126 protein-coding genes, 3 pseudogenes and 1 other annotated feature (1 of these 130 only partly in view) are annotated in these 110142 nt (G+C 61.4%); of the genes and pseudogenes, 74 read left to right on the forward strand and 55 right to left on the reverse strand.

The window, feature by feature from the left end; translation table 11 throughout:
* The first annotated feature begins 137 nt into the window (after window positions 1-137).
* Entirely contained in the window at window positions 138-419 is a 282-nt protein-coding gene (locus TZ53_RS23500) for a methylase (RefSeq protein ID WP_443216159.1), read from the forward strand.
* A gap of 137 nt (window positions 420-556) precedes the next feature.
* Here TZ53_RS23500 and TZ53_RS23505 read toward each other — a convergent pair whose 3' ends face one another.
* Genes TZ53_RS23505 through TZ53_RS23515 form a run of 3 tightly spaced genes read right to left on the reverse strand, consistent with a single transcriptional unit; the run spans window position 557 to window position 4013 of the window.
* Window positions 557-1561 carry a tyrosine-type recombinase/integrase gene (locus TZ53_RS23505; RefSeq protein WP_044663244.1) on the reverse strand — a complete coding sequence of 335 codons (1005 nt, stop codon included), beginning with the start codon at window positions 1559-1561 and terminating at the stop codon, window positions 557-559.
* Window positions 1558-2472: a tyrosine-type recombinase/integrase gene (locus TZ53_RS23510; RefSeq protein ID WP_044663245.1), complete on the reverse strand. Its 915-nt coding sequence runs from the start codon at window positions 2470-2472 to the stop codon at window positions 1558-1560. The genes TZ53_RS23505 and TZ53_RS23510 overlap by 4 nt, the downstream gene beginning before the upstream one ends.
* On the reverse strand, window positions 2466-4013 hold the full coding sequence (locus tag TZ53_RS23515; RefSeq protein ID WP_044663246.1) for a tyrosine-type recombinase/integrase: 1548 nt from the start codon (window positions 4011-4013) through the stop codon (window positions 2466-2468). The genes TZ53_RS23510 and TZ53_RS23515 overlap by 7 nt, the downstream gene beginning before the upstream one ends.
* Before the next feature lie 203 nt (window positions 4014-4216).
* Here TZ53_RS23515 and TZ53_RS23520 point away from each other — a divergent pair, with 203 nt between their 5' ends.
* From TZ53_RS23520 to TZ53_RS23545, 6 genes and pseudogenes are all read left to right on the forward strand, one after another.
* Window positions 4217-5905 carry a strawberry notch C-terminal domain-containing protein gene (locus TZ53_RS23520; RefSeq protein WP_443216157.1) on the forward strand — a complete coding sequence of 563 codons (1689 nt, stop codon included), beginning with the start codon at window positions 4217-4219 and terminating at the stop codon, window positions 5903-5905.
* A 388-nt stretch (window positions 5906-6293) separates the two neighbouring features.
* Entirely contained in the window at window positions 6294-8432 is a 2139-nt protein-coding gene (locus TZ53_RS23525) for a ParB/RepB/Spo0J family partition protein (RefSeq protein WP_044663338.1), read from the forward strand.
* A 163-nt stretch (window positions 8433-8595) separates the two neighbouring features.
* Window positions 8596-8872 (forward strand): annotated as a pseudogene (locus TZ53_RS23530) (AbrB/MazE/SpoVT family DNA-binding domain-containing protein).
* Between the two features lie 533 nt (window positions 8873-9405).
* Entirely contained in the window at window positions 9406-10347 is a 942-nt protein-coding gene (locus TZ53_RS23535; RefSeq protein ID WP_044663339.1) for an ArdC family protein, read from the forward strand.
* Window positions 10348-10405: 58 nt separating this feature from the next.
* On the forward strand, window positions 10406-11017 hold the full coding sequence (locus TZ53_RS23540; RefSeq protein WP_044663340.1) for a DUF6927 domain-containing protein: 612 nt from the start codon (window positions 10406-10408) through the stop codon (window positions 11015-11017).
* A 32-nt stretch (window positions 11018-11049) separates the two neighbouring features.
* Window positions 11050-11256, forward strand: a complete 207-nt coding sequence (locus TZ53_RS23545; RefSeq protein ID WP_044663563.1) for a hypothetical protein — start codon at window positions 11050-11052, stop codon at window positions 11254-11256.
* A 198-nt stretch (window positions 11257-11454) separates the two neighbouring features.
* Here TZ53_RS23545 and TZ53_RS27810 read toward each other — a convergent pair whose 3' ends face one another.
* The 3 genes from TZ53_RS27810 to TZ53_RS23555 all read right to left on the reverse strand — a co-directional run bounded on the left by TZ53_RS27810 (window position 11455) and on the right by TZ53_RS23555 (window position 13454).
* A complete protein-coding gene (locus TZ53_RS27810) occupies window positions 11455-11580 on the reverse strand; it encodes a hypothetical protein (protein WP_272947357.1) in 126 nt (41 codons plus the stop codon).
* A gap of 596 nt (window positions 11581-12176) precedes the next feature.
* Window positions 12177-12671: a hypothetical protein gene (locus TZ53_RS23550; RefSeq protein WP_044663341.1), complete on the reverse strand. Its 495-nt coding sequence runs from the start codon at window positions 12669-12671 to the stop codon at window positions 12177-12179.
* Between the two features lie 69 nt (window positions 12672-12740).
* On the reverse strand, window positions 12741-13454 hold the full coding sequence (locus TZ53_RS23555; protein WP_172668342.1) for a Crp/Fnr family transcriptional regulator: 714 nt from the start codon (window positions 13452-13454) through the stop codon (window positions 12741-12743).
* Between the two features lie 90 nt (window positions 13455-13544).
* Between TZ53_RS23555 and TZ53_RS23560 the strand changes: the two genes are divergently transcribed.
* From TZ53_RS23560 to TZ53_RS23575, 4 genes are all read left to right on the forward strand, one after another.
* Window positions 13545-13787 carry a DUF6894 family protein gene (locus TZ53_RS23560; protein WP_044663343.1) on the forward strand — a complete coding sequence of 81 codons (243 nt, stop codon included), beginning with the start codon at window positions 13545-13547 and terminating at the stop codon, window positions 13785-13787.
* 312 nt (window positions 13788-14099) lie between these two features.
* Window positions 14100-14744 carry a hypothetical protein gene (locus TZ53_RS23565; protein WP_044663344.1) on the forward strand — a complete coding sequence of 215 codons (645 nt, stop codon included), beginning with the start codon at window positions 14100-14102 and terminating at the stop codon, window positions 14742-14744.
* Between the two features lie 141 nt (window positions 14745-14885).
* Complete coding sequence (locus TZ53_RS23570) at window positions 14886-15842, forward strand: hypothetical protein (protein WP_044663345.1); 957 nt, start codon at window positions 14886-14888, stop codon at window positions 15840-15842.
* 147 nt (window positions 15843-15989) lie between these two features.
* Window positions 15990-16673: a hypothetical protein gene (locus tag TZ53_RS23575; RefSeq protein WP_044663346.1), complete on the forward strand. Its 684-nt coding sequence runs from the start codon at window positions 15990-15992 to the stop codon at window positions 16671-16673.
* A 15-nt stretch (window positions 16674-16688) separates the two neighbouring features.
* On the opposite strand, the gene TZ53_RS26960 is transcribed toward TZ53_RS23575, so the two are convergent.
* Window positions 16689-17135, reverse strand: coding sequence for a hypothetical protein (locus TZ53_RS26960; protein WP_157009857.1), 447 nt, complete (start codon window positions 17133-17135; stop codon window positions 16689-16691).
* 27 nt (window positions 17136-17162) lie between these two features.
* Between TZ53_RS26960 and TZ53_RS27285 the strand changes: the two genes are divergently transcribed.
* The 8 genes from TZ53_RS27285 (at window position 17163) to TZ53_RS23610 (ending at window position 21217) form a co-directional block, all read left to right on the forward strand.
* Window positions 17163-17462 carry a hypothetical protein gene (locus TZ53_RS27285; RefSeq protein ID WP_172668343.1) on the forward strand — a complete coding sequence of 100 codons (300 nt, stop codon included), beginning with the start codon at window positions 17163-17165 and terminating at the stop codon, window positions 17460-17462.
* Window positions 17463-17557: 95 nt separating this feature from the next.
* The gene (locus tag TZ53_RS23585) at window positions 17558-17977 is read left to right on the forward strand and encodes an antirestriction protein (RefSeq protein WP_044663348.1); all 420 of its coding nucleotides are present in this window, start codon (window positions 17558-17560) and stop codon (window positions 17975-17977) included.
* Window positions 17978-18296: 319 nt separating this feature from the next.
* Window positions 18297-18827, forward strand: a complete 531-nt coding sequence (gene sodC / locus TZ53_RS23590; protein WP_044663349.1) for a superoxide dismutase[Cu-Zn] — start codon at window positions 18297-18299, stop codon at window positions 18825-18827.
* Between the two features lie 436 nt (window positions 18828-19263).
* The gene (locus TZ53_RS23595) at window positions 19264-19533 is read left to right on the forward strand and encodes a type II toxin-antitoxin system Phd/YefM family antitoxin (RefSeq protein WP_044663350.1); all 270 of its coding nucleotides are present in this window, start codon (window positions 19264-19266) and stop codon (window positions 19531-19533) included.
* 35 nt (window positions 19534-19568) lie between these two features.
* Window positions 19569-19985: a type II toxin-antitoxin system VapC family toxin gene (locus TZ53_RS23600; protein ID WP_044663351.1), complete on the forward strand. Its 417-nt coding sequence runs from the start codon at window positions 19569-19571 to the stop codon at window positions 19983-19985.
* Window positions 19979-20212 carry a hypothetical protein gene (locus TZ53_RS26965; RefSeq protein ID WP_157009858.1) on the forward strand — a complete coding sequence of 78 codons (234 nt, stop codon included), beginning with the start codon at window positions 19979-19981 and terminating at the stop codon, window positions 20210-20212. The genes TZ53_RS23600 and TZ53_RS26965 overlap by 7 nt, the downstream gene beginning before the upstream one ends.
* 367 nt (window positions 20213-20579) lie before the next feature.
* A complete protein-coding gene (locus TZ53_RS23605) occupies window positions 20580-20837 on the forward strand; it encodes a type II toxin-antitoxin system Phd/YefM family antitoxin (protein ID WP_044663564.1) in 258 nt (85 codons plus the stop codon).
* A complete protein-coding gene (locus tag TZ53_RS23610) occupies window positions 20834-21217 on the forward strand; it encodes a type II toxin-antitoxin system VapC family toxin (protein ID WP_044663352.1) in 384 nt (127 codons plus the stop codon). Before TZ53_RS23605 ends, TZ53_RS23610 begins: the two co-directional genes overlap by 4 nt.
* 559 nt (window positions 21218-21776) lie before the next feature.
* Here the strand turns inward: TZ53_RS23610 and mscL are convergent.
* Window positions 21777-22205: a large conductance mechanosensitive channel protein MscL gene (mscL, locus tag TZ53_RS23615; RefSeq protein ID WP_044663353.1), complete on the reverse strand. Its 429-nt coding sequence runs from the start codon at window positions 22203-22205 to the stop codon at window positions 21777-21779.
* 553 nt (window positions 22206-22758) lie between these two features.
* Between mscL and TZ53_RS23620 the strand changes: the two genes are divergently transcribed.
* The 9 genes and pseudogenes from TZ53_RS23620 to vapC all read left to right on the forward strand — a co-directional run bounded on the left by TZ53_RS23620 (window position 22759) and on the right by vapC (window position 27153).
* Window positions 22759-23253 (forward strand): DUF736 domain-containing protein, encoded by a 495-nt coding sequence (locus tag TZ53_RS23620; protein ID WP_044663354.1) that lies wholly within the window; start codon window positions 22759-22761, stop codon window positions 23251-23253.
* Window positions 23254-23391: 138 nt separating this feature from the next.
* Entirely contained in the window at window positions 23392-23910 is a 519-nt protein-coding gene (locus TZ53_RS23625) for a hypothetical protein (protein ID WP_044663565.1), read from the forward strand.
* Window positions 23907-24380 (forward strand): DUF6878 family protein, encoded by a 474-nt coding sequence (locus TZ53_RS23630; protein ID WP_044663355.1) that lies wholly within the window; start codon window positions 23907-23909, stop codon window positions 24378-24380. The genes TZ53_RS23625 and TZ53_RS23630 overlap by 4 nt, the downstream gene beginning before the upstream one ends.
* A gap of 2 nt (window positions 24381-24382) precedes the next feature.
* On the forward strand, window positions 24383-24805 hold the full coding sequence (locus TZ53_RS23635; protein ID WP_044663356.1) for a DUF6915 family protein: 423 nt from the start codon (window positions 24383-24385) through the stop codon (window positions 24803-24805).
* Between the two features lie 87 nt (window positions 24806-24892).
* Window positions 24893-25650, forward strand: a protein-coding gene (locus TZ53_RS26400) for an IS5 family transposase (RefSeq protein WP_443216155.1) whose coding sequence is annotated in 2 segments (ribosomal slippage) — window positions 24893-25229 and window positions 25229-25650 — 759 coding nt in all. Because the reading frame shifts where the segments join, the coding sequence is not laid out codon by codon here.
* 27 nt (window positions 25651-25677) lie between these two features.
* A pseudogene (locus tag TZ53_RS27680) lies at window positions 25678-25812 on the forward strand (type II toxin-antitoxin system Phd/YefM family antitoxin); the annotation flags it as partial.
* Window positions 25813-25815: 3 nt separating this feature from the next.
* Window positions 25816-26115: a DUF7673 family protein gene (locus TZ53_RS23650; RefSeq protein ID WP_044663566.1), complete on the forward strand. Its 300-nt coding sequence runs from the start codon at window positions 25816-25818 to the stop codon at window positions 26113-26115.
* 457 nt (window positions 26116-26572) lie between these two features.
* Entirely contained in the window at window positions 26573-26767 is a 195-nt protein-coding gene (locus tag TZ53_RS23655) for a type II toxin-antitoxin system VapB family antitoxin (protein WP_044663359.1), read from the forward strand.
* A complete protein-coding gene (gene vapC, locus TZ53_RS23660; RefSeq protein WP_044663360.1) occupies window positions 26764-27153 on the forward strand; it encodes a type II toxin-antitoxin system VapC family toxin in 390 nt (129 codons plus the stop codon). The genes TZ53_RS23655 and vapC overlap by 4 nt, the downstream gene beginning before the upstream one ends.
* Before the next feature lie 13 nt (window positions 27154-27166).
* On the opposite strand, the gene TZ53_RS26970 is transcribed toward vapC, so the two are convergent.
* Complete coding sequence (locus TZ53_RS26970) at window positions 27167-27514, reverse strand: hypothetical protein (protein ID WP_157009859.1); 348 nt, start codon at window positions 27512-27514, stop codon at window positions 27167-27169.
* A gap of 259 nt (window positions 27515-27773) precedes the next feature.
* On the opposite strand from TZ53_RS26970, the gene TZ53_RS23670 reads away from it, so the two are divergent.
* The 8 genes from TZ53_RS23670 to TZ53_RS23705 all read left to right on the forward strand — a co-directional run bounded on the left by TZ53_RS23670 (window position 27774) and on the right by TZ53_RS23705 (window position 32136).
* Window positions 27774-28313 carry a DUF736 domain-containing protein gene (locus TZ53_RS23670; protein ID WP_044663361.1) on the forward strand — a complete coding sequence of 180 codons (540 nt, stop codon included), beginning with the start codon at window positions 27774-27776 and terminating at the stop codon, window positions 28311-28313.
* 190 nt (window positions 28314-28503) lie between these two features.
* A complete protein-coding gene (locus TZ53_RS27685) occupies window positions 28504-28830 on the forward strand; it encodes a type II toxin-antitoxin system prevent-host-death family antitoxin (RefSeq protein WP_044663362.1) in 327 nt (108 codons plus the stop codon).
* A 255-nt stretch (window positions 28831-29085) separates the two neighbouring features.
* A complete protein-coding gene (locus TZ53_RS23680; protein ID WP_044663568.1) occupies window positions 29086-29430 on the forward strand; it encodes an ArsR/SmtB family transcription factor in 345 nt (114 codons plus the stop codon).
* A complete protein-coding gene (locus TZ53_RS23685; RefSeq protein WP_044663363.1) occupies window positions 29427-29918 on the forward strand; it encodes an SRPBCC family protein in 492 nt (163 codons plus the stop codon). Before TZ53_RS23680 ends, TZ53_RS23685 begins: the two co-directional genes overlap by 4 nt.
* A gap of 29 nt (window positions 29919-29947) precedes the next feature.
* On the forward strand, window positions 29948-30460 hold the full coding sequence (locus TZ53_RS23690) for a hypothetical protein (protein ID WP_044663364.1): 513 nt from the start codon (window positions 29948-29950) through the stop codon (window positions 30458-30460).
* 543 nt (window positions 30461-31003) lie between these two features.
* Window positions 31004-31333, forward strand: coding sequence for a single-stranded DNA-binding protein (locus TZ53_RS23695; RefSeq protein ID WP_044663365.1), 330 nt, complete (start codon window positions 31004-31006; stop codon window positions 31331-31333).
* Window positions 31334-31387: 54 nt separating this feature from the next.
* Window positions 31388-31717, forward strand: coding sequence for a hypothetical protein (locus tag TZ53_RS23700; protein ID WP_044663366.1), 330 nt, complete (start codon window positions 31388-31390; stop codon window positions 31715-31717).
* A 161-nt stretch (window positions 31718-31878) separates the two neighbouring features.
* A complete protein-coding gene (locus tag TZ53_RS23705; protein ID WP_238320207.1) occupies window positions 31879-32136 on the forward strand; it encodes a hypothetical protein in 258 nt (85 codons plus the stop codon).
* Here TZ53_RS23705 and TZ53_RS23710 read toward each other — a convergent pair.
* Complete coding sequence (locus TZ53_RS23710; RefSeq protein WP_044663367.1) at window positions 32123-32641, reverse strand: hypothetical protein; 519 nt, start codon at window positions 32639-32641, stop codon at window positions 32123-32125. The two genes, TZ53_RS23705 and TZ53_RS23710, sit on opposite strands and share 14 nt — an antisense overlap.
* A 489-nt stretch (window positions 32642-33130) precedes the next feature.
* On the opposite strand from TZ53_RS23710, the gene TZ53_RS23715 reads away from it, so the two are divergent.
* The 3 genes from TZ53_RS23715 (at window position 33131) to TZ53_RS23725 (ending at window position 35493) form a co-directional block, all read left to right on the forward strand.
* A complete protein-coding gene (locus TZ53_RS23715) occupies window positions 33131-34120 on the forward strand; it encodes a DUF2493 domain-containing protein (protein ID WP_044663368.1) in 990 nt (329 codons plus the stop codon).
* A gap of 191 nt (window positions 34121-34311) precedes the next feature.
* Window positions 34312-34878, forward strand: a complete 567-nt coding sequence (locus TZ53_RS23720; protein ID WP_044663369.1) for a hypothetical protein — start codon at window positions 34312-34314, stop codon at window positions 34876-34878.
* A 393-nt stretch (window positions 34879-35271) separates the two neighbouring features.
* A complete protein-coding gene (locus TZ53_RS23725) occupies window positions 35272-35493 on the forward strand; it encodes a hypothetical protein (protein WP_044663370.1) in 222 nt (73 codons plus the stop codon).
* Window positions 35494-35614: 121 nt separating this feature from the next.
* On the opposite strand, the gene TZ53_RS26410 is transcribed toward TZ53_RS23725, so the two are convergent.
* A complete protein-coding gene (locus TZ53_RS26410; protein WP_082165929.1) occupies window positions 35615-35833 on the reverse strand; it encodes a hypothetical protein in 219 nt (72 codons plus the stop codon).
* A gap of 679 nt (window positions 35834-36512) precedes the next feature.
* Here TZ53_RS26410 and TZ53_RS23735 point away from each other — a divergent pair.
* The 8 genes from TZ53_RS23735 (at window position 36513) to TZ53_RS23765 (ending at window position 46965) form a co-directional block, all read left to right on the forward strand.
* A complete protein-coding gene (locus tag TZ53_RS23735) occupies window positions 36513-36803 on the forward strand; it encodes a hypothetical protein (protein WP_044663372.1) in 291 nt (96 codons plus the stop codon).
* Window positions 36793-39093 carry a type IV secretion system DNA-binding domain-containing protein gene (locus tag TZ53_RS23740; protein WP_044663373.1) on the forward strand — a complete coding sequence of 767 codons (2301 nt, stop codon included), beginning with the start codon at window positions 36793-36795 and terminating at the stop codon, window positions 39091-39093. The genes TZ53_RS23735 and TZ53_RS23740 overlap by 11 nt, the downstream gene beginning before the upstream one ends.
* Window positions 39093-42134: a MobF family relaxase gene (mobF, locus tag TZ53_RS23745; protein ID WP_044663374.1), complete on the forward strand. Its 3042-nt coding sequence runs from the start codon at window positions 39093-39095 to the stop codon at window positions 42132-42134. Before TZ53_RS23740 ends, mobF begins: the two co-directional genes overlap by 1 nt.
* 413 nt (window positions 42135-42547) lie before the next feature.
* Window positions 42548-42913, forward strand: a complete 366-nt coding sequence (locus tag TZ53_RS23750) for a DUF2726 domain-containing protein (protein ID WP_238320208.1) — start codon at window positions 42548-42550, stop codon at window positions 42911-42913.
* 152 nt (window positions 42914-43065) lie between these two features.
* A complete protein-coding gene (locus TZ53_RS23755; RefSeq protein WP_044663569.1) occupies window positions 43066-43515 on the forward strand; it encodes a universal stress protein in 450 nt (149 codons plus the stop codon).
* A 203-nt stretch (window positions 43516-43718) separates the two neighbouring features.
* Entirely contained in the window at window positions 43719-44801 is a 1083-nt protein-coding gene (locus TZ53_RS26415; protein WP_337589262.1) for a rod shape-determining protein, read from the forward strand.
* A 545-nt stretch (window positions 44802-45346) separates the two neighbouring features.
* Window positions 45347-45601: a TFIIB-type zinc ribbon-containing protein gene (locus tag TZ53_RS26425; protein ID WP_084694428.1), complete on the forward strand. Its 255-nt coding sequence runs from the start codon at window positions 45347-45349 to the stop codon at window positions 45599-45601.
* A 443-nt stretch (window positions 45602-46044) separates the two neighbouring features.
* On the forward strand, window positions 46045-46965 hold the full coding sequence (locus tag TZ53_RS23765; RefSeq protein WP_238320210.1) for a Tim44 domain-containing protein: 921 nt from the start codon (window positions 46045-46047) through the stop codon (window positions 46963-46965).
* 81 nt (window positions 46966-47046) lie between these two features.
* On the opposite strand, the gene TZ53_RS26975 is transcribed toward TZ53_RS23765, so the two are convergent.
* From TZ53_RS26975 to TZ53_RS23780, 5 genes are all read right to left on the reverse strand, one after another.
* Window positions 47047-47253: a hypothetical protein gene (locus TZ53_RS26975; RefSeq protein ID WP_157009862.1), complete on the reverse strand. Its 207-nt coding sequence runs from the start codon at window positions 47251-47253 to the stop codon at window positions 47047-47049.
* Between the two features lie 16 nt (window positions 47254-47269).
* Window positions 47270-47704 (reverse strand): CBS domain-containing protein, encoded by a 435-nt coding sequence (locus TZ53_RS23770; protein WP_044663378.1) that lies wholly within the window; start codon window positions 47702-47704, stop codon window positions 47270-47272.
* A 48-nt stretch (window positions 47705-47752) separates the two neighbouring features.
* A complete protein-coding gene (locus tag TZ53_RS26980; protein ID WP_157009863.1) occupies window positions 47753-47971 on the reverse strand; it encodes a hypothetical protein in 219 nt (72 codons plus the stop codon).
* Window positions 47972-48504: 533 nt separating this feature from the next.
* On the reverse strand, window positions 48505-49701 hold the full coding sequence (locus TZ53_RS23775) for a tyrosine-type recombinase/integrase (RefSeq protein ID WP_052628280.1): 1197 nt from the start codon (window positions 49699-49701) through the stop codon (window positions 48505-48507).
* Window positions 49702-50019: 318 nt separating this feature from the next.
* Entirely contained in the window at window positions 50020-50607 is a 588-nt protein-coding gene (locus tag TZ53_RS23780) for a hypothetical protein (RefSeq protein ID WP_044663379.1), read from the reverse strand.
* 201 nt (window positions 50608-50808) lie between these two features.
* On the opposite strand from TZ53_RS23780, the gene TZ53_RS23785 reads away from it, so the two are divergent.
* The gene (locus TZ53_RS23785; protein WP_044663380.1) at window positions 50809-51084 is read left to right on the forward strand and encodes an HU family DNA-binding protein; all 276 of its coding nucleotides are present in this window, start codon (window positions 50809-50811) and stop codon (window positions 51082-51084) included.
* A gap of 68 nt (window positions 51085-51152) precedes the next feature.
* On the forward strand, window positions 51153-51995 hold the full coding sequence (locus tag TZ53_RS23790) for a hypothetical protein (RefSeq protein WP_044663381.1): 843 nt from the start codon (window positions 51153-51155) through the stop codon (window positions 51993-51995).
* Between the two features lie 23 nt (window positions 51996-52018).
* Here TZ53_RS23790 and TZ53_RS23795 read toward each other — a convergent pair whose 3' ends face one another.
* Window positions 52019-52429, reverse strand: coding sequence for a MarR family winged helix-turn-helix transcriptional regulator (locus TZ53_RS23795; RefSeq protein ID WP_044663382.1), 411 nt, complete (start codon window positions 52427-52429; stop codon window positions 52019-52021).
* 79 nt (window positions 52430-52508) lie between these two features.
* Here TZ53_RS23795 and TZ53_RS23800 point away from each other — a divergent pair, with 79 nt between their 5' ends.
* Both TZ53_RS23800 and TZ53_RS23805 read left to right on the forward strand, forming a co-directional pair.
* On the forward strand, window positions 52509-54287 hold the full coding sequence (locus TZ53_RS23800) for a chloride channel protein (protein ID WP_044663383.1): 1779 nt from the start codon (window positions 52509-52511) through the stop codon (window positions 54285-54287).
* A 34-nt stretch (window positions 54288-54321) separates the two neighbouring features.
* Window positions 54322-54705, forward strand: coding sequence for a hypothetical protein (locus TZ53_RS23805; RefSeq protein ID WP_044663384.1), 384 nt, complete (start codon window positions 54322-54324; stop codon window positions 54703-54705).
* A gap of 135 nt (window positions 54706-54840) precedes the next feature.
* Here TZ53_RS23805 and gdhA read toward each other — a convergent pair whose 3' ends face one another.
* The 3 genes from gdhA to TZ53_RS23820 form a co-directional block, all read right to left on the reverse strand.
* The gene (gdhA, locus tag TZ53_RS23810; protein WP_044663385.1) at window positions 54841-56205 is read right to left on the reverse strand and encodes an NADP-specific glutamate dehydrogenase; all 1365 of its coding nucleotides are present in this window, start codon (window positions 56203-56205) and stop codon (window positions 54841-54843) included.
* 30 nt (window positions 56206-56235) lie between these two features.
* Window positions 56236-56646: a nucleoside diphosphate kinase regulator gene (gene rnk / locus TZ53_RS23815; protein WP_044663386.1), complete on the reverse strand. Its 411-nt coding sequence runs from the start codon at window positions 56644-56646 to the stop codon at window positions 56236-56238.
* A 371-nt stretch (window positions 56647-57017) separates the two neighbouring features.
* Window positions 57018-57242, reverse strand: a complete 225-nt coding sequence (locus TZ53_RS23820; RefSeq protein WP_238320196.1) for a DUF6980 family protein — start codon at window positions 57240-57242, stop codon at window positions 57018-57020.
* A 97-nt stretch (window positions 57243-57339) separates the two neighbouring features.
* On the opposite strand from TZ53_RS23820, the pseudogene TZ53_RS26430 reads away from it, so the two are divergent.
* Window positions 57340-58106, forward strand: a pseudogene (locus tag TZ53_RS26430) (IS5 family transposase).
* On the opposite strand, the gene cfa reads toward TZ53_RS26430, so the two are convergent.
* Window positions 58103-59185, reverse strand: a complete 1083-nt coding sequence (gene cfa, locus TZ53_RS23835) for a cyclopropane fatty acyl phospholipid synthase (RefSeq protein ID WP_084694429.1) — start codon at window positions 59183-59185, stop codon at window positions 58103-58105. The pseudogene TZ53_RS26430 and the gene cfa sit on opposite strands and share 4 nt — an antisense overlap.
* Window positions 59186-59555: 370 nt before the next feature.
* On the opposite strand from cfa, the gene TZ53_RS26435 reads away from it, so the two are divergent.
* Window positions 59556-60616, forward strand: a protein-coding gene (locus TZ53_RS26435; protein ID WP_172668344.1) for an IS630 family transposase whose coding sequence is annotated in 2 segments (ribosomal slippage) — window positions 59556-60063 and window positions 60063-60616 — 1062 coding nt in all. Because the reading frame shifts where the segments join, the coding sequence is not laid out codon by codon here.
* Between the two features lie 298 nt (window positions 60617-60914).
* A complete protein-coding gene (locus TZ53_RS26985; RefSeq protein ID WP_157009865.1) occupies window positions 60915-61187 on the forward strand; it encodes a hypothetical protein in 273 nt (90 codons plus the stop codon).
* 206 nt (window positions 61188-61393) lie between these two features.
* Here the strand turns inward: TZ53_RS26985 and TZ53_RS23850 are convergent, their stop codons facing one another.
* From TZ53_RS23850 to TZ53_RS23880, 7 genes are all read right to left on the reverse strand, one after another.
* Window positions 61394-61780: a DUF488 domain-containing protein gene (locus TZ53_RS23850; protein WP_044663393.1), complete on the reverse strand. Its 387-nt coding sequence runs from the start codon at window positions 61778-61780 to the stop codon at window positions 61394-61396.
* A 358-nt stretch (window positions 61781-62138) separates the two neighbouring features.
* Complete coding sequence (locus TZ53_RS23855) at window positions 62139-62384, reverse strand: hypothetical protein (protein ID WP_044663571.1); 246 nt, start codon at window positions 62382-62384, stop codon at window positions 62139-62141.
* Between the two features lie 37 nt (window positions 62385-62421).
* A complete protein-coding gene (gene metB, locus TZ53_RS23860; RefSeq protein ID WP_044663394.1) occupies window positions 62422-63594 on the reverse strand; it encodes a cystathionine gamma-synthase in 1173 nt (390 codons plus the stop codon).
* On the reverse strand, window positions 63587-64507 hold the full coding sequence (locus TZ53_RS27690) for a flavodoxin domain-containing protein (protein ID WP_238320212.1): 921 nt from the start codon (window positions 64505-64507) through the stop codon (window positions 63587-63589). Before TZ53_RS27690 ends, metB begins: the two co-directional genes overlap by 8 nt.
* A gap of 269 nt (window positions 64508-64776) precedes the next feature.
* The gene (locus TZ53_RS23870) at window positions 64777-65925 is read right to left on the reverse strand and encodes an aspartyl protease family protein (protein ID WP_238320213.1); all 1149 of its coding nucleotides are present in this window, start codon (window positions 65923-65925) and stop codon (window positions 64777-64779) included.
* A 181-nt stretch (window positions 65926-66106) separates the two neighbouring features.
* Window positions 66107-66589, reverse strand: a complete 483-nt coding sequence (locus TZ53_RS23875) for a DUF6306 domain-containing protein (RefSeq protein WP_044663395.1) — start codon at window positions 66587-66589, stop codon at window positions 66107-66109.
* Window positions 66586-67434, reverse strand: a complete 849-nt coding sequence (locus tag TZ53_RS23880; protein WP_044663396.1) for a LysR family transcriptional regulator — start codon at window positions 67432-67434, stop codon at window positions 66586-66588. Before TZ53_RS23880 ends, TZ53_RS23875 begins: the two co-directional genes overlap by 4 nt.
* A gap of 190 nt (window positions 67435-67624) precedes the next feature.
* Here TZ53_RS23880 and TZ53_RS27000 point away from each other — a divergent pair, with 190 nt between their 5' ends.
* The 5 genes from TZ53_RS27000 (at window position 67625) to TZ53_RS23905 (ending at window position 70453) form a co-directional block, all read left to right on the forward strand.
* Window positions 67625-67927, forward strand: coding sequence for a hypothetical protein (locus tag TZ53_RS27000; RefSeq protein ID WP_157009866.1), 303 nt, complete (start codon window positions 67625-67627; stop codon window positions 67925-67927).
* Window positions 67928-68145: 218 nt separating this feature from the next.
* Window positions 68146-68778, forward strand: coding sequence for a peroxiredoxin (locus TZ53_RS23890; RefSeq protein ID WP_044663398.1), 633 nt, complete (start codon window positions 68146-68148; stop codon window positions 68776-68778).
* 10 nt (window positions 68779-68788) lie between these two features.
* A complete protein-coding gene (locus TZ53_RS23895) occupies window positions 68789-69436 on the forward strand; it encodes a carbonic anhydrase (protein ID WP_052628281.1) in 648 nt (215 codons plus the stop codon).
* A 34-nt stretch (window positions 69437-69470) separates the two neighbouring features.
* Window positions 69471-69845: a hypothetical protein gene (locus TZ53_RS27295; protein WP_084694458.1), complete on the forward strand. Its 375-nt coding sequence runs from the start codon at window positions 69471-69473 to the stop codon at window positions 69843-69845.
* A 59-nt stretch (window positions 69846-69904) separates the two neighbouring features.
* Entirely contained in the window at window positions 69905-70453 is a 549-nt protein-coding gene (locus TZ53_RS23905; protein ID WP_052628282.1) for a hypothetical protein, read from the forward strand.
* 27 nt (window positions 70454-70480) lie between these two features.
* On the opposite strand, the gene TZ53_RS23910 is transcribed toward TZ53_RS23905, so the two are convergent.
* The 8 genes from TZ53_RS23910 to TZ53_RS23940 all read right to left on the reverse strand — a co-directional run bounded on the left by TZ53_RS23910 (window position 70481) and on the right by TZ53_RS23940 (window position 77667).
* The gene (locus TZ53_RS23910; RefSeq protein ID WP_044663400.1) at window positions 70481-71905 is read right to left on the reverse strand and encodes an efflux transporter outer membrane subunit; all 1425 of its coding nucleotides are present in this window, start codon (window positions 71903-71905) and stop codon (window positions 70481-70483) included.
* A complete protein-coding gene (locus TZ53_RS23915; RefSeq protein ID WP_044663401.1) occupies window positions 71899-72798 on the reverse strand; it encodes an efflux RND transporter periplasmic adaptor subunit in 900 nt (299 codons plus the stop codon). The genes TZ53_RS23910 and TZ53_RS23915 overlap by 7 nt, the downstream gene beginning before the upstream one ends.
* A gap of 1 nt (window position 72799) precedes the next feature.
* Complete coding sequence (locus tag TZ53_RS23920) at window positions 72800-73024, reverse strand: DUF1656 domain-containing protein (RefSeq protein ID WP_044663402.1); 225 nt, start codon at window positions 73022-73024, stop codon at window positions 72800-72802.
* Window positions 73021-75084, reverse strand: coding sequence for an FUSC family protein (locus tag TZ53_RS23925; RefSeq protein ID WP_044663403.1), 2064 nt, complete (start codon window positions 75082-75084; stop codon window positions 73021-73023). The genes TZ53_RS23920 and TZ53_RS23925 overlap by 4 nt, the downstream gene beginning before the upstream one ends.
* A 217-nt stretch (window positions 75085-75301) precedes the next feature.
* Window positions 75302-75442: a hypothetical protein gene (locus tag TZ53_RS27005; RefSeq protein WP_157009867.1), complete on the reverse strand. Its 141-nt coding sequence runs from the start codon at window positions 75440-75442 to the stop codon at window positions 75302-75304.
* A gap of 295 nt (window positions 75443-75737) precedes the next feature.
* A complete protein-coding gene (hmpA, locus tag TZ53_RS23935; RefSeq protein ID WP_044663404.1) occupies window positions 75738-76949 on the reverse strand; it encodes an NO-inducible flavohemoprotein in 1212 nt (403 codons plus the stop codon).
* A 9-nt stretch (window positions 76950-76958) separates the two neighbouring features.
* Window positions 76959-77264 (reverse strand): DUF1971 domain-containing protein, encoded by a 306-nt coding sequence (locus tag TZ53_RS26450; RefSeq protein ID WP_084694432.1) that lies wholly within the window; start codon window positions 77262-77264, stop codon window positions 76959-76961.
* Window positions 77257-77667 carry a group III truncated hemoglobin gene (locus tag TZ53_RS23940; protein ID WP_044663405.1) on the reverse strand — a complete coding sequence of 137 codons (411 nt, stop codon included), beginning with the start codon at window positions 77665-77667 and terminating at the stop codon, window positions 77257-77259. Before TZ53_RS23940 ends, TZ53_RS26450 begins: the two co-directional genes overlap by 8 nt.
* A 104-nt stretch (window positions 77668-77771) precedes the next feature.
* On the opposite strand from TZ53_RS23940, the gene TZ53_RS23945 reads away from it, so the two are divergent.
* Window positions 77772-78248, forward strand: coding sequence for an Rrf2 family transcriptional regulator (locus tag TZ53_RS23945; RefSeq protein ID WP_084694433.1), 477 nt, complete (start codon window positions 77772-77774; stop codon window positions 78246-78248).
* Between the two features lie 408 nt (window positions 78249-78656).
* On the opposite strand, the gene TZ53_RS23950 is transcribed toward TZ53_RS23945, so the two are convergent.
* Genes TZ53_RS23950 through TZ53_RS23965 form a run of 4 tightly spaced genes read right to left on the reverse strand, consistent with a single transcriptional unit; the run spans window position 78657 to window position 82674 of the window.
* The gene (locus tag TZ53_RS23950) at window positions 78657-80285 is read right to left on the reverse strand and encodes a Na+/H+ antiporter (RefSeq protein WP_044663406.1); all 1629 of its coding nucleotides are present in this window, start codon (window positions 80283-80285) and stop codon (window positions 78657-78659) included.
* A 36-nt stretch (window positions 80286-80321) separates the two neighbouring features.
* On the reverse strand, window positions 80322-80630 hold the full coding sequence (locus tag TZ53_RS23955) for an alkylphosphonate utilization protein (protein WP_044663407.1): 309 nt from the start codon (window positions 80628-80630) through the stop codon (window positions 80322-80324).
* Between the two features lie 24 nt (window positions 80631-80654).
* Window positions 80655-82355 carry a SulP family inorganic anion transporter gene (locus TZ53_RS23960; RefSeq protein ID WP_044663408.1) on the reverse strand — a complete coding sequence of 567 codons (1701 nt, stop codon included), beginning with the start codon at window positions 82353-82355 and terminating at the stop codon, window positions 80655-80657.
* Entirely contained in the window at window positions 82345-82674 is a 330-nt protein-coding gene (locus TZ53_RS23965; RefSeq protein ID WP_044663578.1) for a helix-turn-helix domain-containing protein, read from the reverse strand. The genes TZ53_RS23960 and TZ53_RS23965 overlap by 11 nt, the downstream gene beginning before the upstream one ends.
* Window positions 82675-82794: 120 nt before the next feature.
* Between TZ53_RS23965 and TZ53_RS23970 the strand changes: the two genes are divergently transcribed.
* The 3 genes from TZ53_RS23970 (at window position 82795) to TZ53_RS23980 (ending at window position 85129) form a co-directional block, all read left to right on the forward strand.
* Window positions 82795-84402, forward strand: coding sequence for a phosphoenolpyruvate carboxykinase (locus tag TZ53_RS23970; protein ID WP_044663409.1), 1608 nt, complete (start codon window positions 82795-82797; stop codon window positions 84400-84402).
* Window positions 84395-84856 carry a DUF983 domain-containing protein gene (locus TZ53_RS23975; RefSeq protein WP_084694434.1) on the forward strand — a complete coding sequence of 154 codons (462 nt, stop codon included), beginning with the start codon at window positions 84395-84397 and terminating at the stop codon, window positions 84854-84856. The genes TZ53_RS23970 and TZ53_RS23975 overlap by 8 nt, the downstream gene beginning before the upstream one ends.
* 93 nt (window positions 84857-84949) lie before the next feature.
* The gene (locus TZ53_RS23980; protein ID WP_172668341.1) at window positions 84950-85129 is read left to right on the forward strand and encodes a hypothetical protein; all 180 of its coding nucleotides are present in this window, start codon (window positions 84950-84952) and stop codon (window positions 85127-85129) included.
* A 423-nt stretch (window positions 85130-85552) separates the two neighbouring features.
* Here the strand turns inward: TZ53_RS23980 and TZ53_RS23985 are convergent, their stop codons facing one another.
* Window positions 85553-85843: a hypothetical protein gene (locus TZ53_RS23985; protein ID WP_044663411.1), complete on the reverse strand. Its 291-nt coding sequence runs from the start codon at window positions 85841-85843 to the stop codon at window positions 85553-85555.
* A gap of 818 nt (window positions 85844-86661) precedes the next feature.
* Window positions 86662-88194: a DUF389 domain-containing protein gene (locus TZ53_RS23990; protein ID WP_044663412.1), complete on the reverse strand. Its 1533-nt coding sequence runs from the start codon at window positions 88192-88194 to the stop codon at window positions 86662-86664.
* Window positions 88195-88513: 319 nt separating this feature from the next.
* Window positions 88514-88569 (forward strand) — a sequence feature (sul1 is cis-regulatory element that is thought to sense ions involved in sulfur or methionine metabolism; They are found in Alphaproteobacteria).
* A gap of 70 nt (window positions 88570-88639) precedes the next feature.
* Between TZ53_RS23990 and TZ53_RS23995 the strand changes: the two genes are divergently transcribed.
* Complete coding sequence (locus TZ53_RS23995; RefSeq protein ID WP_044663413.1) at window positions 88640-90121, forward strand: SulP family inorganic anion transporter; 1482 nt, start codon at window positions 88640-88642, stop codon at window positions 90119-90121.
* Between the two features lie 96 nt (window positions 90122-90217).
* Here TZ53_RS23995 and TZ53_RS24000 read toward each other — a convergent pair whose 3' ends face one another.
* Window positions 90218-91018, reverse strand: coding sequence for an AraC family transcriptional regulator (locus TZ53_RS24000; RefSeq protein WP_044663414.1), 801 nt, complete (start codon window positions 91016-91018; stop codon window positions 90218-90220).
* A 95-nt stretch (window positions 91019-91113) separates the two neighbouring features.
* Between TZ53_RS24000 and TZ53_RS24005 the strand changes: the two genes are divergently transcribed.
* The 4 genes from TZ53_RS24005 to TZ53_RS24020 all read left to right on the forward strand — a co-directional run bounded on the left by TZ53_RS24005 (window position 91114) and on the right by TZ53_RS24020 (window position 94580).
* Window positions 91114-92319 carry an MFS transporter gene (locus TZ53_RS24005; RefSeq protein ID WP_044663415.1) on the forward strand — a complete coding sequence of 402 codons (1206 nt, stop codon included), beginning with the start codon at window positions 91114-91116 and terminating at the stop codon, window positions 92317-92319.
* A 457-nt stretch (window positions 92320-92776) separates the two neighbouring features.
* Window positions 92777-93127, forward strand: a complete 351-nt coding sequence (locus TZ53_RS24010; RefSeq protein WP_044663416.1) for a DUF2200 domain-containing protein — start codon at window positions 92777-92779, stop codon at window positions 93125-93127.
* Between the two features lie 146 nt (window positions 93128-93273).
* On the forward strand, window positions 93274-93729 hold the full coding sequence (locus TZ53_RS24015; protein WP_044663417.1) for a carboxymuconolactone decarboxylase family protein: 456 nt from the start codon (window positions 93274-93276) through the stop codon (window positions 93727-93729).
* Window positions 93729-94580 (forward strand): sigma-70 family RNA polymerase sigma factor, encoded by an 852-nt coding sequence (locus tag TZ53_RS24020; RefSeq protein ID WP_084694459.1) that lies wholly within the window; start codon window positions 93729-93731, stop codon window positions 94578-94580. The genes TZ53_RS24015 and TZ53_RS24020 overlap by 1 nt, the downstream gene beginning before the upstream one ends.
* Window positions 94581-94876: 296 nt before the next feature.
* Here TZ53_RS24020 and TZ53_RS24025 read toward each other — a convergent pair whose 3' ends face one another.
* Window positions 94877-95488, reverse strand: coding sequence for a DUF4142 domain-containing protein (locus TZ53_RS24025; protein ID WP_044663419.1), 612 nt, complete (start codon window positions 95486-95488; stop codon window positions 94877-94879).
* A gap of 80 nt (window positions 95489-95568) precedes the next feature.
* Window positions 95569-96405 (reverse strand): TIGR00266 family protein, encoded by an 837-nt coding sequence (locus TZ53_RS24030; RefSeq protein WP_044663420.1) that lies wholly within the window; start codon window positions 96403-96405, stop codon window positions 95569-95571.
* A 430-nt stretch (window positions 96406-96835) separates the two neighbouring features.
* On the opposite strand from TZ53_RS24030, the gene TZ53_RS27695 reads away from it, so the two are divergent.
* The 4 genes from TZ53_RS27695 to TZ53_RS25775 all read left to right on the forward strand — a co-directional run bounded on the left by TZ53_RS27695 (window position 96836) and on the right by TZ53_RS25775 (window position 99702).
* Window positions 96836-97138, forward strand: coding sequence for a PaaI family thioesterase (locus TZ53_RS27695; protein WP_329604525.1), 303 nt, complete (start codon window positions 96836-96838; stop codon window positions 97136-97138).
* A gap of 374 nt (window positions 97139-97512) precedes the next feature.
* Window positions 97513-97884 carry a hypothetical protein gene (locus tag TZ53_RS27010; protein WP_157009869.1) on the forward strand — a complete coding sequence of 124 codons (372 nt, stop codon included), beginning with the start codon at window positions 97513-97515 and terminating at the stop codon, window positions 97882-97884.
* Window positions 97881-98771 carry a hypothetical protein gene (locus TZ53_RS24040; protein ID WP_044663421.1) on the forward strand — a complete coding sequence of 297 codons (891 nt, stop codon included), beginning with the start codon at window positions 97881-97883 and terminating at the stop codon, window positions 98769-98771. The genes TZ53_RS27010 and TZ53_RS24040 overlap by 4 nt, the downstream gene beginning before the upstream one ends.
* On the forward strand, window positions 98761-99702 hold the full coding sequence (locus TZ53_RS25775) for an OmpA family protein (protein ID WP_084694435.1): 942 nt from the start codon (window positions 98761-98763) through the stop codon (window positions 99700-99702). Before TZ53_RS24040 ends, TZ53_RS25775 begins: the two co-directional genes overlap by 11 nt.
* A gap of 182 nt (window positions 99703-99884) precedes the next feature.
* On the opposite strand, the gene TZ53_RS24050 is transcribed toward TZ53_RS25775, so the two are convergent.
* Window positions 99885-100802 (reverse strand): LysR family transcriptional regulator, encoded by a 918-nt coding sequence (locus TZ53_RS24050; protein WP_044663422.1) that lies wholly within the window; start codon window positions 100800-100802, stop codon window positions 99885-99887.
* A 98-nt stretch (window positions 100803-100900) separates the two neighbouring features.
* Between TZ53_RS24050 and TZ53_RS24055 the strand changes: the two genes are divergently transcribed.
* Window positions 100901-101896 carry an alpha/beta hydrolase gene (locus TZ53_RS24055; protein WP_052628284.1) on the forward strand — a complete coding sequence of 332 codons (996 nt, stop codon included), beginning with the start codon at window positions 100901-100903 and terminating at the stop codon, window positions 101894-101896.
* A gap of 233 nt (window positions 101897-102129) precedes the next feature.
* Here the strand turns inward: TZ53_RS24055 and TZ53_RS24060 are convergent, their stop codons facing one another.
* From TZ53_RS24060 to TZ53_RS24090, 7 genes are all read right to left on the reverse strand, one after another.
* Window positions 102130-102957: a sigma-70 family RNA polymerase sigma factor gene (locus TZ53_RS24060; protein WP_230463532.1), complete on the reverse strand. Its 828-nt coding sequence runs from the start codon at window positions 102955-102957 to the stop codon at window positions 102130-102132.
* 58 nt (window positions 102958-103015) lie between these two features.
* Complete coding sequence (locus TZ53_RS24065; protein WP_044663424.1) at window positions 103016-103456, reverse strand: hypothetical protein; 441 nt, start codon at window positions 103454-103456, stop codon at window positions 103016-103018.
* Window positions 103457-103726: 270 nt separating this feature from the next.
* Window positions 103727-104284 (reverse strand): DUF305 domain-containing protein, encoded by a 558-nt coding sequence (locus tag TZ53_RS24070; RefSeq protein WP_044663582.1) that lies wholly within the window; start codon window positions 104282-104284, stop codon window positions 103727-103729.
* 249 nt (window positions 104285-104533) lie between these two features.
* Window positions 104534-105835, reverse strand: coding sequence for a hypothetical protein (locus tag TZ53_RS24075; RefSeq protein WP_052628285.1), 1302 nt, complete (start codon window positions 105833-105835; stop codon window positions 104534-104536).
* A 116-nt stretch (window positions 105836-105951) separates the two neighbouring features.
* Window positions 105952-106176 carry a hypothetical protein gene (locus tag TZ53_RS24080; protein WP_044663425.1) on the reverse strand — a complete coding sequence of 75 codons (225 nt, stop codon included), beginning with the start codon at window positions 106174-106176 and terminating at the stop codon, window positions 105952-105954.
* A gap of 42 nt (window positions 106177-106218) precedes the next feature.
* Window positions 106219-106563, reverse strand: coding sequence for a hypothetical protein (locus tag TZ53_RS24085; RefSeq protein ID WP_044663426.1), 345 nt, complete (start codon window positions 106561-106563; stop codon window positions 106219-106221).
* Between the two features lie 44 nt (window positions 106564-106607).
* Complete coding sequence (locus TZ53_RS24090; protein WP_044663427.1) at window positions 106608-107396, reverse strand: glutaredoxin family protein; 789 nt, start codon at window positions 107394-107396, stop codon at window positions 106608-106610.
* A gap of 35 nt (window positions 107397-107431) precedes the next feature.
* Here TZ53_RS24090 and TZ53_RS24095 point away from each other — a divergent pair, with 35 nt between their 5' ends.
* On the forward strand, window positions 107432-107824 hold the full coding sequence (locus TZ53_RS24095) for a MerR family transcriptional regulator (protein WP_172668347.1): 393 nt from the start codon (window positions 107432-107434) through the stop codon (window positions 107822-107824).
* A 431-nt stretch (window positions 107825-108255) separates the two neighbouring features.
* Here TZ53_RS24095 and TZ53_RS24100 read toward each other — a convergent pair whose 3' ends face one another.
* Together TZ53_RS24100 and TZ53_RS24105 are read right to left on the reverse strand one after the other, a co-directional pair.
* Entirely contained in the window at window positions 108256-109368 is a 1113-nt protein-coding gene (locus tag TZ53_RS24100; protein WP_172668348.1) for an AlbA family DNA-binding domain-containing protein, read from the reverse strand.
* A 53-nt stretch (window positions 109369-109421) separates the two neighbouring features.
* Window positions 109422-110142, reverse strand: the 3' portion of a protein-coding gene (locus TZ53_RS24105; RefSeq protein ID WP_044663429.1) for a hypothetical protein. 122 nt of this gene lie beyond the right edge of the window; 721 of the gene's 843 nt are visible here — the last part of the coding sequence; the start codon falls outside the window, past its right edge; its stop codon occupies window positions 109422-109424.

Here is a 110142-nt window from a genome sequence, read left to right on the forward strand (position 1 = left end):
GCAGCCAAAATAATGCGCAGCAACATCGCCACGCCTTACGGAAATTGCGCGCCTACGCCGCGTTCCTTCGCATTATCGCCACCTCGCGATAAAGCCTGATCCACCGGAACATGGAGGATGCCCTCGAACTCACCGCCGTGGTCGACGGGCTTGAACACACAACCCTCAACAGCGGGGCCAAGGCCGCGGCCCGCTCGCGCTTTGAATCAACCAAGCAGCGCTTTTTTGGACAATTGCTTCTCAGCATGAAGCTGCCGACCGTGATCGGCGCTGTCGACTCCCATCTCAAGGCTGGCCAGTCGGTTGTCCTGCAACTGGTGACGACAGCGGAATCGATCCTCGATCGTCGGCTGGGCGACCTGTCCCCCCATGAGCGGGCAAATCTGGAAATCGATCTTTCTCCCCGCGAGTACGTGTAATGTTGAGATCCAGATTACAGGAATTCTTTGCAGTCCGCGATTATGTCGAGTCCGGCAGCCGGAGGCTCGGATTTGCGTCGGTTCGTCATGATTTCACTCCAGATAATATGAGCGTTGGGGGAATGTCCGGGGACGGGCTAGGCCCGCCTCCGAACGTCGGTAAGCATGGTGATCAGGGCATCGGATGGGGGCTTGAAGTGCCCGGGTTTGATGGCGGGGGCGCCGTGAGCCGCGAGGATTTGCAACTTCTCGTCGGGATCGGCGCGTAAATAGGCCTCGGTGCTCTGGATGCTGGCGTGGCCGAGCCATAACGCGACCTTGCGGATGTCCCCGGTCGCTGCGAGCGTGTGCATCGCACAGGAATGGCGCAACACGTGCGGCGTGACGCGCTTGCCAAGGATCGACGGCTGCTTCTCTGCCGCGGTCTTGACGTGCTCGGCCAAACGGAACGCAAACCCGTCGCGGGTCATCGGCTGCCCGTTGGCATTGAGGAATATCTCGGCGACCTCGGCGTCGGGGCGGATCGCAAGCCATGCGCGCAACGCGAACTGGGTCTCCTTCCAGAGCGGTAGGACCCGTTCACGCCGACTCTTGCCCATGATGTGCACGGTGGACAGGGAGCGGTTGGGAAAATCGCGCAGCTGCAGCGTTACGAGTTCCGACACTCGGAGCCCGCCAGCATAGGCCAGATGCAGCATTGCGCGATCACGGGTGCCAAGGCGTGTCCTGGGATCGGGGGCATCCAGCAATGCCTTGATCTCTGCCCGGTCGAGATAGTCGATGAGCGCCTTGTCAGTCTTCTTGCTTGGGATCGATCGAACCCGAAGCGCCTGGTCAAGACAAACCGGAACTCGATACTCGATGTACCGGAAGAAGGACCTGATCGCCGCCAACCTGCCATTGCGGGTGCGCACGGAGCTGCCGCGCTGGGCTTCGATATGGTCGAGAAATGCTAGGATTAGATCGATGCCGAGATCCTCGACCTCCAGATCGGTCGGTCGGCGCTTCAGCCGATCGGCAGCAAACCGGACTAGCAATACGAAGCAGTTGGCATAGGTCTTCACCGTGTGCGGGCTGACGGCGCGTTCCCGCGGCAGATGTTCGCGGAGGTATGCCGTGAGATGGGGAGCGAGCGCCGTCATGCCACTTCTCCCAGAAAGAGGTGTTCGCTCGCGGCAGCGATGTCGCGCAGCAGCACCGGGGTGGCTTCGAGATACCAATAGGTGTTGGCGATCGAGGCGTGCCCCAGATAGGCGCTGAGTCCGGCCATGTGATGCGCAACGGCCTCCCTGTCCGGCGAACACGACTCCAGCGAGCGCACGGCGAAAGTGTGCCGCAAATCGTGTAGCCGCATTCCGGTCGTACCGGTTGGTCCACGATAGCCGAGCTGTCGCGCCAGTCTGACGAACACGATATGAGCACGCACCTTGTGGGGTGCTCTTCCCCGGATCGTCACGAACAGGTCGCTGCCAGTAGCGCCGAGCCTTGCCCGGGTAGCGAGATAGGCTTCGAGCGCCTGACGGGTCGATGGCTGCAACGCTATCAGGCGCTGCTTGCCGAACTTGCCGTTGCGAATGATCAGGCCGTCTCCGCCCAGATCGTCGCATTGTAGCGCCAAGGCTTCGGAAATCCTGAGGCCCGTCGCAGCCAGCAGTCCAAACAGGCAATGGTAGGTATGAGGGCTGATCATGCCCATGGGCGGCAGGTCCAGTGCTGCTGCCATGATCGCCCGAACCTGTTCCGGTTCGATGATGGTCGGCGTGGGGCGCGGACGCTTGCCCCGACCGAAAACGCCCGCAGGTGGGACCTGGTGTCCTGAATCTTCGGCGTGGGCGAATAGGCTGAAGTTGCGAACCGTGTCGAACCGCCTTTGGGCCACGTTCTGCGAGCTCGATGTGTGGCACCAGTCGTATATCCGTCGGACCTTGGTCCGTCGGTCACCGAATCCTTCGGCGTATGCTGCGTAGAGTCTGAGCATCCGGTCCTGTTCGCGGAATTTCCGGCCCAGGCTGCGATGCAGCGCGACGTATCTGGAAATATGCGTGTTCAGCATGACAGATCTCCTGGCCAGGGCTGTGCGATCTTCATGAGCATCGGCAAATCGACCTTGGCGTAGATGGCAGTGGTCTCGGGCGAGCTGTGACGCAGGATGGTCCCGACGGACTCCAGGCCTGCGCCCGCGCGCAGCATGTTGGTGGCAAGCGAATGCCGGAATATGTGTGATCCGGTCGGCAGACCTTCGATCCCGCTTCGCTCCAATGTGCGTGCAACGATGCCGGCAATCTCAGCCGACGAGCTCAACGACCGAAACGGGGCATGCGCGCGCAGGAACAGGTGTCTGTCGATCGCCTTTGGACGAGCCGTCGACAGGTAGGCCAAGATCGCGTCGCCGACATCCTGGGGCAGTGGCAACCGCTCCGACCGTCGTGACTTGCCCTTGACTATCAAATGGCCGGAACGCCAATCGATGTCGTCGAGGCGCATATCCCGAATATCACTTGCCCGCAGGCCGAGCCTGGCAAGCAAGAGAATGATGGCCTTATCCCGGATCTGCACTGGCCGGTCAGTCGGACAGGCCGAAATGATCCTCTCGATCGTTGCCGGGTCAACATAGCGCGGCAATGTTGAAAGGCGGTATCGCTGCACAGAGGGTATCGCGTGCAGCAGTGCGGGACGGCATTGGCCTTGACCAATGAGAAAGCGAAGAAAGCTCCGCATGATCGTAACGAGCAGCGATACCGATCCCGGCGTCTCCTTGCTTCTTCGCGCGAATGCGCTTCGTAGACCGGCGGCATCCCACAGCACGGGTGCGCCAAGCATGGCTATCAACCGGTCGACCTCCGGCCGATACCGACGGATAGTCGCGTCGGTTGCGCCGCGATGCTGCTTGAGCCAACCGAGATAGGCCGCGACATCCGGATGTACTTCCAGCTTCGCTCCGACTGGCGCGATAGCACCGCGATCACGAAGAAACGCGACGAAGTGCCGAATGAAACGACGACGCCTCTTCATACCTGAAGAGGCCAACTTGCCGCGTTTGCGAAACGCCGGGCAGCGACAGTCGTGACCCGCGTATTGCTCGATCACCCCCTCATCGACTTCGGTCCAAGGTCGTCGCGACACGCGAAGCCAGATGGCGAAGTGCTCGGCCTCTGATCGATATGCTCCCGATAGCGCCTCAACGAGCTGGAGAGCATCGATCTGGTGCGAGTAGGCTGCCAGATGCCCACCGAGATCATCGATCCCATCGGCGACCACGATGTAGCCCTGATCTTCGAGAAACCGGATAAAGCGCCTGACACGCGCCGCAAGATCGGCCTTGTAGGCCGGCTCTTGCGCTGAATATCCCGGGCACCGGCATCGATGCTTCTCAAACCGGTGCGCGACGTGGTCGTCGAGCGTCTCGAGCGCAATCCCACGTAGTCCCAGCCAACTGAGAAAGTGGCGGACCGCTGCGCTGTACAGGACCGCACAAGCCGCCCCTTCGTCAACCGACAGAGAGGAGAGGAATGCGGTGAATAGGGCGTCGGGACTGGGCGGATCTTCAATCCTGCGCGGCGCGGGCCGAAACGACGCAAATGATCTTGTTGGCATGGTGGTTCCTTCGACGTGTTGAGGTCGAAGAACCCGTAATTATCTGGAGTGAAATCATGACGAACCGACGCAAATCCGAGCCTCCGGCTGCCGGACTCGACATAATCGCGGACTGCAAAGAATATATCATCGACTATCTGGAGCGTGCCTTTCCCATCCGTCAGATGCGCGTGTTTACAGACGATACCGGAACACCGCGCTCGATGCCGATGGTGGATGACAATGGCCATCCCGTCTACAATCCCGAGGCGCAGGCCGCGCGTGACGCGCTGATCGAGAAGCTCTGCGCGATGCCGCCGATCATGTCCGCGCTCGACGCGTTGCTCGAGCATTTTGGACATGACAATGTTGCCGAGGTTACGGGCCGCACCAAGCGACTGATCAGTGCGAGCGATGGGCGCCAGAAGCTCGAAAGCCGGTCTGCCCGCACCAGTCGGGCCGACGCGGCCGCCTTCATGGCCGGGAACAAGCGCATTCTCGTCTTCTCGGACGCCGGCGGCACGGGCCGCAGCTATCATGCCTCTCTGGACGCTGCCAATCAGGAGCAGCGCGTGCATCTGCTGCTCGAGCCGGGCTGGCGCGCGGATCGCGCTATCCAGGGTCTTGGCCGTACGCACAGGACGCACCAGGCCACGACCCCGCTGTTCCGGCCGGTGACAACAGACTGCAAGGGGGAGTTGCGTTTCACGAGCACCATCGCCCGGCGGCTCGACAGTCTTGGCGCGCTGACACGCGGCCAGAGGCAGACAGGCGGGCAGGGGCTCTTCGATCCCGCGGACAATCTCGAAAGCGAATATGCGCGCGCTGCGCTGCTTTCCTGGTTCGACCTTCTTGCAATGGGCAAGCTCACCAGTGTCACGCTCGACGACTTCCAGCATCGGACCGGCCTGGAGCTGGTGGACAAGGACGGCGTTCTCAAGGATGAGATGCCGCCTATCCAGCGTTGGCTCAATCGCGTTCTCGCGCTGCCGATTGCGCTTCAGAACACTATTTTCGACGAGTTCCTCGCCCTGATCGAGACACGTGTTTCGGCTGCACGCGAGGCTGGCCGTCTCGATGTCGGCGTCGAGACGATCATGGTCGACAAGGCGACGCTCATTGAGGATATCGTGCTGCGCACCGATCCGCTCACGGGCGCAACCTCGCATCTCCTCACCATCGAGATCGCCCGGCGCCGCAATCCGGTGTCGCTCGATCGGATCCTGCGGATCGCCGACGGTGATGGAAGCGCCGCCTTCATGATCAATCACAAGTCCGGGAAGGTGGCGCTGCGCACGCGGGCACGGGCGCTCATGGAGGAGAAGGAAGGAACCCCCATTCCCCGTGTCGAAATGATGCGGCCAACGCGAAGCGACTACATGCGTGAGCATGACCTGTTCGAATCTTCCTGGGAAGAGGTGGACCGGCAAGCTTTCAGCGCCATCTGGTCGACCGAGGTTGAGGCCGCGCGCCAGATTGTCGACAGCGAAACCGTCCGTCTGGCAACGGGGCTGTTGCTGCCGATCTGGTCGGCGCTACCCAGCGATCACCTCGCCGTCAACCGTATCGTCGATGCCGAAGGACGGTCCTGGCTCGGTCGCCTTGTGTTCGACGACCATGTGCCCCAACTCTATACCAAGCTGGGAATCGACTGTGCCGGTGCCTTGCCAGTGGAGGCTGTCGCCAAGGCGGTGAAGGCAGGCCGAACCATCGACATATCGCGGCCTTTTGCGCTCACAATCAGGCGTTCACTCGTCAACGGTTCGCCTCGGATTGAGCTTGCCGGCGCCCCCCATGACGGGCTGACCTGGCTCAAATCGATCGGCTGCTTCACCGAAGTGATCCAGTATCGAACAAGGGTGTTTGTCCCCATGGGATCGGCCGAGGCGGTCCTCGGCCTGCTGCTCGCCTAGGTCGTCGCGCCAACGCTGCTCAGAGCAGCATAAGAAAGTCCTGCCCGGTCGAGCCGGGCAGGCTCTCAAGTTTAACGGCCGGGACAAGGCTTTCGACTCGCTAGACCGTCGGGTCGCTCCCCTTTCTAACAGATCAGATCCCAGAAGCCTTGTATGAATGAGACGTGTATCACCAACCCCGTTCCCGTCGTGCGGTCAGGGCAGCAGCTTGCCATGTGGGCGCAGCACGAGCGTCTCTTCGGGATTGTCCAGTCGTTTGTTCGCTGGAGGCGCTGACGCCTCTATCGTCATACGCCTGACTGACGGCCCCCAACGGTCCAGGGCGGGAAAGGGAAGGGGGAGCGGAGCTGGTGTCCGGGCTGATCCGGACGTTTGATGGAGCTTTCCCATGACCACATCCGTAAAGCTTTCCAAGCTCACGCTTTCGTCGATCAACGTCCGCAAGCGGCCTGACGATTTGCTTGAGATTCCGCAGATGGCCGCCGATCTCGAGGCGCGGGGCGTCCTGCAGAACCTGCTCGTCACACCGGTCAAGAAGCCTCGTGGCACGTTCGAGGTGTTTGATGGCGGCCGCCGGCTGCGGGGCCTGCTGATGCTGGCGGACCGCGGCGTCATCGATCCCGAAACCTATGACGTTCCCGTCAAGGTGCTGGTCGGCGACGAGGCGACCTTGTCCGAAACCTCGACCGCGGCCAATTTCCACCAGCTCAAGATGACGCCGGCGGAAGAATGCCGCGCATTCCAATATTTCATCGGCCTCAACAACGACATTGACGGCGTCGCCAAGCGGTTCGGTCTCACGCGCCGTTTCGTTGAGGGCCGCCTGCGCCTCGCCACCTTGGCCGAGCCGATCTTCGAGGCGCTGAGCGAAGGCGCGATCACGCTCGATGTCGCCAAAGCCTATGCCTCGACCGAGAATCAGGAGAAGCAGCTTCTGGTCTGGACCAGTTATGGCACCACCTATTCCAATGCCGACACGATCAGGCGGGTCATTGCCAACGAGACCATGAAGTCGACGGACCCGGTCGCAATCCTGATCGGTGAGGACCGCTATGTCGAGGCCGGGGGCAAGGTCGACCGTGACCTGTTCAGTGAGAGCGGGGACAAATGGGTCAATCCCGACATCGCCCAGCGACTCGCCGCCGACGTCATGGAAGCCGAGGCCGGGCGTCTCGGTGAAGAACTCGGCCTTGCCTGGATTCGCCCGATCGCGTCCAACTACACGCACAGCGCCGCGGCCGGCCTCCATCGCGTCATGCTGCCCGCACCTGACCTCACCGACGAACAGCAGGTGCGGCTCGAGGAAATCTCAGCGCGGCAACAGGCGATCTCGGAAGAGATGGACGACGAGTCCCTGAGCGAAGATGCCTATAAGGCGCTCGATCAGGAATATGACGCACTCTCCGACGAGGAGCATGCGATCTACCATGTCGCCCCGGTGCTGCCTGACGAGCTCAAGCCTCAGGTCGGTGTCTTCCTCAAGCTTACGCCACAGGGCGAGATGGTGCTCGACACCGAATATTACAGCGAGGAACCTCTTCGCTTCAATGTCGCGGAGGACGCCGCGGAAGGGGATGAGGGGGACGCGGTCGGCAACCGTCCGGGCGGCATGGGCCGCGATCACACGCCTCCGCCGCCGGCTCCCGAAACCATCGCGCCGGGCGGCAAGCCGCTCAGCGCTCGCCTCTATGACGAACTCGCCATGCAGCGCCGCGACGTTCTGGCGGCCGCGTTGCTCAGCCATCCCGCGCTCGCGCTCGACTATGCGCTCTTCGTGATGATAGATGATCGCATGAGTTCGTTCAGCGCTTATGGGTCGACCATTCGCGCGCGTTCCGCGACCGACCCGGTGTCGGGCGAACAGCCGGCGACCCGGGCGCGCAGCTATCTCGCCGAAGCCCATGACGGGCTCGATGCGAACTGGACCGAGCACAAGTCGGAGGTCGAACGGTTCGAGGCGTTTCGTGCGCTCGATGACGATGGCAAGGCGGCCTGGCTCGCCTATATCGTTGCGATGTCGCTCGAGGCCAAGCCCAGCTACCGTGCCGAACAGTGCCCGCTCCACAACCGTCTCGCGACGATCATGGAGGTCGATGTCGCAAGCTGGTGGCGCCCCACCTCTGCGAACTTCTTCGATCGTGTCAGCAAGGGTTCGATCCTGACCCTGCTTGCCGACGTTGGCGGCGCTGCGCTTACCGCCCGGCACGCGACGATGAAGAAGTCGGAGATCTCCGAATCCTGCGCCAGGCTGTTTGCAGGCGAAGCGATAGTCGAACCCGAGGTGCGCGATGCCGCGCTCGCCTGGGTGCCCAATGCGATGAAGTTTCTCGACAAGGCCGACGCGCAGGATCTGGTCGTGGCCGATGGTGAGGGCGACGAGGACATCGGCGCGACCGCCGACGCAGCCGCCGACGAGCCGGACGTGGTGGACACCGACGGTACGGTTGCCGGCGACGGCGTAGCGGTTCAGCCCGGCGCCGACTTGGTCGCGCAGGGCGATGAGGAGAAGCCGGCGCTCGCGGCCTGACGCCTGACCTCTCCTGGATGACCGGCCGCTGGCGCTCCCCCGCGTCGGCGGCCAATTTCATGCATCCCTTCGCGCTCTATCGCGGGGCCTGACTCGCCGGTTGCCGGCACAGTTGAAAGTAATGCAGCTTCGCATTTTTCTATAGAAAGCCCGGAGAATGCTCATGACCACATTGACCCGTCACAGCGAGGGGACAAGTCACGTTCCGGAAGGATGTCCTGAAGCACCTCGGTATTCAGCCGGGTGGCAAGATCCAGCTCGATCTCCTTCCCGACGGCAGGGCCGTGCTCAAGGCAGACCAGCCTCGGGGGACCTGGAAAGATATCGCCGGCATGCTCAAGGGGAAGGGCAATGGCGCCCGCCTTTCGATCGACGCGTTGAACGACGCAATAGCCGATGTCGGCTCCGATGGTGGTGCTACCGGGATCGAGCGCAAATGAAGGCGACGCTCGACACGAATGTCCGGAGGCCGCGAGCACCGTTTAATCCCTGGCGGATGTCGCCGGCAAAGGGTGGCATTGGGTGGATGACATTGCATGATCACTCTAACGAATGGGGTGACGAGTGAGCTTCCCTTATCGGCCGACGTCCTCCGACATCTTGGTGCCGCATACGGCGGTAAGCTTCGTCTCAGGCTGATGTCCGATGGCCGGGCGGACCTCACGGTCGATCGGTCTGGAGGATCCTGAGACGAGATCAGCGGCATATGGAAGACCAGGGGGAACGGAAAACGCCATTCGATCGACGATATGAGCGCTTCTGCTGGCGATGGCGGCGCCAACTGATCGACCGTGCCCGCAAGGACACCAATCGCCGCCGCCGATACAATGCTGAGTGGCTCGAACCGAATAGTGGTGCTCGACGCGCGCTCGCCCCCGCGACCCAATGAGAACGATCCGGAAAAGGGTGAGGGGGAGCGATCACGACGAAGGGGAGCGGGATGGGCCCGGCTCCATCAGCGTCGAGAACCTCCATGAATCAGCTCAAGCGCTCCACCCGCGATGTCGCCGCCGAAATCACCGATCTTATCATTCGCAAGCTTGAAGAAGGCGTCCCGCCCTGGTCGCGTCCCTGGCGCTGCAACGGCGCGGGCGGTCGACCGCTTCGTCATTGCGGCACTCCGTACAGCGGCGTTAATACGCTTTACCTGTGGGCGCTAGGCGATGCCGAAGGCTATCGCTCGCGTTACTGGATGACGTATCGCCAGGCCGAGGCGCTTGGCGGCAGCGTCCGGCGCGGCGAAACTGGGGTCGTCTCGGTCTATTATTCCTCCTTCAAGAAGCAGGAGCAGCACCCGGAAACCGGGCGATCGGTCGAGCGCAACATCCGCTTTCTGCGCCATTACATCGTCTTCAATGCCGACCAGGTGGATGGATTACCCGCCTATTTCTATGCGCCTACTGAACCGGATGTGCCGATCCTCCCTTCGTTACGACAGCACGCGATCGATGCTTTCTTCGCCGCAATCCCGGCAGAGGTACGCCACGGCGGCAACCAGGCCTATTTCACGCCCACCTTCGACTATATCCAAATGCCCAGCCGTAGCGCGTTCCGCAGCATGGACCTCTATGCCTCGACCCGTTGCCATGAGACTGTTCACTGGTCGGGCCATGCGAGCCGCCTCGCGCGAACCTTCGGCAAGCGGTTCGGCGACCGTGCCTATGCATTCGAAGAGCTCGTTGCCGAGATCGGGGCAGGACTGTGCTGCGCCGATCTTGGATTGCCAAACTTCCTGCACGATAGCCATGCAAGCTATGTCGGTCATTGGCTGACGATCCTGCGCGGCGACAAGACCGCCATCATCCACGCCGCAGCAAAGGCGGAGCAGGCGTTCGCCTACCTCAAGAGCTTCGCCGCCAAAGATGGCGTTGCCGATCGCTCAGAGCCGGAACGTGCCGTCGCACTGGCCGCCTGACCGGCTGCGGCGGCTACGCCCCTTTTCACCCCTCGAACCAGAAGGAAGGATCCCCACCATGGGATGGCTCTTCATGCCGTTCAGCTCGATGGGCGGCCACAAGTCGGCCAAGGCCTATCTCGATGCCCAGCTCACCTACGAGCGTACCCAGGAAGACGGGATCAGGCGTGGCCTGCGCGTGCTTGCGTCGTCCTGTCCCCGCAATCGCACCTATTATGCCGCTGCCCAGGAGCTGGTCGATGGCGTGCCCGGGAAAGTCTTTGCAGTTGTCTGTCTGGTGCGCTGGAACCCGCGTTCCAGTGACGGCCACCAATTCGGCTATAAGGACCTCAGCGAAAATATGGGGCCGTACGAAAGCGACTGCCCATCCTCGATCCTCGACCTCCTCAGTCCGACCGAGAATGCCTATGCGCTCGACTGGCGCGCGCGTTGCCGCGCGAATCTCGATCGCCGGGTGCGCAAGCTCGCCGATGGCGATCGCATTCGTCTCGCCGAGCCGATGACCTTTACCGACGGACATGTTGCACAGGAGTTTATCGTCTGCAAACGCGGCCGCAGAGTCGTGTTGCGCGATCCCGGCAATGGCTGCTTCTACCGGATCAGCCGCCTCATGGAGCGTGCCTGGTCGATCACCCCGGTCACACGAGTGCACAAGACGGTGTTCGCCTGACTGTCACGCCCCCCTATGAAATGGATCATGACATGATACGCGCCGTCGATACGGGGAGCCTGTCACCCAAGCGCCAGATGCTTTGCAGCCGGGACAATGCCCTGCGTGTGGCAGAGCAGATTTTCGACCAGTCCCTGTGCAAGGTAAGTGTGTTGAGCACTGGCGATCCATTGCAGCCCTATCGTGTATCGACCGATCCGCAGGCTTTGGATCGCATCATTCTGGAGATGGTCGCATGACATGGTTGATCACCGGCGTTCCTACCGAATTCATCAGCAATAGGAATGGCACAGCGTCAAGGCTTGCTTCTCGCACACGGCCAACTACGCATGGCATTTTGGGAAAGGGGCGATCTCGATCGCGTGGATCGGTGCCTTCTCCATCATCGCTTCGAAAGGCAGCGCTTCACGCCGCGGATACATGGTGCTTCTCCCGGGTCACTCTCGGTCATCGCTTTTACGGCGGGCATTCTGCCGGTCGTGGGCACGGCCGCCCGCGATGGTGACCCCGAAGAACAGGATCAGCAATAATATCGAAATGACGACGATCGCGACTATGGCCATGCTTGGTTCCTCTGCAAGTATCTGTGATTGCTAACGCATGTGCGGACCTGATTCCGCTGCCGGGGCGTATGGCGCGCAAGCCCGTCGGACCGTCAGCACCAGCCATCCCACAATATGTCCGTGAGGGCTCCGCGGTGCAGGCTCTTGGTCGTCAGGCTCGAGCGCTTGCTCATGGCTGCACCGTTCCGAATTTTTTCTCGCGTCAGGCGGACAATTGTCGAACGGTGACACCATAAGATCCGGCACATGAAACTCCCGCAGGCTGTCACCCGGTTCGAGCGGGCTTGCTCAGCATCATACAAAACTCACTTCATGGTTGTTAAGAGTGAGATTTGATGCATAAAACATCATGCGACAGGGATTGTTTTTCTTGAGGAGGCTTCAAGCCAGCGGCTGCCGAAAGTCCGTCTCCGCCTGCCTGCGCAGATGCCTTGCTGGCACTGACTGAATTCGAAGCGAGACCCCGTGGTGTTATTTTGGCGCAGGGTCTGCCACAGAAAAATATGTCGGTACGGCTACGGGCATTCGCTCAATAAACGGAAAACGTGGCTCGTCCCGTTCGCTGCTGCAACGCAGCAGCCTTGACCCAAGCCGGTTCAGCCCTCGAACGCAGGATCGATCCACCAGGATCTCCCCAGCGGGAAATCTTCGTCCATCGAAACCATTGGCCCATCGGGTTCGTCTCCGACATATGGCGTGCGCAAGGGGCGAATGCACACCCGACGCTGGCGCATCTGGCCGGCCACACGGCCCCGTCCTTCCAGCACATCTTCCAGCCACATGAGGTCGTCGAGCATCTCGACCACGCCGCGGCCCGCAAGACAGAAATAAATGCAGCGCTGGAAATCATCGCCCGTCGAATTGCTGAGGATGCCGACAAGCTTCCGCTTGCCGCCATGCTCACCTTCATGAATCCAGCTCACCGCCTCACGCAGTTCGCGTACCGAATAATAGGCGTCCTCCACATGGATGCCGATTGCTGCATTCGCGATCATTCGGCGCGACGGTGTGTTCTGCTCGTCGAGGGCTGCATCGCGCAGGGTAATGTCGAGATCGAATTGTGCGAGGAAAAGGCTCTGGGCATGAGACATGGCTGATTTCTCCGTGTAAAGAACATATCATGAACATGCACTGCGTCAACAAGCTTGATCGCGAGCCTCTCAGTTTCCCGAAATTGCGGGTCCGCAGCCTTTGCCGAGATGGTGTAGATTCAGGTAATTCGGATTGAACTCGGCAACCTCGCACAGGCGGGCCAAGTCCAATATGCGCATGGTGTTTTGCTCCCTTTCGATCAACCCATCTTCCCTGAGGCGCTTCATCACGCGATTGACGTGCACGCTCGTCAGGCCGACGGCATCCGCCAGGTCCTGCTGCGTGAGCGGCAGATCGAAGCGATCCTCCTCCGCGCGACCCACGATCCTCAGTCGCAGGTGGAGCTCACATAACAGGTGCGCCGTGCTTGCATAAGCATCCTTTCGCCCGCTGTTGACCAGCCAGCGGCGCAGGATCGCCTCATCAACCAAGGTAGCACGCCAAAAAGCTCGGGTGAGCAGTGGCGTGGATCGGGTGATAGAATCGATCGCTGTCTTGTCGACATAGCCCACCATGCAATCGGTGATAGCAACGATACTATGGTCCATGGCGGCCAGTGTCGTTACATGTATGTCACAGAAATCACCCGGGATGAGGAATGCGGTTATTCGACGACCGCCGTTGGCGGTGATCGAATAACGGGCTGCCCACCCGTCGATAATGAGGTGAACATGCTGCGGATCGGTCCCTTCCGAGATAATGTCGTGCGCCTTCGGCGTCGTCATGGTCGACCGGCAAAGGGAGTTGGCACGCTCCTCTTCCTGCTCCGTGAGATGCTCCACGGACCCCAGTTTGAGAATGAGCGGACTTTTCAACGGATAATCCAGCCTGAGTTACTCAGCCAATATTCCATATGCAGTATATACCTCACGATGGCGCGCTATTATTTCCACGTGCGTGATCGTTCGGGCATTTCCCTTGATCCAGAAGGGGTGTTGTTGCCAGATTTCGCGGCCGCGCGCGATTATGCGATCGCCGGCGCGCGCTCGTTGATCTGCGAAGAGATCAGCCGTGGTGTACTGGATCTTGGCGGTTCGATTCAGATCGCAGACGAGCACGGTCAAACGATCTTCATCCTGTCGTTCGACGAGGCCGTTTCGCATCCCGAGGATTAATCAGTCAGTCGCAAGGGACGGCTGTTTTGGGGGCGCCCATGGACGTGGCGGACGCCGACGCGCGGCATAAGCTTCACGGACTTGCCGTGATTGGCGCCCACCTGGTCGAACCACCCGCCACAAACTGGCTCGGAGAGGGCGCTCGCCACCTGTCGATTCTTCGTGTTTGCGCCTCGGCATGTCGCCGACGGCATCGGAACGGTGGCTAGGAAGTCTTCAGCAGGTGATGGCGCCATTCAGGCTGTACCCGGGAAAAAGGGGAGGGGGAAGGAGTGCGCGAGCGAATGAACCGCTCAAATTTCCGGAGGACCCATGAGCTACGATGTCACCTTCCGCTACAGCCAGGCCTTAGACCCGAGCGCACTGGTCACAATTGAGACCTCGCTCCACGCGATCCAGGCCGCCATCACCGATTGCCGCAATGCCGGGCTTCCTGTCGAAACCGACCCCGCCGTCATTCTGCTTGTGCGCCACCTGTCGCAGATCGGCGCGCAGCGGACCGACGACGCGGATCTTCGCCGCGCCTGTATCGCGCAGGTCGAAGAACTTCGCGGCAGGCCGATGCTCAAGATCCTGGCGCTCCGTGGGGTCGCCTATGATGCACCGGCCAAGCGCCTCTTCCATGCCCAGGGCCGGACGGCCATGCGCCGTCTTGCAGCAGCTCTTGCCCTCGAGGATGGCAGTTTCGACATTCGCTCAAACAAGGCCGGTCCCGCCGTCTCGGGCGATGTCACGCTCCACGGGGAGAGCATCTGGGTCCAGCTGTCGCTTGGTCCGTTCGGACCTGGCCGCGAGGTCTGCTTTCGCAAAGTGCAGGACCGGCACGACCATATTGGTCAGCGCAACTATTGGGCGTCGGTCCGGGACCTCCTTGAACCTGAGCAGTTCGCAATGCGCATTCGTCAGGAATTGAGGCTTTCCGCATCCGCCCCCGACGCGCCGCGCCTGGTCGCGTGATGCACGCCCACGCCGCGAAGTTCGCTGCGCGCAGCAGCCGCATCACGACCTCAATCTTTCATCCTGGAGCCCGGTCGTGCGCGTCGTTTGCATGGGCGGCGCTCGGTGCGCAGATTGGCTGCGCGAGATCGGAGTCTTCCCATGAACGCGACCGCTTTTCCTTCGCTCCTGCGGATTCCCGATACCATCCAGATTCACCCGCCGGCACCGGTCGTCCTTGCATATGGCATGGGCGTAGACAGCACTGCCCTGCTTGTCGAACTTGAAAGCCGCGGCACTCCGCCCGACCTCGTGCTCAGCGCCGACACGGGTGCCGAGAAGCCCGAAACTTACGACTACCAGGTCATGATAGCCGCCTGGATGGCGGCGCGCGGCATTCCCTATGAGGTGGTCCGCTATGTGCCCCGACGCTTCAAGCATTGGCCGCCTTATTACGACATCCTCGCCAATGTCCTCACCAACGCGACCTTGCCGAGTATTTCGCTTGGCGGCAAATCCTGCAGTCTGAAATGGAAGGCGGCGCCTCAGGAGAAGTTCCTGAAATCCTGGACTCCCGCCAAGGCCGCCTGGTCGCGCGGTCAGAAGGTCGTCCGTCTGATCGGGTTCGACGCCTCACCGCAGGACACGCGCCGCTACACCCATGCCGCCTCGATCACCAACAACCTCTTCGATACCCGTTACCCTCTGCGCGAATGGGGCTGGGACCGCGCCCTTTGCACCGCGCGTATCGAGGCGGCCGGACTTCCCGTGCCGCCCAAGTCAAGTTGCTTCATCTGTGGCGCCATGAAGCCTGACGAAGTCCGCACGCTGCCCGCCTGGTGCTTGCGGCTCATCGTTCTCGTCGAGGCCCGTGCCGCGCCGCGCCTTCGCACCGTCGAGGGTCTTTGGCGCCGTTCGACCAAGACCCGCCCAGGCCGAATGACCGACTTCATCCGTGCGGAGGCGCTGCTGCCCGAGACCGAGATCGACGCGATCATCCGCGATGCGCCTGCCGATCTCGTTCGCTTTCAGGACATCGCCGCCCTCGTGCCCCTGGCCGAGCGGCCTGCCATGTCCGACTGGCTGGAGACTTTCAATGGCGGTCGCCTCACGAGATGAAGCCATTGCACCTCCCGGGGACCGGGCCTGCGCCGATCGTGCGCAATATGCTCAAGGCTGAGCGCTACGCAACATTTTCCTTATCTTCTATGGTCGTCTGTGTCAGGATTTTCCGTGCGCGCGATAGTCCCACGGATGAACGGATACATGAAAAGGCTTAATATTGCCCATTCCGAATGGCCCGAGCAGCAAGGCGGGTTGATGATCTGCGGCTACGAATGGGGCGGCGATGGAGCCGCCAACGCCGGAAGCTCCGTCAACGACACGATCTCATGCACCTTCGTCAATAAGGAGTTGCGCTATGGTCCTGAGGCGCTGGATTGGCCCTATGACAAAAGGATCAGAAAATGGTTCCGCCTGTGGGGCTGGCCGCTCGACCATGAAAATCCTGGACCGTTTGAGAGATCGATAATCCAGACGAACTGGTGCGATACCCAGAACCCCCGGATGAACGGTGATTACACGCTCCTGTGGCAACCCGAGCAAGCCGCGAACTTCATGGGTCATGTCACCCATTTCAGACCGCGCATGATCCTGTTTATGGGAAGCAAACTGATCGACGCTTTGCAAGCCCCGGAGACCCTTGAGAAGTTCGAGGGTATCGTTGGCAAATGCGTGAGCCCCCTTAGGACGGTTCAGCGACCGTTTGACGGGATCCGCTTCAAGGTCGGATATCAGAGCTTTGAGCGTTGCGAAGTTGCCTGCTTCCCTCATCCCAGCGCGTCGCGGGGCCTCAGCGACAGCTATATCGATCTCTTTTCCACCGAGATCCGCAGTCGCCTGAACAGCTATGCAGCCCGGTTCAGCGCGCCCCTGTCCGCCGGAACCTGATCCCGCGCGTTGCCTTCACGGCGATGCGGCACCCAGGTGAACGACGTTGCGCTCAACGACCGGCGCCTTGATCTCCAGTGCCTTGGCATACTCAATCGACGAGGATATGGCTGTCATTGTCGATGACCGATCGCATGCCTCGCCCGATGCGGCAATGGCGGGCGATGACGTCGTTGTCGTTGCCGACGAGCAGGAGGTAATAGGTCGGGGGCCGGTTCGAGCACCGGCGCTATGTCCATTGGTTTCCATTCCCCGGACAGATCTTCGATCGTCAACCCGACCTTGCCGAGCTTGGCGGAGCGCGAGCAGGTTAACCAGTTGGACCGACTGCGCAGGCACGATCCGGTACTCGAGGCTCGTGCTCCCTTGCGTTTGCAGCACCGACGCGGCGCGAGCTTCGTAGACTGAGCCCACCAGCTTGGCGGCATCTGCGGGATCGACCAGGCCCAGGCTTTTGGTCACCAGCGGCGCGGGGCTCGCACGCCCTGCGTGGCATCGGGCGCGAGCGTCAGGAACCAGGATGCGTCGAGCGGGCGGATCTCGCTCTGCGTGGCGGTGCGACCGGACCGGCCGTCATTCCCCAAGGCCGTGTATCCCGAGCTGTACGACCCGCGCACGCTGCTTTTGTGTCTCCACAAGTCCTGCGACAGCGCCGCCGCGCAACTCGCCGAGACGCTCTTCTCGTTCACCAATCCAATGGACTCGACCAGCGGAACCAGCCGCTGCCATCCGCATCCGCGTTATAGTATATCCGGACCGGCCCAGACCGCGGCTTTTTCATCCATGTAGCGCTTCGGGCGCGGACAAGAAGAGGGGGGGTGAGGCCGCAGGTCCTCCGGTGCGAGTTCGCCCGCAGGCCATTCCCTCATGCCAGGAGCCCCGCCATGTCACTCCCCATCAGCGCGCCAGAAGCCGTCACCATCGTGCCCGAACACCGGCGCAGCGCCTTCCTGCCGGCTCTCTTCGGCCGTTGCCATTTCTTCATGGCCGAGACGATGGTCTACAATTTCCTCAGTCTGTTCTCTCCTGATTATCGCGGCGGCTACTGGAAGTTCCTCGAAGCTGGCGGCCGCCCGCTCTATCTTGCGCCTGCGGGGCAGGAGACCTACCGAATCTGCTGCCAGGGCAATGGCTATACAGGCATGCTGTCCGCAGACGCCGCCGGCATCGTCGCCACCCTGTTCACCTTCTCGCATCTCTCGTTTGAGGTCGAGGACGATCACATCGTAGAGGTCTTCCACAGGCTGCGTGCCTTCGCGGGCGACCGCGTCGAGGCGACGAAGATATTCAGCGCCATCGACTGATATGACGGTGGCGCATGACCCGAAGATCGTGCGTGTATCGCGGCAACCCGCTCAATCTCTTCCAGTCGCGCCACGTGGTCGTCGTCGAGATCCCCGGCAAGGACAGCATGGCCTTCACCATCAAGGCCGGTGTCACTTACCGTTTTCCCTGCCGGAAATCTCATCCGTGTTCCGGGATAGCAGATTCCCGGCCATCGAACGCGATCTTCCGTCCCGCTGCTTCAACGGTACCCCGTCAACGACACAGCTCATGGACGGACACCCGATTTGCGCGGAAGACGCAATTGCAGGTAAGGCCGCCTTGGAAAAGGAGAAACCCATGTTCATGACTCGCATCCTGCCCGCTCTCATCCTCGCTGCCACCCCGGGACTTGCGCAGGCGCAGCCCGCTGCCGCCGATCGCCAACCGGGCGTGCTCTATAGTGGCGCCGGTCAGGAGCTGGGAAGGATCACGGTCACGTCCGCGCCGAAAGGTGTGATCCTGCGGGTCGAAGGACATGGTCTCCCGGCCGGATGGCACGGCATGCACTTCCACGAGAAGGCGGACTGCGGTGATGCGGCTTTTAAGAGCGCCGGAGGCCATGTCCATTCCACCAAGCCGATCGTACATGGCTTTCTTGTCGAAGGCGCCAATGACGCGGGCGATCTCCCCAATCTCTTCGTCCATGCTGACGGAAGCGCGAGCGCGGAAGTCTATTCCGCCCTGGTCTCCGTCGACAACCGCGACGGTCGGCCCGCGCTCAAGGACAGCGACGGCTCGGCCCTCGTCATTCATGCCAACGCTGACGATTATACGACCCAGCCGATCGGCGGCGCGGGCGACCGCATCGCTTGCGCCGTGATCCGCTAGGCCAAGATTCAGCGGCCTCGCGCGGCCGTGCAATGACACTGCGGGGCGAAACACGTCCCGGGCATACGGTCCAGCCGATCGGCGGCGGGGTCGGTTGGAGAGGGAAGAGGGAGGGGGACCGGGGGAGCAAGTCCGCTTCAAGGAGGTCCCCCAATGCCGCTTCCCGCCGTCGTCCGCAGCGAAGTCCATCCCGCCGCGATCACCAAGGTGACGCGCCTCTTAGGTCTACATTGCTGATCTGTCCTATTAGGGCCGTCCTTCATCAGCCGCGGTGTGGTCGCGGCCTCTGGTGCGCTGGACCTGGCCAGACGGAGCGAAGAGCAATGTCATATCGAGGCATGACCGCGCGGTCTCACTGCGCGCACGAACAACTATGGACTTTGCGAAATGGCCATCTTATATGACCAGTCATTAGATGTGACTATAAAGGTGATCTATGCGAGCTGAGACCTATGGCGCGGCCGACTTCAAGGCCAACTGCCTGGCGATCCTGGACCGTCTGGCGCGTCGCGATGTCGATCGGGTGACCATCACCAAACGCGGCCACGCCGTTGCGGTGCTGACACCGCCGCCGAGCGTGGCTGAGGCGGTCGAGGCACTGCACGGTTTCATGCGCGGATCCGTTGGCGTACCCGAAGGGTTCGATCTGTTGGCGCCCGTTCTCGATGAACCGCTGACCGCAAGCGAAGGCAAGCTTCACCAGTGACGAAGCGGAAAAAGCCCGAGCCAGCACCAAGGGCAGTGCTGTTGGACACCTGTGCGGTCATCTGGCTGGCCAACGGCGATCCGATTGGCCCTGACGCGCTGGCGGCAATCTCGCATGCCGCGCTCGCAGACGGCATTTTCGTCTCTCCCGCATCGGCGTGGGAGGTCGGGTTGTTGAGCCGTGTCCGCGGCGATAAGCGGCCTGCCGTTTCCTTTCTTCCCGACCCGCACAGTTGGTTCGCCCGTTTCATGGGCGGTCCGGGAATCAAGGAGGCGCCGCTTCTACCCGAGATTGCCATCGCATCGTCGCATCTACCTGATCCGCTGCACGGCGATCCCGCCGACAGATTTATCATCGCGACGGCGCGACATCATCAAATCCCAATCGTTACGCGAGACGGCAAGATCATTGACTATGCCACGCAGGGACATGTCAACGTCATCGCTTGCTGAAGGCTATGGCACATCAATCGGCGGAACCAACATTGTCTTCCCTGAAAGCCCAGCTGATCGCGGTGACAACGCAAAACGCGGGGCTCCTGCAACGTGCGCTGGCCGCTGAGCAGCGCGCCGATCAACTTGAAAGCCGAAATGCCCAGCTGGTTCGGCAACTGCGCAAACTTAGTCCGCCCATCTCGATGAATAGCCCCCGAACTACCGGTTCCGAAGCAGAAACCTGATCGCGCTGTCCAGTCTCGCCATCCGGTGACGGCGCTTGGAGGGGAGAGGGAGGGTGATTGTGGTGATGCGCCGACGTCGCCCATCTGCACGCCAGCCTCTTCAGGACGTCCTGTTTGCGGGTTTTCCCTGATCATACCGGAATCTGGATCACGCCACTTCATCAGGACACTTCATTGTCAACCTATCGCCTGTTCAACAACACGCTCGGCGACGTTCTCGCCGAGCTTTTACAGAACGCTCGTCGCGCGGGCGCTAAGTGTGTCGATCTCGATCTGCAAATAGATCATGGCGAACACTGCGCTCGACCTAAATGATGAATTGGACTATATGATGGACCATCTATTCAAGGGCAAGGGAACCATCGAAATGCGCGTGTCTGTCAGTGATGCCAAAGGTCAGCTCACCGAGCTTGTCCGGCGGGCGGAGGCTGGGGATGAGGTCATCCTGACCCGTCGCGGGCATGAGATCGTTCGCCTCGTTGCGGTCGCTGCCGCGCCCGGACGTAAGGGCCGCCGCGCGCTGATGGAAAAAGCCCGGTCTGCGGCGGCAGCAAAAGTTCTGTCTGGCCCTACTGCCGCGCGGAGCCAGGACGATCTTTACGGCGATGACGGGATGCCGGCATGATCGCCGTCGATACCTCAGCGCTGATGGCGATCGTCTTGGGCGAGCCCGAGGCCGAGCAGTGCATGACCGCGATCGAAGATGCCGACACCCTTTTGATTTCTGCCGGAACCGTTGCGGAAGCGCTCATCGTAGCGTCCCGGCGAAATGTCGGCGACGAAGTCGAAGCACTGCTTTCCGGACTGGGCTTTGAAATCGTCGCCGTAACAGGCGCGTCGGCCCGCCGGATCGCGAGGGCTTATGGACGTTGGGGCAAGGGCGTACACCAGGCATCGCTCAACTATGGCGATTGCTTCTCCTATGACGTCGCAATCGAAAATGATTGCCCATTGCTTTTCGTCGGCAACGACTTCTCCGCGACCGACGTTCGTCCTGCGCTTTAGTTCCCGCCGGTTCTGCTCCAAGCGCCGCTGGGGCGCTATAGCCCATAGATTCAAGGGTCTCGCGTCCAACAGCGCGGGGTCTTTCGCCTTCTCCCGGCCCTGCGGCCAGCAAGGGGGAGGGAAATCTGCGTGAGCTGTCTTAAACGCAGTGTCTGACATCATCGACCTGGGCGGCGCGCCTGCCAACGGGAACTGCGCGCAGAACGGACACACCCCCATTTCGCGGCACTCAATCACCTCGAAGTCGCCACCTATCGCGCCGCTCTGACCGCTCGCGCGCGTATCGCGAACCTCCACCGCGCCCTGACCCAGCGTGCGACCGACATTGAGATGTCGGCCGGTCATGTCGGTTCGCGGCCGCCCAAACGAAGCGTCTGATCTCGCCGAGGTCGTTGCAGTCGGCTTTGGGGTGTCGATCGCCAAAATTGCGCTGTTCTGAGCGCAGCCTCGAGTACGGAAGTGCTCGCGAGCGACAGGCAGGCATCATTTTGCGTGACCCCGTCTGTCGCGCGCGTGCCTCTGCTGAATCCCCCTCCGATGCTTGTATATTGAGCGCTCGTTATTTTCTGATCGCGTCGCGAATTTCACGAAGGAGCAGGATATCCTCAGGTGTCGTTGCGGCCATGTCTTCGGGCTTGGGCATCAGGCGGTTGACGGCTTTAACGAGCAGGAAGATGATGAAGGCCAAGATCAGGAAGTTTACAAATACGGTCAGGAATTCGCCCCAGCCAAGCATCGCGACCCCTGCTTCCTTGAGGTCGGCATAGCTTTCGGGATTGCCCTTGAACCCAGCCGGTATCTCTCCAAGCCTGAGAAAATATCGCGAAAAGTCCGCGCCGCCGAAGAGGAAGCCAACCACCGGCATGATGAGGTCATCTGTCAGCGACTTGGTGATAGTGGCAAATGCGCCACCGATGATCACGCCAACGGCGAGGTCGATGACGTTGCCGCGACTGATGAACGCCTTGAATTCAGAAATCAGTCCCATGCTGGATCCTTTTTGTCATTGCGGATAATGGCAGCATGGCGTGCTGTTTTGGTCATCACAACCATCTATTTTCGCCCCCGAAACAAAGCCCGAAGCCCATTCCGCAAGCGGGGCCGCATCCTCTTGCACAGCTAGCATGCGCGCCGGCGCATCGACTGGCAGGTTTCATCGATGACGATGGATACGGCTGATCTCAGAGCATCTTGGCCTTCATTCGCTTTGAACGTGCGACCGGCTGTCGGAGAAGTTTCGAGCTGCAATCGCGGATTGGGAATGAAAGCTTGGTGTCTTGAGACACGATCTGCGGTTCCCCGCAATGCCAGGCGTGTGAGATCGATCCTTCCCAAATTGGCTCAACGAGATCCGAAGTCTAACACCAACACCGATCCTCCCGATTTGCCAAACGCGACTAATCCGTCCCGAGGCCGCGAATGGCGGACCTCGGATTTGGCGCTTAAGCGCCTGCTCGGCCGAACGGCCGAGGAGAGGAGGGGGGAGGGAGGAAGGTGCCTCGGACACGGTGTTCGAGAGCAGCTTCTGACGGAGACCTTCCATGAACATTGGTACGATCAAACAGAATGACGGCGGCATTTTTGTCGGCAAAATCGCGACGCTGACGATCGCGATGACAATCGCGCTGCGCGAGGTCCACTCGGCCAATCCCAAGGCGCCGAAGTATGAAGTGCTCGCTCTCTCGGCCTCGCGGGCGTGGGTTCAGGTGGGCGCGCTCTTTGAACTCTTCTCGAACGGCACTGGTGAAGCCTTTCTCAACGGCAAGATCGAGGACCCCAGCTTCGCCGCGCCGCTCTACATCTCGGCCTTCCGTCAGGACGACGACAGCTACAACGTCGTCTGGTCGCGCCCGACGCGCCGTCGCGATCTCGCCTCCGAAATGGCGCCCAAGGCCGATGACGGTCTCCCGCCGCTGCCGGGTGCCGACGAGACTGCCGGTGCCGGCATGAGCGCGGGCACGGGCACGGGCACGGGCGGCGAAGGCGCCGAGGCCGGCCTCGGCCAATCCTCGGCGGAACACGCTTTCGCCGGCTGACGTCGCCGGTCCAACTCCACGAAGGCTCTCGCGCCAACCGGCGCGGGGGGCTTTCGCTTTCTCCCGGCCGTGCGGCCGGCCTGGATGAAGCAAGGGGGAGGGGGATCTGGGCCTGCTGTCCGACCCATGGAGGAAGCGATGTCCGATATCATCGACCTGGGCGGCGCGCCCGCGAACGAGGATTGCGCGCAGCTCGGGCACACTCCGGATTTCGAAAGGCTAAACCGTCTTGAGGTCGCAGCCTATCGCGCGGCGCTGATCGCGCGCTTCGGTGTGCCGCCGGATGGCTGCGTCCTCAAGACGCTCACCAACCGCCACGACTTCGGGGTCTATTACACGCTCGGTCTCTCGGTCGATGCCGGCGCCGCCCGGCGGGACGCGCGGGTCGCCGCCTATGCCGAGGCCGTCCAGGACGGCCTTGCGACCTGGACCGAAGCCTGTTTCGCGGCGCCCGTGCGCTACGCCGACAGCGAACCGCCGATCGTCGAGCGTGACCGGATTAATGCCATCGTCACAGGCGCGCTCCTTGCGACGCGGCCCGGCCCTGACGGCCGCTTTGCCGTGCCCGATTTCGAAACCCTGCACCGCAACCTCGCCGCCGCCTACCCCGCGAGCGCCAAGGCCGCGAACGCGTTTCTTCAGGAAATCTCCGCATGACCGACATCCAGCCCGATCCCGAACATGCCGCCGCCGCGGCCCGCATCGTCGCGGAGATCGACGAACAGATCGACCGCGTCCGCGAGGCCGAGCGCCGCTGCAAGGCCGCCTTCCTCCCGCTGCTCGCCGAACATGGGATCACCCGCGTCGAGATCGGATATGATGGCGGGGGCGATGAAGGCGCGGTCGGCGACGTCACCGCCTTTGCCGGCGAAGACACCTGTGACCTGCCCTCCGTGCTTTGCGACCATTTCTCGGTCGAATGGGGCGGCGACATGGCGAGCCGCGCGATCCAGCTCGAGGATGCGCTCAGCGCCTTCGCTGAAAATGCCGCAAGCGACCATCACAGCGGCTGGGAGAATGGCGAGGGCGCCTGGGGCACGATCGAGATCGACGTCGCGAGCGGCGCGGTATCGCTCACCCACAACAGCCGCTTCGTCGACTATGAAACGACCGAGACGGAGCTCTAGCCATGTCGCACTGCCATTATCATGCGCTCAGCTCGGTGCGTCGATGGGGCGGGGTGCCCGGCGACTATATCGCGCTTCACCAGTGGTTCGATGAGTCCAAGAAGATCCTTGCCGATCCGCGTCACCGTGCGCTGCGCCATCATGCCGAGGGCATCTTCATGCTCGAGACGGTATTCGGGGTCACCATCACCAACAGCGACCACCGCGACGTGCCGGTGCGGCTGATTGGCGAGATGCATGTAACGGAGGACCTGGGGCGAATCCCGTCCTTCGCCGACTGGGCACGGCTCATCCAGCCCATGCCGTGGATCCTGCGCGGCAACCCATCCGGGTCGCCGGGACTGAATCCGATACTTCGCCGCAACGCCTCGAGACATGCCCAAAGTTCGCTGGGCGAGCCCGGTTTTGCTATCAGTCAAAAATAGACTGAGTTGATTGAACTAGGTTCAGGACCCATTAAATTGATTGCGCTAGGGCGTCAGGGTTGATTCAATAGCGGTGGAGGTGCCGCGATGGATGATCTGTTGTTGCTTTCGGAAGCGCAGATGCGCCGGATTGAGCCATATTTCCCGTTGTCGCATGGCGTTGCGCGGGTGGATGACCGGCGTGTGCTGAGCGGCATCCTGTTTGTGATCCGCAACGGGCTACGGTGGCGGGATGCACCGGCCGCCTACGGACCGCCCAAGACGATTTACAACCGCTTCATCCGCTGGAGCCGGATGGGTGTCTTCAACCGCATCTTCGCCGAACTCGCCGGCAGCGAAGCGACGGATCGGCTCATGATTGATGCAACGCACATCAAGGCCCACCGCACCGCCGCCAGCCTACTCAAAAAGGGGCTCTATCCCGCTGTATCGGACGCAGTCGCGGCGGACTGACGACCAAACTCCATGCGGTCTGCGACGGCAGCGGGCGGCCCATCCGCCTGGTTCTGACCGAAGGACAGGCCAGCGATTACAAGGGCGCCGCCCTGCTGGTCGATACCCTGCCGCCTGCCACTGCCATGCTCGCAGATCGCGGATACGACGCCGACTGGTTCCGTAACGCTCTCGCTGCACGAGGCATCTCGGCCTGCATCCCATCGAAGCGCAACCGCAAGACCGCCATACCCCACGACCGCATCCTCTATCGCCAGCGGCATCGCATCGAAAATATGTTCGGCCGCATCAAAGACTGGCGCCGTATCCACACCCGATATGACCGCTGCGCTCACACTTTCCTCTCAGCCGTTGCTTTCGCCGCAACTTTCATCTTCTGGCTCAATCAATGAGTCCTGAGCCTAAGTCAGGAGCCAGTGATGCAAACCGTCAACATCCACGAAGCGAAGACGCATCTGTCTCGACTCATCGACCAGGTCGCAAACAGCGGCGGCTTCATCATTGCCAAGGCGGGCAAGCCGGTGGCCAAGGTCGTTCCTGTGAACGCGCAGGAAGCGGTGACGGACGGACCATTTGGGGAACGAGCGGTGCAAAATGCCCTCCGCTATCTGATTGATGTCGCGGGCTCCGACAATGGCCAGGCGCGCCGCGTCGCCAATTTCCTGCTCGCCTGGTGGAACGGGGACGACTGCGGCCATTTTCCGATCGCAGATCTGTTCGGCGTCGATGTGACGCACATGACCACGATCATCGGCTTTCTCGGCCAGCATGAAGGCGCGATCTATCCAGACGCCTTCGCCCGCAAGGCCGAGATGATCGAGCTTGTTCACTGCCGGCGCGACTTCAACAACGACTGAGCCCGCACGGCGGTTGGCGGCTCGCTCTGCCGTCCCGTTTGCGCTATGATCGGTCCCATGACGGAACTCGACCCGCATACCTTGCGTGTCGCCGCCTCGCAACGATCAAGCTCGACCCACGGATGGACGGGCTGCAACGACTCGGCGCGCACCGAACGCTCACCCAACTCGCCATCGATCTCGAGGTCTCGGCCGACCATGTCGGGCCGAAGCGCCGCCGCCGGAAAGCCTGAGAGGACGGCCCTAACAATCTGCTGGTGATCGGCGTACACGCCGCCGGGACGCTCCTATCCAGTGAAAGGGAAGGAGGATGCGTGAAGGTGATTCGATCGCCGACGCCTTCGTGCTCGTGCACGACTGCTATCTCCAGGTCTGAATTCCCCGCGGTTTCGGCGCTTCACGGTTGAACCAATGCTCAGCAACGCTATGTGTATAAAAACCGAAAAGGATACACATCATGAGAACGAATATCGTCATAGACGACAAACTCATGGCCGATGCCATGCGCGCGACCGGTTTCAAAACCAAGCGTGAGGCCGTCGAAGCCGGCCTTCGAACCCTTGTGAAAATCCAGTCGCAAGCAGCAATCCGTGCCGCCCGGGGAACACTCCATTGGGAAGGCGACCTTGACGCGATGCGACGCGACAAATGATCCTTGTCGATTCCAGCGTCTGGATCGATTTCTTTCGCGGCACGCCATCGCGCGAAACCGACATCCTTGACGAGTTGCTCGGCCAGGAACCGCTTCTCATTGGCGATCTCGTCCTTGCGGAAGTGCTCCAGGGATTTTCGGCCGATCGAGATTTCAAACACGCCTACCGTTTGCTGGGTTCACTCGAATTGATCGAGATCGGCGGTCGCGAGATCGCTCTTCAGGCGGCGCGGAACTTCCGATCGTTACGAGCACGCGGGATTACCGTTCGAAAGACGATCGACACGTTGATAGCGACCCGATGCATCGAAGCGGGCATCAACCTCCTCCACAACGATCAGGACTTCGATCCGTTCACCGAACATCTTGGCCTCAATTCGATTTGAGGCACGCCTACTGCTATTGGACCTTCGGCGTCCAACCATGCGCGGCGAGAGCGCGTTGAATATTCGTCGACACGACGCCTGGCTCCGCGCAGCAATACCAGTCCAGATAGCTGCCTTCTTCCCGAAGCCATGCAATCAGGTCACCTGCCGACCGAAACGAATAACTCACCGCGCCGCCATCAGCATGTTGCCATTCGACATTGGCAAGAGCGGACCACAGCTCCACGGCTACTCCGCCATCAGCTAGGATCCGCTCTCCAAGTACACGGTCCAGCATCAGCTCAAACGCCTTTCGCAGTCGCGCAGGACGTGCACTTGTCACGCCATCCCAATCTCGTTTCTCGGTAAACACCGGCTGCATCCTCCTAATCGGACTGCGACTGCCGTTGTACAGCCCTGCACAATGTAGCGTGCGGGCAACGTGCAAGGAAGGCGCTCTCAACCGGCATCGCTTTCCTCGTAAGCCGACCAACTCCCCGAGACCGCGAAGAGCGGACCTCGGATAGTCTTAAGGAAGGGGGCGCTTAAGCGCCTGCTCGGCCGAACGGCCGAGGAGAGGAGGGGGAGGGAGGACGATGTCTCGGACAAGGGTGTTCGAGCGATCATCCAGGAGAAGTCCCATGAACATCGGTACGATCAAGCAGAATGACGGTGGCATCTATGTCGGCAAGATTGCGACGCTGACGATCGCCATGACTCTCGCGCTGCGGGAGGTCCACTCGGCCAATCCCAAAGCGCCCAAGTTCGAAGTGCTGGCGCTGTCCACCGCGCGGGCCTGGGTGCAGGTAGGCGCGCTCTTCGAGCTCTTCTCGAACGGCACCGGCGAAGCCTTCCTCAACGGCAAGATCGAGGACCCCAGCTTCGCCGCGCCGCTCTACATCTCGGCCTTCCGTCAGGACGACGGCAGCTACAACGTCGTCTGGTCGCGCCCGACGCGCCGCCGCGATCTCGCCTCCGAAATGGCGTCCAAGGCCGATGACGGTCTCCCGCCGCTGCCGGGTGCCGACGAGACTGCCGGTGCCGGCATGGGCGCGGGCACGGGCGGCGAAGGCGCCGAGGCCGGCCTCGGCCAGTCGTCCAGCGAGCATGACTTCGGCGGCGAGGTGCAGGAGCCCGCGCGTCGCGGTCGCCGTCAGCGTACCCCCGAACCCGTCGAATAACGCCGACCGCACCAGCCAACCCCGCGTCACGAGCCCCCGGCGCGGGGTGACAGGGCTCGCTTCGCACCCCCTGGCGAAGCGGGCCCTGTCTTCGTTTGCTGCTTTTCCCGACGTCACCGCGCGATCGGAGGCAATATTCATAATCTTCCCATTTTCCCTATATTGGAAACATCGATTGAGGAGCTCCGCCGTGCCCGCCGACCGCACACCCGCTCCCACGCGGACAGAAAAGGTTGCGCTCACGGACTTCCAAAACGACCCCGGACCATATCTCGATCGTGGCCGCCGCGCGCCAGTAACCATCACCAAGCATGGCCACCCAGATCTCACGATTGACGACGCCGCCTATTTCGAGCGGATCGAACGCTTCACTGCAGGACAGATCCTGGCTATTCTCGACCTGCAGACCGTCCTCGCCGCCGACATGACGGCGGAGCATGCCGCACTCTTCCAGGCCACCCGCCCGACCGCGCAGGAACGCGCTTCGGATCGGTGGAACGATGACGCCGCCCCCTAACGTCGGCGACATCCTCCACCACGTCTCTCTTTCGCCCCTGACAAAACCGCTCACCGCGGCGACGGCATAAAGACGCAGCCTTTGATGGTTGCGGCCGTCAAGGACAGCCGCGTCTTCACGGTGGCCAGCACGACCAAAGGCGACGCATCGTCCGCGCTGCTATTCAATGCCGCGTCCAAGACCGGCGACACAACGCAGGATCGACGCTGCTCCCGGGTGTTGATTATATATGCGTTATCGTGCATATATACGGACATGCATATGGACGTCTTCGAAGCCCTGGCCGATCCGACCCGCCGCCGCGTTGTCGACGCCCTGCGGTCCGGCGAGCGACAGGTCAACGATCTGGCCGATGTGGTGGGAATCCACCAATCCGGCGTCTCCCGGCATTTGCGTATCCTGAGTGAAGCGGGTTTCGTGACGATGCGCCCGGACGGGCAGCGGCGTCTCTACTCGCTCGCGCCAGACCCGTTTCGTGAGATCGATCAATGGCTCGCGCAATATCGGCAGCTTTGGGAGAAGCGCCTCGATCGCTTCGGCGCGGCGCTTGAAGCCCGTCAACAGCAGCAGCAAGACGTTTCAAGGAGTGATAAAGAATGACGGATCAGATCCAGTCGAGCATCGTCATCGAGCGAATCTATGCGGCCCAGCCGCAGGAGCTTTGGTCTCTGTGGACGACCAAGGACGGTTTCCAGTCCTGGTGGGGTCCTGAAGGTTTTCGGGCCGACGTTTCGGAAATCGACGCGAGGCCCGGCGGTGCTCTCCGCTATGAGATGGTCGCGGACTCTGCCGAGATGGTGGTCGCGATGAAGGACATGGGGCAGCCGACCTCAACCGACTGCAACGGCCGCTTCTCCGAGTTTCGGCCCTTCGAGCGCCTTGTCCTCACACAGGTCATCGATTTCATTCCCGGGGTGCAGCCTTATGACAGCATCATGGAAGTCGACTTCATACCCTCAGCAGATGGCAAGGTTCGCATGATCGTCACGTTAAGCCAGATGCACGACCTGCAGACCACGCAAATGCAGCAGGCGGGCTTTACGAGTCAGCTTTCGAAGCTCGACAGGCGCTTCGGCTGGAGCGCCTGAGACACGCTGAGGCCGTTGGGTGGGGATCGATGCTGATATTGCCATCTGCTATCAAGGCGATCGTCGCCCGCGAAGCCTTTGCCAAGGCGGGCGACGCCGACCTCGAAATGCGGCGTCGTCTGCCGCCCGTTGCCGTGCCGCAAAAAAGCTATCTCGAATTCGTCACGACCTGGGGATACGTCCGGTTCGAACTGCTGGACGACCCGTGCGAATTCACCTTTGCCTATGACGCGCAGGACGCCGCCACGAACCTGCGATCATCGGTCAGCATGTTCATGGCCGCCGACAAGGTCGCCCAATATTATCAGGGTCTCGTCCTCGACGTCGATGACGACCTGCCCAAGTTCCCCGCCCATATGCTGCCGATCTGCTTCACGCCCGGTCCAAGCCACGCCCTGCTCGAATTCGGCGCCGCGAGCGACGTTGTGTGGTTCTGGGACTTCGAGGGCGAGCCGTGGCACGGCGACACTGGCGTGAACCTCGGCTTCGTGGCCCCGACCTTCCAGGCCTTACTCGAGGGATTGCGCGTACCGGCTCCGTGACATCGTATTCGTCGCGCGTTCCTCGACCAGGTCGCCAGGAACATCGCCATCGCGCCGACGTCGGTTCGCGAGAGGCCAGGCTCACGCCTGCCACCTAGCACGTCGTCTCTCCTGTGCCGATCGCATCGGGACGGCCCGGCAGCCTTCCCGGTGTGCCCCTGCGCGGCGGCGGCGCTCCCGTCCGCCGCACTGGCGCCGCCTCGCGCTACGGAACCGCGCCAGGCGATGAACGCACCCGTGTCGGACCTGCGGGAAACGCGGAAGCTCTCAGCCCGAATCCCCATTGTCCATGGCCTCGTGCGCCGTCCTGCAAACGCCAGGCACGCCGCCCGCTTGAGGGGATGAACGCTACGCCCGGGCGGGGCCGCCGCAACCCCGGATTATCCGGCCGTGTTGAGGCCTGACGGCCTCTGCCCGCACCACCCGGAAAATTCGGGATTCCCCTGCGCTTCGCTCCGGTGCGCCGGCCCCTCTGACCCGGGCCTTCGCGATTGTCCATCCCAGCGGGATCGGCCCGCTGGCGCTTCGCAAAGGCACAGCATCATGAACAAGGTTTTTCTTTCGGGCCGTATCACTTCGGACATCACCCGCTTCGGCACCGACAGCAAGGGCGGCGTCAGCTTCTCCCTCGTCACCTCCAAGCCCGTCATCAAGGACGGCCAGGTCCAGAAGGACGGCAACGGCTACGCCGAAACCTACGACGAGTTCCACACCGTCAAGGCCTTCAACGGGCTCGGCAAGTCGGTCGCCAACCACAAGAAGAAGGGCGACAAGCTCATGGTGGTCGGCGAGATCCGCTACAGCAAGAACGAGCGGGACGGCCGCACCTTCTACAACACCGACATCGTCGCCGAGGAAATCGAGTTCCTCTGACCCCCGGACGGGCGGCCCTTGGGCCGCCCCCTTTCCTTTTCACGGAGACGATAGATGTTCCAGCTTTCCAGCTTCGAAGAGATCGCCGGGGTCGCCCAAGGGACCGAAGTCCTCAACCCCAACCTGGTCGCCCGCATCCGCCGGGCCGCCGACCAGCTCAATCCCCACGAGATCGCAGCGCACCTCGCAGGCGCGATCACCGAGGCCGCGGACGCCGCCCATATCCGCTCGTTCGAGGAAGCCCAGTTCGGCGAAGCCAGCGCCGATGCGATCGTCGACTGCGAGTATCATGACGAACTCGCCGCCGCCTGGTCGCTGGTGGCCGCCGAGCATCAGCTCGTCAGCCCCGATCTCCTCTTCACCTTCGACGGGTCGGTCCACTGACCCATCATTCCTTTGTCCCCAAGGATATCACCCATGTCGTCAACAGCACGTCTCCGCCGTCCCCGCACCCATGGCTACGGCATCATTCTTAACCACCGCCTGGCTTGGTGGCTGTTGAATTTCCCTGACCTCGACAGCGTTCCGACAGGCTCGCGCGGACGATGATCGATGCGACGCTTCATCCGGTTCCATCAGGTTTCATCTCGGCGCTGGCCGCGCTGCCGCGCGAGGACCAGCCGGTGCTCGCCATTTGTCTCAGCGGCTATACCTGCTCGACCTTCGAACTGCTCACGGCCCGCTATATGCCGACCTCCCGGCCGCGCTCGCCGTGGCGCGACATCTCGGGTGACGCGGTCGGCGACAGCGGCAGCGATATCATCGGCTGGTGCGAGGCCGCCGACTGGATCAGGCCGGTGTGACGGCAGGCACCGCCGCGCGCGCCGGGCCCTTTGCCGGTCCCGGATCTGGCGTTGACGGGTTCGCCTTGTCGAGCGCGCCACCGACCTTGGTCGCGACCTCGTCGAGCGTCGCCATCAGGCGATTGAGCTGCGACAGATTGCCGCTCAGTTCGGGGCCATAGCGGATCGAAAGATATTCCCGGCCCTCGCTGAGTTTGCCGAGATGCTCGAGCGTGCGTTGTCGCAGCCGCAGCGCAGATACCGCGGGGTTCGCGGTGCGCTTGCGCAGGTCGTGCTGGTAACCCCGAATCTCGGCCGGCTTCACGCCCCGCGCCAGCAGCAGCGCATTGAGGTAAAGCTCGATCGCCTGGATCGCAGTCATCCGCGCCGGCGCCCAGCTCGACGGCTTGCCCCGCTTGCCGCGGCCCATCAGATCATGCGCCGCGCCGCGATATTCGTCGGCGAGCTGCCTGATGTTGTTCGGTGTCGCCACTTCGCCCGGATAGGGCTTCGATTCCCCCTGCATCGCGCCAGTCTATGACGCGATGCTGAAAGTTCCAATAATGTTCCAGCGCAAGACGAGATGGCACAGGGGCGGCGCATCCCGTACCGCGCTACGCGCCGGGCGGAACCCGGACTCTATTCGCTAAGCCGCGGCCGGCCTGTGGCCGACCCCGGCTAACCTCACGGAGCCGCGCGGGGCGCGTCTCCGCCCGTCCGGGTTACGATCCCCTTGCGGGATGGTGACGCAAGGTGAGGTTTTACACCCCTGTTCCTCTCTTGTGTCTGCCTAGTGTGGCATGCGGGGTTGGCCGTCCGTCAAGCATGAGCGGTCCCCCCAATTTTCAGTCCGCGCCCGCGTGCCGCGGACCCGTCCGGAAAATCGGTTCCCCCACTCCCCGCGCAGCGGCGGCGACCGGAGACCGGTCGCCGTGCCTGACCTCCCTGACCACCGCATGCCCCGAGGCAAGCCTCATCGAATGGATGAGTTTCTTGAAAACCTTTGGAGGCTCCAATGACCAAATCCTTTGCAAACTTCGCCGATCTCGCCAGCCACATCGCCGCCGAGACCGGAGCAGACGAACGCAGCACGCTCTATTCGGGCGCTTTCCTGGAACATGACGAACGCGCCAAGCTGTCGCCGGTCGACGAGAGCGAGCAACTCGACATGCCCGATCCCGACCAGGCGCGCGCGGCGGTCGAGATGGTGATGGCGACGCTGTTCGATGTGTTCCGCGATACCCGGCTGGAAGCCTTTGCGGGTGACCTCGCATGGGGGTTCGTCAACAGCTTCCATGTCGTGGCGAAGCGCATCAGCGACCGCGAGGACGATGCCGCCAAGGAACTCGGCGATCTCGCGCGCAGCTTCGAACCGAGCGAAATCTACGCATCGCAGATCGAGGACGCCCAGCTCCTCTGCCAGACGCTGCAAGGGTGCCGCGACGCCATGGAATGCATGCGCGACCACGCCGCCGAAGTCTATCGCGTCGAGACCGGACGGCCCTACGCTCCGACGCGTGGCAGCCGGGTATCGAAGGGCGTCACCGCATCGATGATCGACGCGCGTGATTTTCTCGCCGCACGGGGCCGGGAACGCCGCGAGCAGTTCAACCCTGAAGGCCCCGTCGTCGCCTTCTCGGGCGGTCAGGTCTGGGAAGATCATGACCTGCTCTGGAAGGGACTGGACTCGATCAAAGCACGCGTCCCGGAGATGGTCCTCGCGACGACCGCACAGGCCAAAGGCTGCGACGCGATTGCGCAGGCCTGGGCGGCAGCGCGCGGCGTGAAGGTCATCATGTTCCGCCTGGACCGCAGGTTGGGCGCCAAGGCCGCGTTCGTGCGCAACGATCGCCTGCTCGCCCTGAAGCCGGTGGAAGCGGTGGTCTGCGAAGGCAGCGGTATTCAGATGAACCTCGCACAGAAACTGCGCCAGGCAGGCGTTCCCCTCCACGTCGTGAAGCTGTCCCAGCAGCGCACCTCAGAGCGCACCATCCGGCGGGCCTGAGCGCCCGTCGGCCGAGAGGCTCCGGCATCCGCCGGGGCCTCTCGTGCCTCTTTCTCGCGTGGTTCCTGCGGCGCGCCGGGCATCGAACCCGGCGCGCCGCACCCTTGGACGTGCCCCGGGACAGCCCGCCGCTGGCGGCCAAGGGAGGAAAGGAGGGCGGGAGACGGGCAACTTCCAAGGAGCCAAAGGCCATGTCCATCCTGTTCCGCATCGCCGTCCCCGCCGACGAGACGACCGATCCGTATGCGATCATCACCGCGCGGCAGCTCGCCGCCTTTCGGAGGTTTCTCCGCGCGGAAGGCGACCGGCTGGGCGTGGCGCTGCTCGAGCCCGACGAATATCTCGGCGACAGTTTCGAAGCGCGCGTCTGTCCTCTGGCTCTGGCGTCGATCACCGCCCGGTTCGACCACGAGCCCACTGTCATCGCGGTGGTGGAAGAAGCGCAGTTCCGTGTCCGTCGGGTCATGGTCCACCGCGACCGCACGGCAGCCGAAATCCGCATGCGCGTCGCGCTGACATCGGATCGGGGTCTCGAACTCGATCTCGCCTACGGCAACGCCTATGCCCTGCTCGAGGCCCTCGAGATCGAGGCCGAAAGCGTTGGCGACATCGCGCTTGATATGGCACAGGACCGGCTCCGAGATCCGGCCACGGCCGCCCGCGCAAGAGCGCGATGCGTCGATCACTATCTCCCTCGTCTGGAGACGCTGCTGATGACGGCACCGGACCCTGCCGTCGCCCGCCTCAGCTGGGCATGACGTCCGGCGTCTTGCGGCGGAGAAGTGCGTCGATCCGGAATGTTGAGGGGCTGTGAAACGACACCGGGCGCGGTGAGGTCCCGGCTCGCTCGCGTGCCATGCGGTCCCGTCGGACCGCACGCCGCTACGCATTGCCAGGGGGGGGGCCTCACGAGAGGAAAAATCTCTCACAGTTTTCCCATGATGTCGGGCGAACGAGGCCGCCTCAAGGACGGCGGGGCCCCACCATTTTCTTCGGCGGATCGGGCGGCAGTTCGTCCCTTCGGCGGCAGTGGCCGCCGAAGAAAATCGTGACCCCCACCGCCGCTACGCGGCCCGCTGCGCGGGTCCTTGACCCGGCCCCGCCCGCCCGACGCGACTGCCCCTGTCATTCAAGACAGACAGGAGCCAAACATGCAGACGATCACGACCGCCGCCGCCGACAACGCCGCCTACTTCGCCGCGGTCACGAATGCATCGCGCCGCGCCCAGCGCAGCTACTTCGACCAGCACGTCATCGAGGACAGCGAACTGGGCTACCTCGCCATCGACGAGGGCGATTACGGTGCGCTGAGCCAGGCGATGATCGACCGGATCGTCTACACCGCACCGGGCGGCCTCATCGACGAATATTGAGGCCGGGACGGGGAGGGGCTTGGCGGCCTCTCCCCTTTTTTTGTGTAAGGATCAGTCGGACATGAGGGGCATCGAGCCCCCCATGTCCGAGCCGCGACGCCGGGTCGCGGCAGGGGGTGGTTCAGGCGGTGAGGCGCTTTTCCACCTCGTCGATTCCGAGGGACCGAATACGGGTCATCAGACCGGACAGGCGCTTACTATCGACCTTGAGCAGGCCCGCTTTTTCGACGGCATGAATCGCTGCCTCCCGCTCCTTTTCCGCAAGTCTCTGCCTGCGCCCTTCCAGTTTGCGTTCGTCCTCTGCGAGCGCCGCGCGCTCCTGTTCCAATGTACGTGCCATAGGGGCCTCTTGGTTCACGCTGATCGGGCTATGAACGAGGGGTATAGTATCGGGGCCGGCGCGATGCTGGAAGGAAAAGATGAGGCGGCGGCTCGGCGGGGCGAAGCGGCCCAGCCGCCGGGCTCTATTCGCTAGGCCGCTGACCGCTGGAAGGAGCGGTCAGCGGGCAAGCTCACGGAGCCAAGGCGAGGCCTTGTCTCCGCCCGTTCGGGTCACGAACCCTGCCGTTTGTAAGGACCATTGATCCGCATCACTATGGACGGAAGCACCCGTCCAGCACGGCCCCTCTAGCGAACCCGGGCTTCACCGAATGCGTGCACAACATTCCGTCCGCCGGACGGCCCGACACCCCGCCGGAGACAAGTCCCACCCATGAACCATGCGAGCCCAGGACGGCCCGGGGATAGGGATCAACCCTGGCGCAGAGTAGCACACCGAACGCACCGATGGTGCAAGAGTTCTGATGTAAATCCAGCTACTTAGTCGGAAATCAATCTGTGGGGCGTCGTGGGACAGCGTTTGGGCTGGGCAAAATTTCCAACAAATATGCCCTTTCAGCGTGATACGGACGAACACGGTCGAATGGCCCTACGCGAATTCCTTGCCGGCGCAGCGTCGATCCGATATAAGCAGCAACGCTTTCTGAGACCCCACCAGCCTCCCTGCTAGGAGGCCTGGTTTGACCACTCCCTACAAACACTGCACGGTCCGCCTCGACCGGGGCAAATATGACCGCCTGGTCGCGCTCGCCTCGGAGCGTGGCTGCACTCCATCCGATCTCTTGCGCGCAGCTGTCGACGGCTTTCTTGGCTCTGTCGATGTGCTCAACACGAGCAATCGTCGGATCGCACGGATCAGCGAGTTCCAGCATCTCGCACTCGACATCATCATCCGCGAGCAATTTCCCGAATATCGCGACCGGATCATCGTCGAAACTGACAAGCGTCTTGAGCAATATCATGGCGCATAAGGACATCCGGAACGACGGCCGACCGATCCCGCTCACCCACCACAGCGCGCGCGGCCGCGTGCAGCGCAACTCGGGGAATTTCACGCGGGGCTCGCAGCTTCTCACCCACGAGATGCTGATGTGGTTCTCGGGCGCGAAGTTGCCCTTGCTGCTTTGGTTCTTCGCCTTCCTCATCGCCTGGTCGATCATCGTGTCGATCAAGCTCGACGAGCATGGCTTCCAGCTCGTCTGCATGAAGATTTATTCGGCGCTGTGGAATTGGGTCGACCTCGATCCGAACAAGCGCGTCAACGTCACGCTGCCCAATGGCGAAATCATGCGAACCGTCATGAAAGCGGTCCCCTATATCCCGGAGGTCATCAAGGCCTGGGCCGTCGCGATGCGGGGTCTGGTCGGCGCCATCCTCGTCTCGACCTTCCTCACTATCCCGCTGACGATCTGGTTCGTCGATATCTCGCATCGTCGTGGTCGTTCGATCCTTCAGGAACGCCATGAGCGCGGCGCCATGCTCGTCGATCGCCCCGTCCTTCTCGCCGAGATCAATGCCCATAACCGGGCGAAGTTCGAAGAAGACGCCGCCGATCTCTTTCCGCGGCTTACCCCGGCGCAGGTGATCGCGCTGCCATTTCGCGCCCGCAAGGACGCCGGCATCCACCATCCCTACACGCTTGCCGGCATCCCCTATCCCCACCGCATGGAGCAATCGCACTCGATGCTCATCGGCACCACCGGCTCGGGCAAGACCACCGAGCTTCGGAGCCTCGTTTCACAGATGCGCGAGCGCCAGGACACGGCCGTCATCTTCGATCTCACCGGCGCCTATGTAGAGGCCTTCTACGATCCGCTGCGCGACACGATCCTCAATCCGATGGACGCGCGATGCCCGGCCTGGTCGATCTTCAACGACTGCCGTACCCACAGCGAGTTCACCGCTGCCGCCGCGGCGCTCATCCCGTCCGACGGCGGGTCCTCCGAACCCTTCTGGGCGCTCGCCGCGCGCACCCTCTTCATCGAAATGTGCGTGCGTCTGATGGAGCGCGGCCAGACCACCAATCTCGCGCTCGCCGAGAATCTGATGACCGCCGATCTGAAGCGCGTTCATCGCACCCTTGCCAACACCATCGCCGACCCGCTGACCGCGCCCGAAGCGGCACGCATGGCGGAGTCGATCCGGGCCGTCTTTAACACTAACGCCCAGGTCCTGCGCTTCCTGCCCGATGCCGGCGAGCAATTCTCGATCCGGGACTGGATCACCCAGGACAGGCAGCCCGGATCGATCCTGTTCGTCACCTCCAACTATGTCGATCTGCCGATGAACCGGGCCCTGCTGACGCTGTGGATGGACATTGCCATCAATCGGCTCATGACGCTGCCGCGCACCCGGTCGCTGCGCATGTGGTTCATGTTCGATGAGCTGGGAGCACTGCACCGCTTGCCCGCGATCGAGAACGGCCTTCAGACCGCGCGCGCCTTCGGTGGCGCGATGATCCTGGGCATCCATAGTTTCGAGAAACTGGTCGAGGTCTATGGCGAGCAGGGCGCGCGCAATCTTGCCTCGCTCGCGCGCTCCAAGCTCATTCTCGCCACCGCCGATCTCGACACGGCCGAGCAGTGCGCACGGTATATCGGGAACCGCGAAGTGCGGCAGATGGATGAGGCCTATAGCTATGGCTATAACAACACCCGTGACGCCTCGACGCTCACTCCGCGCAAGCAGGTCGAACCGCTCGTCATCGCCGACGACATAACCAACTTGCCCTCCATGCACGGCTTCGTGAAGTTCCCCGACGGCTTTCCGGCCGCGCGCATCCTGCTCGAGTGGAAGGACTATCCCCAGGTCGCACAGGGCTTCATCGCCCGCCCCGATATTCAGCCCGTGCGGTCAAGGCGCGGAGAGGAGGTGTTCGAAGAAAAGGGGGCCGGGGAGGCCGGTGGGCGCGATGGCGCCGGCCTGGTCGTGGAAGAGGTCTCCGATACCGCCAATCTCGCGCGGGATCTTGCCGTGCGCATCCTGTCCGCCGAGGTCGAGGAAGAGCCCGAGGCAGCCGCCGATCGAGCCGCGCAGCGCGGGGATGACCAGGGCGATCAGACGGTAGCGCCCGCCGCCGCCGAGCGGGCGCAGACCGCGCGGGCCGGCGGGGAGGAACAGCCTGTCGCCAGCCGCGATCGGGACGACCGGCGTGGAGATCGGCATGGTCCCGCGCCCCAGGTCGAGGATCAGACCCTTGCCGAACTGCGCCAGGACTTCTCGGCAGGCCCGGATCATGACGGCATGGACATGGGCATCTGATGCTCTCGGTCGCCGCCATCCGCTCCGCCTCCGGCGCCGCGAGCTATTTCGCTAAGGACGACTATTACACGGTCGAAGGCTCGTCCGAGATCAGCGCCTGGGGCGGGGAGGGCGCCCAGGCGATCGGCCTGTCGGGCGAAGTCTCGAAGGAGCCGTTCGAAGCCATATTGAACGGCGTGCTTCCGAGCGGGGAGGGTGTGGCGCAAGTGGAGAACCGGCGGGCGGGTCTCGATCTCACTTTCTCTATGCCGAAATCGGCGAGCGTCATGGCCTATGTCGCCGGCGACAAGCGCGTGCTTGCCGCCAACATGACGGCAGTCAGGCAGACCATGGCCTGGGTCGAGAAGAACCTCGTTGAGGGGCGCAAGGACGTCGAGGGGCGAAAGGTGCCCGTCCAGACCGGCAACCTCGTCTATGCGCTCTTCCAGCATGACACGAGCCGCGCGCGCGACCCCCAGGCCCATATCCACGCCGTCATCGCGAACCTCACCCGCATGCCCGACGGAAAATGGCAGGCGCTCCATGCCGACAAGCTCTGGAGCCACAACAGCATCATCGGCTCGATCTATCATGCCTATCTCAGGGTCGAACTAGAGCGGGCAGGCTATCAGCTCGACATGAAGGGCAAGCACGGCACCTTCGAGATTGCCGGTGTCCCCAAGGCGGTGCTCGCCGAATATAGCCAGCGCCGCGAGGAGATCCTCGACCGGGCGACGAAGCTCGGCATCAAGTCACCCGAGGGCCTGCGCGAAATCACCCAGCGCTCACGCGACCCCAAGCTCCAGGTCGAGGATCGCGAAGCCCTCAAGCAGGAGTGGGCGGACCGTGCCGCCGCGCACGGGTTCGACGGCAAGGACCTGCGCGCGGCCGCGGAAGCCCGCGCCGGGATGAGCTCGCGCGACAGCGCGATCGAGCGCGGCTACCGGGCGATCACCGACGCCATTGCGGTCGCACGGGGCAGGGTCGGCGAATTCCTGCGCCCGCGCGATCCCCTCGTGGATCACGGTCTTGCCCGCGCTGTCCGATCGCCGGACGAAGCCCGGACGCAGCTCGCGGTCGCCTCGGCGGTGCGCATCCTGTCCGAACGCGAGGCGGCCTGGCCGCTCAACAAGCTCGGCGCGACCGCGCTCGATCTGGGATTGAAGGGCGTGACGATGGCGTCCGTCGAGCAAAGGATCGAGCGGCTCATCCAGGGTCGCCGGCTCATCCCCGGCGTCGCCACGGCCGTCGACCGGACGGGCCGGATGGTGACCACACCGGAAGCCCTGCGCACGGAGGAACGGATCCTTGCCGCTGTCGAGCAGGGCAGGGGCCTGGCCGCCCCGATCGTACCGGCGACCGATGCCGTCTCCCGGCTGCAGGCGGCCGCGGACCGCCCCCTCAATCCCGGCCAGCTCGCGGCCGCGACCCTGATCCTCACCTCGGCCGACCGCACGGTCTCGGTGCAGGGCGTCGCCGGCGCCGGCAAGTCGACGATGCTCGGCGCGGTCGCGCGCGTGGCGGAGGCCGAAGGGCGCGTCATCACCGGTCTTGCCTTCCAGAACAAGATGGTCGCGGACCTCTCGGAAGGCGCCGGCATCAAGGCGCAGACCATCGCGTCGTTCGTGCTTGCCAACGAGCGGTTCATCGCCGAGCGCGGTACCCCGCGCTTCGAGGCCGCGCGCGAGAAGTTCGCCGGCACGATGCTGGTCGCCGACGAAACTTCGATGGTCTCGTCGGCCGATATGCTGAAACTCCACCAGATCAGTGAGGCGCTGGGCGTCGACAAGCTCGTCCTGGTCGGCGATCGGCAGCAGCTCTCCTCGATCGATGCCGGCAAGGCCTTCGCGATGATCCAGGCAGGCGGCGGCACCATGGCGCGCATGGATCAGAATATCCGCCAGCGTACCGATCTGCTGCGCACCGTTGCCGCGCTCGCCAATGTCGGCAAAGCCAGCGCCGCGATGAAGGTGCTGGGCGACCGGGTCGTCGAGTCCGGCGCCCCGGCGGAGCAGGCGGCCGACATGTGGCTCGCGCTTGGCGCTGCCGATCGCGAGGTAACGGCGGTCTTCGCCTCAGGGCGCGACGCGCGCGCGACCATCAACCAGCGGATCCAGGACGGCCTGGTCGCGGAAGGGTCGGTGAAGGGGCCTTCGGTTCACCTCACCGTCTACGAGCGGGTCAACACGACCCGTGAGGAGCTGCGCTACGCCTCGACCTACCGGGCCGGGCAGACGCTCGAGGTGGGGCGCGGCGGCGCGCAGGATGTCGGCCTCAAGGGCGGCCGCTACGACGTGCTCAAAGTCCACGCTAACGGCAAGGTCGATCTGGCCGATGGGCGCCGCAAGATCCGGTTCGATCCCCAGAAGCTCTCCCCGACCGAGCAGCGCGACCGGCTCCAACTGGCCGGGAAGAAGAGCATCGAACTGCGCGAGGGTGACCGCATCCGCTGGACCGCCAACGACAAGGATCGGGGGCTCCTCAATGCAGCGATGGCGCGGGTTGTCGGGATCGATGAGGACGGCGTTCGCGTCGAGACCGCGGACAAGCAAACCCTCACACTCGGCCTCGGCGACCCCATGCTCTCGCGGCTCGACCTTGCCTACAGCCTCAACATGCACATGGCGCAGGGCATCACCACCGACAAGGCGATCACCGTCATGTCGTCGCACGAGCGGCACCTTTCGAACCAGCGCCTGTTCAACGTCGGCGTCACGCGCGTGCGCGACGAACTGACCTTGGTGGTCGACGACAGGGAGAAGCTCGAACGGCAGCTCGACCGCAACCTCGGCAACAAGACATCCGCCCTCGAAACCCTGGGTCGGCTCGATATCGACGGGAAGAAGGGACCCTCGTCCCAGCCGTCGGTGCCGTTCGATCCCGGCCCCATCGATGGGATGGATCTGCCCGATCTGCCGCCGCTCCCAAGCGATCTGCCGCCTCTGTCGCCTGGCCCGGCACACTCGGCCGAGGAGGCGAAGGCGCCGCCGCCCGATCTCAAACCCGATCGGCGTGACCAATTGCCGCCGCTGCCCGAACGCAGCCTTGGCCTCGACTTGTGATGCGAAGCGGCCGGCACGGCGCCGGGTGAGATGAAGGAGGACATGATGGGTCGGGAATTTGAACGAGCCGGCAAGTTGGGCAGCGAGCGCACGACCGAGACGTGCGTCGAGTGCCCCGGCGCCGACCGGCGCGACCTGCCGATAACGCAAGGCGGATGAGGTGGAACTCAGCATTTACCGATCACTGCTCGAGCGCGGCACGCGCAGCCGCGCCGAGGGGCGCTGAAATGGATGAATTGAGAACGCGAACCATGGAAACTTTGAACATCGGCGGCCCTATGGAGCGTGCGATCCTGCCGGTTGTTATCCTTGCGGGCGCGCTGTGAATCCTTCTCGCGCTGCTGTTGGGAGGGGGTGGTTCCATCCGGCTCGCCCCGGTCGCCAAGCCGTTCATGACCGGCCGGGAAGAGGCCATGCTGATCGTGTTGGAGGAGATATTCCCGATGTACCGCTTCCATGCACAGGTCGCGATGGGCGCTCTTCTCAAGGCTCCCGCATCAATCGGGCGCCGGGCGACATCTGCGGATCGCAACGCCTTCTCGCAGAAGATCGTCGATTTCGTGGTGCAGGATCCCACGACCGGTCGTGTCGTCGCCCTGATCGAGGTTGATGACGGCTCCCACAATGCAGCGCGCGACCGGATCCGCGATACGATGACAGGCGCCGCCGGTTACCGGCCCTTCCGGATACCGGCGTCCGTTCGTCCGACCATTCCGGCAGTACTCAGAATCGTCCACCCACTTCGTGAAGACTTGGTGCAGGGGCGGCGCCAGGACTAATTTACCATAAGGATAGATGACTGCCTCGGGCCTGGCCCCACATCAAGCGTTGGCTCTGGTCACACGCCTCGCGCAAGAAGGTAGAGGCTTGACGAAGCGGCGGGATATTGATGCACTTCAAACTGAGTGACAACCCGCTGGGAGGCATGCTCATGTATAATCATATACTCATTTCAACTGACGGATCGGAAACTGCCCAGAAGGGCGTGGATCATGGTCTTGCCTTGGCCAAGGCCCTGGGTGTCAATGTCACCATCATGACCGTTACCGAACGCTTTCCCGTATATTCAAGTGGAGTGGGTTACGATCTCGCTTGGAGCGAGGCTGCACTGACCGAATATGCTGAGGGACAGAAAAGCGCAGCCGAGGGCATCCTCGCTAGCGCGAAGGACTCGGCCGAGCGGCTCGGAGTAACCACAGAAATCCTCCATGTGCCTGACGCGGAGGTTGCCGAGGCAATAATCGCTGTGGCCAAGGAGCGCAATTGCGGACTTATCGTGATGGCGTCGCATGGACGCAGAGGATTGGGTCGGCTGATGCTCGGCAGCAAGGCATTCGAAGTGCTGACCCACAGCGTGATCCCGGTGCTCGTGGTGCGCTGACCTCATTTTGAACGAGCTCGGGCGCCATATCCAGCCTTCCTACCCTTATCGCGCCGAGCATGCAGACGCTTGCACAATGAATTTGCGTTGCTCTGGCTTGGCGACGTAGCGATTTTGTCCGCAATATTTCTTGGCTGAACACCGATAGAGAAGAACATATAGTAGAAGTTTTGGGCGATATTTTCTCTTGGCCGCACCTCGCCATGCTCGGAGCCAATTTTATCCGGTTCCCAGCTGCTGCAAAAACGAAAGGGGACAAAGCGGGACCAGCACATTATATCGATCCCATGGTTTCATTTTCATCATGGACGCGGCCGGAACTAGCGATTGATTTCGGGACTGCGAACCTACGGGTCATCGATCGCGATGCGGGTGTTGTTTTCGATGAGCCGTCGCTGTGCTGTTTTACAGATCTTGGCACCGCTCCGCGCCTGGTTGCGGCTGGAGCTGCTGCTCAGGCCATGGTGGACCGAACCCCGCCCAAGTTGGCAGTACGGCGCCCGCTGCGCAGGGGTGTGCTACAGGACATTCACACTGCTACCGAATTACTTCGGTATGCCATTCCAAAGGAACTGAAGCGAAAGCCATGGCGCAAGGCGCGCGCTCTCATGGGAGTCCCCGCGGACGCGACGCAAGCCGAGAGGCGCGCGCTGTTCACCGCTGCTATCGATGCCGGGCTAAGCCCTCAGTTGGTTCTGGAGCCGTTCGCGGCGGCTCTTGGCGCTGGTGCTCGAGTGGATGAGCCGCGTGGCGCACTCATCGTGGAATGCGGTGCCGGCACCACCGAAGTGGCCGTCATTTCACTTGGAGGAATGTGCCTTACGCGTTCAGTGCGCGCGGGTGGCGCGGCCCTCGACCAGGCGATCACTGATCACCTGCATTTTCGACACAAGATTTTGATCGGCCGTCAAAGCGCCGAACGCATCAAAAAGGATTATGCCGCTCTTCATGCCGAGGCCCCGTCCGGCGATGGGCTGATCGAGGTCCGAGGACGAAGCCTCGTGTCGATGGCGCCTCAATCGCTGCATATTTCCTCTGCTGAAGTCGGGCGCGTGGTAGAAAAGCACGCTACCCAGATCGTTGCCGTCATACGCGACGTTCTCAACGAAACGCCGCCGGAACTCAGCCACGACGTACACGTAAATGGGATCCTCCTCACCGGCGGCAGCGCGCTCGTGCCGCAGTTGCCGCGAATGATAGAGCGTGAAACCTCCGTGCCGGTGGTTGTCGCTCAACACCCCTCGCTCTGCGTGGCTCAGGGCCTTCATCATATGCTTCAGGGCTGAGCATCGAGCGTTCGCCGTTCGACACGCGATCGATCAGCAGAAGCGCAGAATGAAGGATCGAGCGTTTCTGGCTAAGCTGCCCCGCGTTCGCAGATTGCGTTGAATGACTCCGTTGAGCCATTTTCCGATCTGGACACCCGAGACAGCGTATGGCGACCACAACGCCACAATACATATGGAAAGAGCCAGCAGCCATTCCATAGCAAGTCTGCGGGCCGGCCCCCTCTGGCGGTCGTCTGAGAGATGATCGTAATGTCGGACCGCATCGGGTTGGCTCGGTGCAGGTCAGTGAATTTCTCCTTCCTCGCAATTGATCCGATCGATCCATTTTGATTGGAGAGAGGCATTGAAGTCGTTTCCATATAAAATGACGAGACTGCACGGACAGCTTGAGGAGGAGATCTGGAGGGAACTTAAACGGCGCACTCCCGACAATTTGCGGCTGCTGCGGCTCAATAAGGTGCGACTGCACGTCAAGGACCGCCTGTACGGCCATGTGTTCCAGGCGCGGAGGGTGTACCATACAGCGACAATCCATGGAGGCTATGCCTTGCCCAGGCTGCTGCACGGGACTGATAATGTCCGAACGCCAAGGCATCGAAATCGACTATTGCCCGGGGGGTATATGGTCTGATCGCGGCGAACTGGACAAGATCATCGAGCGCTCAGCCACCCCACCAGTTCGACTGCAAGAGCGGGATCTCCCTGATGCATGGACGCGCCTGCGTCCCCCTGACGCGCACGATAGCCGTTATCGTTCCCGGAAGAAAAAATCCTTTCTGAAAGAGCTGTTTGACTGATCGGGCTGCTCGGCCTTCGTCATCGAAGAGGAAGGCTGGCGGTTCGCATCGCACACCGCAGACCGGCCCGCAGTCCCATTAGCTGATATGAGCCGCTGTTGCATTTAAAGGACGGCATGCTATCCAGCAACCATGCGGGCCGGGCCCCTCTGGCGATCGCCTGAAAGGCGATCGTGATGTCGGACCGCATCGAGTGCGCTCGATGCTGGTCGTTAATCTAGTGTCCCATCATCTGCGCTGCTCGTTCAACTGGACCAGAATACGAGGAGGCGACCATACCGCTCCAGAAGCACCGTCCTGTAGTTCGCGATTGCGAATGTGAGGCTTGCTGTCGGGGGCGAACTTTGCCCGTCTTTGTGGGTCCAACACTTGAGGAACTTGGCTGATAGCCAGAAGGATTTTCGATGATTGGAACTACGTTTCGCAATGCCTCTGCGATTGCCATGAGTCTCGCGATCGCCGTTATGGCCGTCAGCCCGGCGGACGCCCGGCGCGGCGGCAGCTTAGGTAGCCGAGGCTCGCGAACAGCTGTTGCTCCGCCTGCCACGAAAACCGCGCCCAATCAGGCGCCGGCGGTGCAGCGGACCGCAACGCCGACCCAGGCTCCGGCGCAGAACACCGCCTCAACGCCGCGCCCGGCGACGAACACGCCCAATCGGTTTGGCGGGCTCGCAAAGGGCCTGATCGGGGGTCTCGTTGCCGGCGGCCTGCTTGGCATGCTGCTTGGCAATGGGTTTGGCGCATTGAACGGCAGCGGCATGCTGATGGCTTTGCTGCAGATGGCGCTTTTGGGTGGGCTTGCCTGGCTCGCGTTCAGGATGTTTCGTCGCCGGCCTGCCTTGGCTCCGGTAGGTGGCGTCGCCTCTTCCTCATTCGCCACCCGCCCGTTGACGGGAGCGTCACAGGGCGGGTTTGACGCCTTTGTGTCCTCGGTCGCTTCTTCTGCTCCCCTGTCGCGGGAGATTGCCATCACGACGAGCGACCAGCAAAGTTTCGAGCGTCTGCTCGTAGAGGTGCAGGACGCTTTTGGGCATGAAGATTATGCCCGGTTGCGCGTCTGCACGACGCCTGAAATCATGTCTTATCTGGCCGAGGAAATGAGCCAGAACGCGACGCGAGGCCAGCGTAACGAGGTATCGGGAACCGAGCTTCTTGAAGCGGAAGTTGCGGAAGCCTGGACGGAAGGTGGGACGGACTATGCCACGATCGCCATGCGGTACCAGAGCATCGACGTCATGCGCGATGGCAATAGCGGCGCAGTTCTGACAGGTGATCCCGATCGTCCCACTTTAACGACCGAACTGTGGACTTTTGTCAGGAGCGGACACGGCGCATGGCGTTTATCGGCCATCCAGGAAGCATGATCTCTAGGATGCCGCAAATACCAGAGCCAGTCGGAAAAAGCGCGAAAGCTTCAATTCGCCTCTAATATTGCATTCCGGCTATCAGGCCGTGGAAGACGGCCGGGTCTCTCTCTCTCTCTTTGCTGGTGGTGAATGGCGGCCTTTTCCGGGCCGCCATTTGGCCAGACTTGCGCGAGCGGCACCAAGAATCGAGAATCCCTTGAACGGCAGCCTCCGCTCGTTCTCGCCGAGCCAGATGTTCGTCGTTTGGATGGGTTTGTCGAAGACCTTGAGACCCGTGGCGCTCATCGCACGTTCCCGCCGATCAGATCGCCTGGGAATGGAGACCGCTAGGCCGGGCGATCTCGCACAGCGCTTCGCCGCTGTGCGCCGCCTCACCATTGGTGGCGAGATCGGTGATCGACACGATGCCAACCAGACGCTTGTCGCGGTCGACCACCGGTAGCCGCCGAAGCTGCTGCTGTGCCATATTGTCAAGAATGTCTTCAACCGTGTCGTCGGCATAGCAATATCTGACTTCCTGGCTCATCACGTCGCCGATTTTCGCATTTGAAGATCGCCCGGTGGCGACGGCGCGGATCGCGATGTCGCGATCAGTGATGATGCCGACGAGCCGGTCGTTCTTGCCGACCGGCAGGAATCCAGCATCGATCTCCGCCATCGTGCGGGCTGCGTCCTGCAGTGTCTCCCCCGGATCCACGATCCGGACATCTTGTGTCATACATTCGCTGACTTTCATGATATTTCCTCCGTCAGGGGAGCCGCACTTGGAGGAGGCTCCCATTGCTCAGTGCCGGAACTCCGGCTTATTTCCGGGGCGTCCGCTCTGGGTGACACCGATGCTCGGCGCGATAACGCTGCCCAACGCTTCTCGCGCATTGTCGAATTCGCGATAGACATTCTTGGAGGCCCATTCTGCTTGCCGGTAAATGGACAGGAACGGGCTGGCGATGCGAAACGGCTCGAGTGGGCAGGACCGATAACGGGTAAGTGACTGGGAGGCCATGGTGTCCTCTTCTGCCTTGATTTGGTGCTTTCAATCGCGCCGCCTGACGCTTCGGGTGCACCCGAAGGGACCGGGAAATGCCGCATCCGGCCACCTCCGCTTCAAGGTTGCCTACCCGTGTGTCGCCTTCCTTGACGTACCCGCAAAGTGAGCGGGACGCGATCACCGATCGCAACGGGGCCGGCGAGGCGACGTTCCCGCCAAAGCCCTGCCATGTGATGGACGGTGGCTATACCGGGCCAGTCCGTTCAAGACCGCATGTCTGCCCTGCCGCAATGACAGGATTTCTCCGGCACCTCAACGCCACACTCATAAGCGATCTTGGCCGAATATAGCCTAATGATCTGACTGGGGTTGTAGTTCATGTTGTCCGTGACCAGCATATGGCCCTCGATACTGACCATGTTCCTTGCAGATGGGAAGTAGGTTGCAATGAGAACATCCCAACGGCGTAGTGGACATCGAGCGAAGTGGGATTGGAGGGCGCTTGAACCCCGGCCCGATCTTGCGACAGGCTGTTCAGATCTAGCCAGTCAACGTCGAACGCGTGAAAGCACTCGCGCTGCAACATTGCTGCGTACAGCAAGCTTTCTACCATAGCGCAAAGCGGTGGTCGGCGAACTCCAGCGAAGCGCCTGAGCAATTCCCAACCCGTCCTCGCCCGCGGCAAAAAGATCCTGGGTCAGACCGACACGTAACGAATGGGTGGACAGCGCCTGGACAGCCGCCACAAGCTTGCCGGAAGGCAGGGTCACCAGACCTTGCTCATAGGCTCTGATGGCGATGCGGCGATAAATGGCGTTGACCCCCTGTCGAGTGAGCGCTGTCAGCCCAATCGAATAGGTCTTTTCCGCCGATGCGAGCTGTCGTTCCGTTCTTCCCGTGCGTCGGCGGTCGACTCCGACCCTTCGGAAAATCGGACCTTCCTCAATCATGCCCGCGTTCGTCCATGCGTGGACGCGCCGCACCGTCTCGGCTGACAACCAAGCCCAGGCGCCTTCCTGCTCCTGATCTGTTTTGGAAAAGGGGATGAACAACGTCGCTGAACCGTCCTCCTGCGATTCAATATGGTTCGCTTCCACCCGGGTCAGTTCGCTTACGCGCAGGCCAGCGTCGTACCCAAGGGATAGCAGAGCAGCGTCCCGCAGTCCTTGAAGGTCATCGCCACAGGCGTCGAGCAAGGCTGAAAGGGTAAATCCCTCCGGAGCATTGGAATCCAATGCCTTGCCAAGCCGCAACGGTGCCGCCTGCCGCTGCAGCGATCCCCTGCGCCTGCGGATGGCCTTGAGCGCCGCGCGTACGATTGCTGCCTCGGTGGGAGCCGCATTTTGGGCCAGCCCCAGCACTCGATGCAACGCACCAAGGCTTGCAACCCGTCGAGCGAGCGTCGAAGGCTTTTTCCCCCTGACATCGAGGTCGTTCACATAATGTACAAGATCTTCGGGATCAGCGGGCATGGGCGACCGGCCTTCTTTGACGCACCAGGCATGCCAGCATTCGATATCGGCGGCGATCGCCGCCTTCGTGGCTTCCGCCATGGCGGCAAGAGCGGTTTCGACGGCAAGACGGCTGACCGGCGGCAGTCCTTCGGGAACGAGCATTCCCATGGTACGAAGCAGACGTGCGTCAACCGCTTCGGCGCCCATGACGTGCGAGCGGGCCGGAAGACCCGCGCGCTGCGGTTGGACAAGGATGATTTCCTTATAAGGAGTTGTGGAGCGCTCGGTCATCACCTTCCTGTGTGTTACTCAGGGGAGGTAAACGATTTTTGCCCTCCCCCGCCGTTTTGGCGTCCTATACTTACCATAATCTCCCATTATGGTAACTAAAAAAATCGCGCGGGGAGGGGGCGTGCCTGCGCAGAGACAGCACCTCGTCTCAACAAGAATGCGATCACTTTATGTTGTCCCCGCGGTCCCAGCGCGGGTCGGATGAGTTGGCCCAGGCGCAGACAGGCTTGCACTTACCCGTCGACCATAGTTCAGCGTTCGCTCCAGTGGTGGAGCGGCATTCCCGCAGCAACGCGCCTATGATTTGTTCGCGGGCGGTCATGAAGCTGCCGTCCGGGACCGCGGAATGACATTCGATGATACGCTGCCGATGATGCCGGGATGGAGAGCCGTTCGAACGTCGTCTGTCACGGTGTAAACCGCCTGACGCTGCGCGCCGCGGTTTTCATGATCGACCCGGTATCCCTGATAATGGCGCTTGATGAGACCGGCGCGCACCAGTTCGGAGACGGCACGGCTGATCGCCGTTAAACTCGTTTCCCTGATCCGTTCGCTGACTTGAGCGTCAATCATTTGGTCAGCCTCAATAGGGTCGGTTGGCAGCTCGCCGCTGGCCGCAAGGGCAGCGCGGACTTTTTCCCTGGTAGTTCGCCGCTGGTGATGACGCGCTGCACTGGGAGCAATGGTGGCCGCGAGCCATTCCCGGATCGGTATCAGGGCGGCGCCTTCGCAAATCAGCGGACCCGCCTGCCCGTTCGCGCGGGCAACCCGCGCAATGAGGTCGAGCACCATGAAGGTATAGCGCGGCCGCGTGGAATGTTCCGCAATGATACGGACCAGATCGGGCAGGCCGGCCCTCCCCACGGGAGAGACGGGTTCGGATGAAAAGAGATCCTGCTGCATCATGGAACGAATCAAGCACAAAGCGAGACTCTTGGGAATCCGGTAAATGCTCTTCACCCCACCGGAGAACGATTTTGCCGCCTGTGTCACTTTACCACTGGTGTTCTGGTAAAGTGACACAGACGGCAACAGAACCATCGCCATGGCGCTTGCGACCGGGACAGGTTATGCAAGATCGCCCCTGAACATCAGAAGAGGTACAGTATGACGAACGGTGATCTTGCAGACCTTCTCGCCAGCGAAACCGGTTCCACAAAAGCCGATGCCCGCAAGACGGTGGATATCGTGTTCGCCGCGATCGTCGCAGCCTCTGTCAGAGGCGAGGAAGTGAGCCTCGGCGGCTTTGGAAAATTCAAGGTGAAGGAGCTATCCGCCCGTGAAGGCCGAAATCCAGCGACCGGCGAGACCATAAAAATCGCCGCCTCGAAGAAACTTACCTTCTCTCCCGCGAAGGCGGTCAAAGACAAACTCAACGGCTAGGCGACACCCGGCGCTTGGGGGTCCCATGGGTCCAAGCGCCTTCCTTGCGAGGAGCTCGTGTCATCCGGTTGCGCTCAGTTCCGTTATTCAAGGTTCTACCCGTCGAGAACCTGCCGCCGATCGACGGCGAGGCTGCAGTCACCGGCGATGGACAGCTCCGTTTCTTGATGGAGGAACTGGTCGAGGCCGCGAATTTCAACATCCTCCCTCCGCCCGGGGTCGCGCCCGATAGCCCCAGTGTTGCTGATGCCTTCGCCGCGTTACGGAACGCAACCTCTGCCTATCATGTGGCCGCAGACGCCCCTCTTTCCCATCATTTCTGGACTTTCTGCTCGGCATTAAGGAATGGAGACGTTGCCCGAAGGCTCCTTGAAAGCGCCCGCAAAGGCTGCGCGGTACAAGGCTTCGTTGCTCTTCATGCAGATGAGATCCGTTCGGGCGTACTTTACAGTCCGCGGACGATGCCTATTCGTGTTGGCCAAGAGATATCGCTGCCGGCGAATATTGGCGGCCCCTATCTCGTTTTGCTCGCCTGCGAACTTACGCCGGACGGTCGCGCTGAGGTTGCCGCAGTCGACGCCGTGCCGATATACAAGGTAGGGCGCCTTCTGCCAGTTCGCTCAGAACTCGATCGGGATGTGCTCAAAGCCCTTGAGCATCTCCAATGCGCGCTCGATGTTCACGGCGCGGAATGCACAATCACGCGCATTCGACCGTTCGCACATACGGACGTCACCCATCTCTCCCTGACCATCAGGAGCCGAGCTTTCAGGCGGCGGGATGCGGTGCTCGCCATCAATCCGTACGGAGCCGCAAATGCTTCTTCTGAGGATGCTGATTTCTGTGTGACGCACCGCAATTGGACAAGTGGAGGGTTGATCGCCTGGCTCGAACGAACCATTCTCGATTGACGGGCATAACTCTGCCTCACTGCTCAACTGAGTTGAGAGAATACGTCGGCGAACAAAGGCCGAATACGTCGAATCTCCTCGCGATGTGCTGCGGAGAGCGCATCGAGCATCGCAAACGCCTTGGGCGTCAAACGTAGGAGCGCACGTCTGCGGTCCTGGTCCGACGCCTCGCGTGTGATGAGCTGCAGCGCCTCGAGCCGATTAACCAGCCCGGTGGCGCTGTGTGGTTTGAGGACCAGGCATTCAGCCACATGGCCCACCGTCGCTTCAGCCGCGGTGCAGCCCCGGATCGCCAGGAGCGCCTGATGCTGTTGAGGGGTTAATCCCACCTCCACCGCCTTTTGCTGGCTGAATGCCTGGAAGCGACGGATGACGTGTCGAAAGGAGGCCAGCGCGACATAGTCGGCGTCTGCCAGGGCTTGATTCTTTTTCAATCCTTTGCCTCATCGGTTGAACTGTATCGTGACACGATATAACGGGTGGTGCGTCGTCTTCCCAGGATAAACCTAATTCATGTCCTTTACACCTCCACGCGCTACCGAGACTCACCAACTCGCCGATCATAGTGCCGATCGCCGCATGATCATGCTCGCCAGCATGGCGATTGTCGTTGGATCGGGAGGCGCGATCGGCGCCTGGGTGCTCGTGAAGCTGATCGCCATTGCCACCAACCTGTTCTGGTTTGGTCGGCTGTCTACCGATCACGCGGCTATCACCGACGCGTCAGTTGGAGCCATGGTGATCATCATACCGGTGGTGGGCAGCCTCATCGTCGGCCTGATGGCGCGCTTTGGATCCGAGAAGATCCGTGGACATGGTATTCCTGAAGCCATCGAAACGATCCTCTTTGGCGAAAGCCGCCTCTCCCTGAAAGTGGCCATTCTCAAGCCGCTGTCATCGGCCATTTCGATCGGTAGCGGTGGACCGTTCGGCGCGGAAGGGCCGATTATCATGACCGGCGGCGCGATCGGCTCCCTGTTCGCGCAATGCTTCCATCTCAGCGCCGCTGAGCGCAAAACGTTGCTCGTAGCAGGGGCGGCAGCGGGCATGACCGCCATTTTCGGAACGCCCCTCGCGGCGATCCTGCTTGCGGTTGAAGTCTTGCTTTTCGAATGGAAGCCGCGCAGCTTCGTGCCTGTGGTGGTCGGTGCGCTTGTTTCGTACGCATGGCGCCCATTGCTCATCGGGTCAGGCCCGATGTTCCCGATGGAAACGCTACTGCCGGGCGATAGCTGGGCGTTGCTCGGGTCGGTCGGAGTGGGCCTTGTTGTCGGTCTTGAAGCCGCCATATTGTCGACGTCGCTCTACCGCATCGAGGATCTTTTTCATCGCCTGCCATTCCACTGGATGTGGTGGCCCGCCATAGGCGCGATCTTCGTGGGCTTGGGCGGACTGATCGACGCGCATGTTCTTGGCGCGGGATATGCCAGTATCGAGGCTCTCCTCAATGCGTCCTTGCCCCTGAAAGTTGTCGCGGCACTTCTCGTTGTCAAGGCGATCGTCTGGCTGGTTGCCCTCGGATCGGGAACGTCGGGCGGCGTACTTGCGCCTCTCCTCATCCTTGGCGGCGCCGCCGGTTTCTTGCTGGGGCAGTTTCTGCCGGGCGATCCGGGTTTCTGGGCCATGATCGGCATGGGCGGGATCATGAGTGGCGCCATGCGCGCGCCGATGACGGGCGCAATCTTCGCTGTTGAGCTCACAGGCCATTTTGATGCGATACCCTATACCATCGCTGCGGCAGGAACTGCCTATGCCATCAGCGTTTTGCTGATGCGCCGTTCGATCCTCACGGAGAAGATCGCACGACGCGGGCGCCATATTCTGCAGGAATATACCGTCGACCCCCTTGATCTGCTCCAGGCGAGCCAGATCATGACCCCCGACCCGGCCACATTGCCCGGCAACATGACCGTGGAGGCTGCGGTTTCGTTTTTCTCGAACGATGCTGTCCATCGTAGCTATCCCGTCACAGATGCACAGGGGCGCCTGCTCGGCCTTGTGTCGCGTTCGGATGCGCTGCGCTGGCAAATCGACAGGGAAAAGGATCAAACGCCATTGGTCGACGCCACCTCGGACGCGGCGCAGCCCGTCGCTTATCCCGACACACCAAGCGGGGCTGTCGCTGACCTTATTGTCGAGTCCGGCGTGGGGCGTATTCCGATCATAGAAGCTGGGACAAGGCGGGTTCTTGGCATCCTGTCGCGCCAGGATCTCCTGAAGGCACGCAGCGCAAATCGCGCCGCAGAGTTGGGGCGTGCCCGTTTTGTCGGAGCGAAGGGGGGCGCAAAATGATGGGTGAAAAGGTGATCCCATACAACCTCAGGACATGCCGAAGGCATTCGAGACAGCCTGGAACAACCACGATGTCGAGGCCCTTGGTGCAGATGCGACCTTTGTGAACCGATTTGGCCGCTATGTGCGCGGCGTGGGCGACATCATCGAACTTCACCGCACCGTTCATGCGACAATCTATCGGGATTCGACGCTGGAAAATGAACTGATCGACCTCACTCCCATCGGGGAAGACGCAACTGTCGTCCATTTCTGGAGCCGCCTTGCCGCCGGCACGGCGCATCCGGCCGGACCCCATGTTGTGGATACGTTGATACTCGCCGTGCTTGCCCGGCAGGACATGATGTGGCGAAGCCAGGCGCTTGAGAATGTCGCATTGACAGACCCGCGCTCCGGGGAAGCCGTTCTGCGATATTGACAAGAACAGGCCGTGACGCTGCCAGCTCCAGGAAGGCAGCTGTTGCCCTTGATATGCCTTCTTGCCGGCCAGTAGAGCCGCAGGTGGTCACTCCGCGCCTGGAAAGTGACCATCACTACGCCGCATCAGGCGTCCTTAGATAACCCCCATGGCCTGCATGGCTTCTGCTACCCGGACAAAGCCGGTCACATTGGCGCCCAATACATAATTGCCCGGCGCGCCATAAGATTCAGCCGTTTCGGCGCAGCTGTCATGGATACGGCGCATGATCATGGCCAGCCGCGCCTCGGTTTCCTCGAAGGTCCAGCTATCGCGCGAGGCATTTTGCTGCATTTCAAGCGCTGATGTGGCGACACCTCCCGCATTGGCCGCCTTTGCCGGACCAAAGAGCACATTCGCATTCTGGAACAGACGAACGGCCTCGGGGGTGCAAGGCATGTTTGCACCCTCACCTACCGCGATCACGCCGTTACGGATCAGTGTGGCCGCATCATGGCCGTTCAACTCATTCTGGGTCGCTGACGGTAAAGCAACATCGCACGGTATTTCCCAAACCGTTCCTTGCTCCACGAAATAGGAGCCGGAGCCCTTCAATCGTGCATATTCAGCAATCCGCTCCCGACGCAGGAGCTTGATTTCTTTCAGCAGTTCGAGATCGATCCCGGCTTCATCGACAATGAAACCCGACGAATCGGAGCAGGCGATCGCTTTTCCGCCAAATTCCTGGACCTTCTCGATCGCGAAAATCGCGACATTGCCTGAACCGGAAACGATAGCCCGCTTGCCTTCCAGGCTCGCGCCCCGTGTCTTTAACATCTGATCGACGAAATAGACCGTGCCATATCCCGTCGCTTCGGTGCGGGCTCTGGAACCGCCATAAATGAGCCCCTTGCCGGTCAACACCCCCGCTTCATAGCGGTTCGTCAATCTCTTATACTGGCCAAAGAGGTAGCCGATCTCCCTGGCGCCGACGCCGATATCGCCAGCCGGAACGTCCGTATACTCGCCCAGGTGGCGGTAGAGCTCGGTCATGAAGGACTGGCAGAAACGCATGATTTCACCGTCGGAACGCCCGCGTGGATTGAAATCCGAACCGCCCTTCCCTCCGCCGATCGGTAGTCCCGTCAGCGCATTCTTGAACGTCTGTTCGAACCCCAAAAACTTGATGATTCCAACGTTGACGGACGGATGAAAGCGCAGGCCGCCCTTATAGGGTCCCAATGCTGAATTGAACTGAACGCGAAAACCGCGATTGATATGCGTTTGTCCATGATCATCGACCCAGGGTATGCGGAAGATGATCTGTCTTTCCGGTTCGCAGATCCGTTCGATCAACGCATTGTCCATATATTCTGGATGTTTGGCTACAACGACACCCAGACTTTCAAGCACTTCTTCCACCGCCTGATGGAACTCGGTCTCGCCCGCATTGCGTCTGAGCACATCCTCAAATATCGGCAGAAGTTTCTCGTCGATCCGGGGCAATTCCTCGTCTCCCATTAATGTTGCTGGAATGCAGATCTGTCGTGCTCAAATGCGGGTCGGCTGCGTAACCTTGACGATGGTCAGCCTTCGCTTGCGGCCCTCCCGGTCGGGCCAGCTGATGGACTGGCCCTCGCGAAGTCCGATCAAGCCCGCAGCGATAGGGGTCAAGATAGAGATTTGCCCCGCGCCGATGTCAGCTTGAGCCGGGTAGACGATCTGGACAGTCCGTTCGATACCGCTCGCCTCGTCGATAAATTCGACCGAGGAGTGCATGGTAACCACGTCTGGAGGGATCCGCTCGACGCGATGGGTCTGCGCGCGAGCAATTTCGCCCAGCAGCAGTTCGCTGACCTGCGGCATGCTGTTCGCAGCACCCAGGGCAAGATTGGTGAGGCTCTCGGCTTCGCTGTCTATGAGATTGACGGAGGGACTTCCCCGGTTGGGCATTCTAGCCATGGCATTGTCTTTCGAGAGGATTTGTCACACGCCTTCCGGCGAGCGGCAGTCTGTCGATTTGCCCCGAGTCCGGAGCAAGACGCGCCGAAACCCGGGGCTAGATGCCCGCGAGAAGCTGTCCCCCTTGGTAGCGGAAGCGCACATGATCGCTGCGTGAATGCATAGCCACTTCATTGCACGCGCGCACCGGACGAGTCAAACATGCTCCCTTGTGAAGGCAAGGAACTCTGCGACTTGCGTGGGAGTGCTTCCGGGACGCCGGGGCGTCGCTATGAGATGCACGAGCAGGGCAATTCCCGCGGGGCAGAGGCGCAATCAGGTCGACCGGCTCATAAACCGACTTTTAGGTCGTGAACCCATAAACGGGTGAGCTAATCGCCCGTTTCGTCGTCACCGGGGAGGTTCGACAGGTTGAGGTCGCCGATCGGGGGCAGTTTCGCGCCGCACCACGGACAAAAGGCGATCTCAATCACACCGCCGCTACTACCATCGTGAATGATGATGCCATAACCGCCACGAACCTGGTCGATGAGGGCGTCCGGACAATCAGCGCGACCAGCGTGCTGGTCGCAAGACTGGTTCAGATCAAAAGCCATGCGGCTACAACAATGGTCGGCCATACACCTATTCTGCGTGAGCGAAGGGCAAGAAGAAAGGCTTTTCTTCGCAGGCGAATACTGATTCAGCGGCAGCATGAGCCGATATGACCTGACCGACTTCGAGTGGCGCGTGATCGAACCGCTGCTGCCCAACAAACCGCGAGGTGTGCCGCGTGTCGACGACCGGCGCGTGCTGAACGGCATCTTCTGGGTGCTGCGATCCGGTGCGCCGTGGCGCGATCTGCCTGAACGCTATGGCCCGCGCACAACTTGCTACAACCGCTTCGTGCGATGGCGGAAGGCGGGCGTCTGGGACCGGATGATGGACGCCATCACCGCCGCCCACGATGGCGACATCCAGATGATCGACAGCACTTCCGTTCGCGCTCACCAGCAGGCCGCGACGGCAAAAAGGGGGATCGAGATCATTGTCTCGGTCGATCACGCGGCGGACTTACGACCAAAATCCACGCGGTCGTCGATGCGCAAGGCCTCCCGATCCGGCTCGGCCTGACTGCTGGACAAGCGCATGATGGGCAGGTCGCCGACGCGCTGCTTGATCATCTCGGCTCGCATACCATCGTGCTCGCTGACAAGGCCTATGACGCTGACCGCATCCGTGAACTGATCGAAGAGCAAGGAGCCACGCCCAACATCCCGGCCAAATCCAATCGGAAATGGAAGCCCTGCTTTAGCAAGCGCCTCTACCGCGAGCGCAACCTGATCGAACGGTTCTTCTCCAAGCTGAAGCACTTCCGCCGCGTCGCCACCCGCTACGATAAGTTAGCGGAGAACTTCCTCGCCATGGTCCAACTTGCCTCAGTGCGCCTTTGGCTCCGTGCTTATGAGTCTACGGCCTAGTTGGGACGCTGATATCCGCCAGGAATGCCCTTCTTCGCCAAGACCCATTGCCATAACTGAACATCCCGGGATCTGAACGCTCCCGCGCAGGAAAGCAGATAATATCGCCACATGCGACGGAAGCGCTCACCCAGCTGTTCTTCGAATTCCGGCCAGGCATTCTCAAAGTTGCGATGCCACGCCATCAATGTCTTGTCATAATCCGCGCCGAAATTGTGCATATCTTCAACGATGAAAAGGCCGTCTACGGCATCCCCGATCTGCCCTATCGATGGAAGGTCTCCGTTCGGGAAGATATAACGGTCAATCCAGGGATCGGGTATGTTTCTTCTACGGTTCTTGCCGATCGTGTGGAGAAGAAACAGGCCGTCATCTTCAAGGCAGCGCGCCGCTACTTCCATATAGGTTCGATGATTCTTGCGACCTACATGCTCGAACATGCCGATGCTCACGATGCGGTCGAATGTCTCGCGCATATCCCGATAGTCCTGGAGCCTGAAATCGAGATGCGGGCTGGAATGATGCCTCTTGGCCCATTCGCATTGCTCCCTGGAGATTGTGACGCCGACGCACTGGACGCCATAATTTTCAGCAGCATAAGCCATGAAGCTGCCCCATCCGCAGCCGATGTCGAGGACTCTCATTCCCGGTTCCAGTTGAAGCTTTCGGCAAATGAGATCCAGCTTTGCGATCTGTGCCTCAGCCAGGCTGGTCGCCTCCTTCCAATAGCCACAGGTATAGGTCATGAGCGGATCCAGCATGCGCTCATAAAATGCATTCCCAAGATCATAATGCCGCTCCCCCACCTTCCAGGCCTGCTTGCGATTTTGACGGTTCGTCAGTCGGGTGCGCAAGGCATGCAGCAGGAGCGAAGCAGGATTGACCATGTCTGTTATGCCCGATCGCAGTAATCGGGAGAAGAATTCATCCAGCGCAGGGCAATCCCAGTGGCCGGCCATATAGGTTTCGCCTAATCCCAGATTCCCCTGTGCAAGAACGCGCCCTGGGACATTGCTGTCGTAGATACGAATGTCCCAAGGGTCATTCCCATTCAACCGAAGTCCTGCCTCGTTGAGCATGTTCTCCGCCAGTCGAAACCCGCGGATAGCTGCAGGAGAAAGGCCTGGTCCTTGATTCACTCGGGCCTCTTGATCTGGCATTGGGGTTTTAGAAAGAGCGAAAGACATATCCATAGTCCTGATGAATAATAAAATTATAATCGTTCAACTTCATTGGATGGGATGTATCGCAAAAGCATGTTCATGGATCAGAACAACGACCGGTTGAACAATCTGGAATTCTATTGGACGCTGGTTGGAGCAGTCACGATGGAGAAAGAAAAGACCGTTCGCGGCCTGTAATACCAAGGCGCGCTGAGGCTGACTCACGTACGGGATTCCCAAGCTGCTAAAATTCTGATTCGATGTTGCAAGCACGAGGAGGCTTGTGATGGCAGCAGCGGTTGGTGTTCGATCTGACTACACATCGGCGGATTTGCGTGGGGCGGCGCGGCGAAGTGGAGACGCGGATCAAGTCCGTCGCCTCCTCGCCATTGCGGTGATCCTGGACGGCGGAAGCCGAAGCGAAGCGGCGAAGTTTGCCGGCGTGACGCTACAAATCGTGCGCGACTGGGTTATGCGGTTCAACGAGGGCGGCCCTGATGGCCTGGCCACGCGCAAGGCGCGGGGCCGGTCCTCTATCCTGAACGAGGAGCAGCGCAGCCGGCTAGCGGCGGTGGTCGAGGCGGGACCGATCCCTGCGGCGCACGGTGTAGTGCGCTGGCGGCTTGTCGATCTGGCGCAGTGGATCAGGGAAGAGTTCGCGCTCTCTGTCACGCGCCACACACTCGGACGCGAGTTGCGTGCAATGGGCTACCGCAAGCTCTCGGCGCGCCCGCGCCATCGTGGTCAGAAGCCTGACGACATTGCCGATTTTAAAAAAGCTTTGCCTCCCGTCTGGCGCAGATCAGGCGGAAGCTCCCGAGAGGAACGCCGGTAGAACTGTGGTGGCAGGACGAGGCCCGCGTCGGTCAGCAGACTAAACTCACCCGACGCTGGGCCAGGCGCGGCACTCGACCCTCGGCACCCAAGGATCAGCGGCGGTCCTCTGCATGGTTGTTCGGCGCGATCTGTCCCGCTGAAGGCAAGGCCGCTGGCGTCGTCATGCCCAGATGCAACAGCCAGGCAATGAGCATGCATCTCCAGGAGATCGCCTTCCACATAGCACCGGGTGCACATGCCGTCCTGCTGCTCGATCAGGCCGGATGGCACGGATCAGCTGAGTTGATCGTGCCTCCCAACATCACGCTGATGCCGCTGCCGCCCCGGTGCCCCGAACTCAACCCAGTCGAGAACGTTTGGCAGTTCATGCGCGACAACTGGCTGTCGAACCGCATCTTCAAATCTTATGACGACATAGTCGAACACTGCTGCTTCGCCTGGAACCAGCTCGTCGAGCAGCCTTGGCGCATCATGTCCCTCGGCCTGCGCTCATGGGCTCATGGGTTCTGATCAATGCGCCTTGGTATAACATCCGGATAAAAGTTCAAAAAGATAATTTTAAGTTACAATGATTGAAAATATTTTCATGTTAACCGATAATGTCTCAGAGACGATTATCGATGAAATAGTTTCAAGTTAAGATGCAATAATATTCATTTGCATGACATCATGAACGGCGACAAACGTCGCGCGAACCCCGTCCTGATCCCCGCGCATGTCCTCATGCTGGTGGAACCATAGCAAGGGAAAGACTGCCCTCACCTTAGTGAGTGGGACAGATACCCGTGAACATCTCATAGAGAGGAAAATGATGCTTGTTTCCATTTATCTGGGCCAGGATATTCCGAGCGCAAAATTGCATGGAGCACTTTATTTCTCCCAGCTGCCTCAGCCTGGTGAAAAGGTGATGCTCGGCTGCAAGCAGATGACCGTCAGCAAGGCGTGGCACACGCCGGATACGCTCTTTGCTGGTCCAAAATATGCTGTTCTTGCAGATGGTTATCACATTAACTCCGCAACGGAGCCAAGGCGGGATGATCAAGAGGCGGCAAAACAATTCGCCGGACACCGGAGTAACTGATCACCCCTGTCATTGCCCCATTCACATATGTCGATCCAGCGGCCGCCCCGCTGGCGGATGCCGATCCGAAGCAGCCTGCCCCCACGGATCGGCATCCATTTTGCCGTGCAACCGACTGCCGAACGACGGCCGGGATCTCGGCAGATCTTATTTAGGGCGCGGCTGCGACCGGGCACTCGTTTTCGTTCCGCTCCGTGGATGTATAATCACGCGACATTGCTCGCATGCCGGAGCCTGCATCCGTGCTCCTTCAGATATTCGGCCAGGACCACCGCGTGATTCACACGTCGGTCATGCGCGGCATAGAGCAATGTCACGTCCCCTTGATCGGCCAATTTGTAGATTTGGGCCAATATGTCCGGGTTCGCATCAAGTTCCAGGCGATACCTGTCCCGGAAGGCCGCAAAACGCGTGGCATCATGATTGAACCATTTGCGCAAGTCCGCGCTGGGGGCGATTTCCTTCAGCCATAGATCGAGTGCCGCAGAGTGAAGCGAGACACCTCTTGGCCAGAGGCGATCGACCAGGACACGTTTTCCATCACTGCTGCTGGCGGTTTCGTAAATCCGTTTGATATCGATCGTGCCGCTCATGAGCGTATCCAGACCAGCCGCGGGTCGGCCGCAGAACGCGATGTCTGGGCTCTCCCCTCGCGAAGGACGTCGAAATCATCTCGGTCTTGACTGACACCTCCAAAGCAGGACGCCGGGAACCTCTTCACTATCCGAGTATCGTTGCGCCGTTGAGCATCGCTTCGATATGGGCGAGAAAATCTACAAGGTTCGCGGTCCTCGATCGTCCAGGGCCAGGCCGTCGGGCTATGAACGGGGAGGCGGCCGGGCAAATGAGCAGCGCACCCATGATTTGCTGTCGCTATCATCGAATCCTTCCCATTTTTTGGACGAGATAATATCGGGATGATGCCAATCACCCGGCCACTGCCGAAGTGATCTAATCCAGATTGAATAGCGTCAGCATTCCTCCGATAGCAATGCCGAAGACCATGATCATGACTCCGGCGATCCTCAAAATATAGGTCAGCGGATCTTCCTCCTGACCGGTTGAGACGCGTGACCGAGGCGGCTCGGACGCACGGCCGAGCAAACGGCGGACAAACGGTTGACGGAACGCCATGTTGAAGCCGACGAAAACGAGGACAAGGCCGAAGACATCGACCGCAATCACATAGCCAGGCAATTCCATTCTCCTCTCGCTTCAGCGATGCCCTGATCGACTAGCCCCGGCATGCCGCAAGACCCACCTCAAGACCCGCTAGCAGATCTCCTTCCGCCTCAAGGCCGACCGATAGCCGTAGCAAGCTGTCGTTGATGCCTGCCAGAGCCCGCGTCTCCTCGCCCATGTCCGCGTGGGTCATGGTTGCCGGATGGGAGACCAAACTCTCCACGCCCCCCAGCGATTCAGCGACCGTGAAGAATTTGACGTTCGTCATGAATTGGCGAACTGCCTCGACCCCTCCAGCCAGCTCGAAGCTCAGCATGGCGCCGAACCCTCGCTGCTGCCGCAATGCAATGGAGTGACCGGGATGTCTCACTAGTCCCGGATAATGGACGCGAGAGACGGCCGGATGGGTCTCCAGATGGCGCGCTATCGCCATAGCGTTGCTCTGCTGGAACGCCATGCGGGCAAATAGCGTCCGCAATCCCCGGAGCGTCGCCCAGGAGTCAAATGGGGAGCCTGCCGTACCGATGACATTAGCCCAGGAAAGCAATCGATCCGCCTCGTCTGCCCGCGCTGAGACAATCGCGCCGCCGATCACGTCGGAATGTCCATTGAGATATTTCGTGGTGGAGTGGATGACATAATCCGCGCCCAGGCTGAGGGGGCGCTGGATTGCCGGGGTAAGAAACGTGTTGTCGACAGCAACCGCTGCGCCCGCCTTTTTTGCCTGTGACGCGAGCGCCGCGATGTCCACCACACGCATGAGCGGGTTGCTGGGGGATTCGATCAGCACCAGGGCGGGGGCGTCGCTCAAAGCGCTCAAGAGGCTTGCATCATCCGTCTGATCGACAAAGCGGACCGAACAATGACCAAGTTTCGCGCGTGCCTTGAGCAGGCGCATCGTACCGCCATAGCAATCATGTGGGGCCAGCACGAGTTCGTCGCGGCGCAGACCGCCGACAAGAAGATCAAGAGCAGACATTCCACTCGAAGTGATGACAGTCCCTGCCCCGCCTTCGAGCGCGGCGATCGCATCCGCAAGGAGATCTCGTGTCGGATTGGCCGCGCGTCCATAATCATATAGTCGCGGCTTCCCGAACGCCTCAAATTCATATGTGCTCGAGAGATAAAGCGGTGGCGTGACCGCGCCATAGGCCGTATCGGTCGCAACACCGAAAGCTGCCGCGATCGTTTCAGGATGCATGGCCGCCATATCCTCCTCATTCATTGAACATGCGCCCTTCGCTAACCGCCCGGACGATGCCGGCGCGAACGGCAAAATCGCCGAAATGCTCACCAGCTTCACGTTCGCGGGCGAAACGCCCGATTGCATCCCGGAGCACTTGCAGAATGATCGGCTCCCCGACATTTTCGCGGACCATGCGGTTGAGGCGTTCGCCGTGAAAGCCGCCGCCCAGATACAGATTGTACTTGCCCGGCGCCCTGCCGGTAAGACCGATCTCGGCGAGATAGGGACGCGAGCAGCCGTTGGGATAGCCGCTCATCCGAATGATGATAGCATCGCCGGGTGAATGCAAAATGGGCGCTGGGGACGCTTGCCCTCGCGCTGGCTCTGCCTGTTGTCGCGCAGGAGACGCCGACGCGATCCACTGTTCTGCCCGTTCCTCATAGTCCACGTCACACTCGACGCGCGGCGCAAGCCGCGCCGCTCCAAGTTCCTCCAGCCGCCGGTCCAGCCTCTTCCCAGCCTGGCAGAAATATTCATAGGTTGGGTCGCCCAAGGCAAGGACTGCGAACCGGATTCCCTCGAGCCGCGGCGCCTTGCGGCCCTCGAGGAATTCAAAAAAGCCGGTCGCCGGCTGAGGAGGATCCCCCTCCCCATAGGTACTGACGATAATGAGCAGGTCCTGCTCTTGCGCCAGCTGCCGTGTCTTGTAATCGGCCATGTCGACCGCGATGCAGTCCATGCTCCTGGCATTCACCGCGGCCTTGAGCGTCCTTGCGAGCTCGGCGGCATTTCCTGTCTCCGTTCCATATATTATGGTCAAAGAGCGCAGATCGGCTGTTTTGGTAGACGCCGGCTGCGTCAGGGGTTGCCGCAAGCCGACGTCTAACCCGGTGAAATAGCCGCCAAGCCAGACCGCCTGCATCGGTGTGAGCGACTGGGCCAGTGCCTCCACTTGTCGCCTCTGTTCCAGGGAAAGGGAGTGCCCTGGCGGTTCCGATACAGACATCGTTCTCGTTCCTCGGCGTCCAGCTCCTTCCCGACGGCAAATCCATCCTCACGGATGTCGCTGTCGCATTGGGCTTGTTCCGAAGCCGCTTCACGCCCAGGCCTTTTGCGCGGAACGATAACATAACACAAACGAATGTTATTTCTCATTCATATGAAATATATTGTGCTATATCAGCGGATAGTGGCTCCCGGCCCTCGGTTGACCTGAGGCTTTCAATAATAGTCTATCAGCATGATCTCGAGGGTGCGGCCATCGGCGAGGCCCAGTCTGACGACGCTGCCTGGTGCCCGAAAGCCGACGCGATCTCCAGGCGCGGGGTAGCCACGGCTGATCGCGCGGCCATCGACATTTACCAGGACATCGTTGCCGCGCAATCCGGCATGCCAGGCAGGACTGCCCGGGGCGACATGGGAGATGACAAGTCTCTGTTCTTCCCGTCGGCCGGAAATTCCCAGCCTGTCTCTCGGAATTGGCGAAGCGAGGACTTGCCTGTTTGCCGTCATGTCCATCGTCCTGGCGCCCAGGCTCAGAACGATGTGAAAGGCTTGGAACAATGGCCACCCGACGGATATGGGTTGCGCAAGCTTCCAGTTCTCCACAGCTTGCACCGGCACATCATGCCAAGCAAAGTCACCGATGCTCACGTTGCGGAGTGTAAACGCGATATTTGTCAGAACGCCTTCAAGGCCAATTGATACCGCGGTCGACTGGCGGCGTCCTTCAAACAAGCCGCGCTCTTTGGCAAACGCGGCGGACATCGTGACCGGCGTATCGCTGCCCAGGTCAAGCAGGCATCTTTCCTGTGTCATGCCTTCAATGGCCAGATCGATCGACGGAAAGGCCGCACGTTCGCCGCATAGCGGCAATCTGAGGCCGGGCCTGACATTCCGCCGTGGTCCGGGGGACGTCCAGCGAATGCGATCCCCGATAAAATCGATCTCCACATCGATCTTCTTCAGGACATCGCGTCCCACTATCAAGGGCAGTTGGCGGCGTGCCAACGCCTCTATGTCTGCCGTCTCGTAGCTATCGAACACGAAATCCTTCAAGATCGTGCCAGCCAATTCCATTGTCGCTGCCCGATAACTCACACCGGCGACACGACGTGTAAAGGACGTGACAGACGTCTCTCCCAGCGGCACCAATCCCAATTCCCTGGCCAGGCCGCTATTGATGATGGTCCGGGAGGTGCCACTGTCCACCAGCGCGGATATGATGGTGTTTTCCAGTTTCACAGGCGCGAAGATCATTCGACGCTCGGCAAGATCGAGCGCCTCCCATATTCCGTCGATGGCGCCGCCCGGACATGTTGCTGCTCTCGCCCTATGGATCGGCGATTTGCCCAAGAGCCATTTCAACACGCTGATTTCCCCCGCGCCATTCAATCTTTTTCGAGGTCCTATTGTCTACCGTATTGCCTGAATCAAATGAATATAATTGGGTGATTGAAGAGATATTATTGCGGTTATTTCGGCGCCTGGTTTTTGTCCGACTGAGCGGGCGGCCACGCCGATGGGCGGGTGACGGCATGACTGGAATCGATCAGCCGGCGTCTTGGAGAAACGCTTCTGCCAGCTTGATATTCGTCCCATGCCTTTCAGCCATTCTCTGCAAATCCCTGTGCAGAACTTCATCCCTGACCCGCGGCATCAGAGCCTGAAGCTTGCGTACAACCCAGGACTGGCCCCGATTCAGGAACAGCGTGCGCTCATGGGGGTCCACGATGTCCATCGCGCGACCATAAAATGCTCCCGTGCGACGGGAAGGAACAGCGCCCAGCTCTCGAATCTGCCGCGACAGCATGGCGCACCAATATGCCTCATCCGCCCGTATGATCCGCATCAATTCTGAGAAACGCACGTTCTCCGATCCACGTCCGCTGGCCAGGGCAACGCGAGCGCCAGCCCGCTCCGCTTCAAGCAGTTCGTTGAGAGCGGCGACAATTTCGTCGCGTGAAGCAAAGCCCATATATTGGTCATCGGCGCCGGCGCCGTAACATACCGGGGAGGAAGGCTCGTTCATCATATCGCGATCGCTGCTGCGGCATGGAGTCCGGCCCGGACACGGTCCATCACGCCGGGATCCGCCTTGGTGGAATGAACCATATAGGCCGAATAGGAAAATTCAGGACTACCCGCCACAACCGCGAGGCGTCCCTCCTCCAGATAGGGACGAATGAAACCTTTCCGGAAATAACCACTGCCGCCCGTTGCGAGGATATAATCCAGCGCCAGAGGGCCATAGCTGATCGACACGACCGCGTTGGGCTGATCAGGGAAGGCCGCCTGGTAGCTCGCCGCAAATTCTTCACCCCAGTCGATCTGGACATGGTCCTCGGGTTCAAGCCGCGCGTTGGTCGGGGTGGTCCGCACAAGCACCAGTTTCTCTTCGAAAAGAAGTTCGGCGATGATCCCGGGCCGGCTGGGTGCTGCGTAAAGCACGGCGACATCGAGTGTTCCGTCCTGAACCTGCTCCATCAGGCGTTCGGACGCATCTATATGCGTGCTTACGGCGATTTCGGCGCACTCGCGCCGCATCCATAACAGCCAGTGCCGCAGCAACGGGCTCCACAAGCTAAGCTCCGCCCCCACCGTGACCACTGTTTCACGACCCGGCGGGAGTGCGACTGCCCGTTGTGCGCGCGCCCACACTTGAACGAGGGTCGTGGCGAAACGAAGGAACTGTTCACCTGCCTGGGTCAGCTTTGCGCCTGCCTTGTTTCGGATGAATACAGGCCGATCGAGCTGCTCTTCCAGAACGCGAATGCGGGCGCTCACGGCGGTCTGCGTAAGATGCAGATTGTTCGCCGCGCCTACGAAGCTACCGGTCTTCACCACCTCGAGAAAAGTGCGGGCGATGCCGATGTCCATCTATGCCGATCCTTGCGGTTAATGCGCAATAATAATCATTTGCTTGATATGTGCCTAGCAGGGAGAAGATATGGCGACAAGGAGAGATCGCCGTGGCCGCAGCCACGTCCCCCATCGCGCCGACCGAGGTCAGCACCAGACCATGAAACACCCCGGACCCTTCTGGCATGAGCCGGCTCCCCCAGGCAGAATGGGTCGCTGGCTGGCCTTCGCACTGACGTTACTGACCATTGGCCTCGTTGCAGGCGTATATTATCTCCATCATCGGAACTTCATTGACGATGGGCTCCTGCCATCCATGATCTGCTTCATCGTGGCGGCGGCCATAGGTGCATTTGCGGCCTCTGATATCGGGAAGCAAAGACCGCGCCGCCCCTATGGAGATTGTGAGGAGGTCGCTCCTCCACCAGAATTGTACAACGTATGGCCCTTGACGTTCGGAGCCGATCCGGGCCGCTCGAAACCGGAAGCGGGCAACGGGGAGCAGGCATGAGCGGAAGCCATAGCCCAAGCCCATTTTTGCTCCTGGACGACTGGGGTTCGGCGTGCGCTGCTCTCCGCCCACCTCTTCTTGTCGGCGGCCATGACGGTCACGACCCGATGGCCACCATCGCCCTTGTGTCCGTAAAATGATTGTATTCAACAAGAAATAACATTCATTTGTTTGATCGCATTTGCTGGCGCACATTGGGGGCGGAAAAAGGAGGATTCATGACGATCCATCTCGGGCAGATCGCCCCCGACTTCGAGCAGGACAGCACGCACGGCCGCATCCGGTTCCATGAGTGGCTGGGATCGCATTGGGCCGTGCTATTCAGCCATCCCAAGAACTTCACGCCGGTCTGTACGACAGAGCTCGGCGAGGTCGCCAGGCTTCGTCCGGAATGGGACAAACGCAACGTCAAGCCCATCGGCCTCTCCGTTGATCCGGTCGAAGCCCATCGCAAGTGGGAAGAAGACATTCACGACACCCAGGGCGTCGCACTGGACTTCCCGATGATTGCCGACCCTGACGCTCGCGTCTCGAGGCTGTATGACATGATCCATCCGGAAAGCGATCCAGCCGTGACGGTCCGCTCCGTATTCGTGATCGACCCCTCCAAAAAGGTTCGGCTGATCCTCACCTATCCACCGAGCACGGGTCGGAATTTCCCGGAAATTCTGCGCGCGATCGATAGCCTCCAGCTCACAGATACCCGGAGCATTGCGACCCCGGTGAACTGGCTCCCGGGCGAACCCGTCGTGATTTCGCCAAAGCTTTCCCAAGAGGAGGCTAACCGGCAGTTCCCGCAAGGATACAAAACGCTCAAGCCCTATCTGCGGATTGTCGATCTCCATCAATAGGCAGGATGCTATGCTCCAAGAGGATGGAGACGCAAGGCCAGTTCCGGGGGACGGAGCCCTGCAATCTCTGTTTGAGAGCAATCGGGCCTGGGCGGAAGCCAAGACTCATGGTGATCCCACCTTCTTCACCCGTCTCGTGGACCAGCAGCGTCCGCGATACTTCTGGATCGGCTGCTCCGATAGCCGCGTGCCGGCAACCGAAATAGTCGACCTGGATCCAGGTGAAATGTTCGTGCATCGCAATGTAGCCAATCTCGCCCAAAGGGACGATCCCAGCCTGGCTGCGGCGCTGCAATTTGCCATCGAAATCCTCGAAGTTCATCATGTCATCGTGGTGGGTCACTATGGATGTGGCGGCATCCAGGCGGCGATGGCGACAGAGACTGAGGACGCGATCGGCCACTGGCTGGCTCCGATACGAGATCTGCATCAAAGCCAGTCGCGCAAAGCTGAAACCATTCCGGTCAGTCCAAATGAGCTCTGCGAACTCAATGTCAGGATGCAGGTCGAGGCCCTGGCTGCCAACCCGTTCGTGCGACGCGCCTGGGAACAATCAGGAGAACTGACTCTTCATGGATGGGTGTATGCCATCGGCGATGGCCGTCTGCGAAGGGTCTGCCCACCCGTCATCAATCCCTTCATTACCGAGCAGAGATGATGGCCGGCGATCATTTTACATGCCCTGGGCGGACATGATCGCGGACAATTTGGAACTCAAGGCGGCCATCGCGGCCTGTGTAGGCGCCACCGTTCCCAATCGGGGGCTGGATGCCCGGATTTCGTTAGCGGTTTTCCCAGGCTTGGGCGACCTCCCGAGAGTTGGTCCGGGCGTGTGGCGCCAGATTGATGGAACCCATGCTCGCGCCCTTCGATATTCGGCCTTGCAATCCGCAGCTGCGACGCTTGTGCCCCCCGGATGCTGGATCGAAACACATGGCCGTGAAATACATGTCCATGGAGAAAGCGGAGCGTGGGTCGGGATCCATGGGATACAAGCCATCGCCATCTGCATCGCCGCGCTTAAGGCACGGCTGCATGAGGAAAGCGGGCTGCATCGACTGTCATGATTGTCCCGCACGATCGGGTGAAATTGCGCGGATCCTTGTCCTCATGGCATGAAACGCGGATGAAGGGGACATGGCCAACGGCGAAACAAGGAACGGCCGCCCTCGCTGCCGCCGATCACCCGACAGATTTGCTCATCCCCGATCGCAAGATTATGCATTACGCTAATCAAGCCTATTCCGTTAGAACAATGAGACATTCACCGCGAGCAGACGTCCCGACGATGAGATCATGCAAATTCATTTCCGCCATCCTGATGTTGTCCGCAGTACCGGCGGCGCATGCGGAAGCCTCCGCGACGCGATCCTTCACTTTCGAGGGGTTGGAAAGCGACTATCAATGGTACGGCGATATGCAGCACGCCAAAGCGTCCCTGCTGCAGGCCGTGCCCATCGGAACGTCTTTTTGGGGTGCTCTCGAGATGCTCGAAAAAGCCGGGGCACGATGTTCCGGAGTGGCAGGCGACCCTCGATCGGCCAGATGTAGCAACGCTCAAAGGATCACCATCAACGACTATTATCCCGCCGATGCTATCTGGACGGTGGCGTTGCATCTGGAGGATGGAAAGGCGGACAATATTACCGTCACGCGTGATGTCGACGAAAGATGAGAAGGTCTCTGAGACAGAACGATGACTTCATTCCCCGATGGTTGACGCTTTCCAGCCTCCGCCTAGAGCCAGGAAAAGGGTGATCTGGTCGTTATTCACGGCTGCCCTGCCCTCGGCGGCAGCTTGCTCTGCAATCACAAGATCACGTTCCGCCTCGACTGCGGGTAGTTCGGCTATCTTGCCTCCGCGGCGCAGTTGCGTGATGCGTCGTGCCACGCGTTCGGCCTCCTCGCGCGCCTCATCCAGTTCCCGTTGCTGTTGCAAGCCCGCATCATAGCTGTTGAGCGCTGCCTCGACTTCGCGCAGAGCCTTGACCACCGCGCCGTCGAATGCGACGAGATCGGCGCTGCCTTGCGCCTGGGCGGCGGCGATCCGTGCACGCGCTGCGTGGCGGTTGAGCGTCCAGCCGATGAGAGGGCCAAATCCGAAACGATTGGTGAGTGGCGACAGAATATCGGCTACGGCGCCAGTCGATCCGGCCGAGGCACCCAGGCGGATATCGGGATATAGCGCCGCCGTCTCGACGCCGATGCGCGCAGTCGATGCCGCGAGGCGCCGTTCCGCCATGCGGATGTCAGGCCGGCGCTTTAGCAGTGCCTGTCCATCACCAACCGGCATCACCTGCGCCAGTTCCAGCGGTCGACGGCAATCGAGGAGTCCCATGTCCGCCTGGCTTGGCACCTTTCCCTGCAGCGCCGCTATGCGAAAGACGGCGTTGCGCCGACCGGCTGCGAGCCGGGGCAGGCGCGCCCTGTTGCCGGCGAGCGCCGCGCCCCGGCGATCCAACTCATAAGGCGCGGCACGACCGTTACGGACCAGCACCCCGGTGATCTGAATGCCTTTCTCCTGAAGTGCGATTGACCGCATCAGCACGTCAATCTGATAGCCACCGTTGCAAACGTCGGCATAAGCACGAGCGGTCTCCGCTGCCACATTGACCCGCGCCAGATCCCGCGCCGCAACAGCGGCTTCCATATCAGCACTGGCAGCCTCAATCCCGCGCTTGAGGCGTCCAAATAGATCAAGGTCATAGCTGACGCTGACACCTGCGTTGTAGATCTGGCGAACGGGGGGCTGAACGTGCTGCAGTTCTGCCTCGCCCGATCTTTGGGCATAGCTTGTCTCCGCGTTGAGACTGCCCTGAATTTCCCGGGACGAGCCGCGCGCGTCCAGCAGGGCAAGAGCGCGCTGCAGATTGGCTTCGGCCACGCGCAGGTCCGTGTTCGTTTCCAGCGCCTTTTCGATCAGCGCGTCGAGCGCTGGATTGTCATAAAGTTTCCACCAATGGTCAGGGAGAGGTTCCGCTTTCGTCGCAAGGGTGCCTGAAAGGAAAGGTTGGGCCGCGCCAGGGGCGTTGATCATCGCAGCGCGGGGCACATGGTAATCGGGCCCAACACTTGCACAACCGCCCAGCAGGACGACGAGACCAAGATAGTGCGCACCCCTTACCATGGCAGACTCCGGTGTGCGCTGCGTCCGTCCTTGCGGGGGTGGACGACGACGGTTGCAGTCTGACCGGGGATCATCCGCACCTGCGGGGGAATTTTGTCGATGGTGATCCGCACGGGAATGCGTTGCGCCAGTCGAACCCACGTGAAGGAGGGGTTCACATTGGCGAGTTGTCCGTCCGTACCCGCCCGTTCGCGGTCCTCAACGCCGCCAGCGATGCTCTGTACATGCCCCTGGATCTCGTCCGCAACGCCCATCAGATAAATGCTGGCGGGATCGCCAACGCGAATGGCAGGCAGCTTGGTTTCTTCAAAATAGCCCTCCACCCGCATCGACTTGTCGTAAACAAGTGCCAGCGCCGGCTTGCCTGCCGCAAGATAGACGCCTGGTTGCAAGGACATGTTCGCAACCGTGCCGTCAACCGGCGCGCGAACGAAAGTGCGATCGAGGTTGAAACGGGCCAGATTGCGGGCGGCGATCGCCTGACCGACACTGGCGCGCAGCTGGTCGACCCTCGCCCGTCCCTGCTCAATGGTTTCGGTTGCGATCACTTCGGTCATCGCATGGTTGCGCCGGTCTTCCCGGACCGCCTGCGCCAGCGCTGCCTGCTGGCTGGCCACATTCGCGCTCGCCTGCTCGAGCGCCAGCTGATAGCGCGGGCGATCGATCACGAGGAGGATATCACCCTTTCTGACGGGCTGATTATCGCTAACGCGCACTTCCGTCACGAGGCCACCCACGTCGGCAGCTATCGGAACCATGTCCGCGCGGACCTTGCCGTCCCGCGTGACAGGTTCAACCTGATAGCGCAACCAGAGGGCGTAGATCCCGCCGAGAATGACGAGGATGACGAGCAGCGTCACAATCGAGCGCAGAAGATTTTGGCGATGCAGCATATCAGGAAGCGAACCATCGATAGAGGAAGGCATCGGCAAGGGTGGACAACCCCCACCAGAACAGAATGAACAGGGCGAGCTCCAGCAGACTGGGATGCCAGAGCAGGCGATAGAAGGGCAATCGCTGCAACGGTGCGCGGAGCAGATAGACCAGTACGATCGCCAGCACGCCCCAAAGCAATGCGGCGGGCATATACACGCCGAGCAGATGGATTTCCTCGATCATGCCGTTGCTGCGATGGCCGGCGGCAAGGCGCCCGGGAACAGATTGCACCGCATGCCGACGAGTGCGCGAAGCGCCGGCCGTCGGAATTCGTCCATCGGCAGACCTAATAAGGCATGCAAGGCGCGGTCGATCGCTGCCAGGAGTGTCGGGGGTGGCGCGTCTGCCCTGCCTCCTCGCCAGCGCACGGAATAGAAGCGCGTCAGGCCCGCCAGCACGGCCCCGAGACTGTGCCGGGCATCGTGGGGCACATGGGACAGCGCCCTGCGCAGGGGGATGATGTTGCGCCCGATGCGCAGGTCGGCAAGGCCGTCGGCAGCATGCAGATCATCGCCCGGCGCGACGATCGCCATCCGGGCTGCGACCTGCCCCAGCCGATCGACCGCCATCGCCGTCCAGCGTTGAGGCGTGAATGGCCTGCGAATGTCCGCCAGCTGCGCCATGTCGGCCCAATTGGCGCGCAAGATGCGGCGTGCCGTCCAGAGCACATTGGCCGAACGGAACATCTTGGTGACCGCGAGTGTCGTCGCGATGCCGCCAAGCTGCGCCAGTCCGGTATTGATGAACAGGGCGAAGTCCGCCTGGAAACGTGCAAGGAAGCCCATGGCGACAATGAAGCAGGAAAACATCGGCAGCGCCTGCGGCGACCGCTTGGGATCCGCCTGCACATATCCCATCCACAGCAGGGCAGGCGCCAGCGTGATGATCAGCATTTCATAGCCATCCACCCGCGGCAAGATGACAAACAGGTAGAGGGCCGCCAGCGGGAAAGTCTTGAGCGTTGCCAGCAGATAGCGGCCGATGACTGGTGCCGGATCGTCCTGAGCCGCGAATGAACATGTGATGAGTGCGGCAAAGGCTGCAGTTGCAGACCCATTCGGCCAGGCAAGCAGGATCCAGACCGCGCAGTAGATCATGATTGCGGTCGCGGTTGCAAGACCCGCCAGAGCTGCCACGCCATGGTCGCGCGCAAGAGCAAAAGACGTCTGGGACAAAGTCTTGTCGCCGCCCCGCCCCGGCTTGCCGATCCTGTTGGCAAGTCTTCTGCTCGCAGCCATGGCAGTGAGAAATTCTGCCATCCGCGCGCAAGCACTCGCGGTCAGCAGGGAGGTCCAGCTTCCCTCGGATTCCGCATCTGCGGCCATGCGCTGGCATTCCCGGATCAGCGATGCGGCCTCGCCCGGCCTGCTCTCCTTGTCCGTCAGCCAGGCGGATATATCATCGAGCAACCGCGCCAGATCAGGACCAAGCGCCTGATCTGCCCGCAACAGATCGAGACGGTTCGCCGATGCCGATGCCAGTGGCAGGATATTGGCCAATTGTTGCTGAAGCGCTGTCACCCGGCGCCGGGTCGCGGGAGCCCACCGCTGGTCGAACGGCAGGTGTATCGCGATCATGCCAAGTTCGGTGACGTCCGCCGCCAGCATTCGGCGATGCTCATATTCGAGCTTGGTGTGCTGGCTTGAAAGCGCTTCGGCCGCCCACCGGCGCGCGTGCCCCAGAAAGGACTGGGCCCTTGCCCGGATGACCGGCGTTGCGCTCCACGGCTGGAACAGGGCGTGGACGGTAGTCACGCAAAGGATCGCGACCGTCATTTCCTCGACGCGCGCGATGGTTGTCTCGAAGATATTGGCGGGATCGTCCAGATAGGGGAAGCTGATCACAGCCGAACTGAAAGCTGCCATCTGGAACAGAAAGGCTCGAGGTGTTCGATCCAGAACTGCAAGATAAATACAAAAGCCCGTCCATGCGGCGAGGCACAAGACCAGCAATTCGGGAGAATTCTGCAGATTGGGAACAAGCAGGATGGTCGCCAGTGCGCCTGTTGCGATCCCACCCAAGCGATAAAAGACCTTCGGACGAAATGCGCCCGCCATGGGCTGCGCGGTCACATAGACCGTGAGAAGGGCCCACCAGGGCCGAGACAGGCTTGCCGAAAACGCGATCGCCAGCGTGATGGCTGCCGCGAGCAGGCTGCTCAGGGAAAAAAGCAGCTTCTGTGGATCGAGTTTAAACGAGGGAAGTTGCAGGCGTCTATTCGGGTCTGCGAGCGTAACCGTCATCTCTGGCAACCGTGACATGAGGGATTGTCACGTTCGAAAATGACCGTGCACCTGCCCCCTTCATGCCGGGCTGACTAATGATCTTCCTTGGCGATCCATAGATCAAAATATTGATGGTTGCCTGCAATAGTTTTGCGGCGAATTTGTGCAGGGTCGCTTCACTCCCATGATGCGGTCGATGAGGCCTGTTTCCGCCGAGGCACTTGCGTTGTTTTGATTACCCCGATCGATCCTGGCCATGCCCCGTCAACAGAAAGGTCGATATCGGGACAAGGACGAAAATGGACAGCATCAACTGTTCTTCCGTCATGATCCGGCGTCTGTGCAGGAAGAAGATGACATAAGCCGCGGCCGCCATGATGATGGTCCAGACTATGCCCCGCCAGGGCAAAGTGGGGCTTGGACTTGACGGCTTCATCCGCTGCCCTCTCCTGGACATCCTCTCCTGTCGGAACAGCATTCGAAGCGGTCTTTCACCATGACGGCCTGATGTCCGGTTTGGGCAAGCCAGGTTCATGACGCAAATGAATGTTTTTGCAGGATGACTACAAATATTATGATGTGCTTCAAGGCGATGCACGCAAACGCCATGGAGGGCAAAGGGGCGGAACTGACAATGTCATGGCCACTGCCTGCCTCCGCCCCGCCTTCGTTCAGGCTGCAAGCAACTCGTCTGCGGGACCAAAAAATTCATAGTGGATGCGCGTTGCCGGGACGCCCGCGAGCGACAGAGTGGAAACAGCATGGCGCAAGAAGGGGCGCGGCCCGCAAATATAATAATCCGCATCGTCAACCGGCGTGTTGCCGATCAGCCAGTCGTCCGTGATGATCCCTGCCACGTCATAGTCGCGACCTTCAACCTCGCCCGGAAGCGGATTCTGATGGAAATCTGTCACCTTGACCGATTTTCCCCTGGCAGCAAGCGCGCGGACATGGTCGCGCATCGCATGCGTCTTGTGGTCATGCGTGCCGTGGACATAATGGATGGGGAACTCAGACCCACCTTCGATGAGCGCCTCGAGCATGGCCACCATCGGGGTCAAACCCACACCGCCCGAAAGCAGGACCACCGGCCGCGTGACAGGATCGGCCAGAAAGAATTCGCCGGCGGGAGCAGCCACCTTGAGAACTGTCCCAGCCGCGGCTTCCTCGTGGAGCCAGCCGGATGCAAGCCCGTGAGGTTCGCGCTTGACGGAAATGCGATAGGTCCGCCCGTTGGGCGCCGCAGAGATTGAATAATTGCGCTTGAGCGGCGCCTGACCGGAAATCTCCAGCCAGAAAGTGAGATATTGGCCGGGCCTGTGCGCCATGACCGGACCACCGTCCACCGGGCGCAGCACGAACGAATGGATGACGCTGCTCTCGCGCACGACTTCTTCAACATGAAAATCGCGCCACCCATTCCAGCCCCCGGCCGTGTCCTTCTGCTCGGCGTAGATACGATTTTCCCGTGCGATCAGGATATTGGCGAGGAACCAATAGGCTTCTCCCCAGGCGCCCAAAATCTCGTCTGTCGCCGCGTCGCCCAGCACAGCCTTGATCGCCCCCAGCAGCGCCTCTGCAACATGAGGATAATGATCCGGCTTGATCTGCAGGCCGACATGCTTTTGCGCAATCCGTTCGACAGCCGGAGCAAGCGCGCCCAGATTATCGATGTTGCTGGCATAGGCCAGAATGGCGCCGGTCAAGGCACGAGGCTGCGAACCCGCATCGCCGTGATGCGACTGATTGAAAAGATCACGGATATCGGGATTCTGGAACATGCGCGCATACATTTCATGTACAATATCAAGCCCATGGGCCTCCAGCGCGGGAACGGTAGCTTTGACGAGCGCGATCGTCTGCTCGTTCAAGGGTTGTGACATCGATACCTCCTATGCTGCGGATTTGGGGTCGGGCGGTCGATCAGGAAAAGGCGCCTGATCGTAGAAATCGACTTGCATTTTCATGGGGCCGATTGGCTGGACAAAATGGGGCTGCCGGGGAAGCACCAGGCCAGGATTATCAGGCGTTAAAATTGCTTCTGAGGGCGGATCGAGGCAGATGAGCCGGACGCGCCCCTCAAGAACACGGATCAGCCCCCAGACGCCTTCCTTCGTGTCATGGCGCACGCGCAATGCCTTGGGCAGCGTATCCTGGTCGAATATGGGCGTGGACCGATAAGGGATCGGCTCAACCACGCAATGCGCTCCGGTTTGCACCTTGTTCTGTTGGCAGTCGGAAGAACATTGCAAGCTGCAGACTCTCGGCTATTCGCGCCGCCCGGGACTGGAGGGCCGCGGCCGCCCCCGCCGGCAACAACTCGTTCGTCGTCTGCTGCCAGAGCGCAAGCCAACGCTCGAACATCTCCGTCGTGATGGCATCTTTGTGTTTCAAATGAGCAGGAACGGGACGTCCCTTGTAACGTCCGGTGCCCAACATCACCGACGACCAGAAATCCGTCAATTTTTCAAGGTGGTGTGGCCAATCGTTGATCGCTTCGTTGAAGATGGGCCCCAGCTCAGGGTCCGTTCGCACGCGATTGTAGAAAGCGCCCACAAGTCGGGAGAGCTCTGCTTCGTCGATCCCGGAGACGTCTTCCACGACTCATTCTCCAATCATGCATCTTGGATGCATCTATACCGCCACTTTGAAAGATGCAAGTAAGAGGCCTATAATGGTCGGCCGCGCGACATTGGGAAACGGTCATGAAGCTGACCTTGTTCACCGACTATTCCATCCGGGTGCTGCTCTTTGTTTCCGCGCGGCCCGACCGCCTGTGTTCCATCGCTGAGATCGCTCGTGCCTACAGCATTTCGCAGAACCATCTCATGAAGGTCGTCAATGACCTTTCAAGGGCGGGATATCTCGAAAGCGTCCGCGGCCGGGGCGGAGGTATTCGTCTGGGCAAGCCGCCCGGCGAGATCAACATGGGTGCGCTGGTCCGTCACACCGAAGAAGGATTTGATCTGGTCGATTGCGCTAGCTGCGCCATTGCACCTCTTTGCGGGATGACAGCTGTGCTCAAGGAAGCGGTGTCCGCCTTCCTCTTGGTGCTGGACAGCTATTCTCTCGCCGATCTCATGACGAAACGCCGGTTGGGGGACGGCTGGCTGCCAGCCGCATCATCCTCCCTGCCGGACCCTCTGGCCGAGACGCAAGCTGTCCCCCGGCCATTGCCCTGACGCCAATCTCGGCAGGAATTTGCCAGCAAAGACCCGGCTTGCTGCGCTCAGCATGCGATTGTCGGGTTCCAACTTCAACAACGACGAATTGAACGCCATGTCCTGGCGCTCGTACAAGCATTGATTCCATCCGTCGCGGGTCGCGCGCTTCTCACCCCTGGGATGATTGCTTTTCAAATTGATGAAATCTACGCGGATGCACGGTCCGGCATTTGAGCCATGGGCCACCCACTCCTGGCAAACGTAAATTCCCTGGTTTACGCTTGTCGGGAGACCAGTGCAGGCGGAGGGAGCGGAGACATTTTTGCTGATGCCTGACCCTTGCGGTCCTCCATCATCGCGCAGCACCCATGAACGCTCACAGCATCGACAGCGCCTTCCTTCGGGCGGCCGCTTCAATCGGCCAGGCTATGTTGAGTAGCGGGCTTCCATAAGATCCAGTTCCCGCACCAGCCGGCGCGCAGCCTCGCTCCCCAGCTCGCGCCGCCGCACGAGGCGATATAGCTGCGCGCGCTCGGCCCTGAGCGCCGCCAGTCTCATCTCGCGCTCAATTCCCTCCAGCTGTCTCCCGCGTCCCCCATTGGCTGTTGCGGACTGACGCGCCTCGATCCGGGCGCGATAGCTCTCCATGATCCGGGCCGCCACGGCGACATAGAGATCAGCGTCAGTTCGTCCATCCGCCATATTATGCTGTGCCCGCTCGATCGCTGCGATGGCGGCCTCCGCCGCAGAGATCCGGGCTGCGTCGATCTCCGCCACCTGCGACGCCTCGGCTGGCATCGCCAGGCCCCGCAACAATAGCGGCAAGCCGATGCTTGCCGCGATCAACGAAATGATGATGACCCCCATGGCGAGGAAAATGGCCAGGTCGCGTGCAGGAAAATCCGTCCCGTCGGTCATCGTGAGCGGCAGCGTGAGGACGCCCGCCAAGGTAATCGCACCGCGCACGCCTGCGAACGACATGGCGGCAACGAGCCTCCAATTGGGCGTTTGTCGCCAATCGCGCGCCCGGAAGAAGGTCAAACGGAAGGAGAGCCACACCCACAGGAAACGCAGGCCCGCGAGACCGACATTGATCGCGAGCACATAGATTGCGAGCCACCAGGGTTCGTGATGGCCGGCCTGCCGGACTGTATCGGCCGCGCCGGCAAGAATCCCGGGTAGCTGTTCGCCAAGCAGCACGAAGATGACGCCGTTGGCGGTGAACTGGATCGTATCCCATACCGTGTTGCGGCGAATCCGTGTCGTTGCTTCCAGCTCGCCCGTCGATTCGACAAATCCCATGGTGAGACCGGCAGCGACCGCAGCGAGGATACCTGAGCAGTGCAAGTGCTCAGCGAGCAGATAGGCGCCAAAAGGAATGAGCAGGCTGATGAGGATCTGCGCGCCGCCTTCTTCGCCGAGCCTGCGGCTGACCCAGTTCTTGGCGCGCGACACCATCCAGGTGAGGCCCGTGCCGACGGCGATTCCGCCAAATGCCACCCACAGGAAATTCAGCGCCGCCTCGTGAATCGTGAAGGCGCCGGTCAGGGCCGCGGCGATGGCAAAGCGAAGACAGACGAGGCCGGAAGCGTCGTTGAGGAGCGATTCTCCCTCCAGAATGTGCATCATGCGCTTGGGGATCGGTACACGTTGAGCAATCGCCGAGACGGCGATCGGGTCGGTCGGCGAAACGACAGCGGCAAGGGCGAAGGCCACCGCGAGCGGTATCGAGGGGATCATCCAGTGAATGAACCATCCCATGCCGACGACGGTGAAGACAACGAGCCCGAGCGCCAGCTCGATGACAGTCTTTCCGTCCTTGAACAGTTCCTCTCGCGGGATGCGCCAACCATCGAGGAAGAGCAGCGGCGGCAGGAACAGCAGAAAGAAGATCTCGGGATCGAGCGTCACGCGCCAGTCGGCGGTGAGGCCGATCACGGCACCGAGCGCGATCTGGAAGAGCGGCCGAGGCAACGGCAACGGCACGGCGCGCGATACGATGCCGCTGATGATGACCGCGAGCAGAAGGAGCAAAATGATCGTGATGGTTTCCAAGGCGTGTTCCGCGTTGTGGGAGGCAGATGCGAGGGATCAGTGCTTGCGCACGAATTCCGCTCGAAGGACAAGACCCTTGATGCCCTCATAACGGCAGTCAATCTCCTGGGCATCTCCTGTGAGCCGGATCGACTTGATGACGGTCCCCTTCCGAAGGGTCTGACCCGCCCCTTTGACCTTAAGATCCTTGATCGTTATGACGCTATCGCCATCCGCGAGCAGATTTCCGACAGAGTCCCGTACCTCGATCCGGTCAAGCGCTGCGGCCCGCGTGGCCGCGTCAGCGGCGCTTACCCATTCGCCCGTAGCTTCATCATAGACATAATCGTCGTTGTCATCGGTCATTGGCATGATCCTGTAGGCTGTTGATCAGTGGAGGCGCATCCGGCTTGCCGGCGGCGCGGCTGTGATTGCGGCGGCCACGCGCAACGCTTCGGGCAGGTCCGCGCTGTGGATGAGGCGCCGGCTCTGGACCCCGAGCGCGCCGCGCTCCAGCATCGCCATGGGTTGGGCCTGAACGCCGGAAAGGATGATTTGCGTGCCTGTCGCCGCAGCCCGGGCGACAATCTCGCCAATCGTGGCCACACCGCTTGCATCGAGCAGCGGAACCCGTCGCATCCGCAGAATGATGACCTGCGGGACAGGACCGATGCGACGCAGCGTATCGAGCAGCTCATTGGCCACGCCAAAGAAGATCGGTCCGTCGATCCGGAATATCTCGACGCCATCTGGCAGTGCCACACGCTGGTCGATTTCCTCGTTCTCATCCTCGCGGGAGGAAGCCTGCCGGTCGCTCGCTATCTCGACGGTACGGCTCATACGCATCATGAAGACCAGCGAGGCCAGCGTCACGCCGACGCCAATGGCGACGGTCAAATCGACCAGCACCGTCAGGAAGAAGGTCAGCAGCAGCAGCGCGCGATCTCCGTTGGGCATCCTCAGCAGCTGGATGAACCGGTGATGTTCGCTCATGCCCCATGCGACCATGAACAGGATCGCCGCCAGCGCGGCCAGCGGCACATAGGCCATGAGACGGGACGCGAAGAGCATGAAGAGCAGCAGGAATACCGCATGCAACATTCCGGCAATTGGCGTAATGCCGCCGGCCCTGATATTGGTGGCGGTGCGGGCGATCGCACCGGTCGCGGGCAACCCGCCCAGCAACGCCGAAGCCAGATTGGCGACACCTTGGCCGACCAGTTCCTGGCCGGAACGATGCCGGGAACCGATCATGCCATCAGCGACGACCGCAGACAGGAGGGCCTCGATGCCGGCCAGAAAGGCTATGGTGAACGCGGACGGTATCAGCGACTGTATCTTGAGAAGCGAAATGTCGGGCAGCGCAGGAGCGGGCAATCCCGTCGGCAAGTCGGGAAATCGCGATCCGATTGTCTCGACCGGCAAGTGCAGCAGCGTCACGACAGCGGATGCGGCAAGAACGGCGATCAGGAACCCCGGCAAGCGCGGCGCCCATTTGCGCAAGGAGATGATCAGCGCCAATGACCCCGCGCCTATGGCCAAAGCCCCGATTTCAACGCTGCCCAGCGCCCTGAAATAGGCGCCCCATCGGGGAAGGAAATCGGCCGGCACTTGGGCCATGGACAGTCCAAGGAAATCCTTGACCTGACTCGATGCAATGATCACCGCGATGCCCGCAGTGAACCCGGTGATCACCGGCTGCGGAATGAAGCGCACCAGGTTGCCAAGGCCAGCGTAGCCCGCTCCAATCAGAATGAACCCCGCCATCAGGGTGGCAAGAACAAGTCCATCCAGCCCGTGCTGCGCGATCACGTTGAACACGACGACCACGAAAGCGCCGGTCGGTCCGCCGATCTGGACGCGCGATCCGCCCAGCAGAGATATGAGGAACCCTGCGACGACTGCGGTCACAAGCCCTTTGTCAGGCGAGGCCCCGCTGGCAATTGCAAGCGCCATGGCAAGCGGCAATGCGACGATAGCGACGGTCAGGCCCGCCAAGGCGTCCCGGCGGAAATCCACTGGCGTATAGCCTTCGTGCAGAACCGTGATCAGCTTGGGCGTGAAGGCAATGCGCCGTGCGTCACCGGGCATTGTCGTCACTGTCCGGCTCCTCAGCCTGGTCGAACAGAAGAGACGGGACGCGCCGGGGCCCCTTGCCGGCGGCCGTTTCCTTGAGGCGTACGCCGCGTCCTGCCCCGCTGCTCGGTGCATTTTCACCGATGATCTCGATACCGGCTGCTTCCAGCGCGTTGATGACTTTCACCAGCGTGTCGACGACGCTCCGCACCTGGCCCTCGGAGGCCTCCATCCGCTGGATGGTTGGAAGCGAAACGCCTGAGAGGGCAGCAAGACCGCGCTGGTCGAGGCCCAGGAGGGCGCGTGCGGCACGCATTTGCTGCGATGTGATCAACGAAACCTCCATGATGTTTAAGACATCAAATTACAATCTTACCTTTCACATATGCCATATGCTAACGGGCTGTCACGGGATTTTCATCGCTCGATGACATAAGGTTCAAGGAGTATAGTCATGCCCAACCTCTTCGGTCGTACCCTGCTGGCCAATCTCAACGATGATCCAAAAGTCCAGCGCAATCTCGGAACGGCGCAACTCATCGAGGAAGCAGTCCGGAACGGCGAGGGATTGATTGCCAAGGACGGCCCGTTCGTGGTTGCGACGGGCAAGCACACCGGCCGTTCGGCGAAGGACAAGTTCATTGTTCGGGACGCGGAAACCGAAAGCAGCGTCTGGTGGGGCAAAACCAATGTAGCGAGGACGCCTGAGCACTTCGCCAATCTGCGCGCCGATTTTGTGAAGGCGCTGGAGGGCAGGACCAGGCTTTACGTCGCGGATCTCTTCGGCGGCTCGCAGCCCGAGCACCGCGTTCAGGTGAGCGTCATCACGGAGCTCGCCTGGCACAGTCTCTTCGTGCGCACCCTGCTTGTGCGCCCTACCGCCGCAGAGCTCGACGCATTCCTCCCCGAGTACACCATCATCGACCTTCCCAGTTTCCGGGCCGATCCCGCGCGCCACGGCACGCGCAGCGAGACGGTGGTCGCCGTCAACCTGACCGAGAAGCTGATCCTCATCGGCGGGACCGCCTATGCGGGCGAGATGAAGAAATCGGTCTTTGGCATCCTCAACTACCTGCTCCCGGCCAAGGGCGTGATGCCGATGCATTGCTCGGCCAATATCGGTCCGAAGGGCGACACCGCCGTCTTCTTCGGCCTGTCGGGCACGGGCAAGACGACGCTCTCGGCTGACGCCAGCCGCACGCTGATCGGAGACGACGAGCATGGTTGGTCGGATACCGCCGTGTTCAATTTCGAAGGTGGCTGCTACGCCAAGATGATCCGTCTGTCGGCGGAGGCGGAGCCGGAGATCTTCGCGACGACACGCCGTTTTGGCACGGTGCTCGAAAATGTGGTGATTGATCCTGCCACGCGCGAGATTGACCTCGACGACGCCTCACTCGCGGAGAACAGCCGCGGCTCTTACCCCATCGACTTCATTCCCAATGCCTCGCGGGACAATCTCGGTCCGGTGCCGAAGAACATCATCTTTCTCACCGCCGATGCCTATGGCGTGCTGCCGCCAATCGCCCGCCTGACTCCGGACCAGGCGATGTATCACTTCCTGTCAGGCTATACCGCGCGCGTTGCCGGCACTGAGATCGGCGTGACCGAGCCGGAGGCGACCTTCTCGACCTGCTTTGGCGCACCGTTCATGCCCCGCCATCCTTCTGTCTACGGCAATCTGCTCAAGGAACGGATCGCCAAGGGCGGGGTCAAGTGCTGGTTGGTCAACACCGGCTGGTCGGGCGGCAAGGCGACCATGGAAGGCATCAGCCGGATGCCGATCAAGGCCACGCGCGCGCTGCTCAATGCCGCGCTGGATGGCAGCCTCAATAATGCTGAATTCCGTGAGGACCCCAATTTTGGCTTCGAGGTGCCGATCGCGGTGCCCGGCGTCGATGACAAGCTGCTCGATCCGCGTGGTGCGTGGGCTGATCCTGCCGAATATGACAGAACCGCAAGAGAGCTGGTGGCCAAGTTCATCGATAATTTCGCGCAATTTGAAGATCATGTCGACGCAAGCGTGCGGTCGGCCGCCCCCACGGCCAGGGTCGATGCCTGAGGAAGGCTTCACGCCCCCCTGCAACGGCATCGAACGATGCCCGGCTGCGCGCGGAGACCCTCGGAATAATTGCGCGACGGTCTCCGCCTCAGTCCTTGAAGCCGTAAGACGGGGTGCGATCGGACGATGCCCCCGTTGTGGCGAAAACCGGCTGTTCCCGCGATTCCTCAAGCCCGTCGCGCAATGCAGCGCATGCGGTCAGGACTGGACGCCTCAACAGGCGGACGACTTTCCGGCCTATGTATCGATCTTTGTGACGGGCCATCTCCTGGCGCCTCTCATCATTGCGCTGACAAAGGATGCCGGGCTCTCGGCAGGTGTGGTGGTCGCCATTATCCTGCCGCTTGCCGTCATCCTGATGGTCGGTTTGCTTCAGCCTGCCAAAGGCGCCATCATCGCAATCCAATGGTGGTATTCAATGCACGGTTTCAAACGCCTGCCGGGTGATGGCTGATGAGGATTGCCCATTCGCCATCGAAAAAAATGTCGCTTCGGTCCGGGTCGCGACCAGCAGTCTGCAGCTCTGGTCACCTGTATGAATGACCCCTTGTCAACTGGAGGGGCGCCGCCGACCGAGATCGGCGACAACAACCTGCGGGAGCTTGTGAGGCGCCTTCCGGCATGGTTGCGGGCAGACCTTTCGGCCACCGATGCGCAGAGAAGGGAGCGGGCCGAGGACGCGCTCGTCGCCATCATCCTGTCCCTGTCCGACGATCAGCATAACTGATCTGCGCGATCAGCCTTTTCGCGGAAATGAAGTTCAAGCGTACCGCGTTGATCGTCGACAGGCCATGGCGCGGTTCGCAGAGAAGCAGCCTGCGGACTGGGCTCGTGCCACCGATGGCGAGCAAGATTGCCCCGGGCATCGACGGCCGCCGGCGTGAAGGACATGTGCGTCCATCATGAACGCGCAGTGCCAGGTCGGAATTCAGGCTCCGCCTGAAGCCTCTTGACCTTGCACAATCGCTCCCGCGAGATCCCGTATGATTTTGCGGCGCCGGCTATTATCAGGAACCGTACGGGTTTCGCGACTAATCCGCCTCATCAAAAAGCGCATCTCGCCGAACGTCGGCAATCTTGCCTGGCCGATCGCTGCGACAATCGCGGGATAAGACCAAAGTTGCTCCCGGGCCATGCTGGTTCCTCTCTGTTAACGATGGCGCTGTATGCCATTTTGGCGCTTTCCTCGTCCCTCGTCCACGCCCTGGAGATAGAGTGCGGCTGAAGCTGCAATCCCGAGAATCGCACTCATCCTCACAAACTCGCTGTCACCCAAAGCGAGAAGCGTCGTCGCGGCTGCAGCGAGCAGGATCAGCCACGCCTGCCGGCGGCAATGCAGGCGGCGTGCGATGTTCCAGGCCAGCACAGCCGAGATCATCGCTGCCAAAACGCTGCCGCCGATCAGCGCGACAGCTTCAACAAGGATTTTCAGCAATGGCATGGCGGCCTCGCATTTCAGTTGTTGGAAAGCTTGCCAGGCTGCGCCTTGCGATCCCATCAACCGAACAGAAATTATATCGTCTTACGATATTATCGCACATCGCTGCTGTCCGCAAGGGCGCAGGCCCGGATCCCGGCGCGGAGCAGTGCAAACACATCCCGGCGGACCTGAGAAAATGCGTCAGGGTTGAAGACCCGTTCATTTATGGCTCCACTTCGACGCTCAAGTAGACCATTAATAAAATGTTAACCAACCTGGCATATCGTTACGGCCCCATGCAGGGTGGAGATGTTCAGATGGTGCGACTTCAGCGCAGGCCCAAGCGCTCCCATGCCCGTCCAGCGGACCCTCGCCCCTGCGCTGCCCAACCCCGCCGCAAGGAGCCCGTCATAGCTGAATGGACTCGCTTCTGCTTCGAGGTGGATTGCGGATAGAAGGGAGAAGGCGTCGCACTCATCGAGCGGCACGCCCCCAAGGATTTGCCGCCGCAGCGCAGCGAGTCATCATCCCTCAACGCTCCTGCTATGAGCTTCATTCGCCTGCCCCCCAGATGCAGCTTCTGGGGATTTAGCCCATCCTCCAATGCTGCTGGCGAGCTCCTTGCAGATCAGCCTGGGAAATGGGTCACCCGCTGCAATTGGGTTGGGGCCGAACGTACGATCGCCGCGGCCGCCGGGACATGCATTCGCCGACCGTGAATCCATAATCCAACAGTTATGTTGTCAAACAGCCGCCCCAAATGGCCTGCGCTATGCGGTATCCCTGCTGATTTGAAGGGGGATTTCCAGACAGAGCCCATCGCGGCGCAATTTCGGGTTTCAGGGACGCGGACCGGTGACCTGGATGGCGTCGCCCTGCCCCTCGCCCGGCATGGACGTCTCGCGCTCAATCCAGGCCAGCCGGATGGCTCCCGCCGCGGCCCCGACCCTTGCACGTCCTCCTCGGGAAACGATGCCCTCTGCTATGGCGCGGCGTTGAGCGGCCGTCCCTCCCTCTACGGTCAGCTCCTGCGATCTGCGTGTCGATGCCCATGCTGCAAGATCCAGCACCTTGCCATCGACGACGCCCTGGTCGATCCGCACGTCAGGCAAAACTGCTTGATCGGGCGGCGTCAGCAGCACCGTCCAATCCGGCAGCGCGCGCCGGGCACGATCCTCGAGCGCGCGATACCCTTCAAGACCAAGGCCCGGCAAGACGGCGGCGGCCGCTGTCAGCGTTCGATCCCCCAATTCAAGCCGCACCGCGGTTGGCTCGACGCCCACGATCAGGCCGAGAGTGGCGGTAGCCTGATGGCGGCTACCATCGAGATTCTGGCGGCCGGTATCGCTCGCCCGCGCGATCTGGGCCGCTTCTGTCGCCCCCGCGTCTTGGGATGTGCGCAGCTGATCAACATGGATGTCCACCGGGCGGCCCAGCCGCGCCTGGAGATCGTCGGCGATCAGTGCATCGGCTCGGGCAACGATCCCCGGCGTCAGCATGACGGCGCGCACGCGGATCGGCGAGCGCGCATAGTCGATTTCGACCTGACTCAGGCGTGCATCGGACGGGAAGCGCGCACGGACGGTATCGCGCACCTGACGCTGGGCGAGGGCTTCGAAGGCGATTTGCCTCAATGCTGCGCTCAGTGGGACAGACAGAAGACCAAGCGCTGCAAAAAACAGGACTAACTGCCATCCGGTATGATGTGGCGAGAGATGACTGCCAAAGCCATAGACCCGCGCAACCAGCGCGGCTGTCAGCGAGATCGTAACCGCGTTGGTGATGAAGAGCAGCAGTGCGCCTGAGAAGATGGTCCAGTTCCAGGTGGCGATGCCGAACCCCACCACGACCAGCGGCGGCATGAGCGCGATGGCGATGGCTACACCTACGACCGTGCCGCCACGCCCCCGGATAAGTGCGTAGGCCCCCGCCACGGCAGAGAGCAGGGCTACCAGCAGATCAAACAAAGTGGGCTGTGTACGGCCCGCGATTTCGCTCGTGATCGTCTGGACCGGCGAGAGGGAAATCAGGACAACTGAAAGGATCATCGCGACTGCCGATCCAAGGCCCAAGGCGGTTGCGGCGCGCCGGACTTCCCGGAAGTCGAGCGTTGCGATCCCGAAACCCAAACCGATGATCGGCATCATCAGGGGAGAGAGCAGCATGGCGCCGATCAGCACCGCTACCGACGGCATCAACAAACCAAGAAGGGAAATCGAAGCGGAAATCAGGACGAGAAAAAGATAGCGGCCCGACCAGCCGGAGTCCTCGCTTATCTGATCGAGAACGGCCGCGTGATCGACGCCACCCACGACCCAGATATTCCACCAACGACGCAGCTTGCTTCTGCCTTCGCGGTCAGCGACTTCCACGATATAACCTCTCGAATGGGGTAGAGCGGTTCCTGCTAGGGTATGGGAAGCGTGCTCGCAACCGGCGCTAGCCGGCAAGAGCAACGCCAGACGGCTGCAGTGTTGGCTACCCGGCCATTGTGCAACGCGTGCCTGCGGATCGACCGTGCCTGGGCCGACCATGGGTGCGCGGCCGCAGCCTTTCGACACGCCCGCCATGGTGAGCGGGCGTGTCCCTCTTTGCCCCGCGATGCGCGACCTTCCCATCCAGCAATCCCGTCGCCCGCGGGGAGGTGGCAATTGCGCTTGTGAGCCCATGACGTTAGGAGCCGCCCATTCGTAAGGACCCGGTGAAAATCCGGGTGGCTATTCCGGCCGTCGATCCGCCGGACAATGTTTGTCGCAGGCTGATATTCGCCACATCACGCTACATCATCCCTGCGACTTCGACGGTTTTCTGCAAGCCATGAACAGCACCTCTTTATCGCGCTACCGCGCTGAATGGTTCGACGGTGCCTCCAACGCCCGGCGCGATATTCTCGCCGGCATGGTCGGTACGTTCGCGCTGATCCCGGAAGTGATCGCCTTCTCCTTCGTCGCCGGCGTCGATCCGGAGGTCGGGCTGTTCGCGTCCTTCATCATCGGTATCGTCATCGCTTTTGCAGGTGGACGTCCGGCGATGATCTCTGGCGCTGCGGGATCGGTTGCGCTGGTCGCGGCGGCGCTGGTGAGCGCTCATGGGCTGCAATATCTGCTCGCCGCCACCTTGCTTGCCGGATTGCTCCAGATCGCCTTCGGCCTCATGAAGCTCGATATACTCATGCGCTTCGTCTCGCGATCGGTGCGGACGGGCTTCGTGAACGCGCTCGCCATCCTCATCTTCTCCGCGCAGTTGCCGCAGATGCTGCACGTGAGCTGGCATAGCTATGCCATGATCGCGGGCGGCCTCGCGATCATCTATCTCGTTCCCCGGATCACGACTGCCATTCCCTCGCCACTCATCTGCATTCTCGTGCTCACCACGATCAGCATCGCCTTTCCCATGCCGATCCACACGGTCGCCGACCTTGGCCGCCTGCCCTCTTCCCTGCCGTCTCTCACCTGGCCCGGCGTGCCGCTCGATTGGGAGACGCTGGTGATCGTGCTTCCCTATGCGATTGCCATGGCGGCAGTAGGACTGCTTGAATCGCTGATGACAGCAAGCGTCGTGGACGACCTGACGGAAACCACAAGCTCCAAGGCGCGCGAATGCACCGGCCTGGGCCTTGCCAATGTCGCGGCGGGGCTGTTTGGCGGCATCGCCGGCTGCGGGATGATCGGGCAAACGGTCGGCAATATCCGCTATGGGGGGCGCGGGCGGCTGTCCACCCTCGTCGCCGGCGTCTTTCTTCTCCTGGTGATGGTACCGCTACGCCCATGGATCGCGCAGGTGCCCGTGGCGGCGCTGGTCGCAATCATGATCATGGTATCGATCAGCACCTTTTCCTGGGCGTCGATCCGCGACCTTGCGCGCCATCCCAAGGTATCGGGCATCGTCATGATGGCGACCGTGATCGTCACGGTCGCAACGCATGATCTTTCGGCGGGCGTGGCTGTCGGCGTGCTCCTGAGCGGCGTGTTCTTTGCCTTCAAGGTGACGCGCATGATGGATGTCGCGTCTCATTATGATGAGGCGACGGATACGCGGACCTATATCGTCTCCGGTCAGATTTTCTTCGCCAGCGCAGACATATTTGCCGATCGGTTCGATTTGAGGGACACAGCATCGATGGTTCGCATAGATCTGTCCGCCAGTCACTTATGGGACATCACGGCCGTTGGCGCATTGGAAGAGATCGTCATGAAAATGCGCCGTCATGGCATTGGAGTGGAAGTGATCGGTCTCAACCGGGCCAGCGCCATCCTTGTCGACAGGCTGGCGCCCGCCGTTTCGACCGGACCATCCTAACCGACATGGTAACATGAAAAGGGTCAGGCCCCCGCCCGGCCTTCCATTGGATCAGGCCATGTCCCAGCGGCGAGGACTGCGCATATGGGCTTTGGTCTAGGGGCCCGTACTTGCATTTGTTCCCCCTTCACCCGCGGGAAGATAGTGGCTTGGTGATACACCGACGCGCCGTTTGAACATCGTCGAGAAGGCGGCGGCGCTGTCATATCCAAGGTCGAAAGCGATCGCGGTAACAGACTGGCCCTCGGCAAGCCGCGGCAGCGCTATGAGAATACAGGCCTGCTGCCGCCATGCTCCGAAGCTAAGGCCCGTTTCCCGGCGAAAGGCACGGGTGAAGGCGCGGCGGCCCATGCCCAGATCATCGCACCACTGATCGATGCTGTCATGCGGGGTCGGGCGTTCGAGAAAGGCATGGCACCGGGCGGCGATCGGCCCTGTCTTCGGAAAAGGAACAGCCAGAGGTACGGTGGGCGCCGCCGCCAGTTCAGCCAGGAGCAGCGCCATCACCTTGCCGTCGCGCCCGTCCTCATCATATTCCGGCGGAATGTCGCACGCCGCTTCGAGCAGCGCGCGAAGCAGCGGCGACACCTGAATCACCTTGTTGCTGTCACCCAGCGAGCCATCCGTGCCGGGTTCGATCAGGACAGCGCGGGTACTGACGGCGCCGACCATCCTAATGGCGTGCGGGCAGCCGCCTGGCGTCCAGACCGCGCGCTCAGGCGGCGCCACCCACGCACCGTAAGGTGTGCTGACGACCACGACCCCACGTGCTGCGTAGAGCAATTGCCCGCGCCGATGCTGATGCCAGTCCAGCTCGAAGGCAGGCGGATATTCGTTGCCGATCCCGACAATGGGCCGATCGATATGCTCGACGAAGGCAGGGTCGTTCCAAGGCACGGCATGTCCCGATCGCGAAGATGATAGTCCCATATAGGAATGCGGGCGCTTGCGGGAGGGGTTAAGGCCGCTCTGTCATCAAGGACAAGAATAGCATGAACGCCACACGATCAGCCCTGCCCGCCCCCGCCGCCGACGCAACGGTTTTCGGCATAATCGCGGCGATCAGCGCCTGTCATCTCATCAACGACATGCTGCAGTCGCTGTTGCCCGCCATCTATCCCAGCCTCAAGACGGAACTTGACCTGTCGTTCAGCCAGGTCGGGCTGGTGACCCTGGTCTACCAGATGACCGCGTCGATCCTGCAGCCGCTCATTGGTCTTTACTCCGATAAGCGGCCGACACCGCTTGCACTTCCGGCCGGAACGCTCTTCTCCCTGGCGGGGCTGCTGGTACTCTCTGTTGCACACAGCTACGGGCTGCTGCTGGCAGGCGCATCCCTGCTGGGCATGGGCTCTTCGGTCTTCCATCCCGAATCCTCGCGCGTCGCGCGCATGGCCGCCGGGCGCAGACATGGCCTTGCCCAGTCGATGTTCCAGGTCGGTGGCAACGCCGGATCCGCGCTCGGTCCTCTGGCCGCCGCGCTCATTGTCCTGCGCTGGGGTCAGACCAGCCTCGCCTTTTTCGCGATGCTGGCCCTGTTATCCTGCGCCATCCTCTGGAATGTCAGCCAATGGTATCGACATCATGGCCTTGCGCGCCTGTCCCCACGGAAAGGCAGTGGCAAAGTCATTGTCGACCCGCCTCAAGGAAAAGTGCTGGGTGGCATCGCCGTACTGCTCGCCCTCATCTTTTCCAAATATGTCTATATGGCGAGCCTTACCAGCTACTTCACTTTCTATCTGATCCATCGTTTTGGCGTGTCGGTCGACGTCGCGCAGCTATACCTGTTCGCCTTTCTTGCCGCCGTCGCGCTAGGCACGATCGCGGGCGGGCCGCTGGGAGATCGCTTCGGGCGGAAATATGTGATCTGGTTCTCGATCCTGGGCGCGCTCCCTTTCACCTTGCTCCTCCCCCACGCGAACCTCTTCTGGACCGGGCCCCTGGCGGTTGCGATCGGCTTGATCCTTGCGTCCGCTTTTCCGGCCATCGTCGTGTACGCGCAGGATCTGGTCCCTGGAAAGATCGGCATGATCTCCGGCCTGTTCTTTGGCTTTTCCTTCGGCATGGGGGGCGTGGGCGCGGCCGTTCTGGGTGAGGTCGCCGATCGTTCGGGCATTGGGACGGTCTACGGCATCTGCGCGTTCCTGCCCGCGATCGGGTTGCTCGCCATCCTGTTGCCCGATCCCAGGAAGAAATGATCATGCCAGCTTTCCCTTGCCTCACACGCTCCATGACCCAGTGATGCGCTTCGGGCTGCGAACGCGCCATCTTCCGGGCGAGCCAGGTCATGGCTCCCTTGGTGGGTAGCGCCGGTCCAGTCCTTGGTACGCCCAGTGCGAAGGACGCCGGTCTCGCGATTGCTGCCGGCGAAAACGTTAGTCGATCTTCGCATAGCTGGCATGCTATGTTCCGAGAGAAAGAGCGCGCCCCGGACAAAACAGGACGCCTTGCCATGCGAGCCTTGAATGCGGGTCGCGACCATAGGAAGGTCTACACAGGCGCGGCGTTTGAGGCGGCCCGGGCGCACGCCGTTGGCAGGCGCAGCAGACATCGTCTACGAACGCACAGATTTTATGTCATGCGCGCGGCGGCGCCATAGGTTTGGCGGCAGCTTTGCCGCGCGGTGGCTGAACGGTTCGGACGGGGAAGCGCATCATGGCGGAACATCGCATCTACGGCATCAGCTTTGCCAGTGTCTATCCGCACTATGTCACCAAGGCGGAAAAGAAAGGCCGCAGCAAAGCGGAGGTCGATGAGATCATCCACTGGTTGACGGGCTATACCCGGTTAGAGCTCGACGCGGAGCTGGAAAAGAAAAGCAGCTTCGAGAAATTTTTTGGTCAGGCGCCTTTACTGAACCCCTCGCGAAAGTTGATCCGAGGCGTGGTCTGCGGCGTTCGGGTCGAAGCTATCGAAGACGGATTGATGCAGGAGATCCGCTATCTCGACAAGCTGATCGACGAGCTCGCACAGGGGAAGGCGATGGAGAAGATACTTCGCGAGTGATGCGAAGACGACCGACACCATTGGCTGCTTTGGCCGGCATTGGCGCATAGCCGATACGGGCCGAAAGAAAATGCGCTAGGCGTGTCACAGAGCCTCCGGCTGCCTCGTCATGCGGGTATCCAACTGCGATGAAGGAATGCCGACATATGCATGACCGCACCAATATCTATGCCGGTGGCGGGCCGCTTTTCAAAGCCTGGTACGATCTGTCGATGCAGGTCGAGAAATCCGGGCTTGAAAAGAACCTGCTCGAACTGGTCAAGATTCGCGCCTCACAGATCAACGGCTGCGCCAACTGCCTCAACATGCACACGCATGATGCCCGCAAGGCAGGCGAGACGGAGCAGCGCATCCATTTGCTCGGCGCGTGGGAGGAGGCGCCATGTTATAGCGCGCGGGAGCGGGCGGCTCTTGGCTGGACCGATCATCTGACGCAAATTGCCACGAGGCGCGCGCCTGATGCCGTTTATGCCGCCCTTGCAGCGGAATTCAGCGCGGAGGAGCAGGTGAAACTGACACTGGCGATCAACGTCATCAACGGCTGGAACCGACTGGCGGTCGGCTTCCATCTCTACGACCCCGCGCTTGGCTGGCCGGCGTGATCGACGATCGCCTTGCGAGCTTTGACGCGCAGCGGACCAATCTGCTGCGCGTCGCCTATCGCATGCTCGGTTCGATGGCTGACGCAGAGGATGTAGTGCAGGACGCATTCATCCGCTGGGCGGCGACAGACAGGCAAACCGTGCGTGTCCCCGCCGCGTTCCTGCGCCGCACGGTGACGCGTCTGTGCCTCGATCACCTGAAATCCGCGAGGGTGCGGCGGGAAAACTATGTTGGCCCGTGGCTGCCCGACCCCATCGTGGAGGCCGAGCCCGTAGAGGACGTCACCCTCCCCCTCATGCTTGCGCTCGAACGTCTCTCTCCGCTCGAACGGGCGGCTTTCCTGCTGCATGATGTGTTCGGAGAAAGCTTCGATGACGTCGCCTCCTCCATTGGCCGGGGCGCTGCCGCCTGCCGTCAGCTTGCTGCGCGGGCACGCGAGCATGTGCGGCGCGAGCGGCCGCGCTTTCCTGTCGAACGCGACCGGGGCCAAGCGATCGCCGCAGCCTTTTATGAAGCGGCTCGGGCCGGCGATGTCACAAAGCTCGGTTCGCTGCTGGCAGACGATGTACGCTTTCATTCCGATGGAGGAGGCATACGCCCGGCGGCGGGCCGTGTCCTCAACGGCGCACACGAGGTTCTACGCGGACTATCCACTATTATCCGTCTGCGCCGCGGCGATCCTGAACTGGTGAGGCGGGCATTTGTGAATGGCTTGCCCGGCTTTGTTACGCGGGAGGCCGACGGCATGTTACAGACGACAGCGCTCCTCATCGAAGACAGCCGCGTGAAGGCGATCTATATCATGCGAAACCCGGATAAGCTGCGGCACGTGGATGGGATGATGCACTGATGTAGAGGCTTTGCGGCCGCTGTCAGCATGACGGGATCCCGGAACAGTGCGATGCTCAATTCCTCCATCGTCTCCTCTTGAGCATCGCTCACCGCCGACGTGAATTTCACACTATCCCCTTCAAGACGCTGGCTAATGGCTGAAGGCTTGAACCCCGCCTCGCACAAGCGTGTACGGGACCCCGCTGGGTTTGCGCGATATTCCCGCCCGGCACCGATCGCGCCCAGGATCGGGAGTGCCAAGTCGGAAGCGAGCAGGTTCATCACCTGGATGACTTTTCGCTGACAATATTGGACTCAACGGTCAGTCTTTGTTTCAAGCTCGCGTGCCATCTTGAGATGCCCTTCGACCACCGGCGCGATTTCAGCTGCAACGGCCCTCAGCGCCGCGTCCGTGCCGCCCGACGCGTAGGACCGCATCAACGCCAAGGCGTCTTCATGCGCATCCACCTGGCCATCGACATATTCCTCATCGAATTTGGCACCGGTCAGCTTCCGCAGCTCCGCCAGATCCTCATTCTGGTCAGGAGTGAGCGCTGGATCGGGCTGGATCGCAGGCTCGGCCTTGCCAGCCGCTTCCTTGATCTTGGCCGTGGAATCCGTGTGCGCCTCGATCATTTGCGCGGCGAACAGTTTCACTTCGGTCGATACCCCCTGCGTCTCGGCCAACTTCGCCGCCGCAATCTCGAAAGCGTCGCTCTTGGCTGCCTGGTTCACGAATTCTTGCGCGCTCGGCGTCGGCCTCATAGCGCTGGCCGTATTGTCAGCAGCATTTTCGATCCGGTCGCCGACAACCTCGGCAGTGGCTGCGGCCGATCCTGCCGCATTCTCCGCGCGTCGCTCTGCGGCTTGGTTGCATGCAGCCAGGGTCAAACCAGCGATCAGACATATGGGGGTAAGGCGGGTCATGCTGCTCTCCCTTTCAAGGTCGGCCAACGCGCGATTTGCGCCGCGCGTTCCCCGCCCGCGAGCACTGCTTTTGAGCAGCTTCAGTTATTGCCGCCGATCAGGTCCCCCAGGCCGCCGAGCACTGACCCTTCACCCCTGTTCTGTCCGCCGCGACTGCCGGCCGCCGCCAGCATCCGCCCTGCCAAACGGGAGAATGGCAGGGACTGTATCCACACCTTGCCGGGGCCGGTGAGCCGAGCAAAAACCAGGCCCTCTCCGCCGAACAGGACGCTGCGCACCCCGCCAGCGCGTTCGAGGTCGAAAGCAACCGTGTCGGTAAAGGCCGCGACGCAGCCGGTATCGACATGTAATTGCTCACTCGGCGCCAGTTCGCGTTCGACGATCGCGCCCCCCATCTGGACGAACACCCAGCCGTCGCCCTCCAGCTTCTGCATGATGAAGCCTTCGCCGCCGAACAGGCCGGTCATGATCCGTTGCTGGAAGTGGACGCCGATCGACACGCCTTTGGCCGCTGCAAGAAAGCTGTCCTTCTGGCAGATCAGTCGCCCGCCGCATTGATCAAGCCGGATGGGAAGGATCGCGCCCGGCGTCGGTGAAGCAAAAGCGACCTTTGCCTTGCCTTGGCCATTATGCGTGAACACGGTGGTAAAGAGGCTCTCGCCTGTGATCAGTCGCTTTCCGGCTCCCAACAGCTTGCCCATGAAGCCGCCGTCGCTGCCTCCGCTTCCATCACCGAACACGGTCGTCATGCCCACAGCCGCGTCTTTCCAGACCAGCGCGCCTGCTTCTGCAACGGCGCTTTCGCCCGGATCGAGTTCTATCTCAAGGAACTGCAACTCCTGACCCTTGATCTCGAAGTCGATGTCGTCAGCCAGGGCGGCGCTGCGATGATGCTGCCAGGGGCTGGGGCTCGGCATGTCTGTCACTCCTCTATTTCCAGCGCCAATAGCCTTTGCGGAGCGACTTCGCTACGCACAAGGGGCTGCCAGGCGGTCGCTCGAGCGCCTGACCGGTCCCGGCGCAGCTTCTCGGGCTGGGCGGCATTCACATCGTCAACTGCGCATTGGTCTGTCTGACAGTTGAATATGGTTCGAAAGCAGCCCTGCGTACACGCCCCGGATCGGCCAGCGCTGGGGCGCCGCGTGTCAGCTGCCGTTATGATCGGTCTCGCCATGTTGTTATTGTTGGAAACCAGCTTTGTCCGATAAGGCCAGAAGCTATGAATAGGGAATATCCTCAACCCCAGCTCGATCTTGACGGCCTGTCCAAATTTCTCGACGAGGCCTTTCCGCCCGAAGCGCGCGCCGGTCTAGGTTCTGTAGTGGAAATCGTTCCCGGACCGTGCGAATGCTCCTCGAGCCGACCCCGGCTATGGCAAGGCCCGGTAAAATCGTGTCCGGCCCATCGCTCATGGCTCTGGCGGACGTGGCAGCCTACGCCGTGATTGCGACGCACCACGGGCCTGAGCCGATGGCAGTAACGCATGGCCTTTCGATCTCCTTTCTGCACGCCTGTCAATTCAGACCCATTTATGCCGACGCCCGGCTTCTCAAACTCGGACGCAAGTTATCGACAGTTGATGTGAGGATCTGGCAAGGAAGCGAGGATCGGCTCGTGGCGCAGGCTACGGTCGGGTATGCGCAACCGTAGACCAAACCAGGACCCCTCCCCTAGCCGCGCTCATCGACAGCCTGAAGGTCGGAGACGAAGTAAGTTTCGACCTGAAGCTCGAGGGCGGTGCCGGCGTGATCACCGCCATCACCGAGAAGTGACCTAATGTGTGGGGCGCGAGGGTGCAGCCTGCGCCCCACACCCTGTGCCCTGGCGCCAAGACGCCGAGGATCTGGCCGTCGGCGATCGTTCCCTGGCTGCAATGTTCGATCAGATGGGACGGGGCGCGCTTCGCCCAACCTTGCGTCGCCACGATTCATGAAACGCGCTCGCGAGCAGCCCGAGCATATTCGATAATCCGTTGCACACCTCCTGCGGGCGCGCCGCAAGAAAAACGCGCAGGAAAGCGAGCGGTGGGCCAAATCCTGCCGCAGAAAGGCTGGAAATCAGCGAATTTGAATAAACTTACCCAAATTCTACATCGCCTCTACGCCAACTCTGCTCGATCACTCAGCGAATGTTTGTTTTCAGGTGCAGACCGGAAAATTTCGATTTCGGCACTGTGCCTCAAGGCTAGCCGTTTCAAGGTGAAGTCCGGTTTTGGAAGCATCTTGATAGATCAAGCTTACACGGCAATTGCGTGCAAGTTCGATCAGGCGCGGTTGACGCTCTGTTTGTCTGCGAACAAGGCGCTCGTTGTGCTTCCGCAATGTACTTTTCATTTGCTCGCAGGCGCGGTAGGCGTCGTTCCCGTCAGTCTTGCTGACAACAGGGAGAAGCCATGAAATACTCGCTTATGTCAGCAGCAGTTGCGGCTGGGGCCTTTTTCTGTCCTCAACTCGCGCATGCCGATTGCACGTTCCGGTATCAGAGCAAACTGGCCGAGATCGCCGGCGAGGCCAAGCTCGAGATGGCATCCCGGACTGCGCAGAACATCGCCGATCAGTTGGCCAGCGGCTTGGGCGAAAGCAAGTCCTCCAAGGCCGTCACCATCAAGGCCGGTTACGCGATCTCGGCCGCCGGTGGTCTCGCGCAGGACGCCTATAGCGAAACCGTGCGGTCCTTCTTCACTTGCGCGCGCGAAAAGCTGCAAGCGGACCCGGTTAAGGTCAAGGCACTCGACAATGCTGAGAAGGATTTCATTCTGACTCTGGATCGGTACTTCGATATCGGGCGCTGGCAACCTGAGAACACCGAGGAACGTGACGCGATCCGCGATCAGCTCGCCGAGGAAATCGCAGGTATCCCGCATTTCAGCGCGGCAGAAATCGATAAGATCCTGCCCAACCCGAACTTCGACACCGTCAAGATAACCACGCTACTGGCCAACGCCAGCATCCCAGGCGTGAACCTTGAAGCGTGCGGCGGCTTCATGACCCGATCGATGCGCAAAATAGACCCCTCCATTCTCGCCAAGCTGGGTACGATCAGAGCCACTGTGCTGACCTTCTTGACCGGCGATCAGAGCAGCGCGAAACTTGACTTGTGGATTTTCGCCGGCAGTCAGATGTCACGGCAAATGACGGCGAGCCAGGTTGAAGAGAGAATACCCGCTGTCACACCTGCCTTGGTCAAATGCGTGCAGGATCAGGCCAAAGATCTGCAAGACGCACTTGTGAAAAGCGAGACGCCGCAACAGCAGTCACCGCAGCCGGCAGCAAATGCCGCCTGAACTGCAAACGAGAGGCGCTGGGCGCCGTATCGCAGGGATGCTCTGTTGCTTCTCCCTCGTCACCGCCTGCCAATCTCACCTGGAGGGCATCCCGCGGCCGCTGCAGCCGGCGGCCAAGATCCGGATGAAGGAATGCAAAGGCTGGAGCGATCCACTTCGCCCCAATCGGGACCGGTCTGCCGGCTTCTCGATCCTGGGTTATGGACTGAATATGCGCGATGCCGAGTTCCGCAACACCGGCGCACAAAACCAATATCTGATCGGCATCCGACTGTTCATCGACGCTTGCGAGAAATGGGCGCGGTTCGAGAGCACCGATCAGGAATATCGTGAGGCGAAGGCCGCCCTTAGCCACGTTGCCGAATCCACGATGACACCGCAAGCCTTTCAGAGCGCCCTGGTCGAACTGAAAGCCGGCTTCGCACAAGCGCTGAGCGAGCAGGAAACATCCACCTTCAAAACCCAGACGGAAGGCGAAAGCCTCCCTGAGCCAAGTAGGCGCCAGGGGACCGAACAGACGGCGGATCTGCCCGCCCGGCTCGCCCAGATCGATAGTCGCCTTGCGAACCTCGAAACACGCCTGCCCAACCCGCTGACCTCCAGTAGGTCAACGTTGGTGCGCTTCGACCTGGGCTCGACCATTGCCGATCCCCAACCCTTGCGTGAAGCATTAGGGGCAGTGAGCGCATTCACTCAGACCTGTCCACAAGCGCGTATCCTTCTCGTAGGCTATACGGATAGGTCGGGAAGCCCCACGGCCAATCTGGCTTTGGGCCTACGACGCGCCCGGGCCGTCCGAGAGAACCTCATAGGTCAGGGCATTGCCCCAGGATCAATAGCTGCTCTTTCAGGCGGTGCCACGGTGCAATTCGGTCTTGAAGCCAGCAATAACCGCGTCGTCGAGGTGGATCTGCGTTGCAGTCCTCCATGATCTGTTCGTTTCGAGCTTAGATGGAGCGGCTGGGCGAGGACATAAATTGCGACGCCGTACCGCTTGCATCATCCACCTGTGCCGCACCGGTCAGAATGGAGATGCCATTTTGCTGATCACAGGGATGATCCGACCCTTGTGAGACGCTCACCCGTCATTTTCTTGCACCCAGCTGCGGATCGTCAGGTCTCTCGTTCAGGTGCCCGCGACTGGCAAAAGTCAATAAAGGCTCGAAGCTTGGGCAGTACATGCTTCCGGTTGGGAAAGTAGATGAAGAACCCAGGGCTTTCGGCAAGGAACGGTTCGAGGCACGTCGCTAGCCGCCCATCATGGATCAAGGCTCGAACGGCTTCTTCTGTGATGTAGGTGAGTCCAATCCCGGCTAGCGCAGCCGAAACGCACATTGCCGGTCCATTGACGATAAGCGGTCCATTGACTGCGATCGAGAAGGTGCGCTGCCTTTCCTTGCCACCGCCATCGATAAACGCCCACCGATGCAACGAACCATCCATCAGGCGAGCGCGAATGCAAGAGTGATGTTCAAGTTCCTCGGGCCGTTCTGGCATGCCTCGTTCGGCGAAATAGGCCGGAGAGCCGACGATCACCTTCGGACATGGGGGCGTGAGGCGAACAGCTATCATGTTTTCGGCAATCATTTCGCCGATCCGGATGCCGGCATCGTAACCCTCTGCCGCCACGTCAGCAAACCTGTCCTCGAAGACCAACTCCAACTCAATGTCGGGATAGGCGGCGGCGAACCCCTTAAGCAGCGGCGCAAGGAACGTGTGGGCGACAAACGGAACGCTCAGGCGCAGCAAGCCTTGTGGGCTTGCGCCGAGCCGCTGCGCGGCGTCGACGGCAGCCTGTACGTGCATTACTCCCACCCTCGCCTGTTGCAGGAACATCTCGCCTGCCTCGGTAAGCCCAACGGAGCGCGTGGTTCTGGTCAGCAGAGGCGCGCCGACGCGCTTTTCCAAGCTCTTGATGCTCCAGCTTACAGCCGCAGGAGTGATGCCCAATTCCTTTGCGGCAGCGGTGAAGCTCCTCCGTTCCGCTACGCGCGTGAAAATGACGACGCCGTCGAACAGGTCGGGCTTCATTATCAAATTCACCTTACAACAGCATCAAGTGTAAACGTTATTATCAAGTCAGCTATGATGCACCATTTGTTACGGCGATCGCAACAGGGAACGCACCGATGTCCATTTCACTCACGCGGCGGGCGTTCGGCATCACCGCAGGTGCCGTCGCCGGCATCCTCAGCATAGGAACTGTCATGTCAGAGACACTTATTGAGCGCAGCGAGTCCAAGCCGCAGAAGGTCAGCTTCCCGAGCGGCGATGGCTTTGTCGTGGGGAACCTGTACCTTCCTGAGGACCTAAACCTGTTTCATCGCTGCCCGGCTGTGGCAGTTGGGGGCTCGTTGAGTTCGGTCAAGGAGATGATGGGCGGCCTTTACGCCGGTGAGTTGGCGCGTCGCGGCATCATCGCGCTGGCGATCGACTATCGCAATTACGGCGAAAGCAGTGGCGCCAAGCGGCAGTATGAGGATCAGGCGTCGAAAGCCGAGGATCTGTCTGCCGCGCTCCGTTTCCTGAAGAAGCGCTCCGACGTCGCTGGCACCGGCCTGCTGGGCATCTGCACCTCGGGCGGGACGATCATGTATGCCGCGGCCAATGACCCGAACGTTGGTGCGATTGCGGCCGCCGCCGGCATGTTCGGCGAGCCCTCGTTCATGGAACAGATGATGGGCGAGGAAGGAATAGCCCAGCGACGAGCCATAAGCCGTGCAGCCCGCAAGCACTATGATGAAGCTGGCGTCATCGACATTGTGCCGACCTACGAACCTGGCAACAAGCAGGCGGTGAGCGCCAGCGCCAGCGAATACTACATGGACAAGACCCGTGGCGGCGGCGTCCGGCCCTGGCGTAATGAATTTGCATCGATGGGTTGGGAAGATTGGCTGGCATTCGATCCCATCACTCAGGCAGCCTCGGTCCATGCCCCCGCGCTGATTATCCATTCGGACGGCGCAGCTTTCCCGGATCAAGCCCGCAAGGCTTACGGCCTATTAGCCGGACCAAAGGAAATGCACTGGGCCGAGGGCGAGCATTTCGATTTCTACGATGATGCCGAGACAGTTCGTCAGTCCGTTGACCGCATTGCCGCACATTTCCGCAAATGGCTCACCTGAGCATCGACCGCGCCCTCCCGCGACGCGCGAGGAGGACCGCAATGTGCGAGTGGGTTGCCGCCCGAGCGACTGCTTTCGGGCGAACTTGCCTTTCGCCAAGCGCAGGGTGAACGGCAGCAAAGTCCCGATGGTGTCTTCCGGCCTCGACCCTTCTTTGCCGTTAAGCTGCCAAATTTTGCTCATCAGGTGCGGACCGGCAGCTATCCCAGCCGCTGTCGACCAATTCACGACCTTCAGTGGCCGTGCTGTGGATGACCGTCAGTGCCGAACGCTGCCTCTAGGTGACGGAGCTTGTCGGGATTACGGACTATATAGATCGCCGCGATGCGGCCATCGCGCACGTCGAGCGCGGTGGTCTGCAGCACGTCGCCACGATCGATACTGATGTAGCCGGGCAGGCCGTTGATCGTCGCTGTCCGCAGGAGCGTGGGCGCTGACGTGTACTTGCGACGCAGCCCGGCGAATAGGCGAAGCGCTCGCTCGAGCCCACGCACCACATTGCGGAAGGCAATCACCTTACCGCCGCCGTCGGAGTGAATTTCGACATCCCGTGTCAGCAGTGCGGACAATGCGACTGTGTCACCGTCGCGGGCAGCAGTGAAGAAGGCGCGCGCAATCCGATCGGCCTCAGCTGCTTCAACCGTGAAACGCGGTCGCGCATGCTGGACATGCTTGCGTGCGCGCGAGGCAAGCTGTCGCACGGCGGCGGGCTCGCGGCCCAATGTCGTCGCGACGTCGGTGAGCGCCATGTCGAATACGTCGTGAAGCAGGAAAGCGGCACGCTCCAGCGGGGACAGGCGCTCCATTGCAAGCATCAGTGTGAACGTCACGTCGTCGGCGATTGCCTCCTCTTCCTCAGTCGCGCCCATCAACGGTTCAGGCAGCCAGGCACCGACATAGGTCTCCCGGCGCACGCGGGCGGACTTGAGCTGATCTAGGCAAAGTCGAGTGACGATGCGGGTCAGATAGGCTGCCGGCGTGTCGACGCTCTGCGCCGTTGTCGCCCAACGCAGCCACGCCTCCTGCAGGATATCTTCCGCCTCACTGACTGAACCAAGCATTCGATAGCCAAGACGCAACAGCCTTGGTCGCTCAGCTTCAAAATCGGCGAGACGTTCATCACTGTGCAGCAAGACTGTCCCCCATCGAATGTGTTCGGCGACTGCGCTTGGCATCGCGCCACGCCCAGAGGGCAAGAACGGTCGTCACTATAGCCGGTAAGGTCACCGCAGGAAAATCCTGGGCCAACGCACTTGGCCCGCGGATGCCGACCGCCACTTCCCAGAAATGGAACAGCGCATGGCCCGCAAGCCAGAGGGCGGCGGCAGACCACAGGGGGACGCGGGCCACCGGCCGGGCGACACCTGCGAGCATCGCGATTGCAACGAGCAAGAAGATCAGGCCAATATCGCGCACGAAATGCTGGTTGAACGGGCCGGTGGTGGTGACACCGGGCACGGCGAAGTACCAGTTCGCTGGTGAGGCCAGCATGAAGAGGCCGTTGGCAGCGGATCCGAGACCAAGGACTGCGGCAAGTGCCAGCGGAAGCTTCCGGCTCATGCGGCGCTCTCCTGCGCATGAGCGGCAAGCCACTCATCGAAGCGCGTAGGCGCGATCCGTGGATTTTCGTCCGGAACCAGCGAGCGGTCGTCGGCGGGCGCGCCGAACCATAGGCCCACGAAGGGGGAGCATATCTTTGCTTCCCATCGACCCAGACCCGCCGCTCATGGGCGTCAACGCGATGCCGGTTAAGACTGATAGCCGCCATCGGATGAAAGCGCCGCTTTGTAGCGAATAGCTCGATCTATATCGTGAGCTGGCGCGCTCAGGCTATCGGATAGGCTGGACCGTGTTCACGCCGGCCTCGACGTTCGTCTCCCCCTCTGGCGGCGACGCGCCGCGATCACGATACGACAGCAAGTCTGGCGCGCCATTCGGTGTGGGGTGTACTTCAAGCCGGGCGATCTCGCGCTTCATCTCGGCTATTTCGCGCACTTGCGCGTCGATAATCCGGTCGGCGATCAGGCGCACCTTCGGATCTTTGATGTGGGCGCGTTCGCTGGTCATGATCGCGATCGAGTGATGCGGGATCATCGCCTCCATGTAGCTGACGTCCCCGACGGTCTCCTGACTGCGGATCAGCCAGAGCGCTCCTGCGAAGACGGTAATTGCCCCGGCGACGATGCCAATGTTAGCCCGGCGGTTGGGATACATGCTCCACATGAAGCCGATCATGATGAGCGCCATGACGGCACCCATCAAAACCGCCATCCACGTGCGGGTCTGGCTGTATTCGACGTGGCTCAGGGCGTAGGTGTTCAGATACATGAGGCCGAACATCACGATGGTGGACGTGGCGATCATCACGGCGAAGCGACTGTAACTCATGCTCATGCCGCCGTGGCTATGATTGCCCTGCTTGTGCTTGTCCATGTCATGCTCCTCTTCCGATCGATAGAACGCGCGAGTGCGCGACGGTTGCTCATCCGGTGATCCTCAGACGGGTAAACAGCATCAAGCTCGTCGGATCAGAACCGTAGCGGGGGTGAATGTCGCGAGGCAGGTCGTATCTGCTGACCAGTCCGCCCAGGTCGAGCGCCACCTTGCCGAACGGAATTGAGTGGTCGCCGCCGAGGCTCAGCTTGCTGACGTTGAATACACGGCCGGCAAGCGGATCACCGCCGTGCTCGTCCCGAAGAGTTCGTCCTTGTCGACGTTCTCGGCCCGCCCGAACAACGTCCAGCGGCCGATCTGGAGCGCGGTGTCGAACAGGAACGCGTCGGTGGTGTGCCCGTGGTCGCCGCCGGAGGGATCGTTGCGCCCCCAGGCGAAAGTCGACTGCCAGTTCCGATTGTCGCCGAGCGGCAGGTTCCAGGTCACCGACGCGGAGGTGCGCCGCACGTTCTCCTCTGGGTGAAGACCCTCGGGGCTCTTGATGAATCCATGGCTCACCTGCGCCGACAGGTTGGAGTTAGGGTTCACCGTCGCGCGGATCGACCAGCTATCCATGCGCGGCCGCTCGATGTTCCAGCGGTTCTCGTCGGGTTCGCGGCCGGTGAAGACGGAACCCTCCAGCTTCAGGTCCTTGTAGACGATGCCCGCGGTCGCGACGCCGAACGTCACGTGCGTCGAGTCCAGCCAGTGGTGCGAGATCGGCGCCTCTGGGTTCGCAACGCCGGAGAAGCGGTGCATGTATGTGGCGGGCCCTAGCGCCGGCTCCCCGGGCAGTCCGAGGTAGACGAAGCCCGACAGGTCGCGCCCGAGCGGATGGCTGTAGGTGGCCGACAGCTCCATGAACGCATCGTGCGGGTGCTGGCGGTCGACCAACTCGGTGCGGCCGTCCGCCGTCTCGCCGGTTGCGAGCAGCAGCGGGTAGCCCGACTTGCCCATCAGCGGATCGAGGCTGCCCATCGCCTTGAGCGTCAGCGTGCCGCCGGCCAGCTCGCGCTGCCCCATGCCCATGAACATGGAGGCGACGAAGGTCTTCTGGTCGCCGCGCGGGCCTCCCTGGTCGTCATGGACGAGGGTCGCGTAGCCGTGGACCATCGTTGACCAGGCGCCGCGCTTGCCCATGATCGCCCACATCGGCGAGCTGTCAGGCTGCCAGGCGGTCCCGGACGCGTCGCGCATCATGCTGTAGCCCCCAAGCATCCCCTTCATGCCGTGCATGTCCATGCCGGAATGGTCCATGCCCGTCATCGGTCCATGGTCCATCGCGGCGTGTTGGGGAGCGGCGGCGTCCTGCGGCGGTTTGGCTGACGTGGCCGGCGCTATCGATGCGTGGTCCATTGATCCGTGGTTCAACGGCATTGGCGGCGCCTCGATCGGTGCGGGCGCGTGGTGTTCGTGCTGCCCCATGTCCATGCCGGGCATCGACTGGGCGTTGGCGGCCATAGGCGCGGTGAGCGCCGTCGCGGCCAGGAGGGTCCTGATCAACATGATGTATCCGTTCTGTCGTGTCCGGCCGCAGCCGCGCACGCGCGAAGATGCGCGCGGGCGGTCGCGGTCCGGTGCCAATGGTGACGGCGGGGCGCAGGTCGCCCCGCCGTCTGTCGTTACTTGGACTGCGCGGGGGCGTGCCCCTCATGGTCGCCGTGCATTTCGTGGCCGGCGGGGTCGCCGCTCTGCCTCGTGTCCTTGCAGCAGTCGCCCTTGCCGTCTTTGCAGCATTCGGCGTCGTTCTTGCAGCACTCCATCCCCTTGCAACAGTCGGCAGCCGCGTAGGCGGTGGCGGGAACGCCGAGCGCGAGCGCCGCGGCGATGATCGAGATCTTTTTCATGTTACCTGTTCCTTGGATCAGTGACGTTCGTCGTGGTCGGGGTCACGCGATCTTCGGGGGTGGTGGTGCCGGACCGCCGGAAAGGCCCGTCAGGCGGTTAGGGAGGGCGGCGACGGGGTCGGCCGCCGATAGGATGGCCGAGGCGACCCTCGGGGCCGCCGCGTCCGGCAATGCGATGCACAGCGCGCACGCTGCGGCGTTCGACGTGATGGGCTTGTCCGGATTCGCTGGCATATCGGCGCAGTGCGGCTCGTGCGCGGCAGGTGCCGCGAAGGACGCGGCCATCGCCTCGCACGCACCGCCCATGCGAAGGACCAGTCCGATCGCGAGCAGCGCCAGCAGAAAGTGCCGGACGGCGGTGGGGGATCGAGGCAGGATGCGCGCCATGGGATGGTTCTAGGATCGCGGCGGGAGATCGACAACCGAGGCCGTCACATCGCGCCCGTGTGGGCGAGCATCCAGACCGCCATGGCGATCATCCCTAGATTCTCGGTGAGCGACACGAAGCCGAGCGGCACGTTGGACGATCCGCCCACGCATGCGCACTTCAGCTCTCGGTGATCGACATAGACCGCCTTGAAGACGGACGCAGCGCCCACGCTGCCGATGAAAAGCGCGATGGGAACAGAGAGCCAGGTCAGCGCGCCGGCCACCATCAGCACGCCGGCGAGCCCCTCAGCGAACGGATAGACGTAGCCGTAGGGCACCCAGCGCCTGGCGAGCAGATCGTAGTTAAGGAACATGGTCGAGAACTTCTCGACGTCCTGGAGCTTGAGCAGCGCCAGCGTCGCCATGCTGAAGCCGCCGAACCACTGGAGCGCCTGGAGCGTCAACGGCGAGCCGAGGACGGCATGGCTCGTCGCCATCGCCAGCAGCGCCGTCACGACGAAGAGCGCGACGACCGGCCGGTAGCTGGTCGCGCCCGGCTCTGCTACGTGGAGACCGAGGTGGCGCCGCAGGTCGTCATATCCGCCGACGCGCTCGCCCGCGATGAACACCTGCGGGGTCGTCTTCACGCCATGCTCGGCCTTGAAGGCGTCCGTCCCGGCTCGCGTCGTGAGGTGATGGTCGTCCACGTCGAAGCCCTTGCGCCTGAGGAGATCGAGCGCCTTGAGGCCATAAGGGCAGGTGTGCTCGGGCATCACCATGCGATGGAGGATAGCGGTGGGACGGGTAGACACGGGTGCGCTCCTGATTGCCAAATGCGGCACCCAGCCCATATAGGGTCCGTAGTATAGTCCGGAGTCAAGTGCTTATGGTGAGAATGACGATCGCAAGCCTGGCGAAGGCCGGCGGGGTCGGAGTTGAGACCGTGCGTTACTATCAGCGACGTGGTCTGCTTATGGAGCCGGCGAGGCCGGACGGCGGCGGTTTCCGCAGCTATGGCGATGCGGACGTACGGAGATTGCGCTTCATCCGCCAAGCCCAGGCGGCGGGCTTCACGCTTGAGGAGATCGGAGAGCTGCTCAATCTGGATGCTATCGACGACCGCGCCCGAGCGAGGGAGCTGGCGCGATCGCGCGTCGCGGCGTTGGACGCGAAGATTGCGGAACTCCAGTACGCTCGGGCATCGCTCGTGCGTCTCGCGGATGCCTGCGGGCACGGCAGTTCTGGTCCCTGTCCGATAATCACTGCCTTCGAGGGTTGACGCCGCAGCCGCGCTAACCTGTCAGTACCTCCACCGCTGGGTGAGCAAGCGACCAACTATGCTCTTGTAGGTGTCAGAGCGGGGACGTTCGAAGGTCTGCTTCTGCCGCGAACCGCATTACGCGAAACTAGGCTGGAACGACCGAAGAGCCCCACGATACGGCGTTCGCTTGCCGGTCAAACCGACCCATCATGGACACTCAGCCGTCAATATCCGATCTCCAAGTGCCGCCCGTCCGCTTTCTGACGGCTCGCGACCAACTTAAGCCGTTCCACGCCGCGCGCGTTAGTGCCGCTCCTGCCCGAACCCGCCATTCCTGTTCCATTGAGCCGTAGGGCAGCAGCGCGCCCATACCCGCCTGTGGCAAAGGACAACGCGCCGTGACCGCAGTGGTGATCATGGTATTGGAGCCGGAGGGAGGTTCTCATTGGCTAACCGTACACCGAGGCTTGACGCACCCGGCGCAGGAAATCTGCGATCATTGTCTCGTCATCGACGAACGAAACGATCTGCGGCCTGAGCGTGCGAACGGTGTTGGTGTTTCGAAACCAGGCACCGAAGTTCTCGGTCTCCTCGAGTGATTTCAAGGCCAGGGTAACGGCGAATGGCCCTTCGATCTCCTGCTCCATGAGGAACTCGGAGAGGTCCTTCAGGTAGCGTTTGACGCTCAGATCGAACTCGTGAAGCGCGAGCCGTCCTTCGCCACTCGTCTGATAGAGGGCAAACGAGGCGTGCGCGTGGATGAACCAGTCGTCACGAACGAACAGCCGTTCGATCCCCCGCTGATTGAAGTCATGATTGAGGACTTGGTGTCCATCTTCGCAAACCTTGAACCAGCCTGGCCCGCCCTCACTGAAGCTCGGCGCCGACGATCGGACATGGTCTTCCTGTGTGAAAGGCCGCCGCAAATGATCGAAGTGATCGCGGGGGAGAATGCCGATGCGAAGTGCTCGTCCGGGTGCGACTACGTTGTTGGCTGCCAGCCGCGCATCTTCTTCCGCGGTCAGTTCGTCGAGGGTACGCAGCCACAGCAGTTCGTCGACGAACCGGCTGCGTAGCATCCCCGGATCGATAGGCAGATTCCTTGCGCCCGATCGGATAAGATATCCTCCGGTCAGTCGGTTCATGAACGGCCCGGTCGGGTGGCGGGGTATCCGAATGTCGAGAATGAACCCGCCATCCATGTGAAGCGGAACCACTTCAACATCATCAGGCGTCGGGGTGATGCCATCCTGGATCAATGTTTGAACCCGAAGCGCGAACTTGTCGGCGTTGTCAGTCATGGGGCGGAAGCGGTCGAAACGGCCATCCCGTTCTTCGACCCCAACAATTATGCGTGACGGGCCACGGTTTAGGAAGGCGACGACGTCATCGAGCAAGCGCGTCTTGGTTTCTGGCTTGTCGAAGTCGATCTGCCGTTTGAAATCAAGATCCTGCCCTTCCTGAAGGTCTCCACCTCCGATCTCCGAGATGCTCAAAGGGGCGATAACATTGCGACGACGCCGCGGTTCTTTCGGACCTTCAACGGTGGTAATCGTAATCACGAGACTTGGAGCTCCTCCAGTAATCGAGCCTTCGCTGCCGGCACTTCGCCGGGTTAAGGCCTTTCGATATCGATATACTCCATCTCGATCGAGAATTGGCCCTCAATGACGGGCTGGAAGAAGTGCCACTGATCGGTCGCGGTGTCGGCCAGAAAGACATAGTCGGGCCAGTCGTCTCGCTCTGCGAGAGCCGCTTCGAGCGCCTCAGCAATGAAGATGTGATTACTGAGAGCAATATCTGACCATTCGAGGATCAAGAAGGTCGTGTCTCCCTCCTGAGCACAGTCGTGGAGCTTGGGCAGCTTTTTCTTGAGTGCCGTCCGCATTCGCTCAAGGCGCAGATTCTCGACATCTTCTCCGACCGTTCGTGAAAGGAACAGTGCGCCATCGTGACGCCCGGACTCATTCCAGTGCACCCGCAGCGTCAGCTCAAGAGGAATCCCTTCGATCTCGTCAGAACGCGATCCGTGATATCCATGCGGGCAGTGGTGGCGATCCTTTCGTTCCGGGCACTCGTCATGAAGCCGCTTGCCTGCCTCCACGATCCAAGCCGAAAGCCTCTCGCGCAGTTCGGCGTGTGTTCGCCGATGCTTCGCCAAGGTTGGGTGAACAGGAAAAAGTAGCACGTACGTGCCCGGCTTTGGCATGTTGCCGTTGAGATTGGTTTCCATCTCCGCCGTCAGTTCGCCAAACTCTTTCCCCGTCTGGATCGCGAGAGGGAATGGCTCGATTAGCGTGTGCTCAATGGCAATGCGCCGGTCGCCCAATCGCAAA

Source organism: Sphingobium sp. YBL2 (assembly GCF_000943805.1).
Classification (GTDB): domain Bacteria; phylum Pseudomonadota; class Alphaproteobacteria; order Sphingomonadales; family Sphingomonadaceae; genus Sphingobium; species Sphingobium fuliginis.

Bases quoted from the DNA above. Each gene is read 5' to 3' on its own strand.
- TZ53_RS23920 (WP_044663402.1), bottom strand. From the start codon at position 73,024: ATGATCGAGGAAATCCATCTGCTCGGCGTGTATATGCCCGCCGCATTG.
- TZ53_RS23705 (WP_238320207.1), top strand. From the start codon at position 31,879: ATGATCGATGCGACGCTTCATCCGGTTCCATCAGGTTTCATCTCGGCG.
- TZ53_RS23620 (WP_044663354.1), top strand. From the start codon at position 22,759: ATGAACATTGGTACGATCAAACAGAATGACGGCGGCATTTTTGTCGGC.
- TZ53_RS24070 (WP_044663582.1), bottom strand. From the start codon at position 104,284: ATGAGTTACAGTCGCTTCGCCGTGATGATCGCCACGTCCACCATCGTG.
- TZ53_RS23850 (WP_044663393.1), bottom strand. From the start codon at position 61,780: ATGAGCGGCACGATCGATATCAAACGGATTTACGAAACCGCCAGCAGC.
- TZ53_RS24095 (WP_172668347.1), top strand. From the start codon at position 107,432: ATGGTGAGAATGACGATCGCAAGCCTGGCGAAGGCCGGCGGGGTCGGA.
- TZ53_RS23770 (WP_044663378.1), bottom strand. From the start codon at position 47,704: ATGAAAGTCAGCGAATGTATGACACAAGATGTCCGGATCGTGGATCCG.
- TZ53_RS23655 (WP_044663359.1), top strand. From the start codon at position 26,573: ATGAGAACGAATATCGTCATAGACGACAAACTCATGGCCGATGCCATG.
- TZ53_RS27000 (WP_157009866.1), top strand. From the start codon at position 67,625: ATGGGTCGCTGGCTGGCCTTCGCACTGACGTTACTGACCATTGGCCTC.
- cfa (WP_084694429.1), bottom strand. From the start codon at position 59,185: ATGCTCAACGAGGCAGGACTTCGGTTGAATGGGAATGACCCTTGGGAC.
- TZ53_RS23690 (WP_044663364.1), top strand. From the start codon at position 29,948: ATGCTGATATTGCCATCTGCTATCAAGGCGATCGTCGCCCGCGAAGCC.
- rnk (WP_044663386.1), bottom strand. From the start codon at position 56,646: ATGGCTAGAATGCCCAACCGGGGAAGTCCCTCCGTCAATCTCATAGAC.
- metB (WP_044663394.1), bottom strand. From the start codon at position 63,594: ATGAATGAGGAGGATATGGCGGCCATGCATCCTGAAACGATCGCGGCA.
- TZ53_RS23985 (WP_044663411.1), bottom strand. From the start codon at position 85,843: ATGCCATTGCTGAAAATCCTTGTTGAAGCTGTCGCGCTGATCGGCGGC.
- TZ53_RS23710 (WP_044663367.1), bottom strand. From the start codon at position 32,641: ATGCAGGGGGAATCGAAGCCCTATCCGGGCGAAGTGGCGACACCGAAC.
- TZ53_RS23515 (WP_044663246.1), bottom strand. From the start codon at position 4,013: ATGCCAACAAGATCATTTGCGTCGTTTCGGCCCGCGCCGCGCAGGATT.
- TZ53_RS23775 (WP_052628280.1), bottom strand. From the start codon at position 49,701: ATGACCGAGCGCTCCACAACTCCTTATAAGGAAATCATCCTTGTCCAA.
- mscL (WP_044663353.1), bottom strand. From the start codon at position 22,205: ATGGGACTGATTTCTGAATTCAAGGCGTTCATCAGTCGCGGCAACGTC.
- TZ53_RS24080 (WP_044663425.1), bottom strand. From the start codon at position 106,176: ATGAAAAAGATCTCGATCATCGCCGCGGCGCTCGCGCTCGGCGTTCCC.
- TZ53_RS24085 (WP_044663426.1), bottom strand. From the start codon at position 106,563: ATGGCGCGCATCCTGCCTCGATCCCCCACCGCCGTCCGGCACTTTCTG.
- TZ53_RS23685 (WP_044663363.1), top strand. From the start codon at position 29,427: ATGACGGATCAGATCCAGTCGAGCATCGTCATCGAGCGAATCTATGCG.
- TZ53_RS23625 (WP_044663565.1), top strand. From the start codon at position 23,392: ATGTCCGATATCATCGACCTGGGCGGCGCGCCCGCGAACGAGGATTGC.
- TZ53_RS23570 (WP_044663345.1), top strand. From the start codon at position 14,886: ATGAACGCGACCGCTTTTCCTTCGCTCCTGCGGATTCCCGATACCATC.
- TZ53_RS23925 (WP_044663403.1), bottom strand. From the start codon at position 75,084: ATGACGGTTACGCTCGCAGACCCGAATAGACGCCTGCAACTTCCCTCG.
- TZ53_RS26975 (WP_157009862.1), bottom strand. From the start codon at position 47,253: ATGAGCGCCACGGGTCTCAAGGTCTTCGACAAACCCATCCAAACGACG.
- TZ53_RS23610 (WP_044663352.1), top strand. From the start codon at position 20,834: ATGATCGCCGTCGATACCTCAGCGCTGATGGCGATCGTCTTGGGCGAG.
- TZ53_RS27005 (WP_157009867.1), bottom strand. From the start codon at position 75,442: ATGGCGGCCGCGGCTTATGTCATCTTCTTCCTGCACAGACGCCGGATC.
- TZ53_RS24030 (WP_044663420.1), bottom strand. From the start codon at position 96,405: ATGCCGAGCCCCAGCCCCTGGCAGCATCATCGCAGCGCCGCCCTGGCT.
- TZ53_RS23805 (WP_044663384.1), top strand. From the start codon at position 54,322: ATGCCGAAGGCATTCGAGACAGCCTGGAACAACCACGATGTCGAGGCC.
- TZ53_RS23720 (WP_044663369.1), top strand. From the start codon at position 34,312: ATGTCCATCCTGTTCCGCATCGCCGTCCCCGCCGACGAGACGACCGAT.
- TZ53_RS24055 (WP_052628284.1), top strand. From the start codon at position 100,901: ATGTCCATTTCACTCACGCGGCGGGCGTTCGGCATCACCGCAGGTGCC.
- TZ53_RS24015 (WP_044663417.1), top strand. From the start codon at position 93,274: ATGCATGACCGCACCAATATCTATGCCGGTGGCGGGCCGCTTTTCAAA.
- mobF (WP_044663374.1), top strand. From the start codon at position 39,093: ATGCTCTCGGTCGCCGCCATCCGCTCCGCCTCCGGCGCCGCGAGCTAT.
- TZ53_RS24050 (WP_044663422.1), bottom strand. From the start codon at position 100,802: ATGAAGCCCGACCTGTTCGACGGCGTCGTCATTTTCACGCGCGTAGCG.
- hmpA (WP_044663404.1), bottom strand. From the start codon at position 76,949: ATGTCACAACCCTTGAACGAGCAGACGATCGCGCTCGTCAAAGCTACC.
- TZ53_RS23800 (WP_044663383.1), top strand. From the start codon at position 52,509: ATGTCCTTTACACCTCCACGCGCTACCGAGACTCACCAACTCGCCGAT.
- TZ53_RS23700 (WP_044663366.1), top strand. From the start codon at position 31,388: ATGTTCCAGCTTTCCAGCTTCGAAGAGATCGCCGGGGTCGCCCAAGGG.
- TZ53_RS23560 (WP_044663343.1), top strand. From the start codon at position 13,545: ATGGCGCGCTATTATTTCCACGTGCGTGATCGTTCGGGCATTTCCCTT.
- TZ53_RS23955 (WP_044663407.1), bottom strand. From the start codon at position 80,630: ATGACCGATGACAACGACGATTATGTCTATGATGAAGCTACGGGCGAA.
- TZ53_RS26980 (WP_157009863.1), bottom strand. From the start codon at position 47,971: ATGGCCTCCCAGTCACTTACCCGTTATCGGTCCTGCCCACTCGAGCCG.
- TZ53_RS23520 (WP_443216157.1), top strand. From the start codon at position 4,217: ATGCCGATGGTGGATGACAATGGCCATCCCGTCTACAATCCCGAGGCG.
- TZ53_RS23550 (WP_044663341.1), bottom strand. From the start codon at position 12,671: ATGTCTCATGCCCAGAGCCTTTTCCTCGCACAATTCGATCTCGACATT.
- TZ53_RS23525 (WP_044663338.1), top strand. From the start codon at position 6,294: ATGACCACATCCGTAAAGCTTTCCAAGCTCACGCTTTCGTCGATCAAC.
- TZ53_RS23715 (WP_044663368.1), top strand. From the start codon at position 33,131: ATGACCAAATCCTTTGCAAACTTCGCCGATCTCGCCAGCCACATCGCC.
- TZ53_RS23695 (WP_044663365.1), top strand. From the start codon at position 31,004: ATGAACAAGGTTTTTCTTTCGGGCCGTATCACTTCGGACATCACCCGC.
- TZ53_RS23540 (WP_044663340.1), top strand. From the start codon at position 10,406: ATGGGATGGCTCTTCATGCCGTTCAGCTCGATGGGCGGCCACAAGTCG.
- TZ53_RS23750 (WP_238320208.1), top strand. From the start codon at position 42,548: ATGCTGATCGTGTTGGAGGAGATATTCCCGATGTACCGCTTCCATGCA.
- TZ53_RS23785 (WP_044663380.1), top strand. From the start codon at position 50,809: ATGACGAACGGTGATCTTGCAGACCTTCTCGCCAGCGAAACCGGTTCC.
- TZ53_RS24065 (WP_044663424.1), bottom strand. From the start codon at position 103,456: ATGAGCCGGAAGCTTCCGCTGGCACTTGCCGCAGTCCTTGGTCTCGGA.
- TZ53_RS27695 (WP_329604525.1), top strand. From the start codon at position 96,836: ATGCTCCTCGAGCCGACCCCGGCTATGGCAAGGCCCGGTAAAATCGTG.
- TZ53_RS24010 (WP_044663416.1), top strand. From the start codon at position 92,777: ATGGCGGAACATCGCATCTACGGCATCAGCTTTGCCAGTGTCTATCCG.
- TZ53_RS23970 (WP_044663409.1), top strand. From the start codon at position 82,795: ATGCCCAACCTCTTCGGTCGTACCCTGCTGGCCAATCTCAACGATGAT.
- TZ53_RS25775 (WP_084694435.1), top strand. From the start codon at position 98,761: ATGCCGCCTGAACTGCAAACGAGAGGCGCTGGGCGCCGTATCGCAGGG.
- TZ53_RS23780 (WP_044663379.1), bottom strand. From the start codon at position 50,607: ATGATGCAGCAGGATCTCTTTTCATCCGAACCCGTCTCTCCCGTGGGG.
- sodC (WP_044663349.1), top strand. From the start codon at position 18,297: ATGTTCATGACTCGCATCCTGCCCGCTCTCATCCTCGCTGCCACCCCG.
- TZ53_RS23565 (WP_044663344.1), top strand. From the start codon at position 14,100: ATGAGCTACGATGTCACCTTCCGCTACAGCCAGGCCTTAGACCCGAGC.
- TZ53_RS24060 (WP_230463532.1), bottom strand. From the start codon at position 102,957: ATGCTTGGTTCAGTCAGTGAGGCGGAAGATATCCTGCAGGAGGCGTGG.
- TZ53_RS23510 (WP_044663245.1), bottom strand. From the start codon at position 2,472: ATGCTGAACACGCATATTTCCAGATACGTCGCGCTGCATCGCAGCCTG.
- TZ53_RS23910 (WP_044663400.1), bottom strand. From the start codon at position 71,905: ATGGTAAGGGGTGCGCACTATCTTGGTCTCGTCGTCCTGCTGGGCGGT.
- TZ53_RS27810 (WP_272947357.1), bottom strand. From the start codon at position 11,580: ATGGCCATAGTCGCGATCGTCGTCATTTCGATATTATTGCTGATCCTG.
- TZ53_RS24075 (WP_052628285.1), bottom strand. From the start codon at position 105,835: ATGTTGATCAGGACCCTCCTGGCCGCGACGGCGCTCACCGCGCCTATG.
- TZ53_RS23595 (WP_044663350.1), top strand. From the start codon at position 19,264: ATGCGAGCTGAGACCTATGGCGCGGCCGACTTCAAGGCCAACTGCCTG.
- TZ53_RS23575 (WP_044663346.1), top strand. From the start codon at position 15,990: ATGAAAAGGCTTAATATTGCCCATTCCGAATGGCCCGAGCAGCAAGGC.
- TZ53_RS23535 (WP_044663339.1), top strand. From the start codon at position 9,406: ATGAATCAGCTCAAGCGCTCCACCCGCGATGTCGCCGCCGAAATCACC.
- TZ53_RS23975 (WP_084694434.1), top strand. From the start codon at position 84,395: ATGCCTGAGGAAGGCTTCACGCCCCCCTGCAACGGCATCGAACGATGC.
- TZ53_RS23905 (WP_052628282.1), top strand. From the start codon at position 69,905: ATGAAGGGGACATGGCCAACGGCGAAACAAGGAACGGCCGCCCTCGCT.
- TZ53_RS23585 (WP_044663348.1), top strand. From the start codon at position 17,558: ATGTCACTCCCCATCAGCGCGCCAGAAGCCGTCACCATCGTGCCCGAA.
- TZ53_RS24025 (WP_044663419.1), bottom strand. From the start codon at position 95,488: ATGACCCGCCTTACCCCCATATGTCTGATCGCTGGTTTGACCCTGGCT.
- TZ53_RS26970 (WP_157009859.1), bottom strand. From the start codon at position 27,514: ATGCAGCCGGTGTTTACCGAGAAACGAGATTGGGATGGCGTGACAAGT.
- TZ53_RS23605 (WP_044663564.1), top strand. From the start codon at position 20,580: ATGCGCGTGTCTGTCAGTGATGCCAAAGGTCAGCTCACCGAGCTTGTC.
- TZ53_RS23755 (WP_044663569.1), top strand. From the start codon at position 43,066: ATGTATAATCATATACTCATTTCAACTGACGGATCGGAAACTGCCCAG.
- TZ53_RS23680 (WP_044663568.1), top strand. From the start codon at position 29,086: ATGCATATGGACGTCTTCGAAGCCCTGGCCGATCCGACCCGCCGCCGC.
- TZ53_RS26985 (WP_157009865.1), top strand. From the start codon at position 60,915: ATGATGCTTGTTTCCATTTATCTGGGCCAGGATATTCCGAGCGCAAAA.
- TZ53_RS24040 (WP_044663421.1), top strand. From the start codon at position 97,881: ATGAAATACTCGCTTATGTCAGCAGCAGTTGCGGCTGGGGCCTTTTTC.
- TZ53_RS23960 (WP_044663408.1), bottom strand. From the start codon at position 82,355: ATGCCCGGTGACGCACGGCGCATTGCCTTCACGCCCAAGCTGATCACG.
- TZ53_RS23725 (WP_044663370.1), top strand. From the start codon at position 35,272: ATGCAGACGATCACGACCGCCGCCGCCGACAACGCCGCCTACTTCGCC.
- TZ53_RS23545 (WP_044663563.1), top strand. From the start codon at position 11,050: ATGATACGCGCCGTCGATACGGGGAGCCTGTCACCCAAGCGCCAGATG.
- TZ53_RS26425 (WP_084694428.1), top strand. From the start codon at position 45,347: ATGCCTTGCCCAGGCTGCTGCACGGGACTGATAATGTCCGAACGCCAA.
- TZ53_RS23740 (WP_044663373.1), top strand. From the start codon at position 36,793: ATGGCGCATAAGGACATCCGGAACGACGGCCGACCGATCCCGCTCACC.
- TZ53_RS23505 (WP_044663244.1), bottom strand. From the start codon at position 1,561: ATGACGGCGCTCGCTCCCCATCTCACGGCATACCTCCGCGAACATCTG.
- gdhA (WP_044663385.1), bottom strand. From the start codon at position 56,205: ATGGGAGACGAGGAATTGCCCCGGATCGACGAGAAACTTCTGCCGATA.
- TZ53_RS26415 (WP_337589262.1), top strand. From the start codon at position 43,719: ATGCTCGGAGCCAATTTTATCCGGTTCCCAGCTGCTGCAAAAACGAAA.
- TZ53_RS23670 (WP_044663361.1), top strand. From the start codon at position 27,774: ATGAACATCGGTACGATCAAGCAGAATGACGGTGGCATCTATGTCGGC.
- TZ53_RS27295 (WP_084694458.1), top strand. From the start codon at position 69,471: ATGATCGCGGACAATTTGGAACTCAAGGCGGCCATCGCGGCCTGTGTA.
- TZ53_RS24090 (WP_044663427.1), bottom strand. From the start codon at position 107,396: ATGGGCTGGGTGCCGCATTTGGCAATCAGGAGCGCACCCGTGTCTACC.
- TZ53_RS24005 (WP_044663415.1), top strand. From the start codon at position 91,114: ATGAACGCCACACGATCAGCCCTGCCCGCCCCCGCCGCCGACGCAACG.
- TZ53_RS26410 (WP_082165929.1), bottom strand. From the start codon at position 35,833: ATGGCACGTACATTGGAACAGGAGCGCGCGGCGCTCGCAGAGGACGAA.
- TZ53_RS23820 (WP_238320196.1), bottom strand. From the start codon at position 57,242: ATGGCTTTTGATCTGAACCAGTCTTGCGACCAGCACGCTGGTCGCGCT.
- TZ53_RS23890 (WP_044663398.1), top strand. From the start codon at position 68,146: ATGACGATCCATCTCGGGCAGATCGCCCCCGACTTCGAGCAGGACAGC.
- vapC (WP_044663360.1), top strand. From the start codon at position 26,764: ATGATCCTTGTCGATTCCAGCGTCTGGATCGATTTCTTTCGCGGCACG.
- TZ53_RS23895 (WP_052628281.1), top strand. From the start codon at position 68,789: ATGCTCCAAGAGGATGGAGACGCAAGGCCAGTTCCGGGGGACGGAGCC.
- TZ53_RS23915 (WP_044663401.1), bottom strand. From the start codon at position 72,798: ATGCTGCATCGCCAAAATCTTCTGCGCTCGATTGTGACGCTGCTCGTC.
- TZ53_RS23875 (WP_044663395.1), bottom strand. From the start codon at position 66,589: ATGATGAACGAGCCTTCCTCCCCGGTATGTTACGGCGCCGGCGCCGAT.
- TZ53_RS23945 (WP_084694433.1), top strand. From the start codon at position 77,772: ATGAAGCTGACCTTGTTCACCGACTATTCCATCCGGGTGCTGCTCTTT.
- TZ53_RS23995 (WP_044663413.1), top strand. From the start codon at position 88,640: ATGAACAGCACCTCTTTATCGCGCTACCGCGCTGAATGGTTCGACGGT.
- TZ53_RS23630 (WP_044663355.1), top strand. From the start codon at position 23,907: ATGACCGACATCCAGCCCGATCCCGAACATGCCGCCGCCGCGGCCCGC.
- TZ53_RS23635 (WP_044663356.1), top strand. From the start codon at position 24,383: ATGTCGCACTGCCATTATCATGCGCTCAGCTCGGTGCGTCGATGGGGC.
- TZ53_RS23880 (WP_044663396.1), bottom strand. From the start codon at position 67,434: ATGGACATCGGCATCGCCCGCACTTTTCTCGAGGTGGTGAAGACCGGT.
- TZ53_RS23765 (WP_238320210.1), top strand. From the start codon at position 46,045: ATGAGTCTCGCGATCGCCGTTATGGCCGTCAGCCCGGCGGACGCCCGG.